A 115,343-nucleotide genomic window follows, 5' to 3' on the forward strand; every position below is an offset into this window, starting at 1 on the left:
TCCGCCTCTTCCATTGCTTTTGGGTCTGCAATTATGCCTGCAAAGTACATTGCGTCGTAGTTTCCTGTGGCGTAAAGCTGCTCAGCCAAAAGTTGATTGTTTTTTATTTTCTTGGCGATTGGCTTCATAGCACCTGTAGCCACGCCGAAAAGCGGCTCGTGCGCACCATTGGATTCGTAAATTTTCTTGGTTCGTTCCTTGCCGAGAGCTTCAAGCTCCTGCATAACAATTTGTAAATTCATCGTTTAACACTTCCTTCTTTTTGGAGGTTTTTCCCTCTCAAGATTTAAGCCCATCAAATCCATCCCCATTAGCCTATAACAAATCTTTACATTTTATAGCTCGAAGGACAAACGCAAATGGGATAGTTATTTAATTATCGACGATAATTTTTGCTCGACCCATTTACTGATACTAATCCCTTCTTGTTCAGCTAAATCAGAAATCGTTTCTAACAAATTATTAGGTAATTCAAAACTAGTTTTTCTATTTGGACTACGTAATATCAAAGTATCATCTTCATGGTGCATTTCTCCATTGGTTAAATACGGTAAGATATCAGCAATACTAATCATTTCTGGCATTAACGGTCTTTCCCCTGCCCGAATGAAGAGTAAAACTGAACTATCTTGCTCTCTCATTCTTACGTTTTCAACACCCCAGTTTTTATATAAATAATCAATGAAGGGATAAAATACAACTTCGTTTTTTGGTACCTGAAGCTCAACATAGCCTTTATAATCCAAAGTAGGTTGGTGGATCGAGTATGATGGCTTTAATGCATAATTTTTAACTCCTTCTTCATACGTCAACCACTTTTGGATATTGGGTAGGTAGAAACCAAATACATTATCTTCATTACGAACCACACGTGCCTCGGGTATTTTAGTTGAATGAAATCTTTGATACAAAACAATGTCATTTTTTGAATCATAATATTCATATTTTTTTGGTCGCTGTGTTTCAGATGGTTTGAGTGATTTCTCTGCTTCATGATAGGCTGTTTCCGAAATTACATAAGTGATTCTTTCATCACCATACGGGACGGCCTTAGCTTTTATCGAACCATCCTGTATATACTTATAAACACTTTGTACAGATAATCCCAATTTCTTTGCAACATCATTTGGACTCATACCTGTAGGTAAAGATTGCTTTTCATATACTAATTGATCGACTTCCGTTTTTTCATATCGTGCCTCTTTATGTAATCGATGTGGATCTAGAATTTTAATGATTTTCTTCTGTTTTCCATAATGATAGACAGTTGCCTTGGATACTCCTAATAAATCAGCTACTTCTTTTTGTGTATACCATTCCACTTTATCCCCCTCCCATCCTTCTTGATTAACCGTTAATTTTATTGGAAAATCTCGTTGGGTCCCATTCGTCAATTCCTCATGATACAAGACTGCTTCCGCCTGGCCAAATTTTACACGATATTGGAGACGTGGGTATTCGATTACTTCCAAAATCACTCCTTCTTTTTTTTCAAATTGTTTAAAGTAGTAAAAACTCTCTGCGTCTTCTTCTTCCGTACATGTTTGAAGAACATAAACAGATTCCCCAATTTCATAGGATGTAGTTTGTGTGTGTTTTTCATGGTTTAGTTTATTCATTATTTGTCTATTTACCTTTCATCTTATCTTTAATTGTTATATGTCTATCTATCTCATGATTAACTATTTATTTCATATATCTATCATAATATATAATATTGATTTAAATAAGTATAATTTTAGATTCATCTTATATTTACCATTATAAATTTATTATTTAAATCTTACATTATTATTATAATTTTTGAATCTACTTATATAGTTAATTAAGGCTTACATAAATAAATATAGAATTTATTTAGGTCTTACGTAATTATTTAAATCTTGGAATTTGGTATAATGTAATTACTAATCATTAAAAGGCTTGTAAAAAATATATACTTTATCTTATTAGTAGGTGGATTATAAAAGTGAGGGATACAGGTATGCATGAACTGATAGATAAAACGAAAGAGATTCAGAGCAGTGCATGGAAAAAAAGTCTTTCAGACATTTCGATCCACACGTTACAAGAACGATTAGATACGGCAGAAAAGGATGGGCATCATCCTTTTTCAGACTTTAACGATATAGACATGCTACAGTGGTTTCTTAAACGGCGAGAGCATTTAAAACGGCAACATGAAAAGTCCACCCGCACCGTCCAAGCCTATGAGCGAGAACTCATTCAATTTATTGAACAATTACTCACTTATTCGGCGGAAATCAATGTGGACTTGCAAAAAGTTGTGGACGGTTCCCTTTTTAAATCTCTATCTACCCGGCACATTCGGAGATATCAGGAATGGTTATCGGAAAAAAGTCCTTATGTCTTAACAAAAGGAGCGTATTCGGTTGCCACATTATCCAGAAAGACAACCATCATCAAGAGTTTTTTGAAATTCCTGTTCGAAGCGGGCTATATCACTGAACCCATACATGAAGGTTTCTTTAAAATAAGTATTCGTAAAGATGATCGGCCTAACCGTGATTTGGGACCAAAGGAAGTCATTCAGCTACTTGATTACTTCAGGGAAATCAACCACCCCATCGTTTTTTCGATTATTCATATTCTAACGATGACAGGCATGCGTAATGAAGAGTTTACACGACTCCGAGTCAAGGATCTTCAATATGATTCCATTACCAGCACGTACTTTTTAGAGGTTCTAGGTAAAGGAAATAAAAAAAGGCAAATACCATTGAAAGAAAAAGGAATGAATAGTATTCGAATGTTCCGTTCAGCTAGAGGAATCGACGGTATAGACGCAGCAGAAGGAGACGACCCGCTCTTTACGACCAATACCGGCCGTGCATACTCTCCCTCTTATTTGTCTCAATACATAACAAAAGCCATTAAAGAGAGTGGATTGCCTTTTTTGAAGTTTCGTTCTTCTTCCATAGGTCCTCATACATTTAGGCATGCTTTCGCCATCATTTCTCACTTAAATGGAGTCGATGTCTATCAGATAATGAAGAGTCTGGGCCATGAGCAGCTATCCACTACAGAAATTTATTTGGAAAAGGTTTTTGAAAAAGAACGCCATGCGATTCATTTGTGGAAATCAGATGTATTTGGGGAGTATATATAATAGAAGAAAGTCGTCATATTCAGAGAAGTTTTTGCTGATTTTTGGATTCCAATTGGATGGCACGCCCTTTAAAAATCCGTTTCGATAATGGTTGAAAGATTGAAGATATAAAAAAAACTTCCATACCTTGCAAGTAGTTTATTCAGACGTCTATACAGACTTCCAAATCAATTATTAAAAAATTATTAGGTAAATTGAAAAAAGTCTTATAAGGCTCTTATGACCAAAAGAGATGATGATTAAAATTGTTACATCCAATTTACGGTATTACTTAGCCACTTCTTTTTATAAAGAAATAGAAGATCAAAAGAGGGACCAAGTCATTCTGATGACTTGACCCCCCATTTTTAGAATAATCACTTATTGTAAACCAAAACTCAGCATGAATTGCTACCAACCGTCGATAAAAACCAAATTGGCTTAAATGCTCCATGAACGAAACCTTTTATAAAGCCTTTTATGTTTTCTTGGATGATTCTTGAGATAGCTTTAAAATCATACTTATGGTTAACGACATCTACAACAAAATCTTGTTCTTCTTCTATTCCCATTATCCATTGATAATGATTGACCTTCAGAAACATAATAAGGGAAGCGAGTGCTGTCCTCTTGTTTGCGTTGTGGAAAGCATAATTTTTTGAAATGGATTCGAAAATGCTGCAGCCTTTTCATGAATAGATGGGTAAGCATCATTCTCGAAATCAGTTTGTCTGGGTCTGTTCACTGCAGAATCAAGGAGACCGGGATCTTTCACTCCGATTTGTTCAGTAGGGGAATAAACTTTTATTTGAATGGCATTGATAGCAATAATTTGATTAGTGGAAAGATAGATAATATCCAACGCCATATTATCTATCCACCAATCCCTTGAATGCTTCGTCATGTTCTTTAATAACATCTGATAACATTTCCATAAATTCTGCATCTACACCTTTAGGCAATTTCACATTTTTATTCTTCCTTAAAATGATTTCTTCACCCTTGAACTCAACCTCTAATTCGTCTCCAAAAGCTAAATTTGCAGTTTTCAACATTTCCATTGGAAACGTAATACCCAAGCTATTGCCGACTTTAGTTAATTTCCTAATAGCCATTATTCATTCCTCCTTCAAAATAAGTTATAATTGTTATAACATTAATCGTTATTGTTTATACTACTTTTATCTTAAATTTGTTATTTTTAGTCTACGATCATTCAAATCCATTTTTTTACTCCTTTCTTATTTTTTCGTCTTATTCTTTAATAAACGTTCGTAAAAGTGGATGTAAAACCACGAACGTCCATAAATCATTTTCCATCTTTAACGAACGTTAAAATATGGGATATTATTAAAAAAGAACCGTTCGTAAAAGTGTGCTTTTACGAACGGGTGTAACAATGCTATACCGCCCATTTCGGAAATTTTTTAGCTTTAAACGGCGCTCAACCATTTTTGTTAAATACAACATTTTCTTTTTTTGGATATTATTAAAATAATAGATCTGCTGATTTTGTTAATTTTAGTCCCTTCATCCTATCAGCCTGGGATCACTTTTATTATACCAAGGGTTTTTGCTCATATTTCCAAATGAAATCCTTGACAATGTAAGCGCTTCCTTTTATGATGATAATAGGTTGGATGGCATGCGTGGCCGTCATAGTATCTAGCGTAGGTGGGGCCATTACCCGGAACAGTACATAGAAGAAATCACCTATTTTATGCAACAGCTAGCTTCTTCCGAATAGGAAACAGTGATTCATCAATCATGTTATTCAAATACAAAAAAACTCTGTATTCGGTCAAATTCAGGGTTTCCCTAGCTTGAAAGCTCCCCTTAAGATCCCTTATTTTTTATTACAAATATGTATGCTAGTTTTATTGGTAGAATGAGGAGGTGCTTTATGGAGAACAAAAAAAGTTCCCTTTACGATGAATTACCGTTAGAATTATTGGCAGGGTTTTATTATGAAATAAATAAGAACATTGAAAAAGGAATCTTGTCTGGTGCTATGTATCATGAAATTGTATTAATTGAACAAACAGCATTAAAAAGGGGTATCTCACTTGTATACCTACATGACAAGGGTGCTTGTATAATTGAAGCCGAGAAACTACTAAGAGAAACAACCCTGCAACCCTGAATAGAAGAATAAGAAGTCCATGATGTTTTCTAGTCTACCCTAGGTGAGGCCAATACCTGGAACAGTATATAGAATAAATCCCCTTTTATTAACCCTCTTGGCTACCAAAGGGTTGTTTTGGTGCTAACCTACAGTTTTTTTTACTTACGTGGAAACAAGAAGGTCAGAACAAGTAGAAATAACCCTGTACCAGCTTCTTTACGGCCATTTTTATGATATCGTTCAAAATAGATAATGTCCCATTTGCTTCCCCCTATTTTCTACTAATCCTCCTCATTATGGCCCCCTATGGCCATCAACGATAAATTGATAACACCGAGTTCTTCTAATAAAAATCAAGAAAAAAGCACTCATATTATGGTGCTTTTTCCGTAGCTAAAAGGAGGTGGCATTCACCAAATGAGATCATCGCCTTAAAAATTCCTAGTCTTTTTAATCTGTCCTTTAAAAGGCCTACACTTTATAAAAGAAATGCTATTTTTAAATCATCAGCAAGAAATCCCTCGTGCCATTGGAACTTATATAATGAAGGAAAACTTCTTGTATATCGTTAAGTATTCCCAATCCTATAAATTATCAAAAGTATTTTCAATGGCTGATTCCAATTCTTCTTTTCCTTCTCCTATATAACGTTTGGTCATATTCAAATCTTTATGCCCCATCAATTTTGAAACGGTTTGAAGGTCTATCCCCTTATCGATTAATGTTTGGCAAAACGTATTCCGCAGCTTATGGGGAGTCGCATTATATTTAGTCAGCATATATTGCACGGACCTTGGCGTTATGCGCTGATTCACACTGGATATGAAGATGGCTTCCGTATCCATATTTAAAAATTCCTTGTATGCCCTGATCTTTTCACTAGCAGTCATGGAGAGTGGAATCTTCCTGTCTATATCACCTTTTGAATCCCGGATGAGGATATATTGCCTTTCTTCCTCTTTTTGAATGTCAGTATGGTTCAAATCACAAAGTTCGGACACCCGGATACCCGTATGAATCATTGTGTAGACAATAGCAATATTCCTGAAATGCCCAGAGGCCTCGATTTCTTTTAGGAGAGCAGCTTGCTCAAGCATGTTCAGGGCTTTTGGCGGATCTTCTTTCTTTTCCTTTGCTTTACGATCGATGTTGAGGACGATTTCGGGTTTATCAAGGAACCTGGAAAACATGGTAATGGCTGAATAATGTTTTTCAATCGTTCTTCCACTCTTATTTGACTGTTCCATATCATCTAAATAGGTTTGGACGTGGGATTTTTCAATCTCTTCCGCCTCATCTTTAAACCATTGAAGAAGCTGGGAGATGACTCCCACATAGGTTTTAATCGTACCATCGGATTTATTTTGACCCATTAACCATTTCGCAAAAGAATGAAGAATTTGTTTATTGTCCAGGATTTCTTCTTTACTGGTCATTCGAGAAGCCCCCTACCAAAATCATGCTATTAATAAGCCTTTCCAACGAATTGTGGAATTTATACAAAAAAACCTTAGGATAATCCTAAGGTTTGGAATGCGTAGATAGGATTTGAACCTGTTTATACGGGTTTATGAATCCTAATTGATGTGATAAATATTGCTTGGCGGCGTCCTACTCTCACAGGGGGAAACCCCCAACTACCATCGGCGCTGAAGAGCTTAACTGCCGTGTTCGGAATGGGAACGGGTGTGACCTCTTCGCTATCGCCACCAAACAATAAAGGAACGTTGTTCCTTCAAAACTAGATAATAAGAAGGTATTTCATTTTTTTAAAGCGTTGGTTAAGTCCTCGATCTATTAGTATCAGTCAGCTCCACATGTCGCCACGCTTCCACCTCTGACCTATCAACCTGATCATCTTTCAGGGATCTTACTAGCTTGCGCCATGGGAAATCTCATCTTGAGGGGGGCTTCATGCTTAGATGCTTTCAGCACTTATCCCGTCCGCACGTAGCTACCCAGCTATGCCTTTGGCAAGACAACTGGTACACCAGCGGTGCGTCCATCCCGGTCCTCTCGTACTAAGGACAGCTCCTCTCAAATTTCCTGCGCCCGCGACGGATAGGGACCGAACTGTCTCACGACGTTCTGAACCCAGCTCGCGTACCGCTTTAATGGGCGAACAGCCCAACCCTTGGGACCGACTACAGCCCCAGGATGCGATGAGCCGACATCGAGGTGCCAAACCTCCCCGTCGATGTGGACTCTTGGGGGAGATAAGCCTGTTATCCCCGGGGTAGCTTTTATCCGTTGAGCGATGGCCCTTCCATGCGGAACCACCGGATCACTAAGCCCGACTTTCGTCCCTGCTCGACTTGTAGGTCTCGCAGTCAAGCTCCCTTGTGCCTTTACACTCTACGAATGATTTCCAACCATTCTGAGGGAACCTTTGGGCGCCTCCGTTACTCTTTAGGAGGCGACCGCCCCAGTCAAACTGCCCACCTGACACTGTCTCCCACCCCGATAAGGGGCGCGGGTTAGAATTTCAATACAGCCAGGGTAGTATCCCACCAACGCCTCCACCGAAGCTAGCGCTCCGGCTTCTCAGGCTCCTACCTATCCTGTACAAGCTGTACCAAAATTCAATATCAGGCTGCAGTAAAGCTCCACGGGGTCTTTCCGTCCTGTCGCGGGTAACCTGCATCTTCACAGGTACTATAATTTCACCGAGTCTCTCGTTGAGACAGTGCCCAGATCGTTACACCTTTCGTGCGGGTCGGAACTTACCCGACAAGGAATTTCGCTACCTTAGGACCGTTATAGTTACGGCCGCCGTTTACTGGGGCTTCGGTTCAAAGCTTCGCTTGCGCTAACCTCTCCCCTTAACCTTCCAGCACCGGGCAGGTGTCAGCCCCTATACTTCGCCTTGCGGCTTCGCAGAGACCTGTGTTTTTGCTAAACAGTCGCCTGGGCCTATTCACTGCGGCTTTTCCGGGCTATTCACCCTAAAAAGCACCCCTTCTCCCGAAGTTACGGGGTCATTTTGCCGAGTTCCTTAACGAGAGTTCTCTCGCACACCTTAGGATTCTCTCCTCGCCTACCTGTGTCGGTTTGCGGTACGGGCACCTTACATCTCACTAGAGGCTTTTCTTGGCAGCGTGGAATCAGGAACTTCGGTACTATATTTCCCTCGCCATCACAGCTCCGCCTTAATGGAAACGGGATTTGCCTCGTTTCCGGCCTAACTGCTTGGACGCGCATATCCAACAGCGCGCTTACCCTATCCTTCTGCGTCCCCCCATCGTTCAAACGATGTATAGGTGGTACAGGAATATCAACCTGTTGTCCATCGCCTACGCCTTTCGGCCTCGGCTTAGGTCCCGACTAACCCTGAGCGGACGAGCCTTCCTCAGGAAACCTTAGGCATTCGGTGGAAGGGATTCTCACCCTTCTTTCGCTACTCATACCGGCATTCTCACTTCTAAGCGCTCCACCAGTCCTTCCGGTCTGACTTCAACGCCCTTAGAACGCTCTCCTACCATCGACACCTAATGGTGTCAATCCACAGCTTCGGTGATACGTTTAGCCCCGGTACATTTTCGGCGCGGAGTCACTCGACCAGTGAGCTATTACGCACTCTTTAAATGGTGGCTGCTTCTGAGCCAACATCCTGGTTGTCTAAGCAACTCCACATCCTTTTCCACTTAACGTATACTTTGGGACCTTAGCTGGTGGTCTGGGCTGTTTCCCTTTCGACTACGGATCTTATCACTCGCAGTCTGACTCCCAAGAATAAGTATTTGGCATTCGGAGTTTGACTGAATTCGGTAACCCGTTGGGGGCCCCTAGTCCAATCAGTGCTCTACCTCCAATACTCTCATCTTGAGGCTAGCCCTAAAGCTATTTCGGAGAGAACCAGCTATCTCCAGGTTCGATTGGAATTTCTCCGCTACCCACACCTCATCCCCGCACTTTTCAACGTGCGTGGGTTCGGGCCTCCATTCAGTGTTACCTGAACTTCACCCTGGACATGGGTAGATCACCTGGTTTCGGGTCTACGACCTCATACTCATTCGCCCTATTCAGACTCGCTTTCGCTGCGGCTCCGTCTTATCAACTTAACCTCGCATGAAATCGTAACTCGCCGGTTCATTCTACAAAAGGCACGCCATTACCCATTAACGGGCTTTGACTACTTGTAGGCACACGGTTTCAGGATCTATTTCACTCCCCTTCCGGGGTGCTTTTCACCTTTCCCTCACGGTACTGGTTCACTATCGGTCACTAGGGAGTATTTAGCCTTGGGAGATGGTCCTCCCTGCTTCCGACGGGATTTCTCGTGTCCCGCCGTACTCAGGATCCACTCAGGAGGGAACGAAGTTTCAACTACAGGGTTTTTACCTTCTTTGACGGACCTTTCCAGATCACTTCATTTACCCCGTTCCTTTGTAACTCCATGTTGAGTGTCCTACAACCCCAAGAGGCAAGCCTCTTGGTTTGGGCTAATTCCGTTTCGCTCGCCGCTACTCAGGAAATCGCATTTGCTTTCTCTTCCTCCGGGTACTTAGATGTTTCAGTTCCCCGGGTCTGCCTTCAGTACCCTATGTATTCAGGTAAAGATACTGTTCCATTACGAACAGTGGGTTTCCCCATTCGGAAATCTCCGGATCAAAGCTTACTTACAGCTCCCCGAAGCATATCGGTGTTAGTCCCGTCCTTCATCGGCTCCTAGTGCCAAGGCATCCACCGTGCGCCCTTTCTAACTTAACCGTTAAAAAGATCTTACAGATGCTTTGAAAAAAATTAATTGCCTTCTATCTATTATCTAGTTTTCAAGGAACAAAGCAGAAAGAATCCATCACATCGTGATGTTTTTCTTCCCTATCTGAATGAATTACTCATTCAAAACTGAACAAAACAAAAGCGCTCTCGTAATTATCCTTAGAAAGGAGGTGATCCAGCCGCACCTTCCGATACGGCTACCTTGTTACGACTTCACCCCAATCATCTGTCCCACCTTAGGCGGCTGGCTCCATAAAGGTTACCTCACCGACTTCGGGTGTTACAAACTCTCGTGGTGTGACGGGCGGTGTGTACAAGGCCCGGGAACGTATTCACCGCGGCATGCTGATCCGCGATTACTAGCGATTCCGGCTTCATGTAGGCGAGTTGCAGCCTACAATCCGAACTGAGAATGGCTTTATGGGATTCGCTTACCTTCGCAGGTTTGCAGCCCTTTGTACCATCCATTGTAGCACGTGTGTAGCCCAGGTCATAAGGGGCATGATGATTTGACGTCATCCCCACCTTCCTCCGGTTTGTCACCGGCAGTCACCTTAGAGTGCCCAACTGAATGCTGGCAACTAAGATCAAGGGTTGCGCTCGTTGCGGGACTTAACCCAACATCTCACGACACGAGCTGACGACAACCATGCACCACCTGTCACTCTGTCCCCCGAAGGGGAAAGCCCTATCTCTAGGGTTGTCAGAGGATGTCAAGACCTGGTAAGGTTCTTCGCGTTGCTTCGAATTAAACCACATGCTCCACCGCTTGTGCGGGCCCCCGTCAATTCCTTTGAGTTTCAGCCTTGCGGCCGTACTCCCCAGGCGGAGTGCTTAATGCGTTAGCTGCAGCACTAAAGGGCGGAAACCCTCTAACACTTAGCACTCATCGTTTACGGCGTGGACTACCAGGGTATCTAATCCTGTTTGCTCCCCACGCTTTCGCGCCTCAGTGTCAGTTACAGACCAGAAAGTCGCCTTCGCCACTGGTGTTCCTCCAAATCTCTACGCATTTCACCGCTACACTTGGAATTCCACTTTCCTCTTCTGCACTCAAGTTCCCCAGTTTCCAATGACCCTCCACGGTTGAGCCGTGGGCTTTCACATCAGACTTAAGGAACCACCTGCGCGCGCTTTACGCCCAATAATTCCGGACAACGCTTGCCACCTACGTATTACCGCGGCTGCTGGCACGTAGTTAGCCGTGGCTTTCTGGTTAGGTACCGTCAAGGTACCAGCAGTTACTCTGGTACTTGTTCTTCCCTAACAACAGAACTTTACGACCCGAAGGCCTTCTTCGTTCACGCGGCGTTGCTCCGTCAGACTTTCGTCCATTGCGGAAGATTCCCTACTGCTGCCTCCCGTAGGAGTCTGGGCCGTGTCTCAGTCCCAGTGTGGCCGATCACCCTCTCAGGTCGGCTACGCATCGTCGCCTTGGTGAGCCATTACCTCACCAACTAGCTAATGCGCCGCGGGCCCATCTATAAGTGACAGCCGAAACCGTCTTTCCATCTTCTCTCATGCGAGAAAAGAACGTATCCGGTATTAGCTCCGGTTTCCCGAAGTTATCCCAGTCTTATAGGCAGGTTGCCCACGTGTTACTCACCCGTCCGCCGCTAATCTCAGGGAGCAAGCTCCCATCGATTCGCTCGACTTGCATGTATTAGGCACGCCGCCAGCGTTCGTCCTGAGCCAGGATCAAACTCTCCGAAGAAATGTTTGACTTGCTCATTTTGCTTTTTTGATAGTGTGTGCTCACTTAAAATTTAACGTTGGCGCTTTGTTTTGTTCAGTTTTCAAAGAGCAATTTGTTGTAGGTTTTTTTCAACTAATTCATCTTAACATAACGTTGAATAGTTGTCAACTTCTACGAAGTGTTTCTTTTTTTAAAATCGCTCATTAATTAGGCGACTTCATTATCATACTGCTATTTTTCTTTAGTGTCAACATTTAATCCGTAAAATAAGAATCTCTAATAACACTTTCCTCTTGAAACCATCTTGTTAATGAATACAAAAAAACCACCGTACGTGTTTCATCATTAAATTAATCAACTGGGATGCACTAAACTGAAGATTTTATCAAAACATGCCCTTATACTATTTAATTGGATTATTCTTTTATAAAAAAGATTGATCATTTTAATGTTCCTTAATCAACTAACGCACCCGTTAGCCATCCATGAATCGCAAAGAATGAAAATGGTTAGGAAGTGTCAATACTGATACTGACCTTAATCCAGTCAACCCTATTCATTTTTCATTTTTAAAGAAACTTATTTTCATGGTAGTTCAATAAAAAAAGGCTTTACTCTTGATTGAGGAAACACCTGTTAGTGAAACAATAATTATCTTTGTTCAATAGCTTGGCCCAAAGCTAGTCCTCTCCGAGGTTTGGTCGCTCTAAACCATTGCAAACAAAGTATGAAGATAATAATAATGTCAATGATATCTCCACCATAGTACATAATCATGCTTCCCTGATTTGCCTGTTCTAACGGTATACCAGCAGGTGGGTGAGTATAGATGTACTTTGATAGAATACCATGGCCAGCTAAGGCAATAATCAACACGATTGAACGGTATAAAAAAGAAATCCGGTGGAGTATTGGGTCAATATAAATCATTGACACTGTGAATAGGTAACCGGCCATGAATACATGGAAATGCACAATGAAATTCAAAACGGTACTCTCGTGCATAAGTGAGTATAGGTTGGTCGTGTACAACAACCACAGCCCTCCTATATTTAAGACAGATGTAACAATAGGATGGGTAAACATGCGAGACAGCCAACTCCTTAGAACACGAGTAAGACGTCTTGCTAAAGTGATTCTTATTGTTCGTAGCACTAGCGTCATTGGTGCAGCAAGTACCATAAGCAATGGAGCTAGCATCCCCAAGAGTAAATGACCTAGCATATGCGCTGTAAAATCTATGTGGGCGCGATTTGCTAGGGGTCCGGCCACTGATATAACTGCCAAGAGAACTCCAGAAACCCAGTATACAGTTCGGGATAGAGGCCATTGCTTATGATGCCGATTGGAGATAATTACAGCAAAAATATACAGAATCAACGCTAATATAAAAGGCAGTGCTAAAAGTAGCTGAGGTGCTATCTCTGCTACTTGGTTCAAGTTAGTTCCCACGCTATTACTGTGATTATTGTGATTCATGGGTAACAGTCTTTCCATGTTGTTGTCTGCTTCGTGTACGAATAATGAGGGTGGCACCGATTATAATCATGACAATAGCAAGGAAATTCCAGATCAAATCATAGACATACACATTATCTACATAGCGAATCTGATGTAACTCCATTAATTTGTGCTGGATGGTCCCATCGTATAACTGGAAAGCCCCTCCCCCAAGAAACACACCTGCTAACCACCTTTTGAACCAATAAGCTTGTTTACGGTGTAAGTCTGCTAATAAAAACGAAGAAGCAATGGTCGCAAACCAACTAAAAGCATGGAACAAACCATCCGAAACCAGTCCAATGTCTGTAGTTGATTTGTCGTAGAAATGGTGCCAATGTAACAGCTGATGAAACACAACTTCATCGATAAAACCGACTAAACCGAGTCCGAATAGAATCCCAGTCCATATATTTCTACTTGAGTAAACAGATCGATTCGAAATGTTTGAATTATTTTCGAGGCTTTTATTTGTATTACTCATTTGCTCCTCCTTTTCTATAAGCTTTATTAACTCTGTCATTTTGTATTTACCCTAATATCCCCAAAAATCATCATTTATATTCAGAAAAAACAGAATTTTCTAGATTCATGTTCTGTATTACTACTCTGGTGCTGCAGGTGTTCCAAAACCACTGAAGCTATGAATACCATTCTCCGTATCCTAGATAGTGAAGAATAATAAATAGCCTAAAGGCTTTGGCAGGGTTAACCCTGATTTGTGCCTTTAGGCATCTGTAACTTAGAAATAAAGTTTGAACGGTCCCATACTTCTTCTTGATAGGGAATCTTAACCGTAAATATACAATTGATTAAAAAGGATATTAGACATATAAAACCAATACATTATAAACATATTTCTTCAACATTTCTTTTCTATAATTATAGTTGTATACATATTTTAGATTGGAGATGGAGAACATGAACAAAAAATTATTAGCAGGTGCCGGGGTAGCGTTTACGTTGTTATTCAGTCCACTAAGTCAAGCTTTTGCATCAGAAACAATAGGAGACTTAAGAAAGGTTGATAATGTTGCCCATCGTGGGGCATCAGCATATGCACCTGAAAATACGATTGCTGCTTTTGATAAAGCAGTAGAAATGAAGGCAGATTATATTGAAATCGATGTTCAAAGAAGCAAGGATGGAGAATTAGTACTTATCCATGATACGACAGTTGATCGTACAACTGATGGAACTGGAAAAGTTGGTGATTTCATGTTTGAAGAACTAAGAAGCCTTGATGCAGGCAGCTGGAAAGGTGAGCAATTTGCTGGTGAACAAATCCCAACATTTGATGAGATTCTTGATCGTTACCACGGGAAAATTGGAATATTAATAGAATTAAAGGCTTCAGAGCTTTATCCTGGGATTGAAGAAAGTGTAGCTGAAGAATTAAAAGAACGAAATCTTGATAAACCACAAAATGAAAAAATCATTATCCAATCATTTAACCATAAATCAATGGAAAAAATGAATGATCTCGTTCCTAAAGTTCCAATCGGTGTGTTAACATCTTCAAGAGCTGACACAACAGAACTAGCCTTACAGGAATTTTCAACATATGCCGACTATTTTAATCCAAGCTATGGAATTGTTACTGAAGAATTAGTGAATCAAGTTCACTCTCTTGATATGAAAATTGGATCATGGACAGTACGTAGTCAAGAGGCAGCAGATTTCCTATTAGATATGGGAGTTGACGCAATCATTACGGATTATCCAGATTATGTAGATCCAAGAAACTAATATTTTTGTATAATTATTAGAAAAAAGGTCGATTTCTACAGGAGATTGATCTTTTTTTTGGGGTTGAAACCTTCTTAACGTTAGAAATCCCCATTTTCCGGACGTCTATTATGGAATGTATGACCCTATTTATTTGAATCGAATAGGTAATTTAAGTCTAAATGTAGTTAATTTCGTTGTAGAGCGTTTCTCAGCATTAATTTTTTTAAAAAACAGGTGTTTTTAACTGGTAAAAGGTATGTTTTCACTTTCAGTTAGGTTTGGGCTCAGCTTTTATTCAAATGAAGCAATTGATTTTGTATTTTTATTTTAATTAACATAATCTACCTCACAAATTACTCAACAATCAATGCTACAATTATTATGAGGTGGTATCTTTGTTTATTTCTCCTATGCTATTGCACAAAACAGAGCAACCCTTCGAGGATGAAAATTTTATAACTGAACTCAAGTTATCTATACCTAAATTATAAAAACCTTAATAAATAAAGGAGAGTACATATTAACCATGTATAATATGTACTCTCCTTTTCTTAATGAACTAACGCACCCGTTAGTTCTATAACTTTACATCTTATCTTACAATGATTTTACATTCTTTTTTATATACCTGAAACAACATCAAATGGTGTAGATTCTCCATTAATTAACACATCAAGTGCTTTATGTTTATCATCTAACGTTAACTTATAGACACGTTGGACGATTACATCGTCATCTTCTTTCGTTACATTTAACTTTATTTTTAATGTATCCCCTTGTTCTTCAAGGTCAGTAATGACTTCACCTTTTGACTGATAAACAACATAAGCCGTCTTTTCCCCTTCATTAATTACTTGAAGTGTACTTTCAGAGTCAATTGCACCTTGTACATCGTCTGGTACAACTTCTAATTCGCTAATACTTAATGTTGAATTATTAGAGTTACAAGCTGTTAAAAGAATTGATGCGAATAAAATTAATACTATTTTTCTCAAATTTTTATCTTCCTTCCCTTAAATTAATGATGATAAATTACCTTATTATTCCATTATACCTTATTTCACTAACCTGCCCCGATAGTTGCATAAGAAAAGGAGCTGCTGATCAGCTCCTGATAATGAAGTAAAGCACCCGTTAGTTTAAGTACATTTCTTCACAATCCAGAAGCGTAGGAATCATATATTTCACCAATGATCCCTTTCAATTGATGGACACCTAAATCTGTATTTGTCATTATGACTAATCCTTTTTCTAAATAGGGATATACAACCATCATACATTGAAAGCCCACTCCCCAACCAAGCGATGAAATTTCTAGTTCTCCTTTTGAATCATCTAAAAACCCCCCTAATCCAGTCCACTCTTTACAACCTTGGGAGGTTATCATTTCTTTTGCTTTACTTACAGAAAGTCCAATCTTACTTTTACCTTTTAAAGAATTAATTAATTCAATAACCAAAATGGATAAATCTGAAGGTGTTGTCCATAGCCCTGACGCAGCTTGATAAGGGTATATAGCATATTTTCCATCAACTAATTCTCCACTTTTTTTATGACCACAAGAAAAGTTATCGTTTTTCTCTTCTGAAATGGTCATTGCTAATGAACTGTTGTGCATTTGTAATGGTTGAAATATTAGTTCGTCTATTATATCTTCGAAAGGTTTACCAGTCGCATCTTCTATCAGTAGTTGTATTATACAATAGCCCGCATCTGAATATTGAAAGTCACTCTTAGGTTCATAGTTCACTTGAATAGGTACTTTACAATAGGGTGTGTGTCCCTTTAATAGGTCAACAATAGAGGGAATACCGACATTCGAATTAAGTTCCATAAAACTATCTTCAGGATCTATAATTCCAGATTGATGACTAAGCAAGTTTCTTAATGTAACATATTGGTTTTCAGTAAATTTATTATCAGGAACTTTCCACGATGTTAGCTTTTTGTTTATATCCTCATCTAAATCAACAAGACCTTGTTCAGTTAGTAGCAAAACAAGCATCCCGGTTAAGAACTTACTAATCGAACAAGCACTAAAAATAGAATTACTATTTACACTTTTAGTCGTTCCTGCCTCAAGTAAACCATAGTGTTCTGCCATACTAATTTGAGCGTTATTAATTACTGCAATGCTCAAACCATTTACATTATGATACTCCATACGCTCTTTAATGCTTATATTAATAATTCCCATATTACCCCTCCGTTTTTATACCATTATTTTACCATTAGTGGGGATATACGGTTTATTTTATTTCCTATGCTTGTGCAACTAACCTGCCCCTATAGTTGCATTAAAGAAAAAGCTGCAAGACAGCTCCAATCTTCAGCTAACGCACCGTTCATTAGGGATAAAATCTCATTCTCCTGTTAAAATCTCTATAAAAATAAAGGTAAAAACAAAAGCTAACAAAGAAAGTAAAACTCTATTAAATAAATGAATAGGCATTAGACGTTCTTTTAGCTTAAAGTATCCATTTAACACGACGATTAGTATAGCAAAATGAATAATTATTGCTATTAAATCAGTGTAAGTAAATGGCTTGCTTATGTAACTATCTGAGTAAAACCCTGTTAGGATTATTACAGTAAATAGAATAAATTGGATTCCAAAATATTTAATAATATTCAAACTGCATAAGCTCCTTCTCAATTTCTCATTGTGTTTCACCATTATTGTAGCTGTAAGAAATAACTTTGGGAAACAGTACATATCGAGAAAACTTCTTCAACTAACCTGCCCCATTCGTATTATAAGGTCAGCCAGAAAATATTTCTGGTTGACCTTTTTTTATATGGTTTTATTATAACGGTAGCCGGGGCAATACATACCTGCTCATGGGGATAGACCCCGTTAACTAAACAGTTTGCCCCCTACTTGTAGAAACATGATTAGGCTGGTTGGGACGTAGATCTCGTATAACAAGCGAAGCTGTGACACTGCAAGGAGAAATAGGGGTACCGGTAATCCACTAGATTAGGAGGAGATTTAGAATGAATCCAGTCGTTGGTCTGGATATTTCAAAAGGGGAAAGTCAGGTTCAAGCATTTTTGGATAAGGGTAAACCTTATCAAAAGAGTTTTAAAATAACTCATACTTGTTGAGGGGCTTAATTTACTTGTAGCGTTTCTTGAGGATGTAAAGAAAGAGGCTGGTCAGAAGCCTTCAGTCGTTTTAGAAGCCACTGGACATTATCAAACTCCAGTCGTTCATTACTTGGAAGAACGAGGATATTTATTGATAATCATTAATCCATTGATTTCATATAAGGCAAGAGGATCAAGCTTAAGAAAGGTAAAAACAGATGCGATTGATGCCTATCTTCTCTGTGAGTTGTTTTATAAAGAAGAGTTAGAGCCATATAAAAAGCGTGGAGTCCAGTTATTGAACCGTCGTAATCTCACAAGACAACATGAAAACATAACTGGCGTTATGATTCAAACAAAGCTTCAATTTCAGGCAGTGCTTGAACAAGTGTTTCCTGAATATAAAGGAGTTTTTGGAGATTTATATTCTGTGGTGTCACTCTTAACTCTTTTAGAGTTCCCCTCTTCAGAGGACATTTTGAAGGCAAGTGAAGAAGCAATTACAGCAAGGATATTTGAGTTATGCAAGAGTAGATCAATTAAATGGGCAAATGAAAAAGCGATTCAGCTTAAAGCTGCGGCAGCTCGTAATCCTTTTGAAAAGACAGTCTATCAGAGTCATATTTTAAGCCTTGGTATGTATATAAATATTCTTCTTCAGTACAAAGAGCATCTATCAAAGTTAGAGGCAGAGATAGACGCCCTCGCTAAAGAAATTGAAGAATATACTATCATCAAATCTATCCCAGGTATCGGAGAAAAGATCGCAGCAACGATTATTTCTGAAATTGGTGAGATAGATCGATTTAATCATCCTAAAAAACTTGTAGCTTTCTCTGGAGTTGATCCTAGTGTATTCGAATCTGGTAAGTTTACAGCTACCAAAAACAGAATCACTAAAAGAGGTTCTAGCAGACTTCGACACGCCTTATATTTGGCAGTTCGTTGTGCTATTCGTAACTGCCGGAAGTCTAAGACAACTGATGAAATTATCCCTCGAAATAAGAAGCTACGCGTGTTTTATGACAAGAAGCGCGAGGAAGGAAAGCCTTATAAGGTAGCCGTCATAGCCTGTGTAAATAAGCTCTTACACTGGTTTTCGCTCTATTAAAGAACAAAATGACTTTCCAAGATATTGTTTAAAATTTATATTTAACTAAATAGAACAAAACCTTCCAAATAAGAGTCTGAAGAAAGGTTATTTGGTATGCCTATTTTTAGTATATCACGTATGTTTTTATCTTTTTATTGAAAAATGTTGACAAACTATTAGCTGGTTTAGTTGTTTAAAAGAAAAAGCTGCCTTTTAAGACAGCTCCGATCCTAAGCTAACGAACCGTTAGTTCATTAAGCAGAGATATTATTTTTCTTCTACATTACACAAATCTTCTGCTATCTGCTTTATTCTTTTAAATCCAATTCCTTCTCTTTGCTCTATGGATAATGGGTGTTCTGTTGGTTCTAATTCTATAGAAGGACGTAAACCTATTGGACGAGTATGAACCATTGTTTTTAAGTTTAGTGTTTCAGGATAACAAGGAATAGAAGTTTGCAGCCAACCAAACATTGGTTTCAAATCCTTTTCTCTGCCTTCAACTTCCCAATACTCCATCATTTCATCAAAATTTGTTTCACTTAATGAAACCCAAACATCCCAAATAAAGGGATCTTCCCCATCCATTACTGGAAGTTCAATACATCCACGAATAAAGAAATATTCATCATCAATTATACACACATCTTCATTCATCTCTATTCGTTTTTCTTGTTCTTCGAATGGTACTTCCTCACAGTAATCAGGAACAGGACTTCCATAACTCAAGGGAAGTTCATCGTGATAATTTCCACAACTTTTACATTGATAACCAACTTTATAATTGCTCATTTTAAATCCCCCATACAATAGCCTTACCTTATCTCAATATTAACCCAAAAAGACAATACTGAGTTTGATAATTTAGCCTGGCACGTTAGTGAATAACATAAAATTCTTATGCAACTAGCCCCTTTAGTGCCATAAGAAAAAGGCTGCCATCAGCAACCTCCCTTATTGAAGTAAAGTACCAGTTATTTGAAGATGGATTGTACTTTTAAAGCAACTTCTTTCGGTTTAACGTCAAGGAGTGATAGTTTTTCTATATCTACCCATATTGGCAGATATGTACCTCTATCTCTATTTTCATAGATGTATTCTTCACCTTGTCCAGTACCAAAAGTTCCTTCGATAATTTCAGCTAAGAAAAAGTATTGTGTACCGTTAAACTCAACCTTTGCAAAGCACTCATTTACGTTGACTTTTACACCTAATTCCTCAAAGGCTTCTCTTTTTGCCCCTGTTTCAGGATTTTCACCCTCTTCAATTCCACCACCAGGAAAAACATAGTAAACAGAACCGTTCCTAATTCTTTTAATCAGTCCAATCTTGTTATTTTCTACAATCACTACCGAACCTCTATCTCTCACACATAATCCTCCCTTATTGTATGCACTTTATTGAAATAACTTGCCCCTTTAGTTCCATAAGAAAAGGAGCTGCTGATCAGCTCCTGGTAATGAAGTAAAGCACCCTTTAGTTCATTAAGAACTGGTGATTTTATTACAAGAACAGCTATTAACTCAATCAACCATAACTCCCCATCCATCTGTGTATCCATCGTAAGGTTTACTTAATTCATCAATTCGTTTTTGTATATCAATAATATCTTCGTAATTTAAAAACATTTTTATAAAACAATAACAAGTCCAATCTTCTGTTTCATCATCTTTTTCTAATTCACAATTAAAGCCAGCACCTCTTAATGCATTTAATACAGATTCACCACTCTTTTTATCTGGAACTGCAACAAAAAAATCTACATCTTGTGATTCTTTAAAATCCACACCTTGTTTATATAGCATTTTTAGCACTTGTCCATCTTCATCGTTAGGGAATTTTTTAGGGAATAATTTCATTATTTATCGTCCCTTCATTCTTGAGTAGTGAATTAGTTCTTCTCGATATTTTACTTCAACTAACCTGCCTTAAAGTCAGCTCCGATCTTAAGCTAACGCCACCCTTAGTTAATTGTTCAGTGTTAGATTTCAAACAATTCTTTTTTCTCTTCTTTTGATAGACCCGTGAAGAACTTTTTATGTACTCTTAATTCTTTTTCTTTTTTAGGTAAGACTTTTTCAAACCAAGTTACAGCCATAGGAGTATGTTCTGGCTGAGCATTAACTTTTTCTAAAAACCATTCATATTCTTTCACAGTTTCATCAGTCAGAAGCGAAATATCTTTTTTTCTACTTTTATAATCAAGTTCAGCAAGTTCTTTTGCAGTGATATGACCATTAATTTTTTTTACTACTCCAATTTCAGAAGGCATACGCTCATCATCTATAGACACAAAGTAATATATATAGTTAGGTAATCTAAATAGCCCCTTTTTTGTATCCTTATTATTCGCAATATAAAGCCAATCTCCCTTATTAGCAAAACAATTAAAATCCGCATCCTTAATCGCAATTAACATTTTTTCATACTTTTTCATAACACAACACCTCCACTATAAAAAATATATAAGCCATACCAATATGTTCAATAAATAGATCAAGCGTTCCTTCTCTTATGGAACTAAACTGCCCCGTTAGTTCCATAAGAAAAAGCTGCCTTAAAGACAGCTCCAATCTTCAGCTAACGCACCCTTTAGTTCTATAAGAAAAACGATACCTCTTATTGAAGTATCGCACCCGTTAGCTGAAAAAGAGCTATCGGCTATCTAACAATATATTTAATTTAATTAATGATTCATTTATATCATTTCTTAATTGTTGTTCAGAAATTTCAAAGGAAGTCTCTTGTCCAGGAAGACACTCGTGCCAGTAACAATCTGCTGTCTCAAACACCCCATTCAGTATTTCAAAAAACGTCTCATCGAACTTATCATTCCACTTTATGAAATTTTTCATATAACGAGTTTGAAATTCATCTGCAGAAATCTTCCTCTCTAAAAAATCCACCAGTATATTCTTATATTTGTTTACAAACATTTTTATCCCCTCTCAATAGAGAATCCAAAGGTAAATTAGTGATATTATAACATTTCTTAATGAACTAAACTGCCCCGATAGTTGCATAAAGAAAAAGCTGTCTATAAGGCAGCTCCAATATTAAGCTAACGCACCCGTTAGCTTAATAAGGTGTTTTATATTTTTTATGCAAAGAATAGGTCTGTTATATGAGTCTTATAAGCTAGCAAACCCTTGCTACATCAAGGGTGTATAAAATCCTGAATAAACGATAAAAAACGACTAAGAGCCAAATCCCTGATACACATGGATTTGGCTTTTTTAGCTACTTCCTAAAATTCCATGTTATGTAAACTAAAAAATGTGTAATAAAAAAGAACCTTTAAAGCCCCTACTCTATTATTGCGCGGATACTGCATTACGTAAAAGTTAGGCAAATGCTCATAATATGCCTGGAACTATGCAGCCCGAACGGCAAGAAAATTCTGATTGGATTCCTCCCCATCCGGTTGTGAAATGCCATTCGCCCAGTCGTTTTCTACCTCTTGATCATCCATCGTTACAATAAACGGAAACGCTGCATGGGCAGCCTGTAAGTCTGGTGAAGTTTTATAAAGGGCATGTAGATACAGAAATCTGCAAGGGTTTCCGAGGTCTTTTTCTCATAGATATAGTTTCCAAGATGGAAAACAAAATCGAAGTCACCCTGTGCCATATCACGGTAGGCAACGTAACGGCCTCCCACCCAGAGTTGGCAAAAACGCAAACGAAAGACTGTTTAAATGTGTTCCTCATGCATGAGCCGTTTTGGTCCTTCCTACTGGACTTATCTCGTTTCCAGTTTTAAATCGATAATAATACTCCCATCCCGGTTTCAGGCCATATACTTCTGCGTGAACAGAATGAGCAAGCTCTGACATTGCTACCTCTGTTCCGTGTCTTACTACCTTATTAAACTTTTCATCTTCTGCCATTTCCTACTCGACACGAATACTTTTATCCATCATCCCACCTAAACCATCTCCAGCAGTAGGATCAGGAGCTAATCTTGTCCATAATACGACGCCATCTGGTAACGGATCAATGGATGCAACTCCTAGAGTAAATGGATATTCATTAAATGTGATAAAGCTTCTACATCCTTATTTGCCAATGAATTAGAGATTGTTAGCCCAATTGTTGTAGCTAAAGCTACTTTGGAAGATGTACCCAAAAAATTTCTGCTACTCAATTTTTTAGAATTAAATTCGTTCAACCATTTTTCGTACCTCAACTTTTACTCCCCCTAAGAAGATATGTAAGTTATTGTCGAACCTTGTCAAATAATCTGACATATTATATATAAATAACATGATTGGGAGAGGACATGACCAAATTTACGGAAACTATATACAAACTATAGATATTTAACAAAGTTGTAAATGAATTAACAAATACTGGATTTCAGTCAATATTTTGGACACTAAAAAGTTAAGTCTTAAGCTGTATTCCTAATTCGATCTTCAATGGCCTGTGGGGTTTGATAGCCCAAGCTGCTGTGAATTCTTTTTCGGTTATACCAACCTTCAATAAATTGGAACATCGCTAATTTAGCCGTTTGATAGTCTACCTATTGTACGTGGTTGACTTCTTCCTTTTAGTAGGGCATGAAAGGATTCAATATAAAATGTGTCCATGAAACTATACTAACTCCACTAGACAGTTTTTTTAGTATGTTTAGTTTCTCTAATGAATATTGAAAGGTTGTGTAGTTTTTTTACTAGTATTTAATTTTTGGGGTCAGATCACATTTCTTAAAGTAGTAGTAGTATCAGTATGTCCGAGATTTAGAGTTACTTGCGATTATCCTGAAGTATTAGTACCAGAACAACACCTTTAAATGAAGCATTACAATCTCCAGCTGCCATCTTTTTCTATGTTTCTAGAAACAATCGTTTTGTAAACAAAACGTGCTGAAAATTCTGATTTTTTACATTTTCATAACTTAGCCAAAAAATAATTTGGCATTGGAGATAAAGATATGAATAAGAAAACATTATTAGGCGCGGGCTTTGCTCTTGCCCTATTATTTAGTCCGTTTCACCAGGCGTGCGCTCCAGAAACAACTGGGGATTTAAGGAAAATGGACACCATAGCTCACCGCGGGGCATCAGGGTACGCACCAGAAAACACCATTGCTGCATTTGACAAAGCATTGGAAATGAAAGTAGACTATATTGAAATTGATGTTCAAAGAAGTAAAGATGGAGAACTGGTCGTGATGCATGATAACAAAGTTGATCGAACAACAGATGGTACTGGATATATTAAGGATTTGACTTTCGAACAGCTGAGAAGTCTGGATGCTGGTAGCTGGAAGGGAGAACAATTTACTGGAGAAAAAATCTCTACATTTGGAGAAGTTCTCGATCGATATCACGGGAAAATTGGTATTTTAATAGAATTAAAGTCCCCAGAGCTCTATCCAGGAATTGAAGAAAGCGTGGCCCAGGAATTAATAGAACGCAATCTTGATTACCCGCAAAATGAAAAAATCATCATCCAATCATTTAATTTTGAATCAATGAAAAAAATAGATGCTCTTCTTCCAAAGGTTCCCATCGGAGTACTGACATCTTCTAAAGCTCATACAACAGAGCAAGCATTAGAAGATTTTGCTACCTACGCTGATTACTTTAACCCGATCTATGGAATTGTTACGGAAGATTTAGTTAATCAAGTACACTCACACGGAATGAAAATTTCTTCATGGACAGTACGCAGCCATGAATCAGCTGAATTTCTTTTAAGCATGAATGTGGACGCAATCATTACAGACTTTCCAGATTATGTAGATCTAAGAAACTAAACTAACCTTTCATCCTTTTTAAGATTCATGCAATCATTTATTTATGGAAAAAGAGCTAGCTAGGGCTGCTGACAAACTAATAGGGTTTCAAAGAACCTGTATCGAAGTAAGTCTGAACTTACCCCGAACTCTGAACGTTTCATATCTGCCAGGAATGACTGGATATAGTGGTCATGGATACCCCTTTCCTTCCTGGATGGTGGAAATGAATGAGATTGCATTCGAAGACGGAACGTGAAGGAATCAATGTGGCTTAGCAAAATAAATGCCTTTCCTTAAGCTAACGCACCTGTTAGTTTACGAAGATTGATTATTTATTAATTAATTCATCATAATACTCTTTCGGATTGGAGATATTGTTCTCCATAAAAAATTTCGCCTGTTGTTTGAACATATCAATGTAAGAATCTCTATCCATACTTAAATCTCCCAGATCATCAACGTCTCCCTGGACTTGTACAGTATCTGCTTTTAAATCAATAACAACAGTCATATATGTTTTTTCTTTGTATGATACAGTGCCGATTACTTGTTGCTTCACTAAATCGACAAGAGGAAATTCGTGATGTACTCCTGTTGGTTTAAAAAGCGTATATCCTACATTATATTTACCTGTGTTATTATTCATTTTTTCACCTCACTAATAAGATTCTGTAAAAATACTGTATTTAAACCATTATTTCATATTGCTTGTTATTCTGCTAACCTGCCCCGTTAGTTCCATAAGAAAAAAAAGCTGCCGCAGCAACCCTTGTTATTGAAGTAAAGCACCCGTTAGCTTAATAACTATATTTTCTTTTTAAATCTTCAAGAATAAACTTTTTACTTCATAAGATAATCAATTAACAATTGAAGAGCTTCAGATAACATCCGATTATTAGCTTCAACAAAAGGAATTAAAAATAACGTTTACTTGTTTTTTATTTCTTTATCTGTAGTTTATTTAAGTCTACGGCTTGTAATGTTGGTTCTACTTTCTTTAGAATTTGCTCTTATCTCTCTTGATGGAAAAGAGTTTATTATGGGAACACTGATCCCTGATTTCTTCTTTTTAACTATTTATTGGATAGCTTCATTCTTATATTTCAAAAATACAAAAATTCCACTAATTATAAGTCTTGTCATATTTATTGTCCTTGTCATTTCTATTTTACCTAGACTTTACATTGCCCAAGAGTATCATATAATAGAAGATCGAGGTTTAAAGGATGACTACGCAGTAAGCTATCATACTTACAAAATCATTGGAGAAAAATACAGAGGAAATTCAGTTCAAGTATATAAAAAAGTCTTCCCTTTTACTTATAAACCTCAATCCGAATATAAAGACAGCACAGATCAAGCTGGCGATATTATGATGGAATTATATCGTAAAAATTACAAAATAAAAGACGGGAACACTTTGACTATTGGAGATTTCGAAATTCCTTTAAAATAAAAAAGACACCATATTTAATATGATGCCTTTTTCTATTAGATGGGGTAGCGACAGGAAAATGCGGATATACAACGTTAAGGGGTATCACCAACAATTTCAAATCAAAAAATCGATTTCCTGTGCATTAAGAAATCGATTTTTTATTTGTCTTAAAGAACTAATGCACCCGTTAGTTTAAGTGTATTAAATCACAAACTTAGCTGGTTTTGTTTAATAGAAGAGATTTGCTCATTGAATAAGAAAAAGGCTTTACTCTATATTGAAGTAAAGCCACACGTTGAACAAGTAAATTAGATTAGTACATAAATCAAAACTATAATTCCTATTAACATAACAAAAAGGGCACTCAAAAACCCATTATTTATTAAAGATTTCCATAAATTATTTTTCTCATTCTCATTAATTCTCATACAAAACCTCTTCCATTTTACTATTTTTTAATGAAGTAAGGCACCTGTTAGTTCATTAAGAAAAGCGATTCTTATTAAAGAATCGCGCCCTTTAGTTGAAGAAGTTACATGACCTTCTCTATTTCTTTTTTCTTAAATATGCCTACCAGTAGCATAATAAGTCCTATGATGAAACCTATTGGGAACAAGTACCACATAATCAAAGCTGCCCAACCATTCCCAACAATAAATGCGTATGTTAGCCCAACCGCAAAAGATAAGAATGGTGAAATTGCCAACATAAGAGCAATACCCCAAACAATGTGTTTTCTTTTTTTCGACTTACCTTTGCTAAGTTGATAAGCTACAAGTGCTCCTATAAATGCAATTCCATACCCTACGGCAAATGCCATCTTTTGTTACTCCCCTCTCTAAATTTCACAATCCCCATATATATAAGTACCTCTGCTGATTTAGATTGATGTATATCCCCCTGATTTTAACATAAATATCCAACCATCTTTAAGAAGTATCTTTAACAAAATGGCCCAATTGTTGAACAAAGGTCAAACAGCACTCTTCAACTATCCTGCCCCGTTAGTTGCATAAGAAAAGAGCTGCCTTAAAGACAGCTCCGATCTTCAGCTAACGCACCCGTTAGTTTTAGTACATTTCTTCACAATCATTAACCCATATATTTATTGAAAAGTTAAAAAGCATCCTGAGAATTTTGTAAACCCTTCTATAATAAGTGGAAATAGTCGATTCCATGTATGTAAAGGAATCGACTATTTCCAATTTTTAAATCAATATTTAATTTCAAAATCTTTAATTTTTGCAGTTGGCCTTAACACTTCTTCTGACTTGAATTTTTCTAATGATTCTTCATTTCTCACTTTTTTAGGCCAATCATGGTTAGCTAATGCTCCCTTGCCTAAAGCAATTACATCAGCTTCTCCTTTTTCAATAATATGTCTGGCTCTTTCGGGATTTTCTAATTGTCCATTGACTACTATGGGAAGTCTCCCGTATTTCTTTGCCAAAGCCGCAAGTGATGCTTCACTTGTATCGAATGCAGGTTTCCATGCTTCGTATTCCGTAACATGGATATAGTCAAGACCGGCGTTTCCTAATTGACCAAAGATGACTTTAGCATCTTGTTCTTTTCCTGCCCACTTGTGTGTGTAATCATTTACTTTCGCTTGTGATATTCTAATACCAATGGTGAAGTTCTTACCAACTGCTTCTCGAACTGCTTTAGAAACTTCTACTAATAAACGAACCCCATTTTCCGTAGAACCACCGTATTCATCTGTACGCTGATTTAAATAATCTGTAAGGAACTCATCAAGAAAATAACCATTTGCTCCATGAATTTCAATTCCATCAAATCCAACTGATTTAGCACGTTTTGCAGCATTAATAAAGCCGGTTACTACTTCAGTTATTTCGTCTTTTGTTGCATCTCTTGGAGTTTGGAAAGGTCCTTCCCCCAAATAAAATGTTAATTGTTCCCCTTTTGGTTGTACAGCAGAAGGAGCTATAGTTTCCTGATTAAACCGGTTTCCTTGAGAAAGGGAACCCGTATGCTGTAATTGCATAATAATTTTTGCCCCTGCTTGATGTACAGAGTCTACAACTTTCTTCCACGCTTGAGCTTGTTCATCATAAGCAATTCCAGGTTGATCCAAATATGTTTGACTATATTTGTCATCAATATAAGTTCCTTCTGTAATGACAAGCCCAAAACCACCTCGGGCAAAAGATGTGTAGTACGATACCATCTGATCAGTTACTAATCCTTCAGATGTTGCACTGATTCGAGTCATTGGTGCAACTCCTATACGATTATCTAGTGTTGTATTACCTAATTCTACAGTCTCAAATAACGTTTTTGTCTCTGGCATAGTCAAAACTCCTTCTTACACTGTTATTTATTGTGATACTCCCAAGTCGTAAAATTATCCTAATAAAGTATCTTAATTGTAATTCATCTCATTAGTTTAGTAAAATAGATATAAACGAACTGTTAGTTCAATAAAATTGAACTAAAGGAGGATATAAGTATTTATGGAGCTTCGTCACTTAATAACACTCAAAACAATTGTGGACAAAGGGGGATTTAAAAAAGCAGCTACACATCTTGGTTATGCCCAATCATCTGTAACAACACATATTAAAGAATTGGAGGAAGAGATAGGAAAGCCTTTGTTTGATCGGCTAGGAAAAAAAGTCGTGTTAACCCATTATGGACATCATTTTCTTTCTTATGCCGTTAAGATTATAGACCTTTATTCCCAAGCATTAAACACAAATGAAGAACCCACAGGTGATCTTACTATTGGTATATCGGAATCACTTACTATAGGTCGTATCCCTTCCATTCTTCTTAAGTATAAAAAGTCTTACCCGAAAGTTAACCTTTCACTTAAATCTATTGACAATTATGATGTTGCATCAAATCTTCAAAACGGGGATATTGACCTGGCTTTATTATTAGAAAAAGATGATTGGTCTATTCCGGATCTTCACTGTGAAAAATTGAAAAGAGAAAGAATGGTTTTGATAAGTCCGCCAGTACAAGAAGATATAAGAACCGTACTTTATACTGAGCGATCATGTAGTTATAAGTCTGTGTTCGAGCACTATATACAGTTTAAACAAATGGATGTTAAGGAAAGTCTAGACTTTCAAAGCATTGAAGCAATTAAGCAATGTGTCAGGAGTGGTTTAGGTATTTCGTTGGTTCCTTACTTTTCAGTTAAAGAAGAATTGGAGAGCAATAAACTACATGGTGAGCAAATTTCACCAGAACATCCTGGCATTTCTACATTTCTTGCGTACCATAAAGACAAATGGCTTTCACCCTCAATCATTAGCATGATTTCTTTAATAAGAGACAATGCAAAACATTGGGATTAATAATAAATAAATAAAAGGAAAAAAGACCATTCATACGACGGTTTCTTTTCCTTTTAATGAACTTCTTTATGCAACTATCCTGCCCCGATAGTTCCATAAGAAAAAGCTGCCTTAAAGACAGCTCCGAACTTTAGCTAACGCACCCGTTAGTTTAAGTACATCTCTTCACAAAATAAAAAAGGTTGCTTCAGCAACCTCCCTTATTGATGTAAAGCACGCGTTAGCTTAAAGATCAATTTAATGATATGAATTATTTACCTTGTTCCTTTTTCCAAGCGAAAACCCAGCAGCTAATAAAGATACTGTCGCTAAACTAACTCCAATAATCATAGAATAGTCAAAATAATTTTTAAGTGCCATACCACTAGAAATAGCTACAATAAACAAAAGTAAAAAGAAAACCGTATAATTCTTTTTCATAATTCCTCACCACCCTTTATCAATATTACCAAAAAAAAGCAAATGAATTGTTGAACTAACCTGCCCCGTTAGTTGCATAAAGAAAAAGCTGCCTTAAAGACAGCCCAGATCTTCAGCTAACGCACCTGTTTGTTCATTAAAAAGAGTTATTTAATTTCCACAATAATATTTCCAAACAGTTCTCCATCAACATAAGCATCTAAGTTCCATACACCAGCACTAGGAAATTTCATTGAGCTCGGAGTATGAGCATCAGCACTATTTAACTCAGAACCTAAAACTTTATCTTCAACGATGACTATCAGAAGATATATGGACAGGCACGGTCACCATTTAAAGACAAAGAAGCAACATAGAAGCATTTTTATTCATGAGGACAGCTTGGAGACTCTTCTCACGATCCGTGAGATGTATGAGAAAAATTACAATGTCCAACGAATAGAAACTGAACTTTCCAATCATGGATTCCTTACAACGATTGTTATTGAGGATGATGAGCAAAAAATAAATGCGATTGAAGTCCTTGAAAACCTACAAAAATCTAACAGCGTGTTACATGAGAAGATGAATAAACAGGAAGAATTTAACCTAGTGTTAATTGAACAATTGAAAAAACAACATGAGATAATAAATGCTTTAAAGCAGACAATAGAAACAGAAAAACAGGTTGCCGTCAGTGAAGAAGCCGAAAAACAAGTTGCAACCAGTGAAGAAGTAGAAGTAAAGGGAAAAAGTTGGTGGAATAAAATATTTTCAAAATAAAAAAACTGTCTAGCTAAAGACAGTTTTTTTGGAGAGGTTACTTCAAACTTAATGGGAAATTAACTAGTAAATAAGAGTAATCTGGCGAAAATAGAAGAACGCAATTTTAGATTATAGGAGTTCTTTGCCCCTTATTTCCCAACCACAAAAAACCTGAATTTGACCGATTTTGGCCGAATTTAGGGTTTTGCTATGTTGGTAGCTTCCCGTAAGGGACTTTATGTTAACTAATATCCTTTATGTTACTTTCGTTCATGACCTTGATCCATTAGAAAAGGGCCATTTTTACATTGGCCCTTTTCTAATTAATGCTTTATTCATTCATCCTTTTCTTATCTTTACTAGTAATGATGATTTCGTACGGATCGTCCTTTACTTTTTGCCAGATTTCCTCTGAATGGATGAAGTCTTCAATCATGATGTTAAGCTCCTTTGCTAGGTCAGCTGTTTTCAAATCAGTGCTTAGCAGATTCATGCGAATTTCAATCTGCATTTTTTCCCCGTCAATGCTTTTGTAACCAACACTGGAAACATAATATTTTTTATAGGTCATGAATTCATGTCCAATTCCCGTAACCGCATCAGACCAACGGCTGTAATGCTCTCTTTTAGCTAGATTAAAGGTTTTAGTTTTAACTTTAAAGGAATTATTCCCAGCAGTTTTTAATGCATCTTCCACTGCTTTTTGAATTTCAGCAATCTTCTCTTTGCTTTCAGTATTAGGGAATTCAAGTTCAATAGTTTCTGGGCTAGCTGATAAAGCATTTTCATATCCGTATGATTTCAGAACGGGATTAACAATTTCGAAAGCCTCGGTAATTTCCTTGTCCCTTTCTGCCTCCCTTTTATTCTGAGGGGGTTCAGCAACAAATTTCATTACCTTAACTGAATAGTCCTCTATCGTTTTTCCTTTATATGGTTCTCCATGCATAATTTTAAATGCTACCTTTTTGATTGCAGGCCTCATTTTCTTTATCTTTTCCTCAGGAGTATCGACGAAAATCCAGACTTCTCCTTCGCTTCCCCCCACAATCAGTGTTACTTCTTTCACTGGGTAGCCTTCTTTTTTCAATTCCTTTTTAATTGAGACATCAAGGCTTTCATCATGTCGATTATAAATCGCACTTAGTGGCGGGATTTTTGCGATCATTTTTGCCATCGTCGGTGATACGAATCCCGACCCCATAAATAGAACCAAACTAGCTGCTGCTGCAATCGTGAAGGCGGCAATCTTTTTACCAAAAGACCATTGCTTTCTCATACTCCGTTGAAAATGAGCCCATTCCTGATTCACTTGTTCTATTCTACTTTCAGCAAACTCTCCATCCCTATACCTTTTAGGAAGTTCCTTTGTAAACCTCTCGAGAGATATTGGGATTTGGAGCTGTTCCTCCAATGTCTGCTTATCTTCTTCCTTATATCTCATAAGATTTAACCTCCAGCAGATATTTATCGTTCTTTTGCATTATTTCTCCGAGTTTTTTTCTTCCCCGCGCCAGCCTCGTTTTGATCGTGTTACTATTTTCACCCAGAATGAGACTTATCTCTTTAATTGGCAGGTCTTCATAGTAATGAAGTAGAATGGGAACGCTTTGTTCTTTTGGAAGGTTCAAAATCAAATTAAGTATTTCCTTCATCGTTTCATTTTGAATTGCGCGGTTCTGGGCAGATTCCGAAATCATTTTCACTATTACTTCTGGGTGTTCTTCAATAGTAGAAGAATGAATACGAGTGCTTTTACGGTAAATATCAATAGCTCGAAAATATACAAGCCGATAAAACCAAGCCTTAAACTTTTGGATATTTTTATTTTTCATAATGCTAATGTAGCAATCTTCAAGTGCATTTTGCACCGCATCTTCAGCAAGATCCTTTGAACGGAGAATCAGGAAAGCCGTTTTATAGGCAGACGGCAATACTTCCTCCACGAGCAGACTGAATGCCTCCCCATCTCCTTTACGGATGCGATCCATTAAATTTTGTTCATTATTCAAGTGAGGGTCCCCTCTCTATACTGTGTTCAATAGTATGTCGTTTTTCAGGATATGTTTGGTTTCACTTTTTATAAAAAAAGTTGCAGACGCAGCCTAAAAATCTGTTTTATTAATAAGCAACAGATCTGAATTCATCCAATGTAACATAACCTTTAGAATCATACGTTCAAAAGGCCGCCAATTGGCGGCCTTCTTATGGCGCTAACGCACCCGTTAGTTGATTAAAGGTAATTAACTTCGGCGTATCGAACAGATAGTGTAAAGGGGAGATTATATGAGTAAACAAAAATGGAAACGATGGCGTTTCCCAACTTTATTACTAGGTGCTGTTGGAATATCTGGACTAGGGGATTTTGTATTTTTGGTAGCTATAAATTTATTAGTGTATCAAATGACAGAATCAGCAGCAGCTGTGGCTGGTCTGTGGATTGTTGGACCACTTGCTGCGATTTTCACGAGATTTTGGGCTGGGAGTATTATTGATCGTGCAAATCGCAAAAAGTTAATGATTAGGACGGACTTAATTCGGGCATTATTAATCGCCTTGGTGCCTTTTATGCCTTCCGTATGGGGGATATACATATTGTTGTGGTTTGTGAGCATGGCGAAAGCATTTTTTGCACCTGCATCGATTACTTATATTACGGAACTTGTTCCAGCTGAACAACGCAAACAATTTAATGCATTTTATTCCTTAACAAGTTCGGGTGCATTTATTGTGGGACCCGCGATCGCAGGGGTGCTTTTTGTCATGGGTTCAGTGGATATAGCCATCTTTTTAAATGCGATCTCTTTTTTAATATCAGCAATCTTGTTTTTATTTTTACCTAATCAACAGGAAGAAAAAACGTCATTTAAAAATCCATTGTCTTTTTCAGCTATTCGAGACGATGCAAAAACGGTGATTACTTTTGGAAAAAAAACACCCGTTTTTATGCTTATACTTGGTCTGTATTTAGGAACACTGTTCACAACATTTGCTATGGATACGCAAGAAGTTGTCTTTACTCAGCGAGTTATTGGGCTTTCAGAGCTCGATTATAGTATGCTCATCAGTATTACAGGCATCGGATCTATTTTAGGAGCATTGACGGTTGCGTCTTTTTCAAAAAAACTATCCATTCGTTTTCTCTTTGGTGGAGGACTTCTTCTAATGTCACTCGGTTACTTACTGTATGCCTTCAGTACATCGTTCACAATGATTACAATAGGGTTCGTCATATTGGGGTTTTTTAATTCTTTTGCTAACACTGGCTACAACACATTTTATCAATTTCATGTTCCGATTGAAATTATGGGGAGGGTGACTAGCTTTTATGGACTTATCCAAAGTGCTGGGCAAATCCTTTTGGTAATAGTCGTTGGTATCGTAGCCGATATTTTCCCACTACGATTTACAATTATTATATTATCTCTGGTGAATTTTTTCTCTATTATTGGCTTGATCGTACTAATGAAACATCGTATCTATAAGTCGATTTTTAGTGAAGTAGAGAACAATCAAAAAATGCATACGTAAAAAATGCTATATACTCTTATGCAGCTAACCTGCCCCTTTAGTGCCATAAGAAAACGGTTGCCTCAGCAACCTTTCTTATTGAAGAAAAGGCCTGTTAGTTGAAGAAGGGAAATTAACTCAATTAAATTCAGGGTCCGAATCAATGAAGTGATGGATATAATTCAACTTGCAAAGGAAACATAACAATAGAAGTTTCAATAAGGAGGAGTTATAATGAAACAATTTTATTTAGTTCCAATAAAATATTTTTTAGTATGCTTAGTTGCTGGGTTACTTTTTTTCTTTAATGAGTCATTTGTTCAAGCACAAGAAGAAAATCCAAAAGATAAAATCGTTAACCTAAAAGAAGGAGAAACGCTGAATATAAAAAACACAGAATTATCAAGAGAACAGGATAAAGTTTGGGAACAGTTAAATAACACTGATTTTGCCAATAAAGTTGATCAAAAGTTAAAAGAACATGGTTATAAAAGATATTCTCATACAGGTGAGTTCGATGTGAACTATCAAATAATTGACTTAGAAGTTCAGAAAAAACCTGGAGAAAGTCAGGTTGAAACAATAAAAAATATTGGAGAAATTGTAAGCCAGTTAGCAAAAGAAAATAACGTTGTTCCAACTATTGCAAGAGTAACATTTCACAAACAATAGTTATTAGCTGTTGAAGGGTTCCCAAACCAACAAAAACAGTACCAGAAATGGTACTTTCTTTGATCGTTAATGAACCCTTCTGCAACTAACCTGCCCCGATAGTTCCATAAGAAAAAGAGCTGCCGAAGCAACTCCCTTATTGAAGTAAAGCACCCGTTAGTTGATTAAGACATACATGTATTGACCGTTTCTTGGGGATAGAATTTAACAAATCGATGCTACACCTTTCCAACTAAAAACAAATGTTAACTGCTGCATTCGTCACTGCTTTCATCATGGTGATGGTCATGATGATCCTCTAAATGTAAACTTGCAGATACTCCTGCGTGATCGGATGGCCAAAGCCCTGTATTTGTTCGGTCATTCTGGGATTCTCCAACTATTTCTACTTCAAGTGGTTCCCAGCCGTTTTTAAATAAAATATAATCGAATCTTTCAATCAGCGTAGAAATCGCATTTAAAAGATCAGGTTTCTGTTCATGGGTAAACCCTGGTCCTTCACCCACTTTATTCCAAGTATCTTTAAATCCTGCAGTAATAAACAAATTATAAGTGCTGCTATTAGGAGGGGCATTCAAATCTCCCGTAATAACAACTGGTAAACTTGTTTTTGCAGGTCCTTGAATAATTTCAAGTGCTTGGGCATTCCGTATGGCTTCAACACTTGGATCCAAACGTGTATTTATCATTCTGAAAACTTGTCCATCAATCTTAACATCTATAGAAGACCATCCTCGGAGTATTGTAAAAGGTTGTCCTGCTATGGTTGCAGTTAGATTGGTTTTGAATTTAGCTTCCTGCTTTCTTATTACATCCAATTTATGGTCTTTACGAATCAGGATTGCATCCCTTTCCAAAAATTGAATTAAGTTTTCATTGCTGTCTGGAAGTTCCGCCTCTGCATTATTATTACGAGCCGCAACTTCATATTTCAAACCTCGTTCCTCTAACGCTTCTAATAATATCTCTATAAAGTCATAGGTTACGGTTCTGAAAGTGGGAATAATTAGATTCACCCGCACTGCTTCTTGCAAACCGATAAGATCAGGTTTTTCCGAAGCGATAGCTTTAGCAATTGCCTTGGCACGAACAGGAAAATTCGTCGCAAGAAATTGCCTAAAGACTTGTGTTACAACTTGAGGGAGTTGCGCTGGGGTTAGGGACGGATTAAACAATGGTAAAACATCAAAACCTTGATAAATATTCCATGTTAGGAACGAAACATCCAGTTTGCTTCTTGAATTCATTTACACTTCACTCCAATCAATATCTACTAGTAGTAGATTAAATTGATGGAGAATTGAAACGGCAGTTATACTATTACTTAGATAAATTTGGCGTTAAATTAGGTTTCTCATTGCACCATTTATTTCATGAGGCTGGAAGGCATTACGGTTAAATGTTTGAGTTGTTATAATCCGAACTTCTTTTTGATACATCAAAAAAGATTTGACCTTTGAAATGATTATTTTCTTCAACTATCCTGCCCCGATAGTTCCATAAGAAAAAGAGCTGCCAAAGCAACCCTCTTATTGAAGTAAAGCACCCGTTAGTTTAAGTAGAAACCTTCACAATCTCTTCTAAGCTTTAACATAATCCTATCCCTAAAATGTGTTGTTCTAGAATCAGGTGCAATACAAAAAGACGCCTTCTTGTAGCTTTGAAATAAAGTTTAATCAAAAGCACCTCACAAACCGGTATTTTACGATAAATAAAAAGAATCCATTTTGAAAAAAGATTGATCAATATGGATTCTTATCTAGTAGATTTAAATCTTGTTTTTATAAAAAAGTTTGATCATTTCTGTGATCCTTATTCCATTAAAGCGCCCGATTGCTGAATAAGAAAAGCACATTTCTTTCTCTGCCTATTTTACAAAAAATAAGCTCATAGAGTGGAGAAGTAAACAGTCCGATCTGAAATAAGAGAATTAAAATAAAGGTGTAATACTTTATTAATGATGGTATCTAATATGTCACCTTGAATAAGAAAGGTGATTTCAATACCAATCATTTCAGCATAGGAAGTATTCCGGCATCATATGTTAAATAATGTTTTTTTGTTTTAAATCCTATATTGAAAAGGAATGATAGCATGTCAAAAAAAAATTTTTTTGACTATATCGTGATTGGTGCCGGAACTGCCGGAGGGGTAATTGCTAAAAAATTAACAGATGACAAAAAAACTTCCTTACTAGTCCTTGAAGCAGGAACAAATTTGACAAACGAGCTAAGTAGTCCTTCTGTTTTAGAATCAGTTACTTTTTCATTTGATAATAAGTTTTCATTTAATTTTCTTTCTAAACTGGAGTTAAACATTGGACGTCAGCTTCGATTATCAGGTGGCAGAGTAATTGGGGGAAGCTCAGAACATAATGCGATGTATGCAGATCGTGGAAGCAGTAACCTTTATGATGAGTGGGCAAATCTCGTCGGAGAACAATGGAGTTACGAGAATGTTCGTCCTTTATTCATAAAAAATGAAACTTATACAGGAACGACACAAGATCCAAACGAACGAGGAACAAAAGGTCCGATTTTTGTTAGACAACAAATCATTCCTGATGGTGGTGGGATTATAAAAACTTTAGCTGAAGCAACATCAGCTGTTTTGGGTATCCCAATTGTTAAAGATTACAATACAGGTATAAGAGATTGTACATTTTTTAAATCGCAATTTACCCAACAAAAAGTAGATGGAATGTTTGTTCGTTCATCTACTGCAACTGGGTATTTAAATAAAAATATTGTTACACAGGGGAATGAAGTCCACCCAGATGAGTTTGGGGTCGGTCAGAGAAAATTGGTCATTTTCGCAAAAACTACAGTGAATAAAATTCTATTTAAAGAAAAAAAGGGGGTTAACATTGCTGTTGGCGTTGAATATGTCAGAGACGGAGTGTCAGAAAGATCTTTTGCCCGAAAAGGAATCATTGTCTCTGCAGGTAATTTCTCTTCGGTTATTCTACAACGTTCAGGAATCGGAAGACCGACTGAGTTGGCTGAAGCAGGGATATCAACATTGGTAGAGAGCCCAAATGTTGGTCACAATTTTCAGGCTCATTCTTTTGTTGGAATGGGAGTAAGAGTAGAAACAAGCCGACTTCTGCAGGTATTGGCTGCTGATCCTAACCAGCCATTTGCACTAGGTGCGTTTAAAAAGGATAATGGAGATGGACGCCGCCTTCATATATTAGGGGTTCCACTAACATTTTTTGTCCCGATTCAAGATGTGTTTATTAATCAATGGCAATTTGATGACAAAAAATCGAGCAATATCATGAGTTTTGCGATAGTAGACCTTAACCCCAAAAGCAGGGGCACTATAACGGTAGCACACAGCGACCCCGAAGCTTATCCATCGGTTACCTTGAATCCACTCGAAAATCCGGATGACTTAAATTTTATGGTGGATCAATATATTGAAACGTTCAATATTATGATGAAGGCTCGTGAACTAGACCCAAGTGGCATTTATAATGTGGTATACCCTCCTGAGAATATCTTCCTGAACCCGAATGAAGAAGAAAAACGAAATCAACTTGCATCTTTTGTCAGGGCTTCATATACAAGTTTCGATCACTTTGGAGGACAATGTAAAATGGGGAGGAATATTCAACAAGGAGTTGTTGATGGATTCCTGAATATTTTTGGTACCAAAAATCTTAAAGTCGCTGATCTTTCCGTCTCTCCTATTTTACCAGATGCTAATACTTGCATGCCTGCTCAGATGATCGGTTTAAATGCGGTACGATTTATTCAAGAGGACTCTTCTCCATATGTAGTGGATGATGAGGAATTTGAAGATTTTGAGGATTGTGAACGTGATGATAAGGGTAAAGATGATGAATGCCAGGAGTAAGATATAGAAAAAAGGACCTTTCTGTTTTAGAAAGAGCTTCTTTTCAGACTTTTAAAAAAACTATCTCGAAGAGGTTGGATACTTAAAAAGGTATCCAACCTCTTATTTAATTAAATGGCCCTTTAATGGAATAACTTTATTATCACTTAACAGATTCTTAATCCACAAGAAAAACCGAAATCCCTTCTTTATAGAGATAGGAAATTCCGGTTCATCTTTTTTATAAACGGTTAAACTTTTTTCAAAACGGTGCGACTTTTTTATAAACAGTTCAACTTTATTTCAAAGCCACACTTCTTATTAAAGAAAAGCGCCCGTTTGTTGAATTAATATAAAATCATTTAATCTTTTTTACTTTGATTGACCTTAATTAATTCATCAAGCTTCTCATTTTTTTCTTTGTCTAATTTTATTTTTTCATTCATGAACTTTATTACCTTAATTACAAAATAAATAGCAAAAACAGTAAGAACTAAATAAAAAATAATAGGTAAAAAAGCTACAAGAGCAAATAATCCATCTCCACCGTTAATCATTTCAGACCTCCAAAAATATTAAATATATCAATATTATACAGTATCTTCTTCAATTAAACTGACCGGTAATTGGGGGTTACTTGAATTCGAAAGTATGATAATTGTAATAATCAATAATCTCATATTCGAAAGGCCGCCAATTGGCGGCCTTCTTATGACGCTAATGCACCCGTTACTTTAAGTACATTTTTTCACAAAATTAGTACAAGCAGATGTTGTCTGAATACGCAGTATATTTGTACTGCGCAGCTGGAAAGTTGTTCTTCTTAAAGATAAGCGCCCTACAGATCAAAAAGAGATAGTGGGTTAATCCTTTACATCTTCCTTGCATATTTAACTAACTAGCTGCCATAACGCGTTGTTTTCTTTATTTTTCGTTCCAAGCCTATTACAATTTTCATATTGAGGCTTTGAATTCCTTTATTTTTTGCATTAAACCCTAATAAATTTTTCAGAGGTAACTAATTATTATGTCGTTTGTTAACTTCAATCGTAATGAACTCCGGCAAATAGCTGGGAGTACATCCTTTTGCTACTATTTCATCTTTGTAAAGACCCGTTTTCTCACCAAGTTTAATACAACGTGCACGATTCTTTTCATCATAAACGCCTATCCAGCCTGCGGTGAAATTCATAGCCCATTGAACTTCCGGTTCTTCCTGCGTAATATTAGCTTCTAATGCAGATAGCAAGTCTGCGGTGTTATCAGGTGGTGTTTGTCCAGTCCATCTCAATCGCCCTTGATAATACCAGAAAGCTCGCCTTTGAAGAGCAGAAGGACTATTTCCCCATGACTCCATCAATGCAATTTTCTTCTTGTCTTTGGTGAGCTGATTAGCCATTAACCAATCCATTAAGTTATTTCGCTCATCAAAAGTGTGAGTCTGCATATCCTTATCAAGCTTATTTAGCACATCTTGTGAAAGAAGTTTTTTGTCCATAATTAAGATTGCTAATAGTCTGGGCAAAAACTCTTCAGTTGACCAAAGTTCCATAGCTAGTTCGTGATCTTTTTTAATGTCCTTCGCGATTTTTCGTAAGTCGCCTAGCTTAGTTTTACTATTGATCTGAGGTAGAATGTTTTCTGCTTTTGAAGAGCGTTTTATTTCTGTATCTTTTTTTTCATCCATTTTATACAACTCCTTTATTAAAGCACTGTTTCATAATATGTCCTTGACGGGATATATCAAGAACTTAATTTCGTTATAAGTCTTATTGCAGTGGTGTGCCTCCAAAGTTTACCTTTTTTAATATTGAAGCATATATCGTATTAAAGCTTTCTCCACCTATAATAGAAGAGCAACCATCTTTAATATAGTAATAACATTTACTTCCTTTTAATTGGATACGAAAAGAGCATTCCTTTTTAAAGAAACGCACCCGTTACTTTAAGTATATTTTTTCACAATCTTATGGGTTAAATCTTAAACATTTATAAATAATCTAATAATATAATTTCTTTTTAACTCTTAATTGAGGATTCGAGATTAACTTTGCTTTCGCAATTCCTCTCTTAAATCTTACATTGTTCAACCATTCAACAATTGCATTTGCGTCATAATTAGGGCAAATTCTTTCGCCATTTTCTAAAGCCCAATATTTTGTATTCTTTTCCTCATCAAAAATCCACTTTAGAAAGTCCTTCTGAATACAGTTCATCTTCCTTCCTACTTTTGTTGAACAAGAAATGTATTGAATAAAGTCGTCACCAAAGTCAATTTTAGTAATCATAAGTTTCAACTCCTTAAAAAGCGTTACTGCTTAGTTTAGAAACGCACCCGATAGTTGAATAAGGCTTTTAAAGAAACGGAATGCTTATTCCCCATATCCCAGCAGCAATACATAAAAGTCCTCCGACAAGAAACAAAATTTTAATGAACCAAAAATTAAAAGATACAGGTAATGGAGTTATATGCCTGACACTATTATAAGTCTTGTCGTTAAAGAACCGTTCCCTTGTTGCGTGAAAAAACATATATATTGCAAAAATGCCAACCACCAAAACAAATATACCCGCATAAAAGTCTTTTCCCATTCAATTAACCCCGCACAACTTAAATTTAATTCCTTTTTTATACAATTCCCAAGCTCATATTGTTTCAACCTTTGTTCAACTATCCTGCCCCGTTAGTGCCATAAGAAAAAGGCTGCCGCAGCAACCCCTGTTAATGAACTAACGCACCCGATAGTTTAAGTATAATCATTCACAATCTCTATTAACTTCTCTAAAATTTTTAAGTTATGTACAAAAACTATACTTTGACATCGCAAAAAGTATGGAGATTATTTCAAGTAAAATAAAACTGCCAAGTTGATTTTTAAACTCACTTATTTATTGAGTTCATTAGTTGGAAGAAGTATTCAAGTTTGTGAGTCTTATTTAGGTTATACCATAAATGTAATGTATCTGGTGCAAATACATCTAATTTTTTCAGTACTTCCATCGCAAATTCCAAAGGAGCTACTCCTGATGCAGTAACCAAATTTTCTCCAGTTACTACAGGTTCCATCTCATAAAAATTTTCTCCTTTATAATTAGGACAGACCATTTTAATATACTCTAAGCTATTGCTTGTATGCTTTCTAGAATCTAGATATCCCATATTCGCTAGTCCTTCAGTTGCACCACAAATAGCAGCAACAATAGTGCCAAGCTTTAAAGCCTCGCCAATTTTTTTCAAGATAGGTTCATGAATAGCTTCTCCCCATGTATTCCCTCCAGGTAGAATTACAACATCTTTACTATCAAAGTTACATTCATCAAGGGCAATATCTGGTTTTATACTCAGTCCCCCCATCGTAGTAATAATTTCTTTATTCGCTCCTACTGTAATTACTTTTAAAGGTGCTAAATCCTTTTTGAAATATCTTCCTGAATTTAGTTCAGCAATTAAATATCCATATTCCCAGTCTGACATTGTATTAAATACATATAGATAAACTTTTTTTATTTTCATCCACTAACACTCCAATCATAATTTTCATAGTTTATTTTTTCCACATCAATAGCTACTCCATCAAAAAGAACGTACGTTCCTTTTAATGCGATTATATACCACAATTAACCAATAGTCTATTACTTATTGAACTGTCCTGCCCCTATAGTTCATTAAGAAAAACCAAAATTAGATCATTTCGGTTAATCTTTTTTATAAACGGTTAAACTCTTTTCAGAACAGTACAACTGTTTGGGGGATTTTTGTTATGGTGACCATAAAAAATTAGAATGGTAAATTATGCCTATTACAACTCGTTAATTAGGCTTTCCCACATTTAGAAAATATTAAAATAATTAGAATTATTCATGTTATTTGATTTTTACTAATCTATAATAAACTATATGGGAATAAATAGGAGGTATGTATCATTGATGAAGAAAAAGTTTATTTTACCTGTAGCTCTGTCGTCAGCGATGTTGGTAGGTTCTATCTCAGTTAGCAGTGTATTTGCGCAGCCGGCTGATTCGAAGGTCATTAATAGTGTACAAGCTTCTAAGGAGTGGAATGAAAAAGCAAGCGTTCCATTATTTGTGAAGGAGAGATTTGCAGAGAGATTCTCTTCTAGCACCTCTTCCGATGCATTTAATTATTTGAAGAAAAACGAAAGTAAAACCGGAATTAATAATCCGAATAAGAATCTAAAAGTGAAGAGTGTACAAAAAGATAAACTAGGTATGACTCATGTCCGCTTTAACCAGTCAGTAAATGGAGTGAATGTAGAAGGATCTGAGGTTGTTGTTCATTTTAATAAGAATAATGAAGTCGTATCCGTCAACGGAAGGATAAATAAAACGATTTCCGATAAGGCAGTGGACACGTCTGCTTCTTTAAGTGGTGATGCTGCACTAAAGACAGCATTATCCTCTGTCAATGCTCCTGAAGAGCTGACCTATGAACCAACTACTGAGCTTGTTGTTCTTCCTTTTGAAGGGGAAAATTATACAGCCTATAAAGTGAATGTTAACTTCATGGGGCATGATCCTGGGAACTGGTTTGTTTTTGTGGATGCAAACACAGGAAAAGTCATCGACAAATATAATGGCTTAATGCATGCTGATGAAATGAAAACACAAAAAGGTGCTGGAAAAGGTGTACATGGCGAGCACAGGGAATTACATATTACCCAAGTGAAGGAACCGAATTCTGGAACGAAGTTTACATTAGCAGATTACTCTCATGAGAACCTTGAAGGAATCGTAACGTATGATGCTAAAAATGATAACACTTCCAGTAATGATACTCTCTATGTGGGGAATTCTGCGGCATTTATCGGCGACTATGATCGAGCGCTTGTCGATGCACACTATAATTCAGAAAAGGTATATGAGTATTATCTAAATGAGCATGGCCGCAATTCCCTTGATGGGGAAGGAATGGCGATCATTTCTAAAGTTCACTATGGTAACAATTATAACAATGCTTCTTGGAATGGGCGTTGGATGACCTATGGTGATGGTGACGGTGTGTTCATGACTTCTCTATCAGCTGGTCTTGACGTTGCTGCACACGAAATGACTCATGGTGTCATCACTCATTCAGCAAATTTAGTATACCGCAATCAATCCGGTGCATTAAACGAATCGTTTGCTGACGTCTTTGGTGCACTTGTTGACAATAGTGATTGGGAAATGGGCGAGGATATTATGGCACCGGCTGCTAAAGCTGATGGTGTAACAGTTTTGCGCAGCTTAAGTAATCCAAACAGTGTTGTCGTCAGCAACGAGCAAAGAAGGGCGTATAGTACAAATGGCGGAGTCTATCCAGACCATATGGATGAGTTTTATAATATGCCAACCTCTGTAGATGGCGGTGGTGTCCATGTTAACTCCTCCATTACAAACCATGCCGCATACTTGATTGGTCAAGAAATTGGAAGAGAAAAATTAGGACAAATCTACTATCGTGCTTTAACGGTTTATTTAACCCCTAATTCCGATTTCAGCGACGCACGTCAGGCTATCGTTCAGTCTGCTATCGATATTTATGGTGAAAGCAGCGAGGAAGAGGCTGCAGTCCAATCTGGATTTGATTCGGTGGGAATATACTAAGTATTTCAGATAGCCTGCAAGAATCACTGATATATCCCCCATATGGACAGTACATGCTCATTTTTCTCTCCATGAAACCCGCCCGTAATTTATGCAATAAAAACGGGAAATACTTAAAATGTTTTTCCGACAAAAGACCATATATCAATGATGTATCAAATCCTGTATATTGGATAATTCGATGCCATTTTAAAACAATTGATATCACTGGCTTTTTGAAAATATCAACTGCCGGGAAGGGCCATTATGTAAAGTAGTTCTGCATTCCACATGCAACTTTTTGGCTACTGTTGATATTTATTAATTACACACTTTTAACTAAGATAACTTTAGTTGAGGAAACATATTAAAGGATCTTCCAATGGAAGATCCTTTTTCATTATCGATAAAATCGATCTCCTATGTAAACTCGCATAGTATTTTTGTTCAACGCCTCCGTTTTGGCGCTCCTTGTTGAACTATCCTTATTTTAATTTGTTGCAGCATTACGACACCCACTCCTTTCCTTTGAAATCTCCTGTTACTCTTTATTCGGTTATCATTTTAAATTCCTTGTTGAACTAACCGATAAATGACCGCCTTGCATTTCTTGACAAATTTACGAAGGATTTTTCGCGGCTGGTAATCGAACAGATTTAGTTAGTGAACCATTCCGTTTATATAATCGGGATATTGCAGCTAGTGCATCACCTAAGGGAACGCTCGATTGTATTACCGCCTTTAGTAAGACAGATTTTAGAGAGGACTTGGAAAAGTTCAATATACCTACTCTTATTATTCACGGAAAACGCACATATGATTCCATTCCTGGGAGTAAGCTCGCTCTAATACAGGGTGGTCCGCATGGATTAAACGTAACTCATGCAAAAGAATTTAATGAAGCGTTACTAACATTTTTAAAAGACTAATAAAGTAATGACAATTTTACTTAAATGAGAAAGAGCAGTCTTTCTTTTTTACAAGGTTGTTATGAGGATAAATAAAACCTAAGTGTTACTTTGTAAAATTAAAGACAAGTGAATTTTTATCCTTACTCACTTTTTCACCTCTTTTCCAAGGCATTACTATCCTGTTAAACTGGCATTAAATTGGATTGGACAAGTATTTATAAATCCAAGCTATTTGCATTTAACAATTAATCTTAGATGAAGTAACAAATCCGTTCGTATACTTTTACGAACGGGAGTAACAATACTGTACCCCATTTCGCAAATTTTATAGGCTAAGAGATGCCAACCTAAAAAGTCGAACTCCTCTACGTTAAGGGCTCGACTTTACTCTTTTAGGCTTTCCTGCTTGTACAACATAATTGGTTTTGTGAGGAATTCTCATAATTTTTTTTGATGTATGCCATTCTTGTACCGGTTAAAGCCTTTTCTACAGCGATTTCCCCATATTTCCATCCTATCGGATAGATTTCCTATATCGCATTGAAATCGATATTTTTCTGCCAGTCCTCATATGATTCAGGATCGATTTTCTTTGCTTGTTCCAGGAATGTATCCAATAACCCCAATTTCTTTAGATCACGAAACATCTTCGGATTATATGGATCATCCATTGTGAGACCATCTGAATGATCAATTGCTTTCAGCACATTACCCTCTGTTACTACAAAATGTCCGATTGAGGTCTTGATCCTAATAAATCCAACTCTCTTTAATTCCTTTCGAATCATTATGATTTGTTCTGTAAACGATTCGGGAATATCTTTCGTTTCTTTCAAGTAATCCTTTAAATTGGGACCTTTTAAATACTCCATAATTACATAGTTTGGTCCAACTTCATATAACCTCGGAACAATATGAGTTTCCTTCGCTGCTTCAAGTGCTTTCCCCTCTTTAGTTGCTGCATTTGGATTGACATAAATCTTTACGCAACGATCCTTATCTAGCTGGAAAACAGCACCTTGAGTTCCTTCCCCAATTAGTTTTAATGTGGTTGGATTATGAATAATAAGCTCTTTTGCACCGTTCTTTTCTATTCTTTCAACCTTAATTAATTTAAAATCATTCATCTAACCTACCACCTCTTTTCTTCTTTTTGATAACCCTAATATCTATAATATGAAATCATCGATTTGTTGCTTTAGGTTAATAACACACTTTTTCACAAAATTAAGTCATACCCTCTTTTACAGGGTTCTTAATGATGAACAGGTCCTAAAGGAAAGCTTTTCCCAGCATTTCTTCAGTGTCTTATGCTCATACACCTACAATTAAGAACTTTACAAAAAACATACAAATATATGTACTTGTCCGTTTCAAATCCTTTCCAATTTGCATTTACTATAAAAGAGGAATAACCAGAAAGGAACTGATCAGAAAGGAGAGTTTACATGGGATACATTGAAGATTTACGTGCGCTCGTTGGGCCAAGAGCTTTGATACTTACAGGGGTCACCGTTTTGGTTATCGATCAGAACAGCCGTTTTCTGATGGTACAATCCGGTAAAATTTGGAAATTACCAGGCGGTTTTATCGAATTAGGAGAATCTGCGGAAGAAGCATGCAGGCGTGAAATTTTGGAGGAAACGGGAATTAATATCGGTAACCTTCAATTAATTGGCGTTTTTTCAGGGAAGGAATATTTTACGAAGCTGCCTAATGGTGATCAATACTTTCCAGTCAACATTGCTTACGTGACCGAAGAAATACTCAGCGGGGATTTAAAACCTGATGATATAGAAATACAAAAAGTTCAATTTTTTAAATGGTCCGCCTTTCCGAAAGAATTAACTGAACGAGATCGACAAATATTTCAAAGTTTTATCGAAAATTTGATTTTAGAGGGAAGGAAGGGATTGAAATAGTGAAGACAATCGCTTTTTACATTAGAGAACCTATTAAAATAAATCAAGGATTTATGTACAATCAGATCATTATGTTGGATCAATATCGGCCTATTGTAATAGGCCCTTACCCAAATAGCGACAATGTTCAATATCAGTTTGAACATTATTATAATTTGAACGAAATTCAAGACCTCGGAGCCTTCTTTAAGGAGCAAAATGTAGTTGCGATTCACGCTCATCAAGGGAAACATTCCATCGATATTTTACCAACAGCTATAGAGTATGATATTCCATTGATAGTGCATTTTCGAGGACGTGATTCATCCACTCAAACATATAAGAGATTTCGCAAAAATGTCCTCCGATATCAAAATTTAGTAAAACATGGAGCTGGTTGTTTTGCAGTTTGCCATTTTCTTGCAGATGAATTAATGAAATTAGGATTTGAAGAAGATAAAATACATGTATTATATGGTGGTCTAGATTTAGATTTATACCCATTTTTCCAACGTTCCTTACCTAAGGAAGGAGAAATCCGAATCTTGTCTGTAGCCAGACTTGTCGAGAAAAAAGGATTCCTTACGCTTTTGAAGGCTTTTCAACGGATTCATCAGGAATTCCCAAGAACGACACTGCACATTATTGGGACAGGAGAAGATGAAGAGAAGATAAGAGTTTTCATTGATGAAAACCAATTAACCGAACACGTTTTTCTTAGAGGACCAATGGATTCCAACCAAATTTCTAAGGAATTAAGAAATTCCCATCTCTTTTGCCTTGCTAGTGAAACGGGCGAAGATGGCGATGTAGAAGGGATTCCAAATGCATTAAAAGAAGCCATGGCAAGCGGTTTACCAGTCATCTCCACCTTTCACGGAGGGATTCCAGAATTGATTGAGCATAAAAAATCAGGATTCCTTGTTCCTGAGAAAGATGATTTAAAATTGGCTCAAGGTATAAAATATTTCCTGAGTCATCCAAGAGTATGGAAAAGATATACTAGAAGTGCAAGACAGGTTATTGATGAAAATTTTGATTTGAATAAGCAAATCATCGAACAACAAAGGCTATACAGCTTAATAGAAAAAAATAACGGAGATAATTGACATGGAAACCATGGGACAGTCCAAATATCCAGTTGAGCTCGTACAAACTTTAGTGGGTGGAACGGCTCATGTCATTCGTTTTAGCGATGGTAAAAAATATGTAGTGAAATGGAACGGTACTCAGAGTAAAAGAGCCAAAGAAGTAGTAAATGAGTATGTGGTCGGTAAATTAGCAATGTTTCTTTCCCTCCCTGTTGTCCCCTTTGAACTAGTATTTATCCCAGAAGAATTCATAAAGAATACTCCTAAATTACATTCAAAAAAATACAAATTCAGTTCTGGATGCCAATATGCGTGTTTATTTATCGAAAACAGTATTGTACCAGATGAAGTGGTTAAAGCTTTTCCATCCAAGACGGAAGTGAAAAATCACGATATGCTTGCCGCAATGGTGGTATTCGATCTTTGGGTGAATAACATCGATCGGACTATGAGCAATTTACTTCTGGAACATCTTAGTGATGGCAGCTATTTTGTCCATTTGATTGATCATGGTATATGTTTTCCGGGTGGATATCAATGGTCTGCAAAAACGCTTACTCAGAAACTGAATTATGATATCCCTTACCAAGAAACTTACCGATGGGCCTTCTCTATGCTTAATGAAGAAGATTTTACATCGTTTGTAGATAAAATTGTATCCCTTCCAAACGAATTAATCTATGAAGTTACCCAATCCATCCCTGAAGAGTGGGGAGTCTCGAACGAGGAAAGTGCAGCGCTGTACAATTTTCTTGTAGAACAGAAAAGTCATTTACCGAATCTTATAACCAATTTCATCAATCAATACAAGAGCAATATAGTTAATAAAAAAGATAAAGAGAAAAAGGTAAAGAATAAAAAAGATAAGAAAAATAAAAAGAAAAAGAGCTAGACAAATATTTCTAAAGGAGACAAAGTGATATGAAAAAATACCCAGTTAAATATGTACAAACCTTAAGGGGTGGAACCGCTCATGTCATTCTTTTCAGTGATGGCAAAGAATATGTAGTGAAGTGGTTCGATACTAAGAAAGGAAGAGAAAAAGAAGTAGTCAATGAGTACCTGATCGGCAAATTGGCAGAGCTCCTTTCACTTCCCGTTATCCCATTTGACCTTGTATTTATACCGGAAGAATTTATCAAGAAGACTCCTGAATTACAATCTACTAAACTCAACTATAGTTCTGGATACCAGTATGGCTGTGTTTTTATTGAAAACAGTACAGTTTTCGAGAATGTTAGAGTAAATCCTCCCACTAAGACGGATGTTAAAAACCGAGATATGCTTGCCGGTATAACGGTATTCGACCAATGGGTGAATAATTCTGACCGAGGTACGATGAATGTCATTTTGGAAATTCTCAATGATGGAGGCTATTATGTCCATATGATTGATCATGGCAGAGTTTTTCCGGGTCGCTACCAATGGTCTGCTCAAACGCTAAGTGAACCACCGGTATATAACTACCACTGGCCTTTTTATAAATGGGCTTTCTCTCTTCTCGATGATCACAAAGAGCTTACATCGTTTATAGAAAAAATAGTGAATTTGCCGAACGAATCGATCTATGAAGTGATCCAATCCATCCCTAAAGAGTGGAATGTGGGTACGAAGGATAGAGATGCTCTTTACCAGTTTCTTTTAGAACAGAAAAATAAATTGCCAGATATCGTGGATCGTATCATCCATCATCATAGCAATCCAAAATAACGTGGTTTTTTTCCCACAGAATAAAGTAACTCCTTATCAGCTTTAAGGGAGTTACTTTTTTTGTCTATAAATCTTTCCATTCCATATAGGATTCCGGGTCCATTTCTTTTAACTGTTCCAAGAACAACGGTAATAGACCCAACTTTTTTAAACCTTTGAATATCAACTCTGGCCGGTATCGAACCCTTGTATAGGAGCTATAATGATCTATTACTTTTAATTCCTCTTCCTTTGTTACAATAATGTGGCGCAAATCGGCATCCAATCTGGTAAACTTTAAACGCTTCATTTCATTTAGCACAAAAAGAATTTGCCTCATCATTTTTTCGGATAGGACCCCTCCAGACTCTAAATACTGGAATAAAGTTGGCCCCTCAATATATTCCATAATAATATAGTTTTGCCCCACCTCATAAAGCCGGGGAATTGTGGGAGAATTCTGTGCAATTTTCAATACATTCCCCTCTTTAACGGCATATTCTGGTTTTGCACAAATTTTCACGCATTTGTCTGAAGAAATTTTAAAAACGGCTCCTTGCGCCCCCTTACCAATCAGCGGAAACGACGTTGGATTTTTTATTACATCTACTTTTTTAATCCCTTCAGTAACCCTAATAGATTTAAAGTCCTCCACTTTCTATCACTCCTTCACATTTCCTATCATGATATTACTTTTTATCCTTTTTTTTCTTTTTCTCTAAGTTTCTCCATTCCATATAAGATTCTGGATCTGCTTGTTTTACTTGTTCCAAAAATGATGAAAATAGACCCTTTTCATTCAAATCTTTGAACAGCTCTGTAGGTACGGAGTCAATTTTTATAAAAGAATTCGCATGGTCTATTACTATAAGCTCTTCTTGAGTATTCACGAAGATGTGTCTTAATTTTGCGTCCAGCCGTGTAAACTTTAAACGTTTCATTTCTTTTAGCAAGAATAGGATTTTCTTCGTCATATCTTCCGATAAGAAATCTTTTGATTCAAGTAATTGGTCTAAAGAAGGACCGTCAATGTACTCCATTACAATATAATGGGATCCGACTTCAAAAAGCCTTGGAACTATGCGCGCTTCCTGTGCAGCTCTTAACGCTTGACTCTCATTTAGACAACGTTCTGGGTCCGGAAAAATCTTCACACAGCGATCAGGAGAAATTCTAAAAACAGCGCCTTGTTTTCCCTTCCCTATCATCGGATACGATGTTGGATTGTCAACAACGGTTACTGTTTTTTTACCACTTGAAACAATAATAGATTTAAAATCCTCCAATATCGATCAACTCCTTATTATATGTTTGGGCTCCTTGATTGAGGTCCATAGCTTACTATATTTTATGTAAATGATTAGAGTTTGCTATAGTCAAGCGCCGTTTCCTTGTCCCATTGACACCATATAATGAATTTATAAGATCCTTTTCTCTTCAAAATATATTTGACCCGTGAATTTCTAAAATTTTAGTGAAAAGTAGGAGAACAGCATGAATGATTTCAGCTCTATTACTGTGACCCGCAGAGGAAAAGAAGAAGAGTTGGTTGTTAATAATCCGACTTCATACCCATTGATAGGCAAAGGGATACAGGGAGCCGTATTCAAGTTAACGGAAGATCGTTGTGTGAAAATATTCTTAAAACCGAAAAATGTTAAGAAGGAAAAAGAGGCGATGATCAAAGGTCAAGGTTTGCCATTTATGCCGAAGTTTTTTGAATCAGGCCCAAATTATATCATTATGGAATACATCGATGGTCCTTCATTACGTGATTATCTTAAGGAACAAGGGACGATATCCGAATCTATTACTCAACAGCTGGTTAATATGAAAAAGGAAATGAATCGTTTAGGATTTACTAATTTAGATCGCTGCGTCACTCGTCACATATTTGTTGATAATCAGCATGTTCTAAGAGTCGTAGATCATGCGAATTCTTATGATTGGAAACCCATACCGGTTCGGCTTTTAGATTCCTTATCTGAACTAGGATTAATTGACCCCTTTTTGCGGCAAGTCAAAGTTTTGGACTCTGAACTATATTCGGAATGGAATAACTTCCTGTCAAAGCCGCGCAAGTGAAGGCAACGAGCTACTTTCAAGTTTGAGTTAATAATAAACCAAACCCTTGCAAGTAATTACATGATCTCTCTTGGAAGCAATTCGCGATAAGCATGTCGCGAATTTTTTTGCAGTCTGCATCTTTCTGCCCTTAGAATCATTTTTTTGCCTTGGAGTTGAAGGATCTGCTGCGTGGGAACACCGATGCGCCTATCGCAGTTCTAATACAAAGAGAATTTAATCACGTTCTGAACAATGGCGCGTAGAACCTATTGGATAGATACTTGACCAACCAAATCCAATTTAGTGGGAAGTAATGCATTGGAAAAAGAGGATACAAAATTAGGTAAAGGCAAAAATGTAAACATTGTGGACATAGCCAATGCAAATGCTCATCTAAACAAGAACAAAAGGTAGAGCAAAACATTGAAGTGAAAGTAAACGTACCTGCTCAAGGTAATCAAGGACCTCAAGGACCTCAGGGAGCTCAGGGAGCTCACTCAAGGCGTTCAAGGAGACTGGAACAACCAACAGCACCAACAGGTCCGATAGGTGCTACTGGTGATCCAGGATCTGGAGGGTTAATTCCATTTTCAACGGGTATTATCATCAGTGGTGCTACAGTAGTCTCAGCTGCTCCAATTTTAATGGGTATTGGTAATCACACGGTTGAAGTTATTGACGTTCTGGACAATCAACTAGTCCACCAGAAGCAGGTGGTTTTGCTTTCCCAATTCCCTTTGCGGGAACCGTTCAAAATATACAAATAAGCGTAGATTTATTGGTTGCTTCAGTGGCTGCGATAAATGCTGTCGGTGTTGAATATGAGTTTACAGTATTCCGCGCACCTTCAGTTCCTAATACAGGGATTGTTCATCTTTCTTCACCTTACGTGACAACTCCGCTGACTAGTTCGGTTAGATTCGGATTTCCGAATACTACTATTACTCCCGGTACTTTCCTTACAGAGCAACCAATATAAATCTGGGATCATTAACAGTCGCTGCGGGTGATCGTATTGGTATTCGTGTAAGGAGGGTTGAGTCGACGGATGCCTCAGCAGCTGATATCACCCAACTCTCATTTAGCACAAGTACCAATCCACAACTTGTTCTATTATCTATGTTTATCCTTGTTTCTGCTATAAATGCAGGAAGATATGGGGTAGGTGGTATGATTATGCCAACTTTTCAAGAAAAGCTATTTGCTAAAAAAACAACAGGTATAAAAAGTGCTGCTTAATTTTCAGTACATTAAAAGATCACTAGTATGAGCTGTCTTTTTTTGATTATGAAAAGTAAAGTATATGTACTATCGATACAGCTTATTTTTTTAAAATACAAGTCGGGTAGGAGAGTGCTCCTACCCGACTTGCGTTGAAGAGCCCTTGGATTCTATTAAATCTGAGGTTTTTTTGATTGCTGTTAATTGCAATTATGATAACTATAGTTTTAGTTGCCTTGAGGGCAACCTTTTAGCCTTAAAGGCTAGTATTTTTTATCTTGGTTCTTCTCCCTTGTTTTAAGGTGTTATGGTGAGGAAGTCAACAACGGCACTTAGCCATATTACAGCTAATGTCTCTGCCAAAAAGCTTCAGGTGAAACTACGGAAAGAGATTAGTTTTTAACTGTCTTTTTCACTTGATCGAAATATCAGGAGCAAAAACATGCTCAAGGCGATTTGCATAAATTAGATAGGGATATCTGTATACCGGTGTTGATTTAGTCGCTTTACATCGTATCAGACCGGATGCCTTATTGCTATCTTTTGGAAATAACTAGCAAATCAAATGACGTGAAAACAAGTATAAATCTTGATTCCAAAGTAACCTAATCCCTAAAAACAAGTGGGGTATTCCTTTTGAAATAGCCCACATGAGTCCCCATATAGACTACTGTTCCAACGGTTAAATGGAGTGATTTCAGGACATGAAGATTTGATGGCATAGTGAAATAAAAAAGTTAAACAAGACTCTATATTTTCCCATTTGATGCACATTCTCCACACCGCCCCCTGGAGGCTTTCCCTCCCATGTTCAACGGGTCAATTGCCCTATCATTCCTTCGTCATGCCTCTCCAAGGGGTGGAGGCCAGTTAAGCTACCCTGATGGGTCGGTGCCCTTTTGTTGAAGAAATCTGGTACTCCGTACATATCTTCTAAAAAAGAGGACTTATCAACTTTTCTTAACTCTGCTCTTCTTATTTTATAAAAAAGAAAGGGAGGAATGCTCTGCATTCCTCCCTTTCTTTTCTTGCTATTGCTTTGGCTCCAGTCCGATCAGGCGCAGGAAGTATTCCAGACCTTTTTTTCCAACTTTTTCTTTCGGCTGTTTATCGGCAGGCGCATCCGGTCCCTTCGTTAAGAAATTTTTCTCAACGAAGCGAATGTCTGTCTCGTTCACCTCTCCGTCTTGATTGATATCTTGCGGCACGATGGATGAATCCTTCGTACCATATGCATCAACGACACTCTTGATATCGAGGATATCAATCATTTTGTCGCCATTCACATCCCCTGCAAGACTTCTCTGAGCAATTCTTAAAAATTGCCCTCGTAGCTCTCCATTTGCATCATGATATCCAGGAATGAATTTCTTCATCGCTTTAAGATGCCCCGGAACTTCGAAAACGGCTGTATATACTTGATCGGAAGCCGGAATATCATTGATCGTGATAGCTCCATTTTTAGCAATTGTTCCTGGATATTTTTTACCACTTCTAGAGAGAGCGTATACTTGTGCTCCTATTTTTGTATAATCTGCTTTTTTCAAATATGGTACCCCTGATTCATATATCAAAAATGCTTCTGGCGAGATGGATCCCAGCAACTGTGTATGTGTAGGAATTATTTTAAGATCTTCAGTGCCGTAAAAAGGAATAGCAGTGCCTGCTGATTGTCCGGATTTCTTATAAGACCCGTTCTGTACATTAAATCCTTGAATTTCATCGTAAACTTCATCATTCATTAATTTAATCGTTACATCGAGGAACGGCATATCTCCGTCCAGTCCTCTGAATGCATTTCCAGTAATGGAAGCTCCGATTTTCACATTATTATGATATATACTTTCCGTCACAACTGGCTCATGGAGCGATACCTGTAAGCCTTTTTCCTTTGCATATTGTTTGACTGTATTGTTCAGCTTCACATTCGAAAACTTGAAGTAGTCTTTGTCGATTGCCACGTTAAATTCTCCGGAGACAAGCTCTTTCACATTATTAAGGCTGAGTGTCATCGTAAAGTTATCGCCGACTTTCAACTCTCTCTTGTCATAACTGGTAGTCGTATATTCCGTTCCTTCTTTCATGAAGTAATACTTTTGGTAACCAACTGCCGTTGCAGTATCCCACGTTCTCAACCAAAATCTCATAGGTTGTTTTGCAATATCACTTTCCTCAATTCCTAATTTCACATCTCCATTCGCTTGAACCGGGAAGAACCCAGCCATATATCCAGAGGAACCTGTATAGTAAGCCATAGTGTTGGACGATTGATTGATGTCCAACCCTTTAGATTGTAATAGATTCACTGTCTCATCCTTAGCTGTTCCATGCAGCCACAGTGCTTTTTGCCCATCTTCTACTGTATACATAGAATCATTGACTTCGATTACACCCGATTTTATATCCATGTTGACTTCTGGCGCTGTATTGTCCACGATAAGTGGATTTTGGGAAACATATGATTTCCCATCCTCATCGTGTGCAATCAGTTCCAGTATATAGTCGCCTGCTGGAAGCTTTATAGGAATATCACTGATTGGCTGGGACGGATCATTTGTAAATGGTAAGACCGTACCGCTGAACGCACCCATAAGATACACTTCTCTATCTATTGGAAAGTTAGTGTTCGCTGTCCCTATGAACCCTATAGATTTTCCTGTTTTACTGTCTTTTACAAGCACATCCATGGTTTTCATTGGGCTGTTCAACTTCATGGTGAAATGGATCATTTTGTCATTAAGTTGCCAGAAAGGTGTTGTATTTGTCACGGATGGTCTAGTCGTTTTGACATAAGCAAATCCTTTTTCTATCGCCATAACAGCAAATGGAATTTGATAGGTTTCGTCTGGATTATCGGCATTGGTCACATGAATATACCCTTCATATCTTCCTCCCGCAGCGCTGGTTGGTATCGTTATTTTAGGCTGGAGCTCCTGCACTTGGCCGCTTCCCACTGTAATCGATGAAGGAACATCTACTTTAACACCGTTACTCACTGCATCTTGAATGCCTTTGCGCTCACCGTGATACTCCACTTCTAGTTTAAAAGATTTTTCTTCCTCGCTGTTGTTTTGAACGGTCACCTTTTTACTTGCTTCAATGGGTTGATCATCTTCTTTAATATGTCTTCCGAATACAATGGAACCTGTTTCTTCATCAATTTCTACGACTTTTCCATTTTCGATATTTTGTGTCTTATCCCATACTTTGATGGAGGTATCTGTATGAACCGCTTGATAGGCATCGATTCGTCCAGCACCCACTTCGTATACAGAATTATTCCCTTTTAAATCATCCGATGTATTCATGAGTGCCGCTTTTACATCGAAAGGAGTGTATTCCGGATTCTCCTGCAAAATCAATGCTGCTGCACCTGCCACGTGTGGCGTAGCCATCGATGTACCCGACATGCGCACATAGGCATTCCCGTAATTAATGCCGTCCTGCGGATCGTTGATGAATTCCGGTGTCGTAGAGAATATCGACACACCTGGAGCGACTACATCCGGTTTAATATCATAATTTCCATTTACCGGTCCGCGTGAACTAAAATCTGCTAAATGATCGCCTTCCGTTTTTGTGTTATTTAACGTTTCAAATGTGAAAGAACCTTCGCCCAGCCCCTTTAATCGCTCACCATCCGCTTTTGACAGGCGGAAAGAAGGGATTAACCCGACGGCCTCACCCAAGTAGGCAGGTATTTGCCCGTCGACATTGTTATACACAATCACTGATTTAGCCCCAGCGTTTTTGGCGTTTTTGATTTTTTCATCAAACGCAAGTTCCCCGCGCTGAATCAACGCAATTTTCCCACTGACATCTTTCCCAGCAAAATCAGTTGCTTTACCAAGTCCCGCAAATACAATTGGTAAGGATTTTCCTTGCAATTCTTCTAATCGATCAGAAAAATCTTTGCCTAGCAACTGCATATTTTCAAATTTCTCGGCGGAAGCGCTTCCATTAAATGCAGGAATGGACATGGAGGCATCGCTTGCACCTACTGATATGCCAAGAGCCGCTGTTCCCGGAGAACCCAGAGTTTTCTCGTTCGGTCCGGCGTTACCTGCAGCAACGACGGTCACCAAGCCTGAAAGCATGGCGTTATTTACTGCGACAGAAGTGGCGTATAAAGGATCGTTAGTCTGCGCGCCAAGCGACATATTGATGACGTCCATGCCATCTTCAATCGCTTGATCGATTCCAGCAAGGATTCCTTCTGTATATCCCCCTCCCCAAGGTCCCAATACTCTATACGCATATAAATCTACTTCAGGTGCTACCCCTTTCACAGCATAATCGACATTGTTTTTCTTTTGGGCTGCAATCGTCCCTGCGACATGTGACCCATGGTTTGTGTAATACACATAGCCTGGTTCTTCTGGCTTGCCAGCATTAATCCAATCCTCGTAGGTCGTTTCCATTGGATCGGCATCATTATCTACAAAATCATATCCGCCTTTATAAGCTTCTTTTAAGTCAGGATGATTGTAGTCAATACCTGTATCAAGAACGCCGACTTTTATTCCCTTACCGGTAATGTTCTCGGCATGTAGCTTGTCCACGCCAATTTGCGGAATACTGTCTGCCATTTTCGGCTCAATGGCTTCTTTCGTTTTTACCGGCGGTTCCACTTTTACCTCGTAATCTTTAAAAATACGTTTAACTACTCCAGATTGCAGCAAATCCTTAACTGCCACACCAGGAAGTGTCATCGCTACGCCGTTGATGGCGTTTTTATACTCTCTTGTGATCTTTACATCTTCCACTTTGTAATTAGTCACGTTTTTCTGTGATTTCAATGATTGCACATGCTGTTTAAAATCTTTATGAGCTTTTTCCACTTTCTCATTCGAATCTGCAGAAGATAGTTTCTTTCCTTTCGCCGCTTGTTTCATCACTTCTATTTTGGCTGGCGCCTGTTCAAATTCGACGATGACTTTGACTAATTCCGGACTATTTGCATTAATATCCGGAGAAATCGTAAAGTTTGGATTGGCATCCAATTGCTCTAACGCCTTTCTTTGTTCTGCAGACAGGCTCGCTAAGATCTCTTCCGCATTTTCAACTGGATTCAACTCAAACGGGCTTTTCGCCAATACATTATACGGAGCGCCTTGAGATAATAACATGCCAACAGCTAGCGTTCCTGTAAGAATCTTACTGATTTTTTTCCTCTTCATACCGCATCCCCTTATCCTATATAATTACTATTTTCTCTCTAAACATTTGTTCTTCATAAACAATTCATTTAAAGATGAATTCATATATCTAGTAAACTAAGATTCAATATATCATCCCATATTTCTACTTTTCTGAAAATTAATCATAAGAAGTAATTTTTCATCTATTGGTTCTAGATCAATATATAACTAAAGAACTATTCCAGTTCTGTTATTAAGAAAAATAATAAAGGTACTGAACAGTTGTTTTAACCTTTTAAGTAATTATGATTTATGAAAATGGAACAAGTTGATTTCGAACGGCATAAATGACTGCCTGTGAACGGCTTTTCACATTCAGCTTTTTGAAAATCTTATTGATGTGAATTTTGACGGTCTTATCACTGATAAATAAGGCCTCAGCGATTTCTTTGTTACTAAGACCTTTGGCCAACTCAAACAGTATTTCTTTTTCACGCTTAGTCAAAATATTTTCGTTTGGCTCTGATTTCGTTTGCTGGTGATGATACGTTATCAGCTTTTTGGTCATGCGAGGATGAATAACCGAATCCCCTTGTGACACCATTCGAATCGCTGCTACCACTTGTTCGGATGACGAATCCTTCAATAAATAGCCATCTGCACCAGCCCGAAGTGCTTCCATTAAGTATTCATTATCTTCAAACATCGTCAATACAAGAACGCGGCAATTCGGATACTGACTTTTCACGAGGGACGTTACCTCAATGCCATTTTTTCCAGGGAGATTGATGTCCATCAAAATACAATCAGGTCGATACTCCTCTACTTTCTTCAACACCTCTTCCCCGGACACGGCTTCTCCCACGACTCGGATGTCTGATTCGAGATCCAATATACTCCGAATTCCATCACGCAAGACCGTATGATCATCTACTAATAATATTTGAATCATGATACTCCTCCCTTGTTTCTGAATCTGGAATGAACAATGTAATTTCTGTACCTTTTCCTGTGGAACTATCAATCTGAAGGGTAGCACCCAGCTGTTCAGCTTGTTCATTCATATGTAAAATGCCATAATGGGGCTCATGCTTTGTTTTAATCATGGATTCAAAAAGGGAAAAGCCAACCCCGTTGTCCTTCACTTTTAAAAGCACATGTTCACGTTGATAGCTTAGAAGAATGTCAACTTCGTCCGCTTTTGCATGTTTTACAATATTCTGCAAGCTTTCCTGTAAAGTATCGAAGATGGCTCGTTCTATTGTAAAACTGAGTGTTCGAGAACGGCCCCTTTCATGATATTTAATCGCTAGATTATTTTCTTGTTTTATCGATTGAATTTTATTTGCAATCGCTTGTTTTAACCCTAGCCTTTGGGTAGGATATGGCTTTAAAGCATAGATAGAATAGCGAACTTCCCCTAAACTCTTCCGTAATTTTTTTATACTTTTGTCTACCACTTGCTCCATGTTTCCTGATTGATCTGCGGACTGCCTCAGAGCTGATTCCAGCTGAAATATGACCCCGGCTAATACTTGTGCAATTCCATCATGAATTTCCCGAGCAAGCCGATTTCTTTCTTCCAGAATCATTCGTTTTTCTTGTTCAGCGACGAGGGACCGTGTTTTCAGCAAGCTGCCCAATTGATTGGCAAACGTAGATAAGGATTGTATATCTTCGGTAATAAAACTCGCCCTCCTGCTTTTACCTGCAACAAACATCCCTACCAATTCATGATTTACTATAAGGGGCAGGTAGACAAGGGAACGTATGACATCTTCAAATACTTCATCTCCCGGGGCCATACCTGTTTTCCAATCAGTAACAACAAAGGTTTCAGATATTTCTTCAAAATTCGGATGGATATCAGAAGAACTTGAAATATTGGAATGTACTTTTCCATCCTTTAATAGAAGCTGCCAATCCCCCTCATCTTTTGCCCATAAAGCATATGCTTGTATTCCCAAGAATCCTTTAAGTGATTGTTTCATTTGATCTAAGTTTCCGGCAGACAGCCCGTGACTTAACTCCGTCGTAATGGTAAAAAGGTTATATAATCGTTCTTTTTCAATCCGTATTTGCCTCATGAAGGAGCTGATGGTGCAGATTGCTACAAGTGGGAAAAAGAAGAACAGAACCGTAATTCCATCCAACTCCCCTCGATATCGATGTTCTAAGATATAAATAAGGGAGGCGTAACATAAACAAAAACTTGCGCTCAAAAATAAAAATATATTTTTCTTGTACCACTGTTCTAGTGGATATTGCTGAGGCAGAATCACCATTAAAAGATCATATAAAAGGGTGTTGAAAAGGCAAAAAAATACGGTAAATAAAAGCAAGCTTATTAATTCTTCATATAAAACTGGCAGGTTCATCTCCGTAATAAAAAAAGAAATACATTCGTTGGAAAACCATTCTGCCAAAGTGATACTAAAAGCAAATTGAGTGCAATTAAATAGTGTTCTTTGTATTGGTAAGCGGCGAAGGGTATGTGTAAAAACCATCACACATACACAAGCAACAACCGTTATATGTATACCAAACTCCCAATTCATTGGATAAATAAGCGTAAGACTGAGTGTAATACCTCCTCTTCCAATACGGATAGGAAAATACTCAATAATCCCCATAAACACAGCTAACAACAAAACGATTATGAATTCAGAAGGCATTTCACTTTTAAATATGGAATTGATTACAGCAAACATACCAAGAATAGAAATAGAATAAATATAAAAACTCGCTATTTGTTCCCTCCTAGTGATAGAATCTATCTTTTTCAAAACGGCACCTTCCTTTATTTGCAAGAATCATTGTCCATTATCTAACAAAAAACCGGCACTGGCAAAATGGCAAAATACCCACTAGCCAATCACCGGCTGTGCCATTACCCTAAATGGCAAGACACAATACTAGTATACTATTAGATTCTTTATTTGCCTGCTCATCAAATGTTGTAAATGTCATGGTCTTTTGTTGTGGATTATATAGTACAAAAAGTGTAAGTAAACTAAACTTCATCCCCAATAAAAGACGTTGAAGAAAAAGAACCAAAAGATAAATTTTTGGTATTAAGTGAATTGAAGATGGAACTGATGCTTTTTGAACGCAGAGAGATTGATTTCAAAAGTAATTAAAAAACCTTAACCCAATAAAATACAGGGCTAAGGCTACTTAAAATCTTATTTAATTACTGCCTATTTACTGTAGTAATCCATAAAATGGTTCTTCGTTTGATTATAGAAACTAGCTTAGGATTATTTTAATCCTAACCTAAGGTTAATCAATAAAACGCAACTATCCAATGCCCTTGTACCAGCCTACAAAGTTGGTATAGGGGCATTTTACGTTATGAGCTGCCTTTCTTTACACCAAAATAAACCTCTTGGGATTCAAGTGGTTTATCGTCTTTCACGTTTATTGTTTATGTATGATTTTATTCAATTAAAAAAGGATATTTTCTAATCCCTCTTCCGGTATCGGCCCCGCCTACGCCAGATACTATGACAGCCACACATGCCATCCAACCCATTTTCATTATAACAGAAAGCGCTTACATTTCCAATGATTACTAGAAAACAACTTTTTCTCTACGATTTAGTGTTGCATGGTTGTTCCTCTTAGTAGTTTCTCAGCTTCAATTATACGGGAACCCTTATCATGTAGGTATTCAAGTGAGATCCCCCTTCTTAATGCTGTTTGTTCAATTAATCTAATTTCATGATACATAGCATCAGACAAGATTCCTTTTTCAATGTTCTTATTTATTTCAAAATAAAACCCAGCCAATAATCCTAACGGTAATTTATCGTAAAGGGAACTTTCTACTTTCTCCATAAGTCACCTCCTAATTAGATCATACAAAGAACTAGTATTCATTGAAAGAGTTTTTTAATTAAAACATAAATCAACAGCTTGAATTAGAGATAGTCCCCTGTTATTTATGAAAAAGAAACAGATTCTAGCCATAAGCAAGAAAAACACACAGGTATTTTAAGGGGTCTAAGAAGTCGAATAAGCACTTTTACACTACGACCTTACTTTTAAAAAAACGCGTTAGAAGGTTAGCTAGGCAGTTCATGGGCGGGTGGGGGTAGGAATTCATTTTCCTTTTTTAAAGGAATCGAGATCACATTAAAGAAACTAATTTTAGATCTAGAACATTTGAAAGACATTAGCTAAAACTGAACAGGGATTTATGGTGTGAGGGTATTAAGTAATTCTGTTCGAAATATCGGAGGGAATTCACACCAGAAGAAAGAGCGATTCTTAGAGATTTAATAAGAGGATATGTTCTTAACGACCAGCAAGATAGTCATAACGATGACTTGTATCAAAGGGTAGTGACTTTAGAAAAAGGCAAAAAGGTACGGAAGACGATTGTCATAAATGAGGAAGTTGGGGCTTTGCTGGATAGCTTCGCAGACCAACAGAAAGTCAATAACTCCTATCTTATTGAAATTGCTATCCTCGATATGGTTAAAAAGTACAAATAAAAGGCCTTCTCCAATACATGCTGCTACTTTCTTAGAATACTTGGGGTATCGATGGTTTTCTTTTTCTTTATTCTACATGCTTTCAATAGAATTAGAAAAAGACAGCCGGGGATGGCTGCCTTTTCGGGTGAGGGCGGGAAGTAATGATAGGTAAAGAAATTACTCGTGTGGTTCTAAATAAGAAAGGAAAAGAATCAAATAGCCGGAGAAAAATAAAAGAAGAACTATTGAAAATTAAGTTTCTTTTTTATGTTTTTCGTATATTTATGTTATAATGTGGAATATATAAAAAAGACGAGATGCGCTAACATCTCGCCTTAGTAACCAATCCAAAGTGGGTCGGTTGCTCCTAAATTTTGCGCTTTTTAGAAGGCCGCCCGTGCTTTTTGGACAGAGAACGGGTGGTTTTCTTTTTGACTTTTTTAGCAGGAAGCAAGCTAAATAGATAAACAACTGTCGAATTGGCAACTGTTTTAGCCACTTCCACTAGTACGTCTTTTAGAAGATCCATTGCGGTCACCTCCCTTCACTCTTAGATATAAGAGATAGGGTTAGGGCAACCTCCCACCCGGCCAGTTACATACGGTAATTATACCATATTTATGTAGAAACGAGGCGGATGTTTGCTAAAACTTACATAATAATGGTTCATATACACTCACATACTAATTCAATTACCCAGCCTCTAATAACCAAAATTGTAGGTGTAAATGTAATAGGAAAACTAAAACAAACTTTTTTTAATGTCCAGTTAATTGACCAATGAACTCAACATCATCAACCCTCCAGCCTTGCTCTTTCACAAAAATGAGCGAAGTTTTAACGATAACCGTGTCGGTTGCAGCCACATTGTTAAATTCCGTAGTGAGTTTAAATTTATTAAAAAATTCAGCTTCCGTTTTAGAGGTCTGATATTCAAATGGCTTCAGGCCCACCATGGACGACTTCACCGATTCTTCCGAATCCGGAAGTTCTGTTACGGAAGGATGGGACGCTTTGAACCCTTGATCAGTCATGAATGGTTCAATTTTTTTATATCGTTCGGCAGTGGTTTGATAAGTGAAAAGCTTTCAAGAAACTGGCGATTCAACTTTAAAGCATCCGTGTTTTGGATGGAGGATAGGGATTGAATCTGCTCTTCATAGTGACCCTGGTTGGCCCTAACTTCATTCAGCTGTGACCGCAGAGAGAAAATATACATCATGACCAAAGAAACCAAGAAGAATACTATCATTAAAAACAAGAAATTTTTCTTTTGAGTTGGCTCCATTTCCTTGTACCTCCCTTTCTAAATCCGTCTAAAACCTAGGAATGGATATAAGTTTTTCCATTCTTCAACGGACGAATAAGAAGTACCACCACTGCTATTGGGCTGTCCCGTACATATCCATGCCGACCTGTGCAAGGGCATATTCCAGCAGGCCACTGCAGTCAAACCCTGCTGGTGTCCTGCCTCCCCATACATAGGGTCTGCCGAGGTACTGTTTCATGATGTTATGAACTTCCTCTACATCAAAAGATTGCGAACCGTCCCCCATAACAACCACGCTGCCCTTTCCACCGTTGTAATATTGCATGACATGGTCCACATAATTCACATCACCGTAACGGCTCCACCCTTCCCTAGCAGCCATCCTATGACTAAACTGGGTGGCTACTTCCTTGGAATAGCCTACACGCTCCAATGCGTATCCGATAAATCTAAATCGACTTTTTTACTTGTTCTTATTGAACTAACGCACCAGTTTTAAAGAAAACAAAAATAAAAAAGCCTTTTGGCTCCAGGTTGCTGCAGCAACCCCTCTTATGAAGTAAAGCACCTGTTTCGTGATTAAGATTTATAGAATAATTTAAACCTTCCCATCAAACGTTGGGCTATTGATTTTACAAAGCCACGAAGGATATTGTTGTTAATAGTAAGCATGGTTTTTCGGAATTGATTGCAATAAATGTGCAAAAGAGAGGGGAAAACTTTGGTAGATTTAGCACTCTTAATTCTGGACATATTAAACAATAAATCCTACTAACTACGAATAGTGAGTATTAAACTATTAGGGGATGTTATATACGATATATATTCTATCGAGGTATATTTTAAAATACACGAAATCTTTACGGAGGTTAATCGAAGTGCTCAGTACCTCCAACATTTTTTTGAACTAGAAAAGGAAAGAAAATGGACTGAAACTACGGAATTTTTTCGTAGGGCTCCAAGAAGCTATTTGCTGAAACACAAGTAAATTTTGAATTACAGAAAAACTAGTCCACTAATTGTCATTCTAAATTAGACCTGATCTTATCTTATCTTCTGTTTTTTTCTGACTTGTCCTTTTTACAAGGATAAACCATGGCTTAAATAACAATCTTACAGATACTAAAATTATTCAAATCTAATCTAGACTAGATTGTAATCTCAAAAACCAGACCAGACTAAATTTGTTCTTTCATTTCCATGATAAAACCCGGCTTCTTGTAAATATCGATATTTGACCAAATGGCATTTTAACCAGCAGACGTCCATATACTATTTTCAAAGGAGGAAGGAAATTGGTGTATAGACCTACCGTAAGATACCCGGATGTTTATAAAAATTATATAGAGAATGTATATAAAATGACTGATCTAGATCGTAATCAAATTATCCGTTTGGCCTTATTTATAGCCGCACATTCAAAAGAATATAAAAGTATTCTCCAAAAACATAAAATTGCTGACGTCCCTCTCCCCTGCCCGCATTGGGGGCGGGATGAAGAAAGTTGCTGGAAAGATCAAAACTATATAAAAAAACATAATCTAGCCCCATTCAAAATTACTGAACAGGGTGGAATTAAGATTATTTTGAGCTAATTATTTCTTTTTAGATTCATTTGTGCTTTTTACGTAATGTAGCGTGGATGCCTTGTTAGCAATCTTTTCAGCCAGTTCCTTTGAAATATCTTTACTCATTTCGTATCACCTCACTAAAAAAAGCCTTGCCAAAAAGCCTAAAAAAAATACCTCCCTCCACTCTTGGCATAGCAAAACGACGTAACCAACTAACCAACCAACCCAAAGAAAAAGGCAATTTTGAAAGGGGAATAGCAAATGGGAAAGGTTAACCATTTGAATCCGGTTCTATCTTCATCTAATAAAAAAATGATTGAAACACAAAAAAGAAAAGTTCGTTCGGATAAGCTGCATGACATAAAGATTCCCGTGGACGAATCCGTGGACATGATATTAAGAAAGGAATCCCGACGATACTGGAATGGGTCTAAAACAGCCTTTGGCACAGAGATACTGTTATTTGGACTTACACAGGTGCTCGTATATCCTGACGTCACCTATACGGACCAACCTTACACGGTTCATTGCAAAGTAGATCATGAAACTTATCAAAAAATAGGCGATTATGCGGACGTTTGGAAGTGTAGCGTTCGAAAAGCAGCTCATCGAATATTTGTAGAAGCATACAAAAAGAAACAACTAGGGGGCGTAACCGATGGGGAAATATAGCCAAGCCAATCTTATTGATGAAGAACTATCTTTGATTGGATCATCCAACTTTATCGGAAAATTTATCCATAAAGTAAATAAATCCTCTACCGTCTTACTGAGTATAGACGTTCCCTTGAATCTATTTTTAAGAGCAGAAGTTTTTTGTGAAGATATTCAAGACCTATCAGACATGCATTTCGAACAAAATGACTTAATGAATCTTTTATTTAATGACTTCTTACTTTTTGCAAAAAAGAATCCAGATTCGAAGTCCTTATTCCGATTGCTTACATCATTGGATCAGTATGCTGGTAAGGATTCAAGACTTGAAAAGTATGGGGAATCTACCTTTAAATTAATCCATAAAGATAAAAACCAAGAAATGAAAACGTTGAATTTACGTATGAGAAGAAAATTCGCTTTGCGTGGAGAGGTGTTGCTTGCAGATATGGATGAAGTTCAGCCAGAACATGGCTACACATTAGAAAAGGTATTTGAACTTCTTTATATTGATTTTATTGATAAATTCCGAAAAGGTAATCATGCAGGTGCCGTAGAAAATATCCTACGCCTTCTTGATGATGAAATTGAATAGAAAATACACGTAAGGTTATATGCTTAAAAATGTATGGCACACATATACCGTTGATAGGCTTAGCTCACATACCAAAAACTTCTCTTGTTGCGAGTTTGAGATGTTAGGTTCACCACTTATCCTATCCTGCGTCTTTAACTTAAATAAGTTTAACAATCTAATACTCACTCACTTCAACATAAATCTCAAACACCTCTTTAACAAAAGAAATACCAGATCATTTATATACCTACCCATATTCATTAAACTATGGAGCATGATATGTATGGATGGAATATCTTCAAAAAAAATAAGCATTGTTAAGATGCTTATTTTGCGTTTAACCACTCTTTCATTTTATCTAAGCTGACTCTATACGGACGTTTAATTAAATTCCTTTCATATCGGGACAAGGTACTATGGGAGATTCCCATCTCCTTAGCAGCCTCTAAAATGCTTAATCCCCGGTCGATTCTTTCCTTATTAATCGTCTCAGGGGAAACCTGTTTTTCTTCAACTATCTCCCTAGTTGCAACAGCCTCCCTGTCCGTCATACCCTTCAACATAGTTAATAAATTTTCTGTGTCATAGTCCTGATCCTCAATCAATAATAAGTCCTGGTAATCTCCCATTCCCGTGATTTCATTAGGTGGGATGATTTGGACACGAGCCTTTAACCAGGTGTTAGCGAACCAATTTCTCTCCTGCTCTATTTGCTTCTCAAGGTTGTTTTCCTTATAGCTCCAACCTTTAATTATTCCATCTTGCTGCAGAGTATCCAATATTTCTTCAAATTGTTCCTTAATCCTTGAACCATATCTCGGGTTCACGTCCAAATCCATGACTTTTAAAAGACCTTTATCTCCCCCGATAAGATAAGCCCTAAGATAATCCGCACTCTTCTGGCGAATTCTCCATTGCCAGGACAGGTACCTGGATAACCGTTTATGGTACTTTTGCTTAATTGGATGGTATTCGAGAGTCTTTAATGCAAGAAGCCCACTGCTTCTTTGGGAACCGTACAAGAAGTTGGCAAGCAATTCCCCCGGACGAATGCTACATTCATAAATACCAATCGGGTTATCCCCCCGGTAGGCTACAGTCACGCTATCCACCAAAAACAAAGGATTGAACTGCACTTGTCCAATCTCTTCAAAATCTCCCTGATCCTCATTGATGAACCTCAAATTCTCTTTTTCAATTCTGATCCATATCGTTGTGAGTGCGGCCAATCTTTTCATGATATCATCGCGCTCTTTTTTACGGTAAGACATTTGATAGCCGTCTAAATCTTCCTTCCTACCTTGCAATCTCCTTAAATTCAAAGCGTCATCTGTATGGAAATGAATCATTTGGTCCTTATGAGTAGCCTGTTGCATCCAAAGAATAGAGACAATATCAAAAATGTCTGCGGTTAAGTCATCCATCGACGTGATGGCTTGAGAGGTGAGGTTTTTCCATTGTTCGATGGCTACATTCGATTTCATCATCAGATAATCATTTTCCGCCCTCACTTGAGCCGTCGCCTCTAACGCTCTTTCCGCAATTCTTGCAGTAGGAATCTCAGTAGCAATGTCGAATTCATTTTTACTGATGGTCTCCCTTAATTTGTGAAATAATAAGGCCGAACCAGACTCGGCAAAATTTTGATTCAACAAGGCATTTATCACTTCCCTGTTGTTAGACTTTGGAGAGCTGGGTGAATTCTCTTCTTCTACTGTCTGTATGTATGGAAGTACAAAATTTCTAATTTCTTCTATGTAATCATCGACCCATTGTTCCATATTCTCGAATTTCAATTCATAATCTTTCACCAAGCTATCCAAAATCACAAAGAATGCTTTTAATGTTTGGCTAGGCTGGTAATCATCTTGACCTGACATAAGATGATTGATATCCATTTTCCATTCAACATAGATTTGAGGATAATCTGGAAAAACCGTTTTCATGACATTCAAAAATTTTGTTTGCAGGGTTTGTATCATTATTCTTTAACCCACCCTTCTTTTATTGACTCTTTGTATTCAAATGAGTACTGTTGGATGTAATCTTGAAAAACCACTGTTTCCAAAATACCCAAATCATGTAGAATGCTAATTGACTCAAAAGAAAGAAACTGAACGATCGGCTTTTTTTCTAGGATGGCATTTTTCAACTGTTGGACGTCCTTTTCCTGATAAAGGATAAAATTCCCCACCTGTTCTTTGATGTCGTTAGGGGAATAGCTGGTATCTTTAAAAGGTTGATTATGCGTACATTCATAGACCATCTCCCCTTTTATATAATAAGTCCTGACACTAAAACCTTTCCCAGCTTTATAAAATTCGATTTGTTTTCGAAACCAAATGGGGCCACTATATAAATGGACCACTGGTTTAGGAAGCACGCCACGTAGTTGATAGGTGGAAACCTTTCTCCGATCCCATCCGAGAATTTCCCCCACCTCTTTAACTCCAACTAAAAAATCCATATCTGTTCCCCTTTTAATCTAGTAATATGGTAATTATGAGTGAGCAGTGTTGCTTTTGTCAACAAACGGTTAAAAAGAGCAACTTCTTTTAGTTTTGACGTTTGCTTTCACAATGTGCACCATAAACTTCTTCTCTGTAGCAGCCTAACTCTATTGCCACATTTTGATTCCAGGCTGGGATCTTGACAGCTTATCATGTTTTCAATCTGACGTTTCCTCTCACAATATGCACAAGTCTCTTTGTATGGATTTTCTTGTGTGTATTTTCACTAAAATCTATAACTTTCGGTGCTATTTTGCACATCCCACTTTAAAACCCAGCTACCTTCACAAGAGAAGATTAGTTGGGTTTCGTTATTATTTACGTCCAATCACTAAGCTGGTTTTGTGCAACTTCTACAACTTCTGCGGTGAATACGTTCAGTAAATAGCCTATTAATCAATCTAAAATAACTGTTTGTGACTCATAATCAGAAGAGTCCTTTTTTGTATCAATAATTGATAATGCGAAAAGGAATTATTGAATAACAGCTAATTGTTATTCATTAAAGGGGGCATTTGTGAATTAACTAAAGCCCAAATTCTCAGTGTTGTAAGCTAGTGATTGGGCTTTTAATATTGGGCTATCCTTAAGTTGTATATGCCGTTCCCTTATTCATTTAGAGACTTAATCCACCATAAATTATTAAATGGATCTACAAATCCCCCCATTTTACCACTTTCATCTTCCATAATAGGCATAACGGCAGTACCTCCTGCTTTTTCGATGACAGCACTTGCATCATTGACGTAAACGTGCATGTGACTATTTGATGGTTCTTTTTCTTCGATTTTTTTCTGTCTCTTGTTCATCAGCATTACATTCAATACCACAATCTATATCTTCGTCTGTACCGTCTGCAAAGAAGATAATATTATCACCGATTTTATCAATTATAGAGTTGACGAAGGGGATTCCTATGAAAGGTATTGAAATAGCAAAGAAATTAAATATAAGCACTAGTGCATTAAGGCATTATGAATGCTTGGGGGCTTTTTCCAAAAGTTGAGAGAGCAGAAAATGGGTATCGTATCTATACATTGGAACATGAAGCTTATTTTCAATGTATACGTGCGCTGAATTATGGATTTGAGATGGATTTAGTTCGGGAGGTTATGCCACTTATCATAGATGGTGAAAAGCTTGATGCCTTATGGATAATAAACAAGGCACAAGTTGACCATCACGAGGAAAAGAAAACCGTGCAGCGAACTGCTGAATTGCTTGATTTAAAAGAGTTAACTGATATTCCGAAGTACCGCAATATAAGGTCTTTTACCATTGGAGATGTAGCCAAAGAAGCGAGTGTATCTACTTCTTCAATTCGGCATTGGGAAAAGGAAGGCTTAATAAATCCCTAGCGTCACAGGATTCCGTTTATATAGTCCATCTGATATTCGAAAGGTTCTTATCGTCAAAACCGTTCAAAGAGTAGCTTATTCCTTAGATATAGTTCGTGAAGTCTTGTCGGAACCTGATAAAAACAACCTTGCCTATGCTAAGGAAATTGCCCTTAACTCTCTTCAATACATTGATAATGTGTTAGTTGAACAAATACGAGGTATTGCCTATTTGCATAATCATTTTGAGGTCTTGTCAAACAAAAAAAGACAGTAGATATAATCTTGTTTAAGCAACAGCAATTTTACACGGTTTGTTATTCGTGCAAAATAAATATAAAAGTTACAATAAGGGGGAAAATGACGGGTACTTGCACACGTTATTGTGCAAGTTTTTACATTTCCGTTCCATTATAGATGATGAACTTTGGTTATATCCGCATTTCTTTCAACTCTATCATTTAAGGGATGACGTTTCCTTTTTCAATGTGCACACCATTATATGGGATTACATCTACTCTTTCATTTGACGTTCCCTCTCACAATGCGCACACCATTATATGGGATTGCATCTATTCTTTCATTTGACGTTCCCTCTCACAATACGCACACCATTATATGGGATTGCATCTATTCTTTCATTTGACGTTTCCTCTCACAATGCGCACACCATTATATGGGATTGCATCTATTCTTTCATTTGACGTTTCCTCTCACAATGCGCACACCATTATATGGGATTGCAACTATTCTTTCATTTGACGTTTTCTCTCACAGTGCGCATACCATTATATGGGTTTGTATCTATTCTTTTCGATTTGACGTTTGCTCTCACAATGTGCATACCATTATATGGGTTTGTATCTATTCTTTTCGATTTGACGTTTGCTCTCACAATACGCACACCATTATATGGGTTTGTATCTATTCTTTTCGATTTGACGCTTGCTCTCACAATGCGCACACCATTATATGGGTTTGTATCTATTTTTTTCGATTTGACGTTTGCTCTCACAATGCGCACACCATTATATGGGTTTGTATCTATTTTTTCGATTTGACGTTTGCTCTCACAATGCGCACACCATTATATGGGTTTGTATCTATTTTTTCGATTTGACGTTTGCTCTCACAATGTGCACAATGATAAGGGGATACAGGTTTATCTCCCGTTAACAAAACATCTTATAAACTCGACATCATCTTGCACATCTCATACATCCATAATAAGCTGTGCAACTTTTTCCCGTTTGACGTTTCCTTTCACAATGTGCACAATTCCCTATATTTGATCTGAAATTTTTAAATACATTTTGATAAACATCCTTTTACACCCCTAAATTACCAACAAAAATTTCAGCCAAAATTAAGAACACCATACAAAATAGTGCCAAATTAATCTCTTTTTGTTCTAAAATGATTAAAATGACGTTTGCTCTCACACAAACTTGCACACATTTCTGTGCAAGTTTTTTTATTCATGCCCATTTTTGGATGGACTATTTTATAAAAACGTTGATATATCAACGTTTTTCCGAATCCCCTCCCCTATAAATTCATGACGTTTCCTTTCACACCATTCACAAACCTTGTGAAAAAATGACGTTTGCTCTCACACAAAATTTTTTAGAGTTTTTTTCAACCCCTTGCCCCCCAAGGGATGAGCACCCGTTGTGCAACTTTGAAAATCCCTTAATAAAGGACACCATTTCCTGTTTTTCCACTCTGCTATAATTTAAACTAGAAAAATAGGCGAGAGGAGTGCCAAAAATGAAAGAATCTAGATTAAGAATCCATGGTTTTAGAATGCATCACGCTATCTTAAAAGAATTCCATTTTCTTCGTGATCAGTCATTTGAGCGCCCTCCTGCTTCTGCCTATGTCGTATATATGACCATGTTAAACCAATTACACGTAGAACAAAACCAACGAGGCATGCTTAAGGAATATAATCTTTCTTACTGGGCAAAGAAACTTGGAATTTCTTATTCTACCCTATGGGGAGGAAGAAAGTTCTTAGAAGATCATCATTTTGTGAAAGAGGAAATCCACGAAGGGTTACCTGTTATCGTGTTAAAAGATGTTGAACAGTATAATACACCTGAACTTAATGGGGTATCCCTCAACTACCTAATCATACCGCATGCCCTTTTTGAAACAAATATTTTAGCCGAATTCGTACGTACCTCAAACCCGGAAGGAATTGAACTTCTCTTATCCTTACTTAACCAGTTCCGGACTGGTCTGTCTTTCAGCAAGACAGGTGAAATGGAGAAAATCAAACAAGAACGGACTATGAAGACACTTAAACTTCAACTAAACAAAAATGCAAAAGGGGTTCGTAAAACTTTAAGCGTTTTAGAAGCTCTATTTTCCATCGAATTCACAGGGGTGGAGATTCGTGGCAAGCAAATATGGATAAAAAAAGCCTCCTTTTCCTTGAAGCCGGAATGTGTGGAAGAAAACTCGGATGAATTCAATGTCAACTCACTCATGGCGAAACTATCCAAGGAGCTCACCTACTTCTTTGATGGACATCAAATTAAATTTAAACCAAGGGATCAAATCGATGTCATGATTTCCTATAAACAGGAAGTAATGAATAAACTGAACTATCTTATGGATGAGGACTATGAAAGCTTCACCATACGTGATCGATTCATGAAAAATTTCTTTTTACAAACAATGGATCAGATAGGAATTCATATTCATACAGAAAAACAGCGAAAAGGATCTTTCCATTTCTACTCGATTGGCGCCTTTTTCAGAATGGCCTTTAGAAAGTACCTTCCTGGGGCCTTAAAAAAGATTCCTTATGAATTAATCCATGAAGCCAAAATCAAAGAATACACCAAAACCGGCCAAGCGCCGGAGTTACACGGTGTAATTTAATAGCTTACCAGCCTTGTGAAAAAATAGGACATTCACAGGGCTATTCGAATATACTCCAAAAAAGCAGAAAAGCATTTACTTATAACAAAAGTCTTTCCTTCCCACATCTGCAACAGTTTTTGGCAGATTTATTGAGAAGGATTATTTTTTTACGTCTATTAGTTTCCGAATGTTGCCTTGTGTAATAGTGGATATTATAAATATGATACTGTGAATTTGTGAATAGTTTAAAAAAAGCCCTGTGTATATGTGACTTCTTTTGCATTCTATATGTGGGAACGTGGAAACTCTGTTATAGCAACACTTAAAAATGGCTAGAACTCTTCTGCCTCAAGGGATATACCTAATAATTGAAAATTGCCTATTAGTTCTGTTTCTTTTATTAAATTTGTATTCTCTTATTAAATATGCTTTTTTATTAAATTTGTTTATTTACGAATAAATCCCTTCAAACAGAACAATTAAATATTAGATTAATATGAAGAAATATAAATGAACTGTCTTTCAAAAGATTACATATTGAATTTATGGCTTTTATCTTTATACAATCTCCAATAGATATCCAAAATATAGATGTTAAGCTATGAAACGGACACCATTCTAGAGAACCGTTCACGAAAATCGATTTTACCAATATTCTAGTTCTAAAACATCAAAAGGATACAAGTTTAGGCCCTCTTAGATGGGCCCCTAAACTTGTATCCTTTTCAATTCAACGTTAGTAAGGGGGTAAGGTCTTCCCTTCCCCCCTTACTTGCTATAAATGTATAGAGAGCCAATGAGAAGCTATAGACAATCTTTGATCTTCATAAAGCAAAAGGACACTTTAATTCCTAATTTGAATCAGATCAATGAAATGTAAAAAAGTCATTTTTTCCATAAAGTGCTAAAAGTTTAGGGACAGCCAATTTTTTTCTCTAACACTTGGACCAAAAATTAATAAAAAGGATCCATTAATCTTCCATTGTTTGTTCTAGAACTTTACTTTCATTTGTTAGAAGTGCTGTTTCAGATTTTAACCTTTTTTCTAAAGCGAGTGACTCTTCTTCAATTTGACTAATCTTCTTCCTTATTGTTTCAATTTCTTCAAGAAACTCCACTTCTATATGGTCAGCTTTAATGTCTCTCTCATCCACCAGTATTTCAGCTTCTAAGTTCAGAGTATCTTCTGTATTTTTTTTTGCAAAAAATGAGAAAAAACCTGTATTTTTCTTTTGTTCCAAACTTTTACGTAACACGTTCGCTGCTTGTCGATCCATTTTGCGATTTAACCGATGATTTTTAATCTTTTCTTCGATAACTTCAATTTGTCTTTGTCTATCAGCTATTCCCGTTCTCCGTCTTAGCAACTCCACTTCAATTAGATTGATCGTATTTTGTAGAGTAAAGGTTCTCATCATTACATTCTGCCTTCTATCAAATTCAGAGAATAATTGATCTAAGGTTTCTTCATTGTACTTGCTCCCTTTTGCTTTCCCTCCATTTTGTTGAGGGATCGATTTTAGCGATAACTTAACTTGGATATCGGAGATTGTTTCGCCCCTCTCAATTGCCAGTAAAGTCATATGGATTTTAAAAACGCTGAGGTACGGCAATCGTTTTTTTCTGCCCTCTACATATATCTCTAAGTATCCCTCTAGCATCCTGACGTAATACCTTAGAGTCGAATTAGCTATATGAAAGATTTTATCGGAACAATCAGTAGTTGAATACATGGCATTCGGATCTAACTCTAATATATCTTTCTTAAATAGATTGCCACTGTATTCCTTATCAAGGACCAACGAAGTATATAATGCATCGTCGCGAAGTGTTTCTTTAATGAAATCCTTATTAGCCTGGACTCTATTTGTCACGATAACCCTCCTCTTAACGCTAGTTTAACTATAGCTTATTTTTATCTACCTATCGCTAAGCGTCAATTTATCTGTATCTATAGTTTACCTACTAGATAAAGACTAATCAACTACGTTTGCTGGCTTTAATAGAAAAAATGAAGTGAATTCAACTTAAACTAATCTAATCTAGTTTACTCTAAAAGTATTAAACGGATAAATTAGATTAGTCTAGATTAATAAGTGGATTTCTTCTTTGTAAATTAAGTTAAAACACCGATAACGTCAATTTAACGATAAACAACTGCAGTATAAAGACATTTAGCGATAATTTGCGGGTATCTATAGTTTGAAAAAGGTAGTTAAAACACCGATAACGACAACTTATCGCCAAATAATTAATGAACATTGACCAAATGCTTAATAGTTTTGTGTTAATATCTAGATTAAGGTCTAGATAGCGCTAATTTATCGATGTAAAATTAGCGATAGAACACCGATAACGCTAATTTAGCGCTAATTTATTATTGACTTTAATGGGAAGTCTCTATATATTGGATGTAAGTAGAATAGACTAAACTAGATTAGTCCAAAGGAGGAAAATCATGACAAAACTTGATTTTTTATTTAAAGAAGATTATTTAATCGCAGGAGTAGATAGTGGGAACATCTCAAATAAAATTACATATATCGATCAAAATGGAAATGTTGTTTCAATAAATATCGCGAGTATAATCGGGGAAAACGCGGAAACTACTGCCGAAGATATGCCAGATGAGAGCTCAGATAAATCTTTTCCCGATGATATGATTCTTCATTTACATATTAAAAGTAAAGCCTTACCAAAGAATCGAACAAATGCTTATTATACAGTAGGGGAATATGCTCAAATTTCAACGAATGACAAAAATAATTTAAGAGAAACCAGCAGTGATGCAAGAGATAAATTAGGGAATGAAATCCATGTTGTAACAACTTTAGCGGGATTAGCCTTAGCTGCTTGGAAATCAGGTAAGACCAATAAGGTAGACGTACCATTGAGTTTTGGGCTTCCAATTGAAGAGGCCAAACAGGCGTCATCGGAAAAAATCAACTTGTATATGGGTGAGCATGAAATTACAGCAATAAAAGGCCCTTATAAAGGAAAAACCATAACCATTAACATTACGGATGTTCAGCTTAATGTGGAAGGCGTAACGAGCTACTTGGCATTGGCCTTTGATTTAGTAGATGGGGAAGTGGTCGAAACCGAATTTTCATCACAAATCAATGACGAGTTTGCCATAGCTGATTTAGGAGCCGGAACATTGGATTTAGCTCTTTATGATGAAAATGGTTTAAATTCAACTAAATCCACAAATCATCTGATAGGTACAAATAAATATATAGATTTAATTATGAAAGAAGCAGCAGAACTAAAGGAGTTTGACAGCATACGGGGCCGTTTTGAAAGGGTGGGTAAAACTCCTAAGATTTCGTTTACACGTGAAGAATTCATGAGGAAGTTCATTAAGCCGGAAATCGATAAAATGATTATAAAACCTAAATATTCTCCTGTTTTTAAAGCGACCTGGCAGTCCAAAACAGCAGATATCACAAAGATTGTTGATAAATATACGAAAGAATATGCCGAAGAAGTGAAAGATAAAGTCATCCGGTATTTTGTTGATACAAACGTTGGGCAAATGATTATTGTCGGGGGAGGGCTTCTCTTCGCCTATCAATACTTAGCGGAACTCAAAGATGAAGATTGTCTATTTCCTCCGAATATAGATCAAGCCAGTTTCTTTACTAGTAAGGCATATCTCTTGAAAAATATTATTGCTGAAATTGAAAAGCAATCAATTGAAGCATGAAAATGAAAGAATGAGAGCAGCATCTTTATTTAGTTGTGATACAAGGTGGTGGTAACGTTGTCCAATAGAAAAATCACTCCAGGTCGGGGAATACAATATACCCCAAAAACCTCGATAAAATGGGCTAATGAATTTAATGAGTTGGCAGACAGCTTTAAAAGCAGAAATGAACTTATTAGCGCGCTTATTGAAGATGGGTTAAAGGTTCGGAATGGATCTTATAAAGAACAAGGTATTTACCTTCCACTAGACACCTTTGCGAATGATCAATTAGCAATTTTGAAAACGGAGGAAGGGCAAAAGATTCTTTATAATATAGTTTCTTTAATTGTCGGGAATCCCGAAGGGGCGGCGCTTGCCCAGCAAATGGTGCAGCCGGTACCTCAGAGAAGTAAGGCAGCTTCCTCACCAATCGTTCCATCTGAAGGGCAAGAGAATCATGAAGAAGATACTAAGGAAGGTAAGGATCAATCAAACGAAGCCCTTTCTAAACTATTGAAGTTGGGGAAGATGACCAATTTAAGGGGATAAAAGGATAATTTTATTGCACTGATATACTTAAGAGGCTAATTCAAAAGATGTTGAATTAGTCTCTTTTTAGAATTAGTGACATTGGCACAGATTCGCACTAAAAAAGGCTAACGATCATGAATCTCTCACAGCCTTTTTGAGGGGTCCTTTTTTGTTCATAAGATAGGACCATAAAACATTTTTATGGTCCTTTTGGTTTCATATAAAATGATTTACTTCACTTCAATAGGTAAAGGGGGGGGCAAAAGGATTTTTAATTGGAATAATAAAGAGGTATTTGTAGGGAAGGCAAAGAACAAATCGAACAGTTTTAAAGTTGGTCAAATTGTGGTATCGGAAATAATCGATATTACATAGTAAGGTGTAGAAATGGAAAGAAAACGTGGATTAGGAAAATTGGATTAAATTTTAGTATTAAAATGTTCCCTTAGGGGAGTTTTTTATCCCAATCCACTATAAAGTTGAATTTAGCACATGGCTTTTCTAGAAAGATCACAATTTGGAATATTTCCTTTCAATTTTCCTGAATTCATCTGAAAGTCCAAATAAGGTGTGTAATACGGCTGTTTGAATATATAGATTCATATAATTATCATTACTCTTCTTTTGAAAGGATAAATCATGTTTTTCATTAATTATTCGAGTTATACATTCATTAATTTCGTTCCACATTTCTTTCGTTTCTTCTTTAGTTTTAGTCTCCATAATCTCCCACTCCTTTTTTTATTAGTTTATCCACTCTATTAAATTCTTATACTTTGGTACACTTATTTTCTGTGTTTTTCAATAAATCCAGTGATTGCTGCTGTCATCGTTGTTGTACTAGTTTTAATTTCTTTATAGATATAGGACAAAATCTCGGACCAAGAAATTTCTTCTTCATAAGGATTATTATCATTGATAAACTTTATAATTTTCTTTAATTCCTTAATTCGCGTTGTATCTATATTTTTCTGTAAATATATTTTTAAATATTGGTTGATTATGATTGGATTCTTGATGCTTGTTTCTAATAACAGGGCAGTTGCTTTAGATGGAGTAACATCTAAGGAATAGGCCAAAGCATTTATTTGTTCATTAGTTGATTCCTTGAAACGAATTGTAGCTCTTTCCGTCGGTACATTATACTTTTCTCTTTGAAGTGACTTTCTTTCAAGTTCTCCAAAATACACCGTATTATTAAAATGGTACGATCTTCTGAAATGTCCGGATAAAATTTCAATTACTTGTTTTGAATGTAAACCGGATTCACAAATAAACTCTCCAACATCTTTAACAGGTGTTGTGGTGATATATGATATTCTATTTATTGTTTCTTTAAGCTTTACTGGAATTGTTGGTTTAATAGTATGTTTTTTATCGGACCTAACTTTTCGTGTTTTTAGCAATATTACGCATCCTCCAAATTCGTATATATTTTAACCAGTGTCCTTCTGTCCCAAAGTTATTTATAAATGTGTATGTACTAGCTTTCATAATATGTATACAAATTTATTAATATGGGGATAACTGAAGTTAAATTCGGAATATTCGGAGGTTAAAGAAATGACTAAAGCCGAAGCCAAGATGATAGCAAAGATCGCCATTAATGAAAGTAAAAAGAATGGACTGCCATCACGTAAAAAAGGCAAAAAGAACCAAATTAAATGACCTTTATTTGTATGAATAATAAAGATGATAACAGAAGCAAGCTAAAGTAAAAAAGCATTCGAAATAACTGAATGCTTTTTTACTTTATTTATTAAACCCTTCTCTCTTGTCAAAACTTAAATATTTAACCTTAAGTTTTACCCACTGTCCTAGTGTCCCAAAGAATAAAGTGGTATAGGTGCTGTGGTTCTCTAAAAAAGATTGCATATCATTTTAAGTAACTAACATAAAAGTAAATTTTCAAGCAGTAATAAAATACAGGGAAAGAAAAATAATTTTTCGAAACATTTAAGTTTCTCCTTTGACCAAAAGATTTTAGAATGAAATTTATTGTCTTAATGGAGGTTTGTATATTTTATTAGCCTTAAATTTCACAATAAAATCCCTTTTATTTACAATTTAAATTAATTCTTACTATAACACAAACACAAATTCTTATAGATTTAGAGATAAGGGGAAATACTTGAAAACGTAAACCAGGAAAATTATTTCGCAGTACGCTTAAATATAATAATGATTAGAAAAACAGTTCACCATTCTTAGTTGTGATCTGTTTTTTATATATATTAGACGCTTCTCTCTTCTCGAAATCGATTGAAAATCAAGCGTTAAGTTTAACCCACTGTCCTACTGTCCCAAAGATAATTATTTAATAAAGTGGGGAAAGAGGGAGGTTTGGTATTGTTGCTCCTAGAAAAGCGTTAATCAATCTTGGTGTGTAAATAAAATAAAAAAAATTCAGGATAGTAAATTTACAAATTTACAATACTGTTTAATTATCTATTTGAATTTTTTTCATGTAAAATTTCTAGAAAAAGATATTTTGGGGGGAGATGACTGTACAACATTAGATGTATTATTTTTTTCTGATTTAATTTTTGTAGAGCGTTGAATTTTATTTTGTACATTCTTCATTGCATCTTCGTAAATATAAGTATCTTTTACTCTGCTGATCGCTTTACATCCTGTGCATGGAATCGTCCAGCTACCATCTCATTTAAGACATCAATATTCTTATATATATTATTCAATTTCTTCTTCATATCAGTAATATTTTTAAACTGATCAACTCTGTCATCCATAACTAAAACAGCATAACGGAAAGCGTCCGAAAAAAATTAATCCCTGGAGTCTTTTCCAGTATCTGATTAAAAATAATCTGCTTCTTCATACCATTCTGCACTCCATTCTTTTAAGAACTGTTTTTTAGCAAAGAGCATAAGGAAACTCGGTGTCACCCTATAGAAAAAGGGGTTTAACAGGCTGTGTCTGTTGAGTTTCTGGTCTTATTGAATTAGTGTCATTTTTTCACCAAGGTATATAGTCCAGATATAGCGAAATATCTCTAAAGATATAGTCGATATTGGATATATCTCTAGAGATATATTTGTATTTTGACTTACCTTTTTAATCTCTATAGTTTTTTGTAAAGTCGAATCTTTAGCTCTTATTAACTTTATTTGAATATCTTCAACTGAAGTTTTCTTATATAAATGCATACTTTTGTTCTTCAACTATATTATTTTGAAAACCTTAAGGAAAAGGTTCCGAACTAATCCGGATCTTTTTTAATTAGTTATTGAATTCTTTTCGATTTCTTTCCACCAATGTTTTAGTTGCTCCTTATTAATACAACTAACTTGCCCATTAGTTAATACAATTGCGTTCCAGTCCAGATTAGACTAGATTGAATTATTATCTGTATTATTGTTATTTGAAGCCATGGGTTTTTCCTTGTAAAGAGGAAAAGTCAGAAAAGAACAAAACCAAGTCTGAATTTCGAATGACAAGAAGGGGACTAGCATTCTTTAAATTAAAATTACTTGTAATTCGGCAATATAGTTGCTTGAGCACTGTTTTAATGCCAAAAACTCCGTAGTTTCAGTCCCATTTTTCTATACTTTACTAGTTTAAAATTAGGAATCTCAGCACTATCGGAAGACCTCTGTAAAGATTTTGTTTATTTTAAAATATACCTCGATAGAATATATATTGTATATGGCATCCCAGAATAGGTAAATACTCACTATATTAATTCAATAAAGTTGTTTAAAAACGCAGTCATATTAAAGGGTTCGATTCTTTAATAAAAATCGCTTTCCTTATAGAAATAGCCTTTCTTTGATCATGCAGCCCAGATTGAAGATTTTTGGAAAAGTGTTCTCCTTGATAGGAAAGCCATTTCACACATAGTCGAACAAGAAACCATTACATATACGGCTATAAACGCCTTTAAACAGTTCAATAGAGGCTATAAACGAGGAAAAGTAAAAACCAATCTGGTTCGTTATTTCACAGGTACTTTTAAGAGACTCATGGATCGGACATATTCGGAGTTTCCTAAGACGTTTTTTGAACCAGTAAAAAAGTAAGGTCGTAGTGTAAAAGTGCTTCTTAGACTTCTTAGACCCCTTAAAATACCTGTGTGCTTTTCTAGCTTTTGGCTAGAACTGTTTCTTTTTCATAGACAACAGGGACTATCTCTAATTCAAGCTGTTGAGCCACGATGTAACGTCTATAGCCATCTGTCAGCAAGTTTGACTCCCGGTTAATGGTAAGGGGTTCATCTAAATAGCCATTCTGTTTCACATAGTTCACTACTTGCTGCGTTTTTCAGGATTAGGGTGCGAGTTTAAAAACGCTTCTGGAACCACGATTTCTTTCAACGCTATAAAATCCTCCGTTCCTTTTGGAGATTTTGGTTTTTCTTGTGGCTTTTCTGCAGCTTGGATTTTTATGGGGTGGGTTGTTCCCTTATTTTCTGGTTTTTCAGGGAGAATGGACACTTGAAAACAGATTAATCCGATTTCCCTGGACAATCCTCTACGGGTACATCCAGTGTTGGTTCGCCTTGAACCATAAGTTTTTGTTGATTGATATAAAAATGATCGGAGAGGCAAGCTCATGGGGCTTGCTATGGCTAAAGGGGACATCATAGGTTGGCTGAATTCAGACGATACTTATATGCCCCATACAGTGGAAAACGGGTATCTGCCCTAAAGCAAAACCCGCAATGGAGAATGGTATATGGACGAGCAAACCATACGGATGAGCACAGTCAGGTGATTCGTCCTTATCCTGTGGAGCCTTTTCGGCTGGAGCGGTTATACGAAACGTGTTTTATTTGCCAGCCGGCTGCGTTTATACGTAAAGAAGTATTTGATAAAGCAGGAGGAATAGATGAGAGTTTCCATTTTTGCATGGATTACGAACTATGGATGAGAATTTCCAAACATTATCTGATTGGTTTTATTGAAGATGTCCTGGCAACTTCCAGCATGCACAAGGATAGCAAAACGATGACGCAATATCATAGTGTCGGGGTGCCGGAAATCATTAGAGCGAGTGTTAAAAATTATGGTTCTGTTGCGGATCACTGGCTGAGCCAATATTTTCTTTATATAGTATTACAGAATTCGAAGAGGTTGTAGCAATACCTGATCCGTACAGAAGAGAGGAGATAAGAGCATACGATAGTCTAGAAGGGATTTGAGGCGGATTTTCTGACGAAGATGACTTCGCTTTTTTTGTCAGGATCGGAACCAACATCACTGCATAGATGGATCGAACGAAGAGCATAAAATAGGGGTTTTAGGAAGTAGTACTCACCAAAGAATACATCGTTTAGTCTTTAAAAAAAGAAGGGGAAGTGTGATGTCACACACTTTCCCTTCTTTTTCAACGTGCCCTTATTTCCTAGAATCGATTGAAGCGTTCTACCGAGCTGACTGTAATTAACCTCTTCATACTTGCCCGACATTAGAAGAGGTGTGAAACCAATCTTGATGATCGACATACCAGTCAATCGTCATTTTGATTCCCTTGTTAAAAGAAGTACAAGGCTGCCAGTTGAACTCGTTTTTCATTTTTGACCAATCAATTCCATACCTTCTGTCATGACCCTTTCGATCGGTTACAAATGCAATTAAATCATGGCTTTTTCCTATATGATTCAATATGATTTTCACCATTTCAATATTGGATTTCTCATTGTTTCCACCAATATTATAGATTTCTCCCGGCTTTCCGTTCATCATGACAGCAAAGATTGCCCTACAGTGATCTTCGACAAACAACCAATCTCTTACGTTCTGCCCATCACCATAGACAGGTATTTCCTTATCGTGAAGGGCATGATAAATCACTTTTGGAAAGAGTTTTTCGGAATTCTGATTCGGACCATAGTTGTTGGAACATCGCGTAATCATTACCGGGATTTTATACGTTTGGTAAAAAGAACGAATAAGTAAATCAGCGCTTGCTTTACTTGCTGAGTAAGGATTATTTGGGGAGAGGGGATGAGTTTCTTTAAATGGATACTCGTTTTTTTTTAATGATCCATATACTTCATCTGTTGAAATTTGCAGCATTTTTTTTGCTTTACCATCAAGGACTTTTTGAAGCAAGTGATAGGTACCTAATACGTTCGTATGAACAAACGATTGTGAGTTTTCGATGCTGCGGTCGACATGTGTTTCTGCTGCGAAGTTGATGATCATGTCGTATGTTTGATCAAACACTTTATCTAATTCATCTTTTTTCGTAATGTCAACTTTGATGAAACGGTAATTTGGATTGTTTTCAAAGTCCTCAGTATTTTCTTTGTTGGATGCGTATGTTAATGCATCGATATTCGTAATACTGACATTCTTATTTTTTAGCAATAACCGAATAAAATGCGAACCGATAAATCCGCACCCTCCGGTAATTAATAGGTTTTCAGTCATTCTTTGCCCTCTCTTTCTTTATATCCTGATAAACGAGAGAATTGGCTTTGAATAACGCTTCATGTGTCCCGGCATCAATCCACCAATGTTGAAGAAAATCATAAGTTAATTTGTTTTTCTCTATATATATGTTATTAACATCCGTGATTTCTAATTCCCCCCGTTTGGAGGGAACAATTTTCTCAATATAGTCAAATACCTTTTCATCATACATATACACACCAATTATACAATAATCAGTTACTGGTGATGATGGTTTTTCGACAATGGAAGTGATAATTTTCTCTCCCTTATTTAAGGTTGCTATTCCGTATCGGTGTGGATCCGGAACTTCTTTAAGCAATACTTTTGCTCCGTCTTTTTGATATTTAAATGATTGAATATAAGGTTTTAACGAATCTTTATAAATATTATCACCTAGTAATACAATAAATCTTTCTTTTTCAACAAAATCTTTTGCCAAATAGACTCCATCTGCAATGCCGTTAGCACTTTGTTGAACTTTATACGTAAGTTTAACACCGTATTCTTCACCAAAACCTAAAATATTGATAAAACTGTCTAGTTCTTTTGGATTTGTAACGATCAAAATATTGGTAATTCCAGCTTCTTTTAACTTTTGAATCGGCCAATATATCATCGGATATGGGCCGACTGGAAGTAAATGTTTATTAATGATTTTTGTAAGTGGCGCAAGCCTTGTACCGTGCCCTCCTGCTAAAATTACTCCTTTCAAATCTTTACACCTCTTTAATGTTATCCAATTTTCGTAACAGTGACAGTCGTTGAATATTTTTGCTGTAAACTATCACTTAGATTCTCTGTACTTACAAAAAAGACCGGTCGGAACCTTGGATCGTATAGGTCTTAATAAAATGGCCAACGAGTGTGATGAACTCGCTGACCGAATATTACTGATATAGTTAAATCCTCGAACAATTGCGTTATTTAAGTACTTTTTTTGAAAAGAAAACCTTTATTCTGTGATTGCACATCCTCTAGCCGCCATGATTCAAATGAATCAAATGCATTGATGATATCGTATTTGTGCCTGAAAAAACGAAGAAATTTATCTAAATTAAAAAACCATGCTGGATAGCTGGCTTCATATATTTGGGGGGGAACAACCTGAAGGGTAATACGGTCTTCAACATCAAAAAATGGAGTTCTATCAAATAGAACGAATTCAAAATTGTATTTCATCACTTGTTCTAAAAATTTGTATGGCTCCTCAAGATATTGAATAACACCTGAAAATAGGATCACATGGGGATTTTCCGTTTGCACGCATTCGTCTATACTATGATAAAATTTCAAGGAATTTTCTTCGAACAACTGTTTTCCACAATCTACAAAATGTTTTTGCTCAACGATACTCCAGCTTAGCTCATCTAAATGCATGAGAGAATTTCGGCACGCATAATATGAAGAACCTAAAGAACCACCGAAATCAAGGATGCGAAGTTTATTATTGTTATAAGAAGCGATATTCAATAAACAGCGAATTAAGGGTTGCGCATATTCGCATTCATTAAACAGTATGGAGTCTCTCTCACATAGTGCTTCTCCCGACTTCACTTTTAATGCTGCTTCTTTTACTTTATTCAAAATTTCCGGTGTATCATAACTTGTTGATATTTTCCGTACTTCCTGCCACGAACTGTAATTTCCAGAAAAACCGTATATTTTATCTGCCATGCCGCTAACCTCCATTAAACAAGGTATGATTTTTTGATACAGACCCCCTCTCATATACTGCTTCTCCTGACTTAACCTTTAATGATACCTCCTTTTAGATTACCCAATACATTAAATCCCCTGATTTCCCATAGTCTTTGCTGACTTATCATTCCTTAAGTATTTTATGTTGAAAATGTTTTGCTGTTCCAATATTCTTGGGACTACTGAAAAAAGGGATATAATCTTAATCTGGCGTGATAAGGTTGTATATTTTAAAATCACAGCAAAATACCATTCTACTTTCATACCATATACATATATAAATATGTGGGGTGATAATATGGCGGAGTTTTCCGATAAAAATATTCTCATCACAGGCGGAATTGGTTTTATTGGCAGCAATCTTGCAATAAGACTTATTGATGAAGGTTCACGGGTTACTTTAATGGATTCTCTAATACCAGGATTGGGGGGGAATTTATTTAATATTGAATCTATAAGCGATAAAGTAAAAATTGAGACTTCTGACATGCGTGATGGGTCCAGTTTATCCAAGATAGTACGTAATAAGGATTATATTTTTAATCTTGCCGGGCAGGTTGGCCATAGATACAGCATGACAAATCCGCTGCTGGATATGGAGATTAATGTAAGGGGACATCTGATGCTCATGGAAGCATGCAGGCAATACAATCCGGATGCAGTAATTTTATATACCAGCACACGCCAATTTTATGGACCACCACAATATCTTCCCGTGGATGAAAGACACCCTCTTAATCCTACGGATATTAATGGAATCAATAAATTGGCGGCAGAACAATACCATTCTCTTTATGCAAAGGCATATGGTTTAAAAACAGTTTCTCTTCGATTGACAAATACCTTTGGTCCCCGGCAGTTTATAAAAAGTGGGCAGCAAGGCGTTATTGGTTGGTTTATCAATCGCGCAATAAACCGTGAGATCATTCAATTATTCGGCAGCGGAGAACAACTTCGCGATTTTAACTACGTAGATGATGTTGTTGAAGCGTTAATTTTAGCGTCACAAACGAAAGCGTGTTATGGAAATGTTTATAATCTTAGCGGTGAAAAGGCCAGTTTAAAAAAGGTAGCACAGATTTTGGCTGGACTTTGCAATGATTTGAAAATGGAGACTGTACCTTTTCCTAAAGAGTACAAGGAAATTGATATTGGCAATTTTTACGCTGAATCTGCCCGATTTCATCAGGATAGCGGGTGGGTTCCCCAAGTGAGTTTGTATGATGGATTAGTACGGACTATAGAGTATTTTAAAAAATATAAAGATTACTATTTGTAGGAGAAGTCAAGGCTTACGAGAAAGCGTGGATGATGTCCTTAAGTGCTGCAAGCGAGGTGAAATCATGAAAATCCAATTTTTTAATTTACAGAAAATAAATTTAGAAATTGAAGATGAGATTAATCAGGCTGTGCAAACCGTTATTCATCGTGGAGAATTTATTTTAGGTCAGGCAGTAAAGAAATTCGAAGAAGAATTAGCATGCTATCTGGTTGGCTATGATCAAGGCTATGTTACAGGATGTAATTCAGGCACAGATGCGTTGATATTATCTTTGCTTGCAGCCGGTATTAGTGCGGGAGATGAGGTCATAACCGTTTCTCATACTGCAATCCCAACTGTTGCCGCAATTTGTGCGATAGGAGCAAAGCCTGTTTTTGTTGATATTGATCCCGAAACTTGGGTAATGGATATTTCTAAAGTAGCATACTCGATTACGACTCAAACCAAGGCAATTGTTCCTGTTCATCTCTATGGAAATATGGTAAATATATACGAACTAAAGAGCTTGTTACGGGATATTAAAAGGGAAGAAATTATAATCGTTGAAGATGTTGCGCAAGCTCACGGATCAAGGTTAAATGGCATTCATGCAGGAACAATCGGCGATTACGGTGCATTCAGTTTTTATCCAACGAAAAACATCGGTGCTCTAGGCGATTCAGGCGCTGTCTTTTGCAGAAGCGAAGACAATGCCAGCCGTTTAAAAATCCTTCGAAATTACGGCCAGAAGGACAGGTATCACCTGCAATTAAATCATGGCATTAATAGTCGCCTTGATGAAATCCAAGCTGAGATATTAAATATCAAATTAACTTATTTAGACAAATGGAATGAGAGAAGATCAAGAATCATGGATATTTATCGTACTGAGTTCGCTGATTTACCGCTATTTTTCCAAAAACGTTGCGTAGGATGCAAGGCTGCCTGGCATTTATGTGTAATAGCACTTCAAGATCGTTTGACCCGTGATAAATTATTCGAATACTTACGTTCAAATGGAATTGGCACCCTGATTCATTATCCGGTACCTGTTCATAAACAAACGACGTTTTCTTCAAATCCAGTTAAACAATTATCCGTAACTGAAGATGTGGCCGATCGAATATTGTCATTACCAATGAATCCGGCATTGACTTATAAAGAACAAGAATATGTGATTAAAACGGTTCGCTTGTTTTTCACTAGCTTAAAAATAAATAAACTTTGAAGGGAAAGAAACTTGGTGCATTATTTTTGTACGCTCTTTAATTCGAACTATTTGACTCGCGGCCTAACCATGTATGATTCGTTACGTCAGACGGAAGAATGTTTCACACTTTTTATATTTTGCTTTGATGATTTGGCTTACGAAATGCTTAGAAGCTTAAATCTTAGTAATATAGTGTTAATTACACTGAATGAATTTGAAACCGATGAATTGAAAAAAGTAAAGAAACTTCGCTTGGAAACAGAATATTACTGGACTTGTACCCCTCACGTGATTCGTCATGTACTGGACAATTACGATGTGAAAGAGGTTACTTATCTTGATGCAGATTTGTATTTTTTTACTAAGCCATCAATTCTGTTAGACGAATTTCATCAAAGCAATTGCTCGGTAATGATCACCGAACATAGATATACTCCCGAATATGATCAAAGGCATAAATTCGGTATATATTGTGTTCAATTTATGACATTCAAATCGGATGATCGTGGCCTTAAAGTTCTGCAATGGTGGGGAGATCGTTGTCTGGAATGGTGTTATAACAGAGTCGAAAACGGAAAATTTGGCGATCAAAAATATCTTGACAAATGGCCGGAGTTATTTACAGGGATCCATGTTTTACAGCATTTAGGCGGCGGTGTTGCTTGCTGGAATGTACAACAGTACGAGGTTACAGATGGTCCTCAAGTCTGTGGAGTGCCGATTGTGTTTTATCATTTTCATCAATTGAGTTGGAACACCGCATATCAGTTTGATTATGGCGTCTATCGGCTTTCGAAAGAGGTCATATCGCTTATCTACGGTCCGTATATACGAGCTTTACGTGAGCAAATAGACACCATTGTTCAGTTGTACGATTAATTCAAAAGCAACTATCCTAAGGATAATTCGAAGTATGACATTACCGGAGCTCTTAAGTAGTCAACACTGATTCTTTCGAATCGTGTGAATTGGCCATTTCGCACGAGTGAGTCAAAAATGGTGAAAATCAACATTGTTCTTTAACAGAGCTTATTCAAAAGAAAATCATAGACAAAGGCTGGGGTGAGAAAATGTCCGGGAGAAAATATGGTTTCTTTGGAAACTATGGATCATGGCGGGAAGCAGTGGAGGATTCCACAGGGTATGACAATCCGGTTATTCTAGAAAAAGTAAAAAATGCAATCCTAAAGGTGAAATCAGGGGAGGCCGTCTACGAGAGGGATTCCGTATTATTTGATAAAATTGAATATTCTTATCCTTTGTTGGCTTACTTGCTATACATTGCATCGGCAAATGGAAATAAACTGAACGTGATGGATTTCGGTGGATCATTGGGATCTTCTTATTTTCAATGTCGAAATTTTATGAATCACTTTAGTCAATTGAAATGGAACATCGTCGAACAAGAACATTTTGTTGACTGTGGCCGCGAACTGTTTCAAGATGATGTTCTGAAGTTTTATGATCGGATCGAGGAGTGCTGCAACATAGAAAGTCCGGATGTGATTCTATTGTCCGGAGTTCTTCAATGCTTGGAAAGCCCATATGAGGTTTTGTCTGAAATGATGGATTATGGATTTAAGTATATGGTTTTTGACCGCATGTTTTTTATTGATCAGCCGGATCGGATTACCGTACAGATTGTCCCCCCCGAAATCTTCGAAGCCAGCTATCCTATCTGGTTTTTTAACTACAATCGGTTCCACAGCTTTATTAATGGCCGATACGAGCTGATAGACGAAACGGATTCATTCGAAAAGATTCAATTGGAGGATGGTGTCCAATCCAAAAATAAAGCAATGCTACTTCGCAAACTTTCATAGTTTTACCTGGCCTAAACAAATTGAAGCACAAGAAAGGTTATAGGAAGAACTTATAGGAAATAAGGGTATACAGTGGGCAGGAAGGGATGGAAAGCGGAGTTTCTAGTAAAGATGCTTCGCTTTTTTCGTTATGATTACCCACAAGAATGGGCCACACGGTATTATAATTATGTATTTTCACATGTTCCTGATAGTGACGGATTCATGCGAAATGCTACTCAATTCACGAAGAAGATTGGTGGAGCTGAATCAAATGTGGCCATTGGTCTTGCAAGATTAGGTCATCATGCTGGTTGGATTAGTAGACTAGGTGATGATGAGTTCGGAAAAGTAATTTTTGCGTTCTTAAAAGGTGAAAATGTTGATGTGAGTAAAGTAGCTTTTGGTCAGGAAGCACCTACGGGTATTTATTTTAAAGAACCACGTAGACAAAATAATATGCGCGTGTATTAATATCCAAAAGGTTCAGCAGCTAGTAGGTTAGCACCTAGTGACCTTGATAACGAATATCTTTCAAAAGCGAAATATTTACATATTACAGGTATCACGCCAGCGTTAAGTGAAAGCTGTAAAGAAACAATCTTTGAAGCTATTAAACTTGCAAAAAGCAATGGAAGAACAATTGTGTTTGATCCAAAACTTCGTACAAAGCTTTGGGACGTGGAAACAGCAAGAGCAACATTACTTGAAGTTGCTGCTGAGTCTGATATCATTTTACCTGGAGTTGCTGAGGGTGAATTTTTATTCGGTGAAAGCGATCCTCACAAACTTGGACAATTATTTTTAAATCATGGATCATCAGTCGTTGTGATGAAAATGGGTGCTGAAGGTGCTTATTATTTTACCGAAAAAGAGAGCGCTTTAATCCTTGGATTTCCTGTTAAACAGGTAGTCGATCCAGTTGGTGCAGGTGACGAATTTGCCGCTGGCTTCCTATTAGGTTTATGGATTGGAATTGAGCAAAGCGGTAGAACGTGCAAATGCAGTTGGAGCGCTTGTCACAATGGTGAATGGTGATGTTGATGGATTACCATGGTTGCACCAATTAAACCTGAAGTTGCCCCGATTATGGCTGAACTAATAGCAATTTCCATTTGTCCCTCTCCCTATTATTATACTCTTTATAATTATAAATTTAATTGCCTAGATACCAATACCTCATCATGAAACTATCCAAAATGTTTGGTGGGGAGTGCTGGTTCATTTTTAAATATTTGATATTTTAGAACATAAACTACCCCTACGTCCTTTCTTCCTTTCTATCCCGGATCAAGCATCACTTTGCCAACCTCAGAATGAATTCATATTGACTTGTACTTCCCTTAATATTGATACCTTTTCAACACTAAGAAGCCCTAGCCAAGGAATGAGCAAAGGTTAAAAGTGGACTATGAACTACACACGCTAATGTAAACAAATAGATCCAGGCTTGGGGGATCACGAAAAAAAGACGCCTAGATACTGCTGCCAAGCGCCATCTTGCGTATTATATAAGTAATTAATATTAACTCTTTTTTATTTATGCGTTCGTTTAAGTACACTTTTACGAACTTTTTTTGATTGTTACTTCTTTAAAATAGACTCTGTTAAACAATGCTTTTGATTCTTCTTCTCACCTATTTAAGGGCTATTCTCCATGCAAGGTTCGGGTAGTATTTTTCAAAAAATCCTGCATGCTCTTAGCGTATAATATCCACGTTTTGTCGGCGAGACCCCTATATAAAGTGGTTTTTTTGAATTTTTTTTGCAAGGTGGTATAAGTTTAACGTCTACACATGACAAACGCTCAGTCATTCAAAGGCTTGTTGAATAACTATAGAAAGAATGTCCTATTAAAGATCTCTGTCCATGCAAATAACAAAATGGGAAACCCATACACTCATGTTTATGGCTTCCTAAACTAAAAAAGAGGTGAATCATTTTGTCTTTTCCAAACATCCCTAATATTACACCAACCATTTCGATTACGACTGCTCAGACTGTACCGCTACTTTTGTCTTCCATTGCTCTTGAAGAATTAGCCCTCGCTCACATCATCAATGCTGAGGCAGAGAAGCTTCAATTTGTTCTAGGAACATTACCAACAGGAACCACACTTTCTCCTGCAGTGGTTTCGTTACCCAATCTTCTTGCTGTTGACTCGAGTGTTCAAAGAACCCTTCGTGACGTCATCAAAAAGGAAATGTTGTTGGAATTCAAGTTTGAAAACGTTCTGGATTTAATCGCAACTCTTCCTCCTCCGCCCACAGTAACGATTACCTTGGAGGCTGATCCAACCACGATATGTATACCTTTTGGAGTGTCGCCATCGCCAGTGCCTATTACCTCGACTCTTACTGGTCAAGTGTTGGTGAATGGAAGTCCCCCTCCAGCAGGTACACAGGTTTTCTTTACAGTAGATAATCCTGCTCTTGGTACCGTAGCTCCTAATCCTGCTCTTACAGATGCATCTGGCAACTTTACTGCGACTTTCACATCTACCGATGGATCTGGGACAGTCATGATTACAGCTTCTGCTTTGGGAGCAAGCAGCAATACCGTTACTATTACTATTGTTAACTGTGTAACTATTACCTTGGAGGCTGATCCAATCACGATATGTACTCCTCCTGCATTGGGTACAGTGCCAGTGGCTAATTTCTCGATTCTTACTGGTCAAGTGTTGGTGAATGGAAGTCCCCCTCCAGCAGGTACACCGGTTTCCTTTACAGTAGATGTTCCTGGCCTTGGTACTGTAGCCCCTAATCCTGCTTTTACAGATGCATCTGGCAACTTTACTGCGACTTTCACATCTACCGACGGACCTGGGACAGTCATGATTACAGCTTCTGCTTTGGGAGCAAGCAGCAATACCGTCACAATTACTATTGTTGACTGCGACTCGTAACTATTATTTTATCTACTGCTGAATATGTAGTGAATGATTCCATAAAAGAATTTAATACTACTACTTTTTCTAGATGGGTATTGGTTGATGATAGAAACAAAAAACGAGCTAATATTAGCTCGTTTTTTATACATACAGGGGAGAAAATGTTGTTCATTTTTATTTATATAGTCAATTGGTTCCTATTTTATCATAAAGGAAAGATGTATATGTTATACATGTGAGGTTTACATAAAAGTGATTTTTTAGGAAGTAGCTAAAAAAGCCAAACCCATGTGTATCAGGTGTTTGGTTCTTAGTCGTTTTTTATCGTTTATTCAGGATTCTATACAACCTTGATGTAGCAAGGGTTTGCTAGATGATCAATAAAAAGCCCTAGATTAACCACTAGAGCTTTTTCTATTTCATCTTTATTTATCTAATTATGAAAGCTGTAGGTTCGTAAAAGTACAATTTTACGAACGCTAGTAAGTAATTAAAGACATAAAAAACTTCTCTTGCTACATTTCTAGAATCTGTAGATCTGTAGTCCTGTAGTCCATGTATCTAATACTCTACAAAAATCCCTTTAGAACAAACTCTGAAGTGATTTTTATGTTCATATAACCTAGATTATTAGAAGTTGAGGGTATTAAACTAATAGCCTCGTCAACTGATGAATATAATAATCGTGAATTTCATTAAAAAGTGGAAAATAATTTTATTTTTTGAAAGGGGATTTTTTATGAGTTCGGAAAAACGAAAAAGATTATGTCAGGAATTTGCACGAATCTTAAGTGGAGAGGGAATGATTACTCCAGAAGGAGTATGCTTGGTACAAAAGTTTCGTAATATTAGATTTACTATACTTGACCGTAGAACGCAATCTCCACTAGTCAATCCGCAATTTTTCACGTTTGAAAATGTTGATAGTAGGGGGAATGCGTAAATTTAGGGGAAACAGTTCTTTTACAAGAAGAAGTTAATCCGTTATTAACTGAACTTCGAAAAAGGGACATTTTAGTTACATCTATATAATCACTGGTTATTTGAAGAACCTCGGGCAATGTATATGCACTTTGAATCGGTTGAACCACTACTGGATTTTGCTAAAAAAGTAAGAGATGCATTTAAAGTATTAAAAGTGTAGTCAGACTTCAGAGAAAAGCTTTACATCAGGGAGATTTTCAATCCCTCTGATGTAAAGCTTTTTGTATATCAAGTATCTTATTTATTCCCTAGAGCAGGTTGATCTTTAATACTATGTCTATGCCCATCATCTTCCGTTGTGTAAAAATCGTAATAATGAACGTGCATTCCATTTCCAACAGGAATGGCTGGTCCCGAATATGCCTTATAATAATGGGTATGTCCATCCTCGAATAGCACATATCCTTCTGTATAATGAATATGTTCTCCCTCGTGTGATGGAATGGGCGGGGATGTTACATCTAGACATTGATGGACATGGCCGTCCTATACGGATGTATAATCAACAGATCCATGATTATGATGTGGTACAAACCCAGATACAAAATCATTTTTTCTACCTTTTTCAATCTATTCACCCCTTGTACATAAATAAACATAATTTCTTTAAACTATATGCTTGGAACAATAAGGAGATTCGTAACAACAAATTTACACAGGATATTATAAATAACAATTAAAAAACTTCATAAAATTATTATTCTACGAAGTTTTTTAATTGTTACTTCTTTAAAGTAGACTCTGTTAAACAATGCTGTTGATTTTTCTTCTTCAACTTGTAGCTCTGAAATAAAGTTTGATTGAAAATACCTCGCAAACCCATATTTTACGTTAAATAAAAAGAATCCATTTTGAAAAAAGATTGATCAAAATGAAAGCTAGAAGAGAGGACTATTGGATTGATAATATCGTTCCTACTAATATCGTAGGTGTTCCATAAATGAAATAAAAGAGCTCTTTCAACAAAGATGGAGGGGAAATCGGTGTTCCACCAGGTAAGGTTCCCAGAACACTGTAGTCCGTCACTCTCCCTTACTTTTCTGGAGTTTTTAATTTTTCCTTACTATAAAATGCGAAGGAAGTAAAAAGGTGTGGACAAACATAATTACTATGTAGGTAAACTGTTAGGAAGATTAAAATAATCTCGATTACCTGTTTCTAAAAGATCGTAAAAGTATATTTTTACGAATGTGTTACGTGAGATTGAAGAAGAATTAAAAAAAGTTGAAAGCATGAATGTAGCAGACACAAAAGTGTCTGCTACAAGTGTATAATAATTAAGGATGACTTGAAATGTCATGTTCTGGTAATAGAATATGCACAATTAAAAAATTCGGTTACTAAACTAAATGAATAACCTATCCAACATGTGTTTTAAGTTGCAATACAACAAAAACCTATGCATCCTGCAGGATCACAGCGATGGCCATTTAGCACAAATCACCAAACAGAAGTTTTGACATTATCAAAAAGTAGCCCATATAGCCTCCATAACATGCCAGATTCGTCATTAATCTCCCTTCTTGCCGACCAGGTATTACGTGAAGCAAGGCATTTACATGATTAAGGCATTGGAAAAACGATTGAATGCTAAGAAAATGTGAACAGTAAAAAAATTACGACCTATATGTATGGAAAAAGTGATAGTTAGGAGTGGTTGGAGGGGATTTAACCTTTAACTTAAAGGCATGGAACATTCCATGCCTTTATTTGTCTGGATCCTTTTTGATTTGTCCAAAATGAATTCGAATTAGGATACTTCTTCAGCTTTTGTAGATTTTCACTTTACAAGCGCCTGGTGGGCAACCTACATAGGATAGAGAAGATCCTATCACCTCATTTTTAATCAAAGAATCTTTGTTTGTTAATATTTAATTCCAGAATCCAAAGCAACATCTTTGTCGATTTCCAAACAGACAATTCCGGTTCCGGCAACATCGACGACGGTTCTGGCTAGTGCACCGGCGGCTAGTGCACCGACGACTAGTGCGACGGCGACGGTTCTGGCTAGTGCACCGACGACTAGTGCGACGACGACGGTTCTGGCTAGTGCACCGACGACTAGTGCGACGACGACGGTTCTGGCTAGTGCACCGACGACTAGTGCGACGACGACGGTTCTGGCTAGTGCACCGACGACTAGTACGACGACGACGGTTCTGGCTAGTGCACCGGCGGCTAGTGCGACGACGATTAACACATGTATTGCGCCTATTTGTATTTCTTCTTCTAGAACGGCAGTTTGATCGTGGACCCTGGAACATGAAGTCACTTAAACCCATTGAATTAGCCCTGTTTACCGCTCTTTGTATATCATTTGACATACTCATTACCTCCATTTCATAGTAAATGAAACAAAACATATTAATGCGTTTCTTTTCCCTCTATAAACTATGTGGTTTGTACGAGAGTGGTACTAGACAAACGCCTCACTGACAAAAATATCCTTGACAGCCCTTTTGGCATAGAGTATAGGGAAAAGAAAGGGGAAGGATGCCTGTGGATCATGCTAAGAAACTACCTGAATATAAGTTTTTTATTCATCCTTTGGATTTTTCTGAGCTACGCAGGGATATTTGGTGTGATGATCCAATTACTGCAACGCTAAACGTAAACAAAAAAAGGTATGACATCGATCTAGCTTACCGTGGCTCTCATATTCGTGGTTTTCGTAAAAAGTCGTATCATATAGCTTTTCACAAACCAAATATTTTTCGAAACGCAAAAGAATGGCATTTAAACGCAGAATATAAGGATCCATCATTCATAAGAAATAAATTATCCTTAGATTTTTTTAAGGAAATTGGATGTTTATCCCCGAAATCCCGGTTTGTTTTCTTAATGATAAATGGGAAAAATGAGGGCCTTTATCTAGAATTAGAATCCGTCGATGAGTATTTTTTAGAGAATCAAAAACTGCCAAAAGGAGCTATATTTTATGCTGTGGATGGTGACGCTAACTTCTCGTTAATGAGTGAACTTGATCAAGATATAAAGAAATCGCTTGAGTTTGGATATGAGAGAAAATGTGGGACAGCTCAGGATGAGAATGCCTTACAGGAATTAATCATAAAAATCAATACGATCCCAAGAGTAGACTTTGAAAAGGAGATTGTAAATTATATAAACGTTGAAAAGTATATTTGCTGGCTCGCAGGTGTTATTTTCACGCAAAATTACGATGGATTCGTTCATAACTATGCGTTATATCGGAATGGAGAAACGGGACTTTTTGAAGTCATTCCCTGGGATTATGACGCTACATGGGGAAGGGATATAAATGGAGAAGTCATGGACGAAGACTATGTGAGAATTGAGGGATTTAATACGTTAACGGCACGGATTCTTGATGTGAAAACATTTCGAAACCAATACAAAAAAAGATTAGAAGATATCTTAAGTAACCAGTTTACTTTAGAATTTATGAAACCTAAAATCCAGGAAACTTTTGAGCTCATAAGGCCCTATGTTCTAAAAGACCCCTATGTAAAGGAACAGATCCATCTATTTGATAAAGAACCAGATTTTATATGCCAATATATTGAAGCGAGGGCAAAGTATATAAGCAGCCAATTATATACATTAGATTAATTGTACAATAGGGGATACCCCACCACAGAGTGAAATAAGAAAAAACAAGCCGAGATTACAGTGCGGATTATGGAGTCAGAAATTTACTGGGGTGAGGTCTTTCTTCATGATATATCCCCGTACCTGATGGATGAAGAGGATTAATCATTTCAATGAGCTATCGAAAAAGAGCATTTATGTTTGACTAAGTTGAAATAACACAATAAATTTTAGTTTAGATTCAAAAAAAATGAAGTTATGAAAAGATGCCTTACTAAAAAGAGGCCATTCATTTGTCATGAACTATGAAAAACACTAAAAGTTTTCAATACGTTATTTGTTTCTTCTTCCGTAATGCCGATATAGCGTAAGGTAACGGAAGGGTGCGAATGATGCAGGATACGTTGCAGCATGGCAATATCCTTCGTGGCTTTGTAAAACCAATAGCCAAACGTTTTCCGTAAGGTATGGTTGCCCACATGTTCTACCCCAGCGAAGCCTGCCGCCTTATTTAACTGCCGGTAGGCCTGAGTAGGGGTACCCTTTCTGACGGGAATAAATAGGGGATCGGGACGGTTTGGCATAGTCAGAGACCTCCCGAAAGCAATTCGCGATATACATGTCGCGGATTTTTTGCGTTTTGCCTTTTTTAACTCCACTATGAGAGGAGCCTACTGTAGGACTATGTGCTTCATAGTTGTAAACGACCCAGAATGGGTTATATAACGGTGGTGCATCTAGTGGGTATTGTGCTTTTCTTGGCTATTCAGTGCTTTCTACCGCTATATTGATAAAAAAGAAAATCCTATATAAAAAGTGTCCGCCCTAAAAGAGGTGCATTTATACCGTTCAGAACGTCCATAAAAGTACATAGAAGTTCGCAAAGTTCATCAATACTTTAACGAAAAACGGTAGTTTTAAGGACAAATTACAACATTCATAAAATTGTATTTTTACAAACGGATGACTATTTTTCCTATATAAGTGGTTTTTTTGAATTTTTTTTGCAAGGTGGTATAAGTTTAACGTTTACACATGACAAACGCTCAGTCATTCAAAGGTTTGTTGAATAACTATAGATAGAATGTCTAGATAGTTATTTGTCTTTTCCAAACATCCCTAATATTACACCAAACATTTCGATTACGGCTGCTCAGACTGTACCGTTACTTTTGGCTTCCATTGCTCTTGAAGAATTAGCCCTCGCTCACATCATCAATGCTGAGGTAGAGAAGCTTCAATTTGTTTTAGGAACATTACCAACAGGAACCACACTTTCTCTTGCAGTGGTTTCGTTACCCAATCTTCTTGCTGTTGATGCAAGTGTTCAAAGAACGCTTCGTGATGTGATCAAGAAAGAAATGCTGCTGGAGTTCAAGTTTGAATACGTTCTGGATTTAATCGCAACTCTTCCTCCTCCGCCCACAGTAACGATTACCTTGGAGGCTGATCCAACCACGATATGTATACCTTTTGGAGTGGAGCTATCGCCAGTGCCTATTACCTCGACTCTTACTGGTCAAGTGTTGGTGAATGGTAGTCCCGCTCCAGTAGGTACACAAGTGAATTTTTCAGTAAGTAATCCCGCTCTTGGCTCTATAGCTCCTGCTTCTACTACAACTAATGCTTCGGGTAACTTTGTCATCAACCCTATTTTTACAGCTACTGACGGACCTGGGACAGTAACTATTACCGCTACGCTTCCTGCTTTTCCTGGAGTAACTGCAAGTGTCACTATTATTATTGTTAACTGTCAAACAACACTTTGTGATTGTGAAGTAACGCAAGGTGGGGCATCGGGAGTCGATTTTGATATACCAGAGGTTCAGGCTTAGCAACCACAACAGTTATGTTTAACGGAGACCTTCAAGACCCACCAGGATCAGTTAACTATTACGGTCTTATATGTTCGAGTTAAACACCAACTAATAACCCTTTACGGTGGATCAATTATGGTCCCTGCATTTACTTTCACGGCAACTACCTTTACCGTTCCTAGTTGTCTGGTAGCACTGTGTCAATAACGGGTCAAGGAACTACCGACAACCCTGGTTTGTTTGGTGCTACTCCTGCGTACACCCTCAATGTCGACAATATAATGAATAACAAGAGCATTACTGTAATAATAATCGGAAACGGCAACATATTCATGTCGACAACACCACTTGGAAATGGTCAAATAGCTCTCTCCGATTGTCCTTAAACTGATTCTGGAACGTAAGTGATTTACTAAAACATAAAAGGTGAGTATTATGTCAATTGAAAAGACGATTTTTCCTACTACACAATAGGAAATTCAAGTGATTTCAGAACCATTAAATAGCGAAAAAGGGTGGGAACCTAATGTGTAAAAATGATCATAAAGATAAATACAAGGAAGACAAAAAGAAGAAATATAAGAAGGATCATAAGGATGATAAAAAGCATGATGATTTTAACCATATATTAGAAGATATTCAAGTCCAACTCCAACTCCAAGAACAACAACAGAAGGAACTTCAGGTTCAACTTCAGAATCAGTTAATTAAACAACAAGATGAGACTTTAAATAAAATCTTACACAAAATAACGAAGATTTCACAACCACTAGAAAATATTCAAGTCCAACTTCAACTCCAAGAACAACAACAGAAGGAACTTCAGGTCCAACTCCAACTCCAAGAACAACAACAGAAGGAACTTCAGATTCAACTTCAGAATCAGTTAATTAAACAACAAGATGAGACTTCAAATAAAATCTTACACGAAATAACGAAGATTTCACAACCACTAGTAAATATTCAAGTCCAACTCCAACTCCAAGAACAACAACAGAAGGAACTTCAGGTCCAACTTCAGAATCAGTTAATTAAACAACAAGATGAGACTTCAAATAAAATCTTACACGAACTAACGAAGAGTTCACAACCACTAGAAAATATTCAAGTCCAACTCCAACTCCAAGAACAACAACAGAAGGAACTTCAGGTCCAACTTCAGAATCAGTTAATTAAACAACAAGATGAGGCTTCAAATAAAATCTTACACGAAATAACGAAGAGTTCACAACCACTAGAAAATATTCAAGTCCAACTCCAACTCCAAGAACAACAACAGAAGGAACTTCAGGTTCAACTTCAGAATCAGTTAATTAAACAGCAGGATCAGACTTCAAATAAAATCTTACACGAACTAACGAAGATTTCACAACCACAACCACTTCTATTAAAATCGCCTTTTAGCATAATCGATACACTTGATTTAGATGTAGAAAAAAAGGCGCAGATTGCAATGTTTGTAGCTAATAGCGGTAGTAGTAATAAAAATGAAGATGAAACTAAATAAAGAAGAAGAGGCTGTGAAAGCCCCTTCTTCTTTATTTGAAAACTAGTATATTAGCCGCCCAATACTCTTATCATACATCCAATTAGGGACATTTTTTTGATAAATTGACCTGTCTTGTTGCATCATATATACCTCCCCGTGCGCTATCTCCAAGGATATCTAGATAAAGAAAATCTAGTTCAAAATTATCAACCTGTATTTAACCCATATAAGAAATACGAGGTAAATCTAGTGGTCTTGGGCTACCCTCATTGTTCATCATTTCATCTAATCTCGTCTCCAGATTAGGTTTTGATACAACTTATGCATAGCTAATAAAGAGGGAACAAAAAATTGGCGTATTTTCAGCATGGGGAAGTTTTCTGCTTTAAACACGGTGAACAAGGATATTAATAACAAGAACAGCGATAAGGATATGGACTGCTTTTGCTGTTCTTTTATTTGCTTTTGAATGTACGATCATGATAATTATCATACAATCGGTAACCGGATTAATGAACTCCCTTCGATACTACAAAGAATTTAGTATGAAGTATTTAAGCAAAGAGGTTGGGAAACACACCCACCAGCAGTTAATGTTCCAAATTTACATCTTTTGCATATAATTGTTTAGATACATTTTACAGGGGAGTGTCTTAAATTAAGAGGAATCATTCTTGCAGGAGGAAAAGGGAACAAGGCTAAAACACTTGAATACCGTCGTAGATAATCTATTTCGAGAGTCACTAACACCATTTGAAGGCTCATTAAACTCTGCAGTTAAGCCTAATTATGTAACTGGACGGCGAAAGAGAAGAAAAGGGGATATACGCAATGAAAGTAGTTATTCTAGCGGGAGGATTCGGAACGAGAATAAGTGAAGAATCCCGCTTAATACCAAAGCCATTAATTCAAATCGGAGAATATCCGCTTCTTTGGCATATCATGAAAAGCTATTCCAAGTATGGATATAATGAATTTATTATTTGCTTAGGATATAAGGGATACAAGATTAAAGACTATTTTTTAAATTACTTTCTGTACAAATCCGATATTACCGTAGATTTTTGTAAAAGCAATCAACAAACAATCCATCATCACAACGCCGAACCATGGAAAATCACTCTTGCGGAAACTGGTTTGGAATCGATGACTGGAGGCCGTCTAAAGAGAATTCGAAAGTATATAGGAAATAATCCTTTTATGCTTACTTATGGAGACGGAGTCTCAGACATCAATATAGATCAGTTGGTGAATTTTCACAAAAAACACGGTAAAATAGCTACTGTTACCGCAATCCAGCCAGCCGGCAGGTTCGGCTCCTTAACATTGGGAGAGGAACAAAGAGTTGAGGCTTTTCATGAAAAAATTAGAGGGGATGAAGGTTGGATAAATGCCGGTTTCTTTATCTTGCAGCCCGAAGTGTTTGATTACATTGAGGGAGATTCTACGATTTTTGAACAGGGACCATTAGAGGACCTAGCAAATGCAGGACAATTGATGGCTTACAAGCATACCGGCTTTTGGCAACCGATGGATACATTGCGTGACAAAAAAAGTTTGGAAGAATTATGGAAATCAAAAAAGGCTCCGTGGAAAATTTGGTAATAGTTAATTGTAATTAAAACGAAATTCTCTATGTTTCATTGAATTTGCATTTGAGCTAGTACATTACTTAATTCAAAAGGTATTTTATTAAGGTAATTGAAAAGCCTATATTCGCTTTTTTGTCAGTCTTATTTTTATAGAATAAGAAACTCTATCCTTATTACTGAAACTTGTACCGATTAACCACATCCCAATATTTAATTTGAATAATAACCTATCATTTAATTAAAAGGCCAATAAGGTGATTACCCAAAACTATTCCCGTTTTTTTGTTAAAATGGCCAACGGCAGTGTCGGTTACCACTATTATTATTACCGTTGGCCTCATTATAATTTAGGCAACTTTAATCAGTCGCACAGTATTGTTCAATTTGTTTTAAACATAGGGATCTGAGATTTTTATTTTGTTGATATGCGTGTGTAAACTCGATGATGCGGTCGAGCGCTTGATCAAGATTCCATTTGGGCTCCCAACCTAATTCGCTCTTTGCCTTTGAACAATCTACCTTTAAATAGTGTGTTTCATGTCTTTGGGCATCCAGCTCGATTTCGTACGAGGCATTTCCGCCCCACTTGTCACACAACTTTTGTACTATCCACTCAACCGGTTTCGCATCGGAATCATTTGGCCCAAAGTTCCAGCTTTGTGAAAAATACTTTCCATCTTCACACAGTTTTTGGGCTAGCAGGAGGTATCCTCCCAAAGGCTCAAGCACGTGTTGCCATGGACGAATGGCGCCTGGATTTCGAATTTTCAGCTTTGAATCTTCCATTAGCGACCTGATGAAATCAGGAATCAAACGATCAGATGCCCAATCCCCACCACCGATTACATTTCCTGACCGTACCGAAGCGATGGCAACACCATGAACATCATACTCGTCAGGGTTAAAAAAAGAATTTCGGTAACACATAGTGACCAGTTCGGAGCATGCTTTGCTGTTGGCGTAGGGATCGTATCCTCCCAATTCATCCACCTCGCGGTATCCCCATATCCACTCTTTGTTTTCGTAACATTTGTCACTCGTAACATTAATGACGGCTTTGATGGGTATATTATTTTGGACAGCCACACGGACGGCTTCCAGAAGATTTACGGTGCCCATGACATTGATTTCATATGTTTCAGCGGGAATCTGATAGGATGCCCTTACAATGGGCTGGGCGGCCATATGAATGACAATATCCGGTTGTGTAGTCATAATAGCTTCCTGCAAGTCTTCTTTTGACCTTATATCTCCTAGTATTGAGTGCGCCAATTTATCGATTTCGCATAATTCAAATAAGCTGGGATTCGTAGGAGGCTTCCGGGTAAATCCGGTAACCTTTGCGCCAAGTGACTGCAGCCAAAGGCACAGCCAGGATCCTTTAAAGCCAGTAGATCCTGTAATTAAAACTTTTTTATTCTTCCAAAAGGTCTTATCAATCATAACAAATTTCTCCTTTGCCATTCAGAATTGATTGGGTAAGTTACGCCCCCAAAAATTCACCTCTCGAGCGGGTTGTTGGCTGCAGGCCCTACCAATCGGGAATTGGATACAATCACTTTTGAGATAAAACATTATATGAAAGGGCATCTATACTTATCCAACTTATTGAAAATAATCACGAAAGTCGAGATTTTGACACAATGGAAGATTTCTATTAATACCTCTTGGGAGTAAAGCTAATTGGTAGATAGCTGTAGTTAATTTGTCCCAGTGACTCATTTTAGTATTCCCTCAATCTCTCTTCGAATTTCATCAGAGACTCTGCCCCAACTCCAATATTGTTTGATTGGCCAGGGCTTGTAATTAAATTCCTTGGGATGAAAAAAATCATATTCATAATGGTTGATTTCATCAATAAAAGCCCCGAACGGTACAAACTCCGATGTGCGCGGATGTTTCAAATCAAGATAAAACTGTTCGGGAGTTTGAGCAAACCGAAGCTTTATGAAATTCGCAAATAACTGAGTTGCTTGCCTGGTGAAATAAAATCCAGGAGCAACCATATAGCTAAACGGTGTTTCTTTTCCTATAACATAGTCCGAGCCTTGTTTCCAAACAGTTCCATCTCCTACCTCGGACCAGGGCTGGCGCAACCATTTAATTTTGTCGCCCAACATCCATAAGGAAGGGGAAAAGTCTTCAAAAAATACTTGGTCAGAATCGACAACCACCACCGCGTCTGCATCCGTAAATTGATCCCAACTTAATTTGATGCCCATTTGCCACCAATAGCCGACCCCATTGGGATAGAGACCATTATCTGGAGGCTGCTCAAGCTCTATATATTTTACAGGGATATTTCCGGGAGGAGGATTATAGTTGTGGCCTCGAGTCGATACGATTACAATTTGCCGAAATCCTTGAGCGAACTTGTTTACCGATCGAATGGAAAAATTCAGCCATTCCTCGTCCCCTGGATAAGTTTTATAAAACAGGTCAACCTTTGCAGTCACTAAATCACTCCCTCTTCTACGCTTTTGCTGAGTTTTAAGTGAGATCCATGTATTACCATTTGTCGGATCACACGGCCTTTGTTTAATCACAGTGTTTTTTCGTAAATATTATGGCAGCTTTATCGGGTCAACTTGAGATCTAAATTTTGCAAAATAAAATGCATCTTTGAACATAAGCAACACCCCTCAATCTTTTATGGGCTCAAGCCGAATTTTCTGAAAAAAATCAGGCAGCGGAACAACGGAACTGACCTGTAGTATTAAATGTTTATTTTCACTCACCTTTTCAGAACAGGTAATGATGGACCTTTTTTTTGTAATCACATGTTCATCTTTTTTAAATTATCCCAAAATTATATGCACCATATAATTTAAGTAGACCACCCATTCCTAGACGGACAGCTCAAAATATCCATTTTATTTGATAAGTGAATAATTTGCTTTGTACATCTTTCCAAGGGTGTTTGGGAGGATGCTCAATTTTGTCTACTTTGAATATAATCAATATATTTGCCGATATATTCCTGGAAAGTTAACTTTTGATGGCCAAATGTGAAGCATCTGTCACTTGGTTTTATCGTGGTTAGTCCTAAATGCTTTATTACGCTTGGATAGATGGGATGAATATGGTCATTAAAGATGTCATAGACATAATGGAGCAGTTCTCCGCTGGGCATTCCCAATGTTTCAAGAATTCTCATGGATAAATACTGAATAAGCGGATATTGGGGATGATTTATTGTGCAGAATATATGATAGATTTTATAGGTATGTTCGATGTAATCCACAATTGGAATATCTATGGATGCTTCCCGTCTTCTCAATTCATTGATGGAATCTAGCAACAGCGATTGAATTTCGTTGAAAGAGTAGAAATCGTCATCCGATATTAAGTTAAGTACTTGTTGTTTATTGAGCCCCTGCTGTAATAAACGAATGACATTCTTATCACCATATGGAAATCCATCCGTTGCTGTTTCAAGTTGGGGATAATAAGGAACAAAATAAGCATTGCCTATACTTATGCGTTTACATTTGTCAGGAAGCTTAGATAATATATAGTTTGTGGACAAATACTCGCCAAATGAATTACCTACATTTTGATAAATGAATAAATCACATTGGTTTAAATAATGCTGTTCTATCCCTGTTTCCATATTACATTCATGTACTGGTGGTATTTCAATCATTTGATAAATCTGGTTAAAAGCAGTTGAGGATGTTAAATACTTTCGAATGGGCCATACATGACAGTTCCCATATACAATACAATATTTCACTATATTTCCCTCCACTTATAATGCTTGTACACTTTATTTTATGAAGAAAATAATTCATTTGTGATTAGATTATTAGCATTATCAAAATAATGTGATTTTTCACTACTCTTCACGCATACCAGGCTAGTCTCTTCGGAATTAAGAAAGCGAATATTATCTATGGTCAGGAATCGAACCCTACAAAGTGGCACTTGTGCAAAAAGAACCTCCTTGCCAATCACACCGCTTAACATTAGTAATTTGGGTGGGGGAAAACTTCACTAGGAGGTTCGCTGGCAATTTGGTATACCGCCTAATAATAATGCGATAATCATGGATTCAACACATTTTAAATTCACTATTGCCTTGTATCCTGATGAACATACCAATCTATGGTCTTTTTCAATCCTTCTTCTAAACTTACCTTTGCTTCAAATCCAAAACAATCCTTCGCTCTCTGTACATCAATTGATTGATAGGCTTGATTATGATGATAAATCTTTTGTGTTGAATGAAGAGGATGTAATATCAAGGATAAACAATGTAGCTGAAATCTTACTACGATTAAATCATTAACATTCCTTATGGTGCTAACGGGTGCGTTCGTTGAATTACAGGGTCCGAAAAAGGGCTCCTTAATATAAGGGAAGTTGAAAGAGTGTACGGTGATGTTTCTACAATTTTTTTACAAATCAAGATAACCAATAATTAACAATTATAGTAAGCTTAATTTTGTTATATCCATCATTTTTCAAGGGATGGTGCAAGGGATGCTTAAACGAATAATAACTATGGGATGATAACTCTATTATTAGGTTTAGCATCCTTTATTTTTGGGCCACAGTATATAATTATTCCTATCGTATCTTTGTTATTGGGTTTTATTACTTACCGGACCTTTGATTTTGAAAAAGAGGATAATCCTTGGACTTTTACATTGGACTATTATTTGCTTTTACAGGATTAATATTGAACTTTTTACATTATGTACACGTATTGAACTGATGTTATGGTTCATTTCAGCAAAAAAAGAAGAAAAGGAACAAGAACGCAGAAATAACGAAAGAATTTCTATTGTCGTAAGATGCGTTAAATTAAAATTGAAGTGAGTTACTTCGGTAACTCCTTTTTTCTTGTTGGTGCGTAGCTGAAGATCGGAGCTGTCTTTAAGGCAGCTTTTTCTTTATGCAACTAAAGGGGCAGGTTGGTTGAAGAAGGAATATTAGTGAAAATTACAGAATAATCCATTTATCAATGTTCTTGAAAATGCACCGATGGAAATTTTTTTTGGTCACTTTAAAGATTTAGCAGAATATAAAACATGTACTAAATTAACGGATGTGAAGGAAGGAGTTGATGACAATGAGTGTCGGTATCCATGGGATCTATAGAAAAATGGCCCCTGTAGAATGCCGGGACCATCCATTAAAGCATCCAACCAGGACGCTCTTTTTTTTTGATTTTTTGCACTTTCAAACTTCTTACCAACGTTTGTATATTTGTTTATATATCTATAAGACTGCATAAGGATTTGAATTGTATACATGGTGATGTGAAGGTAATAGGATGATGTATACCGAATAAAATCAGTAAGAGGGTTTAGGAGGGGATTACATGACAACATACTTAGAACAATTCGCACGGAATCGGAGAAGAAAAGACAAGACAGAAGTATTAACCGCACGCCTTCCAGAAAGCTTGTACTATGATTTTAAAGGTTATTGCACCGAACTCGGTCTATCTATCAGTGAAGCTGTTTGTCTACTAGTAGAACGTGAAATGAGTGAGAAAGTGAGTGTATCAGAAGAACTAGCAACTTCAGATGAATACAAAATGAATGATGATGTAGTCGAAATGGATACGGAAGTAGTCAAAGTGGTCGCAAGAAGAAATTCAAATTCAAATACAAATAGATTCATAACGACACAATGGCAGGTAAATGGACAGCTTCCATGTCCATATTGTGGTCGATGGCTGGTGTCTACTAATTTTTCTAGACATGCAAAACTACACTCAACGACTACGCTGGAAATTTTCACGAATGAGAAGTATAGGGAGAAAATCACTTCAATGATTAAGGCGAAACAAGAAGAACTAAATTAGCAACCATTGTCATTAGTTGAACTAACTTGCCCTGTTACAGTGGATTCGTACCATTAAGCAGTTCATTGATCGTAACATTTGCAGAGTGCAATTTGATATTTTTTATTGTCTTAAATAGTTCAAATCGTGACATGCAAATAAAGGTACGGGCATTACCATCACAGATCTTAGAAATGAAGCTGAAATTATCTTTGTTTAGTTAGATAATTTGTTTTTAGAATACCATTAGTTGGAGAATTTATAATGAAGCCATATAAAACATGTCAGAGTTGTGGAATGCCGCTTTCTAAAGATGAATTAGGTGGAGGAACTGAAAATGACGGTAGTAAAATTACTAAATATTGTAGTCATTGTTATTTAAATGGTGAATTTACTCAAAATATTACTGCGATAGAAATGCAAGAATTTGTTCAATATCATTTGATGAAGAATATGAAAATGCCTAAATTTATTGCTGAGTTTTTTACTAGAGGAATTCCAAAGTTAGAGCGATGGAAGTAGTCAATTACTAGAAATCCAACATGCATCTCCCACTTGAAAAAAAGAGATACTAGATTTTAAAAGTATCTTCTTTGTATTTTTGAAACATTCCCGTTTTTATTAAACGGTAATTATACAAATTTAAGGGCAATACTACTTACGAATAGTAGTATTGTTTCAATGAATTACATCTAAAATGGTAATTAAATATATTAAAAAAATTCAGTCACAACCGAGTACTTATATTATAAAAGTACTCGGTTATGACTAATGTTTCTTACCGGTAATAGAACCGTTCGAAAAAGTACAAGTGTGGAAGCACTTTACGGACTTATTTATTATCCATAAACTTAGAGGCTATAAACGAGGAAAGGTTAAAACCAATCTGGTTCGTTATTTCACAGGAACCTTAAAAAAATTCATGGATCAAACATATTCGGCAATCGTTATATAAAGTAAGGTGGTAGTTTTAAATGCTTATTCGACTTACTAGACCCCTTAAAATACTTGTGTTTCTAGCTTTTGCCTAGAACTGTTTCTTTTTCATACAACAGGGAAGATCTCTAATTCAAGCTGTTGAGCCATGATGTAACGTCTATAGCCATCTGTCAGCATGTTTGTCTCTCGGTTAATAGTAAGGGGTTCATCTAAATGGCCGGTCTGTCTAACATAGTTGACCACTTGCTGCGTTTTTTCAGGATTAGAGTACGAGTTTAAAAACGCTTCTGGAACCACGGATTTCTTTCAGTGCTATAAATCCTCGGTTCTTGTTGGAGCTTTTGGTGTTTCTGCTGCTTAAATCTTTATGGAGTGGGTTGTTTCTCTTTTTTCTGAGAGAATAGATACTTGAAAACAGATCAATCCGAGTGGACAATCCTCCACTGGTACATCCAACTGATCCTGCTTGCAATTGAATAAGTTAGGCAATTAACAACGGCCTTCTTATATTAGTTCGCATGTTACGAACTTGCCGTTGGTGAACAGTTATAGCTAACTTTGTAAATAAAAAGCCCCCTAAAACAGGAGGCTTTTTACCTTGCATTTTAAATTATCCTTTAATTAAAAATCGATTAAATATCTTTCCTATACCGTAAATAACTAACATTCCAATAGGCACTAAAAATGCTATTTCTAATAATGAATAAACCAAGTACTTTGAACCTTTAAAAATAGAAAAATTGGTAGCCCCTAAAGCTAGAACGGAAGCAATAATAAAAGTAATGAAAACATTATAATTTTTCATTTTTTTCAATTCTTTTTTAATTAAATATAACCACGTGTTTTACAAAAGTCTGTGAAGAAATCATATTTACCTTTTAAACATTTAGGAGATAACGGGTATACCTCCTAAACAATACCAATTTTACAAGGAATAAAAATAAAGGCAATAGTAAAGTTTATTTTATTATTTTATAAACAGTAACACTGTCACTTTTTTATTTTGCTTTTCCTTCTGGAATCGCTTGTTTAAAAGCGTTCATGGCTGTATATGTAATGGTGTCTTGTTCGACTATGTGTGAAATAGATTTCGTAATAACGCAAGGTAACGATGGATGAGAATGATGCAGGATCCATTGCAACATGGCAATATCCTTTGTGGCTTTGTAAAATCAATAGCCAACGTTTTTCGTAGGATATATGGGGTGTTCTCTCTTTCTGGACGGGAATAAATAGGGATTCCCGGCGTTTTGGGAAAAATAGTAGACCTCCTGAAATCAATTCGCGATATACATGTCACGGATTTTTTGTGTTTTCCCTTCTATGACTCGGAGTATCTTGTTTTGTTTGTCTTTGAGGTCCAGTATCTGTTGTGTGGTAAGTTTGAGAAGGTCCCTGACACGCAGGGCGGTTTCGCAGCCTAAAAAAAACAGGATGTAATCTCGTTCGAACAATGGCGCTTCAACGCCCATTTCATATCTTCTAACTGCTGCTGAACACGAATTGGCTGCAGATCTTTTGGTTAGTCATCTTGATCGACCTTTCTTTCTTCATTCTAAACCTGGCTCCTTACCCCTTTAAAACCTTGTTTGAATGTACGATTTTTTTCAAAGAGGAAATCATAAAAAGCCAATGAAATCATGTTTTGAAATTACGAAAATTACAATTATCATACTTTCAAAATCGAAAAGAAACATCCCCATGGTTAATAATTGGAACTATATTATTTCGCAAATTAAATTCTATTCATGATAAGATAAAAAAATCAAATACTAGTAAGGAAGGGGGAGTCAGTCAATTCTGGCTCTTTCCTGCCTTTTTTGCACACCCGATATTTTGGAGGTTTTTTTTTGAATGTTATCGTAAATAAAGTTAAAAAAATGGGTTATAAGCATGTTTCTTTGTACGCCATCATAGCACTTTGTTTTGTCGCCTCTGTTTTCTTTGTTAATCACAATTATTCATTCTATGAACTTCCAATAGCCAAAGTCATCAAAACAAATTTGGAAAATACAACTGAATTGAATGATATGTATCAAAATGAAGATCGACTATTTACCCAGAGTATTATAGCCGAATTACAAAATGGAGAAGAAAAAGGACAGCTTATCCATTTAAAGAATGAATATTCCTCATCCGGAGCTTATGATCAAGAATATCGAGTTGGAAATGATTTATTTGTTTCGATTGATACGAAGACAGAAGAAAATTCAGAGTTAACTGGAACAATAAAAGACGTAAAGCGTGATAAATTTGTGTTGATTGTAGCATGGGTTTTTATCTTTACATTACTTATCGTTGGAAAAAAGCAAGGCCTGTTTTCAATTATAAGTTTGGCAGTCAATGCCATATTATTGTCATATGCATTAGATTTTTATTTGAATTCATCAGACATTGGTTTGGTATTGATATGCAGTATAAGTATCATTCTATTTACGGTCCTTTCCCTTTTACTCGTTAACGGTTTTAATGAAAAAACCTATGCAGCTATCATTGCGACACTGTTAGGGACTTTTTTTTCGCTGTTCATTACTTATCTTGTTATGTGGTTAACTTCCGAAAATGGCCTTCGATATGAAGAAATGCAATTTATCACTCGTCCTTATAAAATGGTGTTTATGGCAGGTTTATTTATCGGATCTTTAGGAGCCGTAATGGATATAGCCATTACCATGTCTTCTTCGATTTTTGGGTTGTATGAAAAGAATAACCACATATCAGTAAAAGCACTTAAAACTTCAGGATTAGAGATTGGAAAAGACATTATGGGTACCATGACAAATATTTTGTTTTTTGCCTATATAAGTGGCTCCATACCTATGATTATTTTGTATTTGAAAAATGCTTCTGCATTGGGATTTACCCTTTCCATGAACCTTACATTGGAATTGGCCCGTGCCCTAGCTGGTGGTATTGGAATCGTGTTAACTATTCCGATAGGTCTATATGTCTCTATTTTTTTCATTAATCGAAAGAGGGAAAGACAATGAATGTATTAGTGTTGCTAGCGTTTATACTATTAATATTGATGATCTTGATTGGCGGAAAAAAAGGGGCACGTTCATTTTTTGCTTTGTTCCTAAACTTTGGTGTGTTACTTTTTACCATCATTTTTATGACTAATCCAAATAATGATCCGTATATCGTAACATTGATTGCATGTACGGTGATTAGTTATATTAATTTATTTTTTATTAACGAAGTGAATAGTACAACAAAAACAGCATTCATTTCTACTATTATCACGATTGTTATTGTACTCTTTTTTATTGTTCTTGTGACGGAAAATGCGATGATACAAGGTTTCGGTGAAGAAGAAATAGAAGAGCTTAGCATGTTTTCCCTTTATATTGGAGTAGATTTTGTTGAAATTGGCGCTTCAGTAATTATTATGAGTACTATTGGCGCGATTATCGATACAGCCATGGCCATTTCATCTCCCATGCGAGAAATGTTTCTTCACCATCCATCCATTAGCAAGAAAGATTTATTCACATTTGGATTAAGTATTGGAAGGGATATCTTAGGAACATCTACGAATACACTATTTTTTGCTTTCTTTGGAGGCTATTTGGCATTGCTTATATGGTTTAAAGATTTATCCTATTCTGTTGGAGAAATCGTAAACTCAAAAATATTTAGTGCTGAAATGATCACTATATTTTGTGCTGGAACAGGTGTAGCCCTGATAATTCCTATTACTGCTTTGATTACTGCTTATTTTTTAGTGAAAACAAGAGAAAATAAAGAGAAAGTTATATAGGTTTCATGGCAAAAGGGCTTATAAATACTCATTTGTATAAGAGGAATAAGTCTTTGAGTTGTTCCCTAATAGCATTGCAATGAGTATCCATCTGCTCTGTTTAATCCTTTTTACAGTTTCATTGGAGGGAGGTAAGATTAGTATTGCATTGCCTTCAATAAGGGCCATTATATGATTACAGATAGAGAAAAAGGCTGCCAATTGGCAGCCTTTTGAATGTATGATTCTTTATATTATCATACATTCAATCTAAAGTGAGAAAGTACCCTTAATTAACTAACGGGGCAGGATAGTTGAGGAAGGATTTCTAAATTATTGGAGAAATTGTTATAAAAGCTTAAATGAGAGGCATAGATCATGGGTAATTATCCAAGAACAGGACTAAGATTGAGAAGTGAAGCAGGTGTACATCCAGTAGTAAGAAGTGTTTCCATCAAATTTTGCAAGTGGCTAAGAACACAAATGGAGTTCCCTGTTCAAGGCGTCATCTATCTCAAAAAAGACTTTCAAATCAAGAATCGTACGACAAAACAAATGGTTACAGCAACCTTTTTGGCTCCTTATGAAAAGGATGTTGAACCTTATATCCGTATTGCCACAGGAGATTACGATGAGTTAATTAAAGAAAGAGGAAAATCTGATGCTTTATATACGATGTTGGATACTAGTGTATTTACTTTTGGAGCATTATCAACCAGGCTCCCTGTAAATGGTTGCTGCATCATATTCGCTAATCGAGAAATCATAACCATCAAGTTAAATAAGGATAGAGCTGAAGCTAACAATCTTACTCTTGCACCAGATAATCTGACTGCATATGCAAGTGTTTCGATAGAATGGATAATAAATATAAATAGAGATATAAGAATTAATTTTTCTGTTAAGAATTCCAAAACAAATTACCTACTTTAATATTTTCCTTCCCATACTACCACATATTTTTCCAATTTGTGTTATGGAACTATCCTGCCCCTATAGTTGAACAAGAAACACTCCATAACTTTTAAGTTTTGGGTAAGTTTTCTTCCAAAAAAAAAAGACTGACAATAGTCAGTCTAAGGTGACGTCAGGTGCTTCCTCACGTCTTATTTATATATTATGCAAGTGTTTGGACAAGCGTTACCCTATCTATTAAGTTATGACACTATCCGAAATCAAAAAAGCCGATTTCTAAGTTAAGGAATCGACCTGAATTAAATTTATTAAACTAACGCACCCGTTAGTTGCATAAGATTCCGATTTAAAAATCTAAAATAGAGTTAATAGTTTCTGCATACATATCAACCATTTTATACCCTTCTTCTGCTTCTTTCTCATTTATCTTTCTTTCTTCCAACCTTTGCTGATAATGAATAATTTAGTGCACTAGAGTTTGTTGAAAACCAATATAGAGTCATTATTGGTTTATCAACATTAGGAACAATTATAGGTATTTTTTTAGTTCCTACTTTTATTGCAATTTTTTCAAGGGCTATTGTTCATTTATATGAAGAAAGAGGTTCTATACCATCTTTGATAAAAAAGGGGTTAACTTTCGAATACATTAAGCGTGGGATAAAACACATTCATTAACCAAAGTTTTCTTACTTAAAGGATATTAGATTGAAGGATACTCCCATAAGGTTGTTCTTAATTAATATGGTAATAACTGCAATCTATACAATTGGAGTGTTATCTGCGTTATATGCTGCTTTAATAGCTCCAGAAAGAGCATCAACAGCTATTATGGCATCGGGTCTTATAAATGGAATAGCTACAATTTTACTTATAATTTTTATTGACCCTAAAATATCCATTCTTGCGGATGACGTAATAAATCAAAAGGGAAGTTACCTTAATCTCAAGGGTGTATCTCTTATGATGGTTACTTCTCGTTTATTAGGAACGATACTAGCTCAAGTATTTTTTATTCCAGGGGCAGGATATATTGCGTGGTTTACTAAATTTATTGTCTAATAATTAATTGATTTATTTTCTTATAGAACTAACGGGTGCGTTAGTATTATAAGGTTAGCCAGTTTTTACTGGTTGACCTTTTTTTAATAGAATCTTTTATATCAGTAGCCAGGGTAGGACGTACGGGTGCGTGGGGCTTGATCCCGTGAACTAAACTGTCCGCCCCCTACTTGTAGAAACATGTTTGAGGCTGGTTGGGACGCAGATCTCGTATAACAAGCGAAGCTATGACACTACATGGAGGACTAGGGGTACTGGTTAATAAGTAGAGGAGGTAAAGATAATGAAT

The 115,343-nt window shown here is 36.8% G+C and carries 97 protein-coding genes, 3 rRNA genes and 11 pseudogenes (2 of these 111 running past the window's edge); 45 read left to right on the top strand and 66 right to left on the bottom strand.

The annotated features are described in order from the left end of the window. Both QUF86_RS27320 and QUF86_RS27325 read right to left on the bottom strand, forming a co-directional pair. Positions 1-242, bottom strand: partial view of a DNA alkylation repair protein gene (locus tag QUF86_RS27320; protein ID WP_289318901.1) — the 5' end (the start) only. 466 nt of this gene lie to the left of the window's left edge; only the first 242 of its 708 coding nucleotides appear in the window; it begins with the start codon at positions 240-242; its stop codon lies off the left edge, out of view. Positions 243-368: 126 nt separating this feature from the next. Next, positions 369-1,619 (bottom strand): helix-turn-helix domain-containing protein, encoded by a 1,251-nt coding sequence (locus tag QUF86_RS27325; protein ID WP_289336373.1) that lies wholly within the window; start codon positions 1,617-1,619, stop codon positions 369-371. 350 nt (positions 1,620-1,969) lie between these two features. Here QUF86_RS27325 and QUF86_RS27330 point away from each other — a divergent pair, with 350 nt between their 5' ends. Continuing rightward, the gene (locus QUF86_RS27330; RefSeq protein WP_289318903.1) at positions 1,970-3,130 is read left to right on the top strand and encodes a tyrosine-type recombinase/integrase; all 1,161 of its coding nucleotides are present in this window, start codon (positions 1,970-1,972) and stop codon (positions 3,128-3,130) included. Positions 3,131-3,507: 377 nt separating this feature from the next. Here the strand turns inward: QUF86_RS27330 and QUF86_RS28795 are convergent, their stop codons facing one another. From QUF86_RS28795 to QUF86_RS27340, 3 genes are read right to left on the bottom strand one after another with little or no spacing between them, the layout of a single operon-like run. Further along, entirely contained in the window at positions 3,508-3,786 is a 279-nt protein-coding gene (locus QUF86_RS28795; RefSeq protein WP_353957718.1) for a type II toxin-antitoxin system death-on-curing family toxin, read from the bottom strand. Continuing rightward, positions 3,705-3,977 (bottom strand): Fic family protein, encoded by a 273-nt coding sequence (locus QUF86_RS27335; RefSeq protein WP_353957713.1) that lies wholly within the window; start codon positions 3,975-3,977, stop codon positions 3,705-3,707. The genes QUF86_RS28795 and QUF86_RS27335 overlap by 82 nt, the downstream gene beginning before the upstream one ends. Before the next feature lies 1 nt (position 3,978). Beyond that, the gene (locus QUF86_RS27340) at positions 3,979-4,224 is read right to left on the bottom strand and encodes an AbrB/MazE/SpoVT family DNA-binding domain-containing protein (RefSeq protein WP_289318904.1); all 246 of its coding nucleotides are present in this window, start codon (positions 4,222-4,224) and stop codon (positions 3,979-3,981) included. A 788-nt stretch (positions 4,225-5,012) separates the two neighbouring features. On the opposite strand from QUF86_RS27340, the gene QUF86_RS27345 reads away from it, so the two are divergent. Beyond that, positions 5,013-5,252: a hypothetical protein gene (locus QUF86_RS27345; protein WP_289336374.1), complete on the top strand. Its 240-nt coding sequence runs from the start codon at positions 5,013-5,015 to the stop codon at positions 5,250-5,252. 566 nt (positions 5,253-5,818) lie between these two features. On the opposite strand, the gene QUF86_RS27350 is transcribed toward QUF86_RS27345, so the two are convergent. From QUF86_RS27350 to QUF86_RS27375, 6 genes are all read right to left on the bottom strand, one after another. After that, on the bottom strand, positions 5,819-6,670 hold the full coding sequence (locus QUF86_RS27350; RefSeq protein WP_289336375.1) for a tyrosine-type recombinase/integrase: 852 nt from the start codon (positions 6,668-6,670) through the stop codon (positions 5,819-5,821). 162 nt (positions 6,671-6,832) lie between these two features. Continuing rightward, positions 6,833-6,948: ribosomal RNA gene (gene rrf / locus QUF86_RS27355) — 5S ribosomal RNA — on the bottom strand. 63 nt (positions 6,949-7,011) lie between these two features. Beyond that, positions 7,012-9,944 (bottom strand): 23S ribosomal RNA (locus QUF86_RS27360). Between the two features lie 175 nt (positions 9,945-10,119). Then, a 16S ribosomal RNA gene (locus tag QUF86_RS27365) occupies positions 10,120-11,670 on the bottom strand. The 16S, 23S and 5S rRNA genes sit together here, the layout of an rRNA operon. 633 nt (positions 11,671-12,303) lie before the next feature. After that, on the bottom strand, positions 12,304-13,131 hold the full coding sequence (locus tag QUF86_RS27370) for a cytochrome c oxidase assembly protein (protein ID WP_289319013.1): 828 nt from the start codon (positions 13,129-13,131) through the stop codon (positions 12,304-12,306). Further along, on the bottom strand, positions 13,118-13,636 hold the full coding sequence (locus tag QUF86_RS27375; protein WP_289318920.1) for a DUF2243 domain-containing protein: 519 nt from the start codon (positions 13,634-13,636) through the stop codon (positions 13,118-13,120). Before QUF86_RS27375 ends, QUF86_RS27370 begins: the two co-directional genes overlap by 14 nt. A gap of 437 nt (positions 13,637-14,073) precedes the next feature. On the opposite strand from QUF86_RS27375, the gene QUF86_RS27380 reads away from it, so the two are divergent. Beyond that, positions 14,074-14,901, top strand: a complete 828-nt coding sequence (locus tag QUF86_RS27380; protein ID WP_137020875.1) for a glycerophosphodiester phosphodiesterase — start codon at positions 14,074-14,076, stop codon at positions 14,899-14,901. A gap of 602 nt (positions 14,902-15,503) precedes the next feature. Here the strand turns inward: QUF86_RS27380 and QUF86_RS27385 are convergent. Both QUF86_RS27385 and QUF86_RS27390 read right to left on the bottom strand, forming a co-directional pair. Next, positions 15,504-15,878, bottom strand: a complete 375-nt coding sequence (locus tag QUF86_RS27385) for a putative periplasmic lipoprotein (protein ID WP_289336376.1) — start codon at positions 15,876-15,878, stop codon at positions 15,504-15,506. Positions 15,879-16,036: 158 nt separating this feature from the next. Then, on the bottom strand, positions 16,037-17,080 hold the full coding sequence (locus tag QUF86_RS27390) for a serine hydrolase domain-containing protein (RefSeq protein WP_289336377.1): 1,044 nt from the start codon (positions 17,078-17,080) through the stop codon (positions 16,037-16,039). Positions 17,081-17,880: 800 nt separating this feature from the next. On the opposite strand from QUF86_RS27390, the pseudogene QUF86_RS27395 reads away from it, so the two are divergent. Next, positions 17,881-19,116, top strand: a pseudogene (locus QUF86_RS27395) (IS110 family RNA-guided transposase). 217 nt (positions 19,117-19,333) lie between these two features. Here QUF86_RS27395 and QUF86_RS27400 read toward each other — a convergent pair. The 11 genes and pseudogenes from QUF86_RS27400 to QUF86_RS27435 form a co-directional block, all read right to left on the bottom strand. After that, positions 19,334-19,858: a DUF2199 domain-containing protein gene (locus tag QUF86_RS27400; RefSeq protein ID WP_289336378.1), complete on the bottom strand. Its 525-nt coding sequence runs from the start codon at positions 19,856-19,858 to the stop codon at positions 19,334-19,336. Between the two features lie 182 nt (positions 19,859-20,040). Beyond that, positions 20,041-20,436, bottom strand: a complete 396-nt coding sequence (locus tag QUF86_RS27405) for an NUDIX hydrolase (RefSeq protein WP_289336379.1) — start codon at positions 20,434-20,436, stop codon at positions 20,041-20,043. After that, on the bottom strand, positions 20,433-20,597 hold the full coding sequence (locus QUF86_RS27410) for a hypothetical protein (RefSeq protein ID WP_289336380.1): 165 nt from the start codon (positions 20,595-20,597) through the stop codon (positions 20,433-20,435). Before QUF86_RS27410 ends, QUF86_RS27405 begins: the two co-directional genes overlap by 4 nt. Then, positions 20,590-20,925, bottom strand: a complete 336-nt coding sequence (locus QUF86_RS27415) for a ribonuclease E inhibitor RraB (protein ID WP_289336381.1) — start codon at positions 20,923-20,925, stop codon at positions 20,590-20,592. The genes QUF86_RS27410 and QUF86_RS27415 overlap by 8 nt, the downstream gene beginning before the upstream one ends. Positions 20,926-21,047: 122 nt before the next feature. Beyond that, positions 21,048-21,503: a hypothetical protein gene (locus QUF86_RS27420; protein ID WP_289336382.1), complete on the bottom strand. Its 456-nt coding sequence runs from the start codon at positions 21,501-21,503 to the stop codon at positions 21,048-21,050. Between the two features lie 217 nt (positions 21,504-21,720). Then, positions 21,721-22,002, bottom strand: coding sequence for a colicin immunity domain-containing protein (locus QUF86_RS27425; protein WP_289336383.1), 282 nt, complete (start codon positions 22,000-22,002; stop codon positions 21,721-21,723). A 437-nt stretch (positions 22,003-22,439) separates the two neighbouring features. Further along, positions 22,440-22,613 carry an alkaline phosphatase D family protein gene (locus QUF86_RS28800; protein ID WP_353957719.1) on the bottom strand — a complete coding sequence of 58 codons (174 nt, stop codon included), beginning with the start codon at positions 22,611-22,613 and terminating at the stop codon, positions 22,440-22,442. After that, complete coding sequence (locus QUF86_RS28805) at positions 22,541-22,726, bottom strand: alkaline phosphatase D family protein (protein ID WP_353957720.1); 186 nt, start codon at positions 22,724-22,726, stop codon at positions 22,541-22,543. The genes QUF86_RS28800 and QUF86_RS28805 overlap by 73 nt, the downstream gene beginning before the upstream one ends. Positions 22,727-22,772: 46 nt before the next feature. Beyond that, positions 22,773-23,108 (bottom strand): annotated as a pseudogene (locus QUF86_RS28810) (PhoD-like phosphatase N-terminal domain-containing protein). Further along, on the bottom strand, positions 23,078-23,254 hold the full coding sequence (locus QUF86_RS27430; protein WP_289336384.1) for a hypothetical protein: 177 nt from the start codon (positions 23,252-23,254) through the stop codon (positions 23,078-23,080). The pseudogene QUF86_RS28810 and the gene QUF86_RS27430 overlap by 31 nt, the downstream one beginning before the upstream one ends. Before the next feature lie 204 nt (positions 23,255-23,458). Beyond that, positions 23,459-23,654 (bottom strand): annotated as a pseudogene (locus QUF86_RS27435) (integrase core domain-containing protein); the annotation flags it as partial. A gap of 347 nt (positions 23,655-24,001) precedes the next feature. Between QUF86_RS27435 and QUF86_RS27440 the strand changes: the two are divergent. Beyond that, positions 24,002-24,829, top strand: coding sequence for a glycerophosphodiester phosphodiesterase (locus QUF86_RS27440; protein ID WP_289336385.1), 828 nt, complete (start codon positions 24,002-24,004; stop codon positions 24,827-24,829). A 310-nt stretch (positions 24,830-25,139) separates the two neighbouring features. Here QUF86_RS27440 and QUF86_RS27445 read toward each other — a convergent pair whose 3' ends face one another. Then, the gene (locus QUF86_RS27445; protein ID WP_289336386.1) at positions 25,140-25,457 is read right to left on the bottom strand and encodes a hypothetical protein; all 318 of its coding nucleotides are present in this window, start codon (positions 25,455-25,457) and stop codon (positions 25,140-25,142) included. A gap of 393 nt (positions 25,458-25,850) precedes the next feature. On the opposite strand from QUF86_RS27445, the gene QUF86_RS27450 reads away from it, so the two are divergent. Further along, positions 25,851-26,267, top strand: coding sequence for a hypothetical protein (locus QUF86_RS27450; protein WP_289336387.1), 417 nt, complete (start codon positions 25,851-25,853; stop codon positions 26,265-26,267). Between the two features lie 514 nt (positions 26,268-26,781). Here QUF86_RS27450 and QUF86_RS27455 read toward each other — a convergent pair. Next, positions 26,782-27,069: a hypothetical protein gene (locus QUF86_RS27455; RefSeq protein WP_289336388.1), complete on the bottom strand. Its 288-nt coding sequence runs from the start codon at positions 27,067-27,069 to the stop codon at positions 26,782-26,784. Between the two features lie 393 nt (positions 27,070-27,462). Beyond that, the gene (locus QUF86_RS27460) at positions 27,463-28,563 is read right to left on the bottom strand and encodes an oxidoreductase (RefSeq protein WP_289336389.1); all 1,101 of its coding nucleotides are present in this window, start codon (positions 28,561-28,563) and stop codon (positions 27,463-27,465) included. Between the two features lie 163 nt (positions 28,564-28,726). Between QUF86_RS27460 and QUF86_RS27465 the strand changes: the two genes are divergently transcribed. After that, entirely contained in the window at positions 28,727-29,578 is an 852-nt protein-coding gene (locus QUF86_RS27465; RefSeq protein ID WP_289336390.1) for a LysR family transcriptional regulator, read from the top strand. Between the two features lie 237 nt (positions 29,579-29,815). Here QUF86_RS27465 and QUF86_RS27470 read toward each other — a convergent pair whose 3' ends face one another. Then, the gene (locus QUF86_RS27470; RefSeq protein WP_289336391.1) at positions 29,816-29,998 is read right to left on the bottom strand and encodes a hypothetical protein; all 183 of its coding nucleotides are present in this window, start codon (positions 29,996-29,998) and stop codon (positions 29,816-29,818) included. 408 nt (positions 29,999-30,406) lie between these two features. Between QUF86_RS27470 and QUF86_RS27475 the strand changes: the two genes are divergently transcribed. Next, complete coding sequence (locus QUF86_RS27475; RefSeq protein WP_289336392.1) at positions 30,407-30,760, top strand: hypothetical protein; 354 nt, start codon at positions 30,407-30,409, stop codon at positions 30,758-30,760. A 313-nt stretch (positions 30,761-31,073) separates the two neighbouring features. Here QUF86_RS27475 and QUF86_RS27480 read toward each other — a convergent pair whose 3' ends face one another. Then, positions 31,074-32,186 carry a DUF4179 domain-containing protein gene (locus tag QUF86_RS27480; protein WP_289336393.1) on the bottom strand — a complete coding sequence of 371 codons (1,113 nt, stop codon included), beginning with the start codon at positions 32,184-32,186 and terminating at the stop codon, positions 31,074-31,076. Then, positions 32,176-32,754 (bottom strand): RNA polymerase sigma factor, encoded by a 579-nt coding sequence (locus tag QUF86_RS27485; RefSeq protein WP_289336394.1) that lies wholly within the window; start codon positions 32,752-32,754, stop codon positions 32,176-32,178. Before QUF86_RS27485 ends, QUF86_RS27480 begins: the two co-directional genes overlap by 11 nt. Positions 32,755-33,028: 274 nt before the next feature. Here QUF86_RS27485 and QUF86_RS27490 point away from each other — a divergent pair, with 274 nt between their 5' ends. Next, positions 33,029-34,273 (top strand): MFS transporter, encoded by a 1,245-nt coding sequence (locus tag QUF86_RS27490; RefSeq protein ID WP_289336395.1) that lies wholly within the window; start codon positions 33,029-33,031, stop codon positions 34,271-34,273. A 213-nt stretch (positions 34,274-34,486) separates the two neighbouring features. After that, positions 34,487-34,924 carry a hypothetical protein gene (locus QUF86_RS27495; protein ID WP_289336396.1) on the top strand — a complete coding sequence of 146 codons (438 nt, stop codon included), beginning with the start codon at positions 34,487-34,489 and terminating at the stop codon, positions 34,922-34,924. Between the two features lie 245 nt (positions 34,925-35,169). Here the strand turns inward: QUF86_RS27495 and QUF86_RS27500 are convergent, their stop codons facing one another. Then, positions 35,170-36,171, bottom strand: coding sequence for an endonuclease/exonuclease/phosphatase family protein (locus QUF86_RS27500; protein ID WP_289336397.1), 1,002 nt, complete (start codon positions 36,169-36,171; stop codon positions 35,170-35,172). A gap of 847 nt (positions 36,172-37,018) precedes the next feature. Between QUF86_RS27500 and QUF86_RS27505 the strand changes: the two genes are divergently transcribed. After that, on the top strand, positions 37,019-38,785 hold the full coding sequence (locus QUF86_RS27505; protein WP_289336398.1) for a GMC family oxidoreductase: 1,767 nt from the start codon (positions 37,019-37,021) through the stop codon (positions 38,783-38,785). A 341-nt stretch (positions 38,786-39,126) separates the two neighbouring features. Here the strand turns inward: QUF86_RS27505 and QUF86_RS27510 are convergent, their stop codons facing one another. The 4 genes from QUF86_RS27510 to QUF86_RS27525 form a co-directional block, all read right to left on the bottom strand. Next, positions 39,127-39,321, bottom strand: a complete 195-nt coding sequence (locus tag QUF86_RS27510; protein WP_061463105.1) for a hypothetical protein — start codon at positions 39,319-39,321, stop codon at positions 39,127-39,129. A gap of 461 nt (positions 39,322-39,782) precedes the next feature. Beyond that, positions 39,783-40,451 (bottom strand): DNA alkylation repair protein, encoded by a 669-nt coding sequence (locus QUF86_RS27515; protein WP_289336399.1) that lies wholly within the window; start codon positions 40,449-40,451, stop codon positions 39,783-39,785. A 313-nt stretch (positions 40,452-40,764) separates the two neighbouring features. Further along, entirely contained in the window at positions 40,765-41,052 is a 288-nt protein-coding gene (locus tag QUF86_RS27520; RefSeq protein ID WP_289336400.1) for a hypothetical protein, read from the bottom strand. Positions 41,053-41,645: 593 nt separating this feature from the next. Further along, the gene (locus QUF86_RS27525) at positions 41,646-42,278 is read right to left on the bottom strand and encodes a type 1 glutamine amidotransferase family protein (protein WP_289336401.1); all 633 of its coding nucleotides are present in this window, start codon (positions 42,276-42,278) and stop codon (positions 41,646-41,648) included. Positions 42,279-42,691: 413 nt separating this feature from the next. Between QUF86_RS27525 and QUF86_RS27530 the strand changes: the two genes are divergently transcribed. Further along, positions 42,692-44,368 carry a M4 family metallopeptidase gene (locus QUF86_RS27530; RefSeq protein ID WP_289336444.1) on the top strand — a complete coding sequence of 559 codons (1,677 nt, stop codon included), beginning with the start codon at positions 42,692-42,694 and terminating at the stop codon, positions 44,366-44,368. A 567-nt stretch (positions 44,369-44,935) separates the two neighbouring features. Beyond that, positions 44,936-45,276, top strand: a pseudogene (locus tag QUF86_RS27535) (alpha/beta fold hydrolase); the annotation flags it as partial. A gap of 512 nt (positions 45,277-45,788) precedes the next feature. Here the strand turns inward: QUF86_RS27535 and QUF86_RS27540 are convergent. Beyond that, a complete protein-coding gene (locus tag QUF86_RS27540; RefSeq protein WP_289336402.1) occupies positions 45,789-46,385 on the bottom strand; it encodes an RIO1 family regulatory kinase/ATPase domain-containing protein in 597 nt (198 codons plus the stop codon). A gap of 321 nt (positions 46,386-46,706) precedes the next feature. Here QUF86_RS27540 and QUF86_RS27545 point away from each other — a divergent pair, with 321 nt between their 5' ends. The 4 genes from QUF86_RS27545 to QUF86_RS27560 are packed head-to-tail and all read left to right on the top strand — an operon-like array spanning position 46,707 to position 49,960. Next, on the top strand, positions 46,707-47,180 hold the full coding sequence (locus tag QUF86_RS27545) for an NUDIX hydrolase (RefSeq protein ID WP_289318931.1): 474 nt from the start codon (positions 46,707-46,709) through the stop codon (positions 47,178-47,180). After that, the gene (locus QUF86_RS27550) at positions 47,180-48,268 is read left to right on the top strand and encodes a glycosyltransferase (RefSeq protein WP_289336403.1); all 1,089 of its coding nucleotides are present in this window, start codon (positions 47,180-47,182) and stop codon (positions 48,266-48,268) included. Before QUF86_RS27545 ends, QUF86_RS27550 begins: the two co-directional genes overlap by 1 nt. Position 48,269: 1 nt before the next feature. Beyond that, entirely contained in the window at positions 48,270-49,142 is an 873-nt protein-coding gene (locus QUF86_RS27555) for a HipA family kinase (protein ID WP_289336404.1), read from the top strand. 29 nt (positions 49,143-49,171) lie between these two features. Then, on the top strand, positions 49,172-49,960 hold the full coding sequence (locus tag QUF86_RS27560) for a HipA family kinase (RefSeq protein WP_289318934.1): 789 nt from the start codon (positions 49,172-49,174) through the stop codon (positions 49,958-49,960). Between the two features lie 64 nt (positions 49,961-50,024). Here the strand turns inward: QUF86_RS27560 and QUF86_RS27565 are convergent, their stop codons facing one another. Further along, positions 50,025-50,594 carry a kinase gene (locus QUF86_RS27565; protein WP_289318935.1) on the bottom strand — a complete coding sequence of 190 codons (570 nt, stop codon included), beginning with the start codon at positions 50,592-50,594 and terminating at the stop codon, positions 50,025-50,027. 34 nt (positions 50,595-50,628) lie between these two features. After that, positions 50,629-51,225: an RIO2 family protein gene (locus tag QUF86_RS27570; protein WP_289318936.1), complete on the bottom strand. Its 597-nt coding sequence runs from the start codon at positions 51,223-51,225 to the stop codon at positions 50,629-50,631. Positions 51,226-51,433: 208 nt separating this feature from the next. Between QUF86_RS27570 and QUF86_RS27575 the strand changes: the two genes are divergently transcribed. Further along, the gene (locus QUF86_RS27575; RefSeq protein ID WP_289336405.1) at positions 51,434-52,024 is read left to right on the top strand and encodes a serine/threonine protein kinase; all 591 of its coding nucleotides are present in this window, start codon (positions 51,434-51,436) and stop codon (positions 52,022-52,024) included. Positions 52,025-52,434: 410 nt separating this feature from the next. Then, a complete protein-coding gene (locus QUF86_RS27580; protein ID WP_289336406.1) occupies positions 52,435-52,773 on the top strand; it encodes a hypothetical protein in 339 nt (112 codons plus the stop codon). Between the two features lie 1,485 nt (positions 52,774-54,258). On the opposite strand, the gene QUF86_RS27585 is transcribed toward QUF86_RS27580, so the two are convergent. The 4 genes from QUF86_RS27585 to QUF86_RS27600 all read right to left on the bottom strand — a co-directional run bounded on the left by QUF86_RS27585 (position 54,259) and on the right by QUF86_RS27600 (position 62,208). Next, positions 54,259-58,407 (bottom strand): S8 family serine peptidase, encoded by a 4,149-nt coding sequence (locus QUF86_RS27585; RefSeq protein ID WP_289336407.1) that lies wholly within the window; start codon positions 58,405-58,407, stop codon positions 54,259-54,261. Between the two features lie 271 nt (positions 58,408-58,678). After that, entirely contained in the window at positions 58,679-59,320 is a 642-nt protein-coding gene (locus tag QUF86_RS27590; protein ID WP_098373780.1) for a response regulator, read from the bottom strand. Further along, the gene (locus QUF86_RS27595) at positions 59,295-61,154 is read right to left on the bottom strand and encodes a GAF domain-containing sensor histidine kinase (RefSeq protein WP_289336408.1); all 1,860 of its coding nucleotides are present in this window, start codon (positions 61,152-61,154) and stop codon (positions 59,295-59,297) included. The genes QUF86_RS27590 and QUF86_RS27595 overlap by 26 nt, the downstream gene beginning before the upstream one ends. 814 nt (positions 61,155-61,968) lie before the next feature. Next, positions 61,969-62,208 (bottom strand): hypothetical protein, encoded by a 240-nt coding sequence (locus QUF86_RS27600; RefSeq protein ID WP_289336409.1) that lies wholly within the window; start codon positions 62,206-62,208, stop codon positions 61,969-61,971. A gap of 506 nt (positions 62,209-62,714) precedes the next feature. Between QUF86_RS27600 and QUF86_RS27605 the strand changes: the two genes are divergently transcribed. Continuing rightward, positions 62,715-62,867, top strand: a complete 153-nt coding sequence (locus QUF86_RS27605; protein ID WP_289336410.1) for a hypothetical protein — start codon at positions 62,715-62,717, stop codon at positions 62,865-62,867. A 349-nt stretch (positions 62,868-63,216) separates the two neighbouring features. Here QUF86_RS27605 and QUF86_RS27610 read toward each other — a convergent pair whose 3' ends face one another. The 4 genes from QUF86_RS27610 to QUF86_RS27625 all read right to left on the bottom strand — a co-directional run bounded on the left by QUF86_RS27610 (position 63,217) and on the right by QUF86_RS27625 (position 64,552). Further along, positions 63,217-63,378 carry a hypothetical protein gene (locus QUF86_RS27610; RefSeq protein WP_289318943.1) on the bottom strand — a complete coding sequence of 54 codons (162 nt, stop codon included), beginning with the start codon at positions 63,376-63,378 and terminating at the stop codon, positions 63,217-63,219. A 229-nt stretch (positions 63,379-63,607) separates the two neighbouring features. Further along, the gene (locus tag QUF86_RS27615; protein ID WP_289336411.1) at positions 63,608-63,883 is read right to left on the bottom strand and encodes a hypothetical protein; all 276 of its coding nucleotides are present in this window, start codon (positions 63,881-63,883) and stop codon (positions 63,608-63,610) included. Next, complete coding sequence (locus QUF86_RS27620) at positions 63,880-64,137, bottom strand: hypothetical protein (protein WP_289336412.1); 258 nt, start codon at positions 64,135-64,137, stop codon at positions 63,880-63,882. Before QUF86_RS27620 ends, QUF86_RS27615 begins: the two co-directional genes overlap by 4 nt. A 94-nt stretch (positions 64,138-64,231) precedes the next feature. After that, positions 64,232-64,552 carry a C40 family peptidase gene (locus tag QUF86_RS27625; RefSeq protein WP_289336413.1) on the bottom strand — a complete coding sequence of 107 codons (321 nt, stop codon included), beginning with the start codon at positions 64,550-64,552 and terminating at the stop codon, positions 64,232-64,234. An 862-nt stretch (positions 64,553-65,414) separates the two neighbouring features. Between QUF86_RS27625 and QUF86_RS27630 the strand changes: the two genes are divergently transcribed. The 3 genes from QUF86_RS27630 (at position 65,415) to QUF86_RS27640 (ending at position 66,939) form a co-directional block, all read left to right on the top strand. Then, positions 65,415-65,714, top strand: a complete 300-nt coding sequence (locus tag QUF86_RS27630; RefSeq protein ID WP_430103291.1) for a hypothetical protein — start codon at positions 65,415-65,417, stop codon at positions 65,712-65,714. A 237-nt stretch (positions 65,715-65,951) separates the two neighbouring features. Continuing rightward, the gene (locus QUF86_RS27635; RefSeq protein ID WP_289318947.1) at positions 65,952-66,362 is read left to right on the top strand and encodes a hypothetical protein; all 411 of its coding nucleotides are present in this window, start codon (positions 65,952-65,954) and stop codon (positions 66,360-66,362) included. After that, positions 66,349-66,939, top strand: coding sequence for a hypothetical protein (locus QUF86_RS27640; RefSeq protein ID WP_289318948.1), 591 nt, complete (start codon positions 66,349-66,351; stop codon positions 66,937-66,939). The genes QUF86_RS27635 and QUF86_RS27640 overlap by 14 nt, the downstream gene beginning before the upstream one ends. A 308-nt stretch (positions 66,940-67,247) precedes the next feature. Here the strand turns inward: QUF86_RS27640 and QUF86_RS27645 are convergent, their stop codons facing one another. From QUF86_RS27645 to QUF86_RS27655, 3 genes are all read right to left on the bottom strand, one after another. After that, positions 67,248-68,903 (bottom strand): helix-turn-helix domain-containing protein, encoded by a 1,656-nt coding sequence (locus QUF86_RS27645; RefSeq protein WP_289318949.1) that lies wholly within the window; start codon positions 68,901-68,903, stop codon positions 67,248-67,250. Then, positions 68,903-69,388, bottom strand: a complete 486-nt coding sequence (locus tag QUF86_RS27650) for a hypothetical protein (RefSeq protein ID WP_289318950.1) — start codon at positions 69,386-69,388, stop codon at positions 68,903-68,905. Before QUF86_RS27650 ends, QUF86_RS27645 begins: the two co-directional genes overlap by 1 nt. Positions 69,389-70,039: 651 nt before the next feature. Beyond that, on the bottom strand, positions 70,040-70,240 hold the full coding sequence (locus QUF86_RS27655) for a VOC family protein (protein ID WP_289336414.1): 201 nt from the start codon (positions 70,238-70,240) through the stop codon (positions 70,040-70,042). A 303-nt stretch (positions 70,241-70,543) separates the two neighbouring features. Between QUF86_RS27655 and QUF86_RS27660 the strand changes: the two genes are divergently transcribed. Together QUF86_RS27660 and QUF86_RS27665 are read left to right on the top strand one after the other, a co-directional pair. Next, positions 70,544-70,789 (top strand): MerR family DNA-binding transcriptional regulator, encoded by a 246-nt coding sequence (locus QUF86_RS27660; RefSeq protein ID WP_289336415.1) that lies wholly within the window; start codon positions 70,544-70,546, stop codon positions 70,787-70,789. Positions 70,790-72,538: 1,749 nt separating this feature from the next. Continuing rightward, positions 72,539-73,660, top strand: coding sequence for a hypothetical protein (locus QUF86_RS27665; RefSeq protein ID WP_289318954.1), 1,122 nt, complete (start codon positions 72,539-72,541; stop codon positions 73,658-73,660). Positions 73,661-74,613: 953 nt separating this feature from the next. Here QUF86_RS27665 and QUF86_RS27670 read toward each other — a convergent pair. After that, on the bottom strand, positions 74,614-75,516 hold the full coding sequence (locus tag QUF86_RS27670; protein WP_289336416.1) for a hypothetical protein: 903 nt from the start codon (positions 75,514-75,516) through the stop codon (positions 74,614-74,616). 584 nt (positions 75,517-76,100) lie between these two features. On the opposite strand from QUF86_RS27670, the gene QUF86_RS27675 reads away from it, so the two are divergent. Both QUF86_RS27675 and QUF86_RS27680 read left to right on the top strand, forming a co-directional pair. After that, positions 76,101-77,351, top strand: coding sequence for a ParM/StbA family protein (locus tag QUF86_RS27675; protein ID WP_289318956.1), 1,251 nt, complete (start codon positions 76,101-76,103; stop codon positions 77,349-77,351). A gap of 57 nt (positions 77,352-77,408) precedes the next feature. Beyond that, positions 77,409-77,882, top strand: a complete 474-nt coding sequence (locus QUF86_RS27680; protein ID WP_289318957.1) for a hypothetical protein — start codon at positions 77,409-77,411, stop codon at positions 77,880-77,882. A 492-nt stretch (positions 77,883-78,374) separates the two neighbouring features. On the opposite strand, the gene QUF86_RS27685 is transcribed toward QUF86_RS27680, so the two are convergent. The 4 genes from QUF86_RS27685 to QUF86_RS27700 form a co-directional block, all read right to left on the bottom strand. Then, positions 78,375-78,587 carry a hypothetical protein gene (locus QUF86_RS27685; RefSeq protein WP_289318958.1) on the bottom strand — a complete coding sequence of 71 codons (213 nt, stop codon included), beginning with the start codon at positions 78,585-78,587 and terminating at the stop codon, positions 78,375-78,377. Between the two features lie 62 nt (positions 78,588-78,649). Continuing rightward, a complete protein-coding gene (locus QUF86_RS27690; protein ID WP_289336417.1) occupies positions 78,650-79,270 on the bottom strand; it encodes a hypothetical protein in 621 nt (206 codons plus the stop codon). A gap of 2,695 nt (positions 79,271-81,965) precedes the next feature. Further along, entirely contained in the window at positions 81,966-82,121 is a 156-nt protein-coding gene (locus QUF86_RS27695) for a ParB N-terminal domain-containing protein (protein WP_289336418.1), read from the bottom strand. An 8-nt stretch (positions 82,122-82,129) separates the two neighbouring features. After that, positions 82,130-82,351 carry a hypothetical protein gene (locus QUF86_RS27700; RefSeq protein WP_289336419.1) on the bottom strand — a complete coding sequence of 74 codons (222 nt, stop codon included), beginning with the start codon at positions 82,349-82,351 and terminating at the stop codon, positions 82,130-82,132. A gap of 120 nt (positions 82,352-82,471) precedes the next feature. Here QUF86_RS27700 and QUF86_RS27705 point away from each other — a divergent pair, with 120 nt between their 5' ends. Continuing rightward, the gene (locus tag QUF86_RS27705) at positions 82,472-82,963 is read left to right on the top strand and encodes a glycosyltransferase family protein (RefSeq protein WP_289336420.1); all 492 of its coding nucleotides are present in this window, start codon (positions 82,472-82,474) and stop codon (positions 82,961-82,963) included. Positions 82,964-83,275: 312 nt separating this feature from the next. Here the strand turns inward: QUF86_RS27705 and rfbB are convergent, their stop codons facing one another. The 3 genes from rfbB to QUF86_RS27720 all read right to left on the bottom strand — a co-directional run bounded on the left by rfbB (position 83,276) and on the right by QUF86_RS27720 (position 85,957). Continuing rightward, a complete protein-coding gene (gene rfbB / locus QUF86_RS27710) occupies positions 83,276-84,259 on the bottom strand; it encodes a dTDP-glucose 4,6-dehydratase (protein ID WP_289336421.1) in 984 nt (327 codons plus the stop codon). Further along, positions 84,252-84,995, bottom strand: coding sequence for a sugar phosphate nucleotidyltransferase (locus tag QUF86_RS27715; RefSeq protein ID WP_289318967.1), 744 nt, complete (start codon positions 84,993-84,995; stop codon positions 84,252-84,254). Before QUF86_RS27715 ends, rfbB begins: the two co-directional genes overlap by 8 nt. Positions 84,996-85,207: 212 nt before the next feature. After that, positions 85,208-85,957, bottom strand: a complete 750-nt coding sequence (locus tag QUF86_RS27720; RefSeq protein WP_289336422.1) for a TIGR04325 family methyltransferase — start codon at positions 85,955-85,957, stop codon at positions 85,208-85,210. Positions 85,958-86,279: 322 nt separating this feature from the next. Between QUF86_RS27720 and QUF86_RS27725 the strand changes: the two genes are divergently transcribed. The 7 genes and pseudogenes from QUF86_RS27725 to QUF86_RS27755 all read left to right on the top strand — a co-directional run bounded on the left by QUF86_RS27725 (position 86,280) and on the right by QUF86_RS27755 (position 94,291). Further along, positions 86,280-87,260 (top strand): NAD-dependent epimerase/dehydratase family protein, encoded by a 981-nt coding sequence (locus QUF86_RS27725; RefSeq protein WP_289336423.1) that lies wholly within the window; start codon positions 86,280-86,282, stop codon positions 87,258-87,260. A 64-nt stretch (positions 87,261-87,324) separates the two neighbouring features. Next, the gene (locus tag QUF86_RS27730; protein WP_289336424.1) at positions 87,325-88,470 is read left to right on the top strand and encodes a DegT/DnrJ/EryC1/StrS family aminotransferase; all 1,146 of its coding nucleotides are present in this window, start codon (positions 87,325-87,327) and stop codon (positions 88,468-88,470) included. 69 nt (positions 88,471-88,539) lie between these two features. After that, entirely contained in the window at positions 88,540-89,331 is a 792-nt protein-coding gene (locus tag QUF86_RS27735) for a hypothetical protein (RefSeq protein ID WP_289336425.1), read from the top strand. A gap of 191 nt (positions 89,332-89,522) precedes the next feature. Then, a complete protein-coding gene (locus QUF86_RS27740) occupies positions 89,523-90,275 on the top strand; it encodes a TIGR04325 family methyltransferase (protein ID WP_289336426.1) in 753 nt (250 codons plus the stop codon). 204 nt (positions 90,276-90,479) lie between these two features. After that, a pseudogene (locus QUF86_RS27745) lies at positions 90,480-91,356 on the top strand (sugar kinase). Between the two features lie 840 nt (positions 91,357-92,196). Further along, positions 92,197-92,505 (top strand): annotated as a pseudogene (locus tag QUF86_RS29020) (alpha-helical endospore appendage domain-containing protein); the annotation flags it as partial. A gap of 1,381 nt (positions 92,506-93,886) precedes the next feature. Next, positions 93,887-94,291: pseudogene (locus tag QUF86_RS27755) on the top strand (DUF1259 domain-containing protein). Between the two features lie 77 nt (positions 94,292-94,368). On the opposite strand, the pseudogene QUF86_RS27760 reads toward QUF86_RS27755, so the two are convergent. Both QUF86_RS27760 and QUF86_RS27765 read right to left on the bottom strand, forming a co-directional pair. After that, a pseudogene (locus QUF86_RS27760) lies at positions 94,369-94,701 on the bottom strand (YmaF family protein). A gap of 1,294 nt (positions 94,702-95,995) precedes the next feature. Further along, positions 95,996-96,331, bottom strand: coding sequence for a hypothetical protein (locus QUF86_RS27765; protein WP_289336427.1), 336 nt, complete (start codon positions 96,329-96,331; stop codon positions 95,996-95,998). A 299-nt stretch (positions 96,332-96,630) separates the two neighbouring features. Between QUF86_RS27765 and QUF86_RS27770 the strand changes: the two genes are divergently transcribed. After that, the gene (locus QUF86_RS27770; protein ID WP_483313966.1) at positions 96,631-97,722 is read left to right on the top strand and encodes a CotH kinase family protein; all 1,092 of its coding nucleotides are present in this window, start codon (positions 96,631-96,633) and stop codon (positions 97,720-97,722) included. A gap of 275 nt (positions 97,723-97,997) precedes the next feature. On the opposite strand, the gene QUF86_RS27775 is transcribed toward QUF86_RS27770, so the two are convergent. Beyond that, positions 97,998-98,285 carry a tyrosine-type recombinase/integrase gene (locus QUF86_RS27775; RefSeq protein ID WP_289336429.1) on the bottom strand — a complete coding sequence of 96 codons (288 nt, stop codon included), beginning with the start codon at positions 98,283-98,285 and terminating at the stop codon, positions 97,998-98,000. Positions 98,286-98,801: 516 nt separating this feature from the next. Between QUF86_RS27775 and QUF86_RS29025 the strand changes: the two genes are divergently transcribed. The 3 genes from QUF86_RS29025 to rfbF all read left to right on the top strand — a co-directional run bounded on the left by QUF86_RS29025 (position 98,802) and on the right by rfbF (position 102,612). Beyond that, entirely contained in the window at positions 98,802-99,536 is a 735-nt protein-coding gene (locus QUF86_RS29025; protein ID WP_483313967.1) for an alpha-helical endospore appendage domain-containing protein, read from the top strand. A gap of 508 nt (positions 99,537-100,044) precedes the next feature. Then, positions 100,045-101,025 (top strand): hypothetical protein, encoded by a 981-nt coding sequence (locus tag QUF86_RS27785; protein WP_289318976.1) that lies wholly within the window; start codon positions 100,045-100,047, stop codon positions 101,023-101,025. A gap of 813 nt (positions 101,026-101,838) precedes the next feature. Beyond that, entirely contained in the window at positions 101,839-102,612 is a 774-nt protein-coding gene (rfbF, locus tag QUF86_RS27790) for a glucose-1-phosphate cytidylyltransferase (RefSeq protein ID WP_289318977.1), read from the top strand. Between the two features lie 344 nt (positions 102,613-102,956). Here the strand turns inward: rfbF and rfbG are convergent, their stop codons facing one another. The 3 genes from rfbG to QUF86_RS27805 form a co-directional block, all read right to left on the bottom strand. Continuing rightward, positions 102,957-104,042 (bottom strand): CDP-glucose 4,6-dehydratase, encoded by a 1,086-nt coding sequence (gene rfbG, locus QUF86_RS27795; RefSeq protein WP_289318978.1) that lies wholly within the window; start codon positions 104,040-104,042, stop codon positions 102,957-102,959. A gap of 275 nt (positions 104,043-104,317) precedes the next feature. Next, positions 104,318-105,055, bottom strand: a complete 738-nt coding sequence (locus tag QUF86_RS27800; protein ID WP_289318979.1) for a hypothetical protein — start codon at positions 105,053-105,055, stop codon at positions 104,318-104,320. Positions 105,056-105,531: 476 nt separating this feature from the next. After that, positions 105,532-106,335 (bottom strand): WcbI family polysaccharide biosynthesis putative acetyltransferase, encoded by an 804-nt coding sequence (locus tag QUF86_RS27805; protein ID WP_289336430.1) that lies wholly within the window; start codon positions 106,333-106,335, stop codon positions 105,532-105,534. A 1,593-nt stretch (positions 106,336-107,928) separates the two neighbouring features. Here QUF86_RS27805 and QUF86_RS27810 point away from each other — a divergent pair. After that, positions 107,929-108,417, top strand: a complete 489-nt coding sequence (locus QUF86_RS27810) for a hypothetical protein (protein ID WP_289318982.1) — start codon at positions 107,929-107,931, stop codon at positions 108,415-108,417. Between the two features lie 243 nt (positions 108,418-108,660). Then, the gene (locus QUF86_RS27815; RefSeq protein ID WP_289336431.1) at positions 108,661-108,918 is read left to right on the top strand and encodes a zinc ribbon domain-containing protein; all 258 of its coding nucleotides are present in this window, start codon (positions 108,661-108,663) and stop codon (positions 108,916-108,918) included. Positions 108,919-109,945: 1,027 nt separating this feature from the next. Here the strand turns inward: QUF86_RS27815 and QUF86_RS27820 are convergent. Together QUF86_RS27820 and QUF86_RS27825 are read right to left on the bottom strand one after the other, a co-directional pair. Continuing rightward, complete coding sequence (locus QUF86_RS27820) at positions 109,946-110,140, bottom strand: hypothetical protein (protein ID WP_289336432.1); 195 nt, start codon at positions 110,138-110,140, stop codon at positions 109,946-109,948. 472 nt (positions 110,141-110,612) lie between these two features. Beyond that, entirely contained in the window at positions 110,613-110,807 is a 195-nt protein-coding gene (locus tag QUF86_RS27825; RefSeq protein ID WP_289336433.1) for a hypothetical protein, read from the bottom strand. Positions 110,808-111,185: 378 nt separating this feature from the next. Here QUF86_RS27825 and QUF86_RS27830 point away from each other — a divergent pair, with 378 nt between their 5' ends. Both QUF86_RS27830 and QUF86_RS27835 read left to right on the top strand, forming a co-directional pair. Then, complete coding sequence (locus tag QUF86_RS27830; protein ID WP_483313703.1) at positions 111,186-112,325, top strand: YibE/F family protein; 1,140 nt, start codon at positions 111,186-111,188, stop codon at positions 112,323-112,325. Continuing rightward, positions 112,322-113,098, top strand: a complete 777-nt coding sequence (locus QUF86_RS27835; protein ID WP_289336434.1) for a YibE/F family protein — start codon at positions 112,322-112,324, stop codon at positions 113,096-113,098. Before QUF86_RS27830 ends, QUF86_RS27835 begins: the two co-directional genes overlap by 4 nt. A 665-nt stretch (positions 113,099-113,763) precedes the next feature. On the opposite strand, the pseudogene QUF86_RS27840 reads toward QUF86_RS27835, so the two are convergent. Next, positions 113,764-113,991, bottom strand: a pseudogene (locus tag QUF86_RS27840) (lipid II flippase family protein); the annotation flags it as partial. A gap of 466 nt (positions 113,992-114,457) precedes the next feature. Between QUF86_RS27840 and QUF86_RS27845 the strand changes: the two are divergent. Together QUF86_RS27845 and QUF86_RS27850 are read left to right on the top strand one after the other, a co-directional pair. After that, positions 114,458-115,054 (top strand): annotated as a pseudogene (locus QUF86_RS27845) (lipid II flippase family protein); the annotation flags it as partial. A 283-nt stretch (positions 115,055-115,337) separates the two neighbouring features. Continuing rightward, positions 115,338-115,343: pseudogene (locus QUF86_RS27850) on the top strand (IS110 family RNA-guided transposase); it runs 1,197 nt beyond the window's last position.

Source organism: Peribacillus sp. NJ11, assembly GCF_030348405.1.
Taxonomy (GTDB): domain Bacteria; phylum Bacillota; class Bacilli; order Bacillales; family DSM-1321; genus Peribacillus.

What these genes read in the sequence shown, in the direction of transcription:
- QUF86_RS27325 (WP_289336373.1), bottom strand. Translation starts at nt 1,619, where the DNA reads ATGAATAAACTAAACCATGAAAAACACACACAAACTACATCCTATGAA.
- QUF86_RS27335 (WP_353957713.1), bottom strand. Translation starts at nt 3,977, where the DNA reads ATGGCGTTGGATATTATCTATCTTTCCACTAATCAAATTATTGCTATC.
- QUF86_RS27340 (WP_289318904.1), bottom strand. Translation starts at nt 4,224, where the DNA reads ATGGCTATTAGGAAATTAACTAAAGTCGGCAATAGCTTGGGTATTACG.
- QUF86_RS27345 (WP_289336374.1), top strand. Translation starts at nt 5,013, where the DNA reads ATGGAGAACAAAAAAAGTTCCCTTTACGATGAATTACCGTTAGAATTA.
- QUF86_RS27350 (WP_289336375.1), bottom strand. Translation starts at nt 6,670, where the DNA reads ATGACCAGTAAAGAAGAAATCCTGGACAATAAACAAATTCTTCATTCT.
- QUF86_RS27370 (WP_289319013.1), bottom strand. Translation starts at nt 13,131, where the DNA reads ATGAATCACAATAATCACAGTAATAGCGTGGGAACTAACTTGAACCAA.
- QUF86_RS27375 (WP_289318920.1), bottom strand. Translation starts at nt 13,636, where the DNA reads ATGAGTAATACAAATAAAAGCCTCGAAAATAATTCAAACATTTCGAAT.
- QUF86_RS27380 (WP_137020875.1), top strand. Translation starts at nt 14,074, where the DNA reads ATGAACAAAAAATTATTAGCAGGTGCCGGGGTAGCGTTTACGTTGTTA.
- QUF86_RS27390 (WP_289336377.1), bottom strand. Translation starts at nt 17,080, where the DNA reads ATGGGAATTATTAATATAAGCATTAAAGAGCGTATGGAGTATCATAAT.
- QUF86_RS27400 (WP_289336378.1), bottom strand. Translation starts at nt 19,858, where the DNA reads ATGAGCAATTATAAAGTTGGTTATCAATGTAAAAGTTGTGGAAATTAT.
- QUF86_RS27415 (WP_289336381.1), bottom strand. Translation starts at nt 20,925, where the DNA reads ATGAAATTATTCCCTAAAAAATTCCCTAACGATGAAGATGGACAAGTG.
- QUF86_RS27420 (WP_289336382.1), bottom strand. Translation starts at nt 21,503, where the DNA reads ATGAAAAAGTATGAAAAAATGTTAATTGCGATTAAGGATGCGGATTTT.
- QUF86_RS27425 (WP_289336383.1), bottom strand. Translation starts at nt 22,002, where the DNA reads ATGTTTGTAAACAAATATAAGAATATACTGGTGGATTTTTTAGAGAGG.
- QUF86_RS27440 (WP_289336385.1), top strand. Translation starts at nt 24,002, where the DNA reads ATGAATAAGAAAACATTATTAGGCGCGGGCTTTGCTCTTGCCCTATTA.
- QUF86_RS27445 (WP_289336386.1), bottom strand. Translation starts at nt 25,457, where the DNA reads ATGAATAATAACACAGGTAAATATAATGTAGGATATACGCTTTTTAAA.
- QUF86_RS27450 (WP_289336387.1), top strand. Translation starts at nt 25,851, where the DNA reads ATGGGAACACTGATCCCTGATTTCTTCTTTTTAACTATTTATTGGATA.
- QUF86_RS27455 (WP_289336388.1), bottom strand. Translation starts at nt 27,069, where the DNA reads ATGGCATTTGCCGTAGGGTATGGAATTGCATTTATAGGAGCACTTGTA.
- QUF86_RS27460 (WP_289336389.1), bottom strand. Translation starts at nt 28,563, where the DNA reads ATGCCAGAGACAAAAACGTTATTTGAGACTGTAGAATTAGGTAATACA.
- QUF86_RS27465 (WP_289336390.1), top strand. Translation starts at nt 28,727, where the DNA reads ATGGAGCTTCGTCACTTAATAACACTCAAAACAATTGTGGACAAAGGG.
- QUF86_RS27470 (WP_289336391.1), bottom strand. Translation starts at nt 29,998, where the DNA reads ATGAAAAAGAATTATACGGTTTTCTTTTTACTTTTGTTTATTGTAGCT.
- QUF86_RS27475 (WP_289336392.1), top strand. Translation starts at nt 30,407, where the DNA reads ATGTATGAGAAAAATTACAATGTCCAACGAATAGAAACTGAACTTTCC.
- QUF86_RS27480 (WP_289336393.1), bottom strand. Translation starts at nt 32,186, where the DNA reads ATGAGATATAAGGAAGAAGATAAGCAGACATTGGAGGAACAGCTCCAA.
- QUF86_RS27490 (WP_289336395.1), top strand. Translation starts at nt 33,029, where the DNA reads ATGAGTAAACAAAAATGGAAACGATGGCGTTTCCCAACTTTATTACTA.
- QUF86_RS27495 (WP_289336396.1), top strand. Translation starts at nt 34,487, where the DNA reads ATGAAACAATTTTATTTAGTTCCAATAAAATATTTTTTAGTATGCTTA.
- QUF86_RS27500 (WP_289336397.1), bottom strand. Translation starts at nt 36,171, where the DNA reads ATGAATTCAAGAAGCAAACTGGATGTTTCGTTCCTAACATGGAATATT.
- QUF86_RS27505 (WP_289336398.1), top strand. Translation starts at nt 37,019, where the DNA reads ATGTCAAAAAAAAATTTTTTTGACTATATCGTGATTGGTGCCGGAACT.
- QUF86_RS27510 (WP_061463105.1), bottom strand. Translation starts at nt 39,321, where the DNA reads ATGATTAACGGTGGAGATGGATTATTTGCTCTTGTAGCTTTTTTACCT.
- QUF86_RS27515 (WP_289336399.1), bottom strand. Translation starts at nt 40,451, where the DNA reads ATGGATGAAAAAAAAGATACAGAAATAAAACGCTCTTCAAAAGCAGAA.
- QUF86_RS27520 (WP_289336400.1), bottom strand. Translation starts at nt 41,052, where the DNA reads ATGATTACTAAAATTGACTTTGGTGACGACTTTATTCAATACATTTCT.
- QUF86_RS27525 (WP_289336401.1), bottom strand. Translation starts at nt 42,278, where the DNA reads ATGAAAATAAAAAAAGTTTATCTATATGTATTTAATACAATGTCAGAC.
- QUF86_RS27530 (WP_289336444.1), top strand. Translation starts at nt 42,692, where the DNA reads ATGAAGAAAAAGTTTATTTTACCTGTAGCTCTGTCGTCAGCGATGTTG.
- QUF86_RS27540 (WP_289336402.1), bottom strand. Translation starts at nt 46,385, where the DNA reads ATGAATGATTTTAAATTAATTAAGGTTGAAAGAATAGAAAAGAACGGT.
- QUF86_RS27545 (WP_289318931.1), top strand. Translation starts at nt 46,707, where the DNA reads ATGGGATACATTGAAGATTTACGTGCGCTCGTTGGGCCAAGAGCTTTG.
- QUF86_RS27555 (WP_289336404.1), top strand. Translation starts at nt 48,270, where the DNA reads ATGGAAACCATGGGACAGTCCAAATATCCAGTTGAGCTCGTACAAACT.
- QUF86_RS27560 (WP_289318934.1), top strand. Translation starts at nt 49,172, where the DNA reads ATGAAAAAATACCCAGTTAAATATGTACAAACCTTAAGGGGTGGAACC.
- QUF86_RS27575 (WP_289336405.1), top strand. Translation starts at nt 51,434, where the DNA reads ATGAATGATTTCAGCTCTATTACTGTGACCCGCAGAGGAAAAGAAGAA.
- QUF86_RS27585 (WP_289336407.1), bottom strand. Translation starts at nt 58,407, where the DNA reads ATGAAGAGGAAAAAAATCAGTAAGATTCTTACAGGAACGCTAGCTGTT.
- QUF86_RS27590 (WP_098373780.1), bottom strand. Translation starts at nt 59,320, where the DNA reads ATGATTCAAATATTATTAGTAGATGATCATACGGTCTTGCGTGATGGA.
- QUF86_RS27600 (WP_289336409.1), bottom strand. Translation starts at nt 62,208, where the DNA reads ATGGAGAAAGTAGAAAGTTCCCTTTACGATAAATTACCGTTAGGATTA.
- QUF86_RS27610 (WP_289318943.1), bottom strand. Translation starts at nt 63,378, where the DNA reads ATGGATCTTCTAAAAGACGTACTAGTGGAAGTGGCTAAAACAGTTGCC.
- QUF86_RS27615 (WP_289336411.1), bottom strand. Translation starts at nt 63,883, where the DNA reads ATGACTGATCAAGGGTTCAAAGCGTCCCATCCTTCCGTAACAGAACTT.
- QUF86_RS27620 (WP_289336412.1), bottom strand. Translation starts at nt 64,137, where the DNA reads ATGGAGCCAACTCAAAAGAAAAATTTCTTGTTTTTAATGATAGTATTC.
- QUF86_RS27635 (WP_289318947.1), top strand. Translation starts at nt 65,952, where the DNA reads ATGGGAAAGGTTAACCATTTGAATCCGGTTCTATCTTCATCTAATAAA.
- QUF86_RS27640 (WP_289318948.1), top strand. Translation starts at nt 66,349, where the DNA reads ATGGGGAAATATAGCCAAGCCAATCTTATTGATGAAGAACTATCTTTG.
- QUF86_RS27645 (WP_289318949.1), bottom strand. Translation starts at nt 68,903, where the DNA reads ATGATACAAACCCTGCAAACAAAATTTTTGAATGTCATGAAAACGGTT.
- QUF86_RS27650 (WP_289318950.1), bottom strand. Translation starts at nt 69,388, where the DNA reads ATGGATTTTTTAGTTGGAGTTAAAGAGGTGGGGGAAATTCTCGGATGG.
- QUF86_RS27655 (WP_289336414.1), bottom strand. Translation starts at nt 70,240, where the DNA reads ATGAACAAGAGACAGAAAAAAATCGAAGAAAAAGAACCATCAAATAGT.
- QUF86_RS27660 (WP_289336415.1), top strand. Translation starts at nt 70,544, where the DNA reads ATGCCACTTATCATAGATGGTGAAAAGCTTGATGCCTTATGGATAATA.
- QUF86_RS27665 (WP_289318954.1), top strand. Translation starts at nt 72,539, where the DNA reads ATGAAAGAATCTAGATTAAGAATCCATGGTTTTAGAATGCATCACGCT.
- QUF86_RS27675 (WP_289318956.1), top strand. Translation starts at nt 76,101, where the DNA reads ATGACAAAACTTGATTTTTTATTTAAAGAAGATTATTTAATCGCAGGA.
- QUF86_RS27685 (WP_289318958.1), bottom strand. Translation starts at nt 78,587, where the DNA reads ATGGAGACTAAAACTAAAGAAGAAACGAAAGAAATGTGGAACGAAATT.
- rfbB (WP_289336421.1), bottom strand. Translation starts at nt 84,259, where the DNA reads ATGACTGAAAACCTATTAATTACCGGAGGGTGCGGATTTATCGGTTCG.
- QUF86_RS27720 (WP_289336422.1), bottom strand. Translation starts at nt 85,957, where the DNA reads ATGGCAGATAAAATATACGGTTTTTCTGGAAATTACAGTTCGTGGCAG.
- QUF86_RS27725 (WP_289336423.1), top strand. Translation starts at nt 86,280, where the DNA reads ATGGCGGAGTTTTCCGATAAAAATATTCTCATCACAGGCGGAATTGGT.
- QUF86_RS27730 (WP_289336424.1), top strand. Translation starts at nt 87,325, where the DNA reads ATGAAAATCCAATTTTTTAATTTACAGAAAATAAATTTAGAAATTGAA.
- QUF86_RS27735 (WP_289336425.1), top strand. Translation starts at nt 88,540, where the DNA reads ATGTATGATTCGTTACGTCAGACGGAAGAATGTTTCACACTTTTTATA.
- QUF86_RS27740 (WP_289336426.1), top strand. Translation starts at nt 89,523, where the DNA reads ATGTCCGGGAGAAAATATGGTTTCTTTGGAAACTATGGATCATGGCGG.
- QUF86_RS27775 (WP_289336429.1), bottom strand. Translation starts at nt 98,285, where the DNA reads ATGCCAAACCGTCCCGATCCCCTATTTATTCCCGTCAGAAAGGGTACC.
- QUF86_RS27785 (WP_289318976.1), top strand. Translation starts at nt 100,045, where the DNA reads ATGTGTAAAAATGATCATAAAGATAAATACAAGGAAGACAAAAAGAAG.
- rfbF (WP_289318977.1), top strand. Translation starts at nt 101,839, where the DNA reads ATGAAAGTAGTTATTCTAGCGGGAGGATTCGGAACGAGAATAAGTGAA.
- rfbG (WP_289318978.1), bottom strand. Translation starts at nt 104,042, where the DNA reads ATGATTGATAAGACCTTTTGGAAGAATAAAAAAGTTTTAATTACAGGA.
- QUF86_RS27810 (WP_289318982.1), top strand. Translation starts at nt 107,929, where the DNA reads ATGACAACATACTTAGAACAATTCGCACGGAATCGGAGAAGAAAAGAC.
- QUF86_RS27815 (WP_289336431.1), top strand. Translation starts at nt 108,661, where the DNA reads ATGAAGCCATATAAAACATGTCAGAGTTGTGGAATGCCGCTTTCTAAA.
- QUF86_RS27820 (WP_289336432.1), bottom strand. Translation starts at nt 110,140, where the DNA reads ATGAAAAATTATAATGTTTTCATTACTTTTATTATTGCTTCCGTTCTA.
- QUF86_RS27825 (WP_289336433.1), bottom strand. Translation starts at nt 110,807, where the DNA reads ATGGGCGTTGAAGCGCCATTGTTCGAACGAGATTACATCCTGTTTTTT.
- QUF86_RS27835 (WP_289336434.1), top strand. Translation starts at nt 112,322, where the DNA reads ATGAATGTATTAGTGTTGCTAGCGTTTATACTATTAATATTGATGATC.